97 protein-coding genes (1 of these 97 running past the window's edge) are annotated in these 87,200 nt (G+C 48.0%); 21 read left to right on the top strand and 76 right to left on the bottom strand.

Going from position 1 to position 87,200, the window contains the following annotated elements; genetic code table 11:
- The coding region (locus L4D06_RS15590; RefSeq protein WP_429740340.1) for a hypothetical protein at positions 1-220 on the top strand (220 nt) is incomplete at its 5' end.
- Positions 221-264: 44 nt separating this feature from the next.
- Here L4D06_RS15590 and rplQ read toward each other — a convergent pair.
- From rplQ to fkpA, 39 genes are all read right to left on the bottom strand, one after another.
- Complete coding sequence (gene rplQ, locus L4D06_RS15585) at positions 265-651, bottom strand: 50S ribosomal protein L17 (RefSeq protein ID WP_028024637.1); 387 nt, start codon at positions 649-651, stop codon at positions 265-267.
- A gap of 35 nt (positions 652-686) precedes the next feature.
- Entirely contained in the window at positions 687-1,676 is a 990-nt protein-coding gene (locus tag L4D06_RS15580) for a DNA-directed RNA polymerase subunit alpha (RefSeq protein WP_028024638.1), read from the bottom strand.
- Positions 1,677-1,699: 23 nt separating this feature from the next.
- Entirely contained in the window at positions 1,700-2,320 is a 621-nt protein-coding gene (gene rpsD, locus L4D06_RS15575; protein ID WP_274167041.1) for a 30S ribosomal protein S4, read from the bottom strand.
- A gap of 30 nt (positions 2,321-2,350) precedes the next feature.
- Positions 2,351-2,740 carry a 30S ribosomal protein S11 gene (gene rpsK / locus L4D06_RS15570; protein WP_002541534.1) on the bottom strand — a complete coding sequence of 130 codons (390 nt, stop codon included), beginning with the start codon at positions 2,738-2,740 and terminating at the stop codon, positions 2,351-2,353.
- A 19-nt stretch (positions 2,741-2,759) separates the two neighbouring features.
- Positions 2,760-3,116, bottom strand: a complete 357-nt coding sequence (gene rpsM / locus L4D06_RS15565) for a 30S ribosomal protein S13 (protein WP_028024640.1) — start codon at positions 3,114-3,116, stop codon at positions 2,760-2,762.
- Between the two features lie 146 nt (positions 3,117-3,262).
- The gene (gene rpmJ, locus L4D06_RS15560; protein ID WP_000868186.1) at positions 3,263-3,376 is read right to left on the bottom strand and encodes a 50S ribosomal protein L36; all 114 of its coding nucleotides are present in this window, start codon (positions 3,374-3,376) and stop codon (positions 3,263-3,265) included.
- A gap of 26 nt (positions 3,377-3,402) precedes the next feature.
- Entirely contained in the window at positions 3,403-4,728 is a 1,326-nt protein-coding gene (gene secY, locus L4D06_RS15555) for a preprotein translocase subunit SecY (protein WP_028024641.1), read from the bottom strand.
- 22 nt (positions 4,729-4,750) lie between these two features.
- Entirely contained in the window at positions 4,751-5,185 is a 435-nt protein-coding gene (rplO, locus tag L4D06_RS15550) for a 50S ribosomal protein L15 (protein ID WP_002541432.1), read from the bottom strand.
- Between the two features lie 4 nt (positions 5,186-5,189).
- On the bottom strand, positions 5,190-5,369 hold the full coding sequence (gene rpmD / locus L4D06_RS15545) for a 50S ribosomal protein L30 (RefSeq protein ID WP_274167042.1): 180 nt from the start codon (positions 5,367-5,369) through the stop codon (positions 5,190-5,192).
- Between the two features lie 5 nt (positions 5,370-5,374).
- A complete protein-coding gene (gene rpsE, locus L4D06_RS15540) occupies positions 5,375-5,872 on the bottom strand; it encodes a 30S ribosomal protein S5 (protein WP_274167043.1) in 498 nt (165 codons plus the stop codon).
- A gap of 13 nt (positions 5,873-5,885) precedes the next feature.
- Positions 5,886-6,239 (bottom strand): 50S ribosomal protein L18, encoded by a 354-nt coding sequence (gene rplR / locus L4D06_RS15535; RefSeq protein WP_028024643.1) that lies wholly within the window; start codon positions 6,237-6,239, stop codon positions 5,886-5,888.
- 9 nt (positions 6,240-6,248) lie between these two features.
- Positions 6,249-6,782, bottom strand: coding sequence for a 50S ribosomal protein L6 (rplF, locus tag L4D06_RS15530; protein ID WP_274167044.1), 534 nt, complete (start codon positions 6,780-6,782; stop codon positions 6,249-6,251).
- A 10-nt stretch (positions 6,783-6,792) separates the two neighbouring features.
- Complete coding sequence (gene rpsH, locus L4D06_RS15525) at positions 6,793-7,185, bottom strand: 30S ribosomal protein S8 (protein ID WP_028024645.1); 393 nt, start codon at positions 7,183-7,185, stop codon at positions 6,793-6,795.
- 23 nt (positions 7,186-7,208) lie between these two features.
- On the bottom strand, positions 7,209-7,514 hold the full coding sequence (rpsN, locus tag L4D06_RS15520; RefSeq protein WP_274167045.1) for a 30S ribosomal protein S14: 306 nt from the start codon (positions 7,512-7,514) through the stop codon (positions 7,209-7,211).
- 17 nt (positions 7,515-7,531) lie between these two features.
- On the bottom strand, positions 7,532-8,071 hold the full coding sequence (gene rplE, locus L4D06_RS15515) for a 50S ribosomal protein L5 (RefSeq protein ID WP_028024647.1): 540 nt from the start codon (positions 8,069-8,071) through the stop codon (positions 7,532-7,534).
- A gap of 14 nt (positions 8,072-8,085) precedes the next feature.
- Positions 8,086-8,400 carry a 50S ribosomal protein L24 gene (rplX, locus tag L4D06_RS15510; RefSeq protein WP_028024648.1) on the bottom strand — a complete coding sequence of 105 codons (315 nt, stop codon included), beginning with the start codon at positions 8,398-8,400 and terminating at the stop codon, positions 8,086-8,088.
- 13 nt (positions 8,401-8,413) lie between these two features.
- Complete coding sequence (gene rplN, locus L4D06_RS15505) at positions 8,414-8,785, bottom strand: 50S ribosomal protein L14 (RefSeq protein ID WP_016962021.1); 372 nt, start codon at positions 8,783-8,785, stop codon at positions 8,414-8,416.
- 160 nt (positions 8,786-8,945) lie between these two features.
- The gene (gene rpsQ / locus L4D06_RS15500) at positions 8,946-9,200 is read right to left on the bottom strand and encodes a 30S ribosomal protein S17 (protein WP_028024649.1); all 255 of its coding nucleotides are present in this window, start codon (positions 9,198-9,200) and stop codon (positions 8,946-8,948) included.
- Entirely contained in the window at positions 9,200-9,391 is a 192-nt protein-coding gene (gene rpmC, locus L4D06_RS15495) for a 50S ribosomal protein L29 (protein ID WP_028024650.1), read from the bottom strand. Before rpmC ends, rpsQ begins: the two co-directional genes overlap by 1 nt.
- The gene (gene rplP, locus L4D06_RS15490) at positions 9,391-9,801 is read right to left on the bottom strand and encodes a 50S ribosomal protein L16 (protein WP_016962018.1); all 411 of its coding nucleotides are present in this window, start codon (positions 9,799-9,801) and stop codon (positions 9,391-9,393) included. The genes rpmC and rplP overlap by 1 nt, the downstream gene beginning before the upstream one ends.
- Before the next feature lie 11 nt (positions 9,802-9,812).
- Positions 9,813-10,502 carry a 30S ribosomal protein S3 gene (rpsC, locus tag L4D06_RS15485; RefSeq protein WP_028024651.1) on the bottom strand — a complete coding sequence of 230 codons (690 nt, stop codon included), beginning with the start codon at positions 10,500-10,502 and terminating at the stop codon, positions 9,813-9,815.
- Between the two features lie 19 nt (positions 10,503-10,521).
- Positions 10,522-10,854 (bottom strand): 50S ribosomal protein L22, encoded by a 333-nt coding sequence (gene rplV, locus L4D06_RS15480; protein WP_028024652.1) that lies wholly within the window; start codon positions 10,852-10,854, stop codon positions 10,522-10,524.
- An 11-nt stretch (positions 10,855-10,865) separates the two neighbouring features.
- Positions 10,866-11,144, bottom strand: a complete 279-nt coding sequence (rpsS, locus tag L4D06_RS15475; RefSeq protein WP_016962015.1) for a 30S ribosomal protein S19 — start codon at positions 11,142-11,144, stop codon at positions 10,866-10,868.
- Positions 11,145-11,162: 18 nt separating this feature from the next.
- Positions 11,163-11,987 (bottom strand): 50S ribosomal protein L2, encoded by an 825-nt coding sequence (gene rplB, locus L4D06_RS15470; protein ID WP_274167046.1) that lies wholly within the window; start codon positions 11,985-11,987, stop codon positions 11,163-11,165.
- 19 nt (positions 11,988-12,006) lie between these two features.
- Positions 12,007-12,309 (bottom strand): 50S ribosomal protein L23, encoded by a 303-nt coding sequence (gene rplW / locus L4D06_RS15465; protein WP_016962013.1) that lies wholly within the window; start codon positions 12,307-12,309, stop codon positions 12,007-12,009.
- Positions 12,306-12,908, bottom strand: a complete 603-nt coding sequence (gene rplD / locus L4D06_RS15460) for a 50S ribosomal protein L4 (RefSeq protein ID WP_028024654.1) — start codon at positions 12,906-12,908, stop codon at positions 12,306-12,308. The genes rplW and rplD overlap by 4 nt, the downstream gene beginning before the upstream one ends.
- Positions 12,909-12,924: 16 nt before the next feature.
- Positions 12,925-13,554 (bottom strand): 50S ribosomal protein L3, encoded by a 630-nt coding sequence (rplC, locus tag L4D06_RS15455; protein WP_274167047.1) that lies wholly within the window; start codon positions 13,552-13,554, stop codon positions 12,925-12,927.
- Between the two features lie 15 nt (positions 13,555-13,569).
- Entirely contained in the window at positions 13,570-13,881 is a 312-nt protein-coding gene (gene rpsJ / locus L4D06_RS15450; RefSeq protein ID WP_005501283.1) for a 30S ribosomal protein S10, read from the bottom strand.
- Positions 13,882-14,242: 361 nt separating this feature from the next.
- Positions 14,243-14,722, bottom strand: a complete 480-nt coding sequence (gene bfr / locus L4D06_RS15445) for a bacterioferritin (RefSeq protein WP_274167048.1) — start codon at positions 14,720-14,722, stop codon at positions 14,243-14,245.
- Between the two features lie 83 nt (positions 14,723-14,805).
- Entirely contained in the window at positions 14,806-15,009 is a 204-nt protein-coding gene (locus L4D06_RS15440) for a (2Fe-2S)-binding protein (protein WP_274167049.1), read from the bottom strand.
- 200 nt (positions 15,010-15,209) lie between these two features.
- Positions 15,210-16,394: an elongation factor Tu gene (tuf, locus tag L4D06_RS15435; protein WP_163393212.1), complete on the bottom strand. Its 1,185-nt coding sequence runs from the start codon at positions 16,392-16,394 to the stop codon at positions 15,210-15,212.
- A 100-nt stretch (positions 16,395-16,494) separates the two neighbouring features.
- Positions 16,495-18,591: an elongation factor G gene (gene fusA / locus L4D06_RS15430; protein WP_274167089.1), complete on the bottom strand. Its 2,097-nt coding sequence runs from the start codon at positions 18,589-18,591 to the stop codon at positions 16,495-16,497.
- Between the two features lie 72 nt (positions 18,592-18,663).
- Complete coding sequence (gene rpsG, locus L4D06_RS15425) at positions 18,664-19,134, bottom strand: 30S ribosomal protein S7 (protein ID WP_028025941.1); 471 nt, start codon at positions 19,132-19,134, stop codon at positions 18,664-18,666.
- A gap of 97 nt (positions 19,135-19,231) precedes the next feature.
- Positions 19,232-19,606, bottom strand: a complete 375-nt coding sequence (gene rpsL / locus L4D06_RS15420; protein ID WP_038181303.1) for a 30S ribosomal protein S12 — start codon at positions 19,604-19,606, stop codon at positions 19,232-19,234.
- A 179-nt stretch (positions 19,607-19,785) separates the two neighbouring features.
- On the bottom strand, positions 19,786-20,079 hold the full coding sequence (gene tusB / locus L4D06_RS15415) for a sulfurtransferase complex subunit TusB (protein WP_274167088.1): 294 nt from the start codon (positions 20,077-20,079) through the stop codon (positions 19,786-19,788).
- A 7-nt stretch (positions 20,080-20,086) separates the two neighbouring features.
- Entirely contained in the window at positions 20,087-20,443 is a 357-nt protein-coding gene (tusC, locus tag L4D06_RS15410) for a sulfurtransferase complex subunit TusC (protein ID WP_429740339.1), read from the bottom strand.
- A gap of 10 nt (positions 20,444-20,453) precedes the next feature.
- Entirely contained in the window at positions 20,454-20,846 is a 393-nt protein-coding gene (tusD, locus tag L4D06_RS15405; RefSeq protein WP_429740338.1) for a sulfurtransferase complex subunit TusD, read from the bottom strand.
- A complete protein-coding gene (locus L4D06_RS15400; protein WP_274167085.1) occupies positions 20,843-21,565 on the bottom strand; it encodes a helix-turn-helix transcriptional regulator in 723 nt (240 codons plus the stop codon). Before L4D06_RS15400 ends, tusD begins: the two co-directional genes overlap by 4 nt.
- Positions 21,566-21,760: 195 nt before the next feature.
- A complete protein-coding gene (fkpA, locus tag L4D06_RS15395; protein ID WP_429740337.1) occupies positions 21,761-22,516 on the bottom strand; it encodes an FKBP-type peptidyl-prolyl cis-trans isomerase in 756 nt (251 codons plus the stop codon).
- Positions 22,517-22,635: 119 nt separating this feature from the next.
- On the opposite strand from fkpA, the gene L4D06_RS15390 reads away from it, so the two are divergent.
- Complete coding sequence (locus L4D06_RS15390; protein ID WP_274167083.1) at positions 22,636-23,622, top strand: WD40 repeat domain-containing protein; 987 nt, start codon at positions 22,636-22,638, stop codon at positions 23,620-23,622.
- Positions 23,623-23,626: 4 nt separating this feature from the next.
- Positions 23,627-23,851 (top strand): SlyX family protein, encoded by a 225-nt coding sequence (locus L4D06_RS15385; RefSeq protein ID WP_274167082.1) that lies wholly within the window; start codon positions 23,627-23,629, stop codon positions 23,849-23,851.
- 82 nt (positions 23,852-23,933) lie between these two features.
- Here the strand turns inward: L4D06_RS15385 and L4D06_RS15380 are convergent, their stop codons facing one another.
- The 5 genes from L4D06_RS15380 to kefG form a co-directional block, all read right to left on the bottom strand.
- The gene (locus L4D06_RS15380) at positions 23,934-24,899 is read right to left on the bottom strand and encodes an isoaspartyl peptidase/L-asparaginase family protein (protein ID WP_429740336.1); all 966 of its coding nucleotides are present in this window, start codon (positions 24,897-24,899) and stop codon (positions 23,934-23,936) included.
- Between the two features lie 199 nt (positions 24,900-25,098).
- A complete protein-coding gene (gene slyD / locus L4D06_RS15375; protein WP_274166662.1) occupies positions 25,099-25,674 on the bottom strand; it encodes a peptidylprolyl isomerase in 576 nt (191 codons plus the stop codon).
- Positions 25,675-25,784: 110 nt separating this feature from the next.
- Positions 25,785-25,994, bottom strand: a complete 210-nt coding sequence (locus L4D06_RS15370) for a YheV family putative zinc ribbon protein (RefSeq protein ID WP_274166663.1) — start codon at positions 25,992-25,994, stop codon at positions 25,785-25,787.
- 74 nt (positions 25,995-26,068) lie between these two features.
- On the bottom strand, positions 26,069-27,865 hold the full coding sequence (gene kefB / locus L4D06_RS15365) for a glutathione-regulated potassium-efflux system protein KefB (RefSeq protein ID WP_274166664.1): 1,797 nt from the start codon (positions 27,863-27,865) through the stop codon (positions 26,069-26,071).
- A complete protein-coding gene (gene kefG, locus L4D06_RS15360; protein WP_429740335.1) occupies positions 27,865-28,428 on the bottom strand; it encodes a glutathione-regulated potassium-efflux system ancillary protein KefG in 564 nt (187 codons plus the stop codon). The genes kefB and kefG overlap by 1 nt, the downstream gene beginning before the upstream one ends.
- 331 nt (positions 28,429-28,759) lie before the next feature.
- Between kefG and L4D06_RS15355 the strand changes: the two genes are divergently transcribed.
- A complete protein-coding gene (locus L4D06_RS15355) occupies positions 28,760-30,682 on the top strand; it encodes an ABC transporter ATP-binding protein (RefSeq protein ID WP_274166666.1) in 1,923 nt (640 codons plus the stop codon).
- Positions 30,625-31,137, top strand: coding sequence for a TIGR02444 family protein (locus L4D06_RS15350; protein WP_274166667.1), 513 nt, complete (start codon positions 30,625-30,627; stop codon positions 31,135-31,137). Before L4D06_RS15355 ends, L4D06_RS15350 begins: the two co-directional genes overlap by 58 nt.
- A 32-nt stretch (positions 31,138-31,169) precedes the next feature.
- Here the strand turns inward: L4D06_RS15350 and L4D06_RS15345 are convergent, their stop codons facing one another.
- A complete protein-coding gene (locus tag L4D06_RS15345) occupies positions 31,170-31,772 on the bottom strand; it encodes a LysE family translocator (RefSeq protein WP_274166668.1) in 603 nt (200 codons plus the stop codon).
- Positions 31,773-31,895: 123 nt separating this feature from the next.
- Between L4D06_RS15345 and L4D06_RS15340 the strand changes: the two genes are divergently transcribed.
- From L4D06_RS15340 to L4D06_RS15320, 5 genes are all read left to right on the top strand, one after another.
- Positions 31,896-33,278 (top strand): aminotransferase-like domain-containing protein, encoded by a 1,383-nt coding sequence (locus L4D06_RS15340; protein ID WP_429740334.1) that lies wholly within the window; start codon positions 31,896-31,898, stop codon positions 33,276-33,278.
- Between the two features lie 11 nt (positions 33,279-33,289).
- On the top strand, positions 33,290-34,258 hold the full coding sequence (locus L4D06_RS15335; RefSeq protein WP_429740344.1) for a hydrolase: 969 nt from the start codon (positions 33,290-33,292) through the stop codon (positions 34,256-34,258).
- A 30-nt stretch (positions 34,259-34,288) separates the two neighbouring features.
- Positions 34,289-35,296, top strand: a complete 1,008-nt coding sequence (locus L4D06_RS15330) for a DUF3187 family protein (protein ID WP_429740333.1) — start codon at positions 34,289-34,291, stop codon at positions 35,294-35,296.
- Between the two features lie 8 nt (positions 35,297-35,304).
- Positions 35,305-35,523: a YheU family protein gene (locus L4D06_RS15325; protein ID WP_274166671.1), complete on the top strand. Its 219-nt coding sequence runs from the start codon at positions 35,305-35,307 to the stop codon at positions 35,521-35,523.
- Positions 35,524-35,592: 69 nt separating this feature from the next.
- Positions 35,593-36,462: a phosphoribulokinase gene (locus L4D06_RS15320; protein ID WP_274166672.1), complete on the top strand. Its 870-nt coding sequence runs from the start codon at positions 35,593-35,595 to the stop codon at positions 36,460-36,462.
- Positions 36,463-36,642: 180 nt separating this feature from the next.
- Here the strand turns inward: L4D06_RS15320 and L4D06_RS15315 are convergent, their stop codons facing one another.
- Positions 36,643-37,050 carry an OsmC family protein gene (locus tag L4D06_RS15315; RefSeq protein WP_274166673.1) on the bottom strand — a complete coding sequence of 136 codons (408 nt, stop codon included), beginning with the start codon at positions 37,048-37,050 and terminating at the stop codon, positions 36,643-36,645.
- Between the two features lie 236 nt (positions 37,051-37,286).
- Between L4D06_RS15315 and crp the strand changes: the two genes are divergently transcribed.
- Together crp and L4D06_RS15305 are read left to right on the top strand one after the other, a co-directional pair.
- On the top strand, positions 37,287-37,919 hold the full coding sequence (gene crp, locus L4D06_RS15310) for a cAMP-activated global transcriptional regulator CRP (RefSeq protein ID WP_002535199.1): 633 nt from the start codon (positions 37,287-37,289) through the stop codon (positions 37,917-37,919).
- Positions 37,920-38,100: 181 nt separating this feature from the next.
- The gene (locus L4D06_RS15305; RefSeq protein WP_429740332.1) at positions 38,101-38,298 is read left to right on the top strand and encodes a hypothetical protein; all 198 of its coding nucleotides are present in this window, start codon (positions 38,101-38,103) and stop codon (positions 38,296-38,298) included.
- A 117-nt stretch (positions 38,299-38,415) separates the two neighbouring features.
- On the opposite strand, the gene L4D06_RS15300 is transcribed toward L4D06_RS15305, so the two are convergent.
- From L4D06_RS15300 to rpe, 11 genes are all read right to left on the bottom strand, one after another.
- Positions 38,416-39,210 carry a DUF1338 domain-containing protein gene (locus tag L4D06_RS15300; RefSeq protein WP_429740331.1) on the bottom strand — a complete coding sequence of 265 codons (795 nt, stop codon included), beginning with the start codon at positions 39,208-39,210 and terminating at the stop codon, positions 38,416-38,418.
- Positions 39,211-39,251: 41 nt separating this feature from the next.
- On the bottom strand, positions 39,252-40,709 hold the full coding sequence (gene astD / locus L4D06_RS15295; protein WP_429740330.1) for a succinylglutamate-semialdehyde dehydrogenase: 1,458 nt from the start codon (positions 40,707-40,709) through the stop codon (positions 39,252-39,254).
- 9 nt (positions 40,710-40,718) lie between these two features.
- Entirely contained in the window at positions 40,719-41,735 is a 1,017-nt protein-coding gene (astA, locus tag L4D06_RS15290; protein WP_274166677.1) for an arginine N-succinyltransferase, read from the bottom strand.
- Positions 41,736-41,779: 44 nt separating this feature from the next.
- Positions 41,780-42,997, bottom strand: a complete 1,218-nt coding sequence (locus L4D06_RS15285; RefSeq protein WP_274166678.1) for an aspartate aminotransferase family protein — start codon at positions 42,995-42,997, stop codon at positions 41,780-41,782.
- 320 nt (positions 42,998-43,317) lie between these two features.
- Positions 43,318-43,902 (bottom strand): aminodeoxychorismate/anthranilate synthase component II, encoded by a 585-nt coding sequence (locus tag L4D06_RS15280; RefSeq protein WP_429740343.1) that lies wholly within the window; start codon positions 43,900-43,902, stop codon positions 43,318-43,320.
- Between the two features lie 91 nt (positions 43,903-43,993).
- Complete coding sequence (locus L4D06_RS15275; RefSeq protein ID WP_274166680.1) at positions 43,994-44,962, bottom strand: response regulator; 969 nt, start codon at positions 44,960-44,962, stop codon at positions 43,994-43,996.
- On the bottom strand, positions 44,952-48,284 hold the full coding sequence (locus tag L4D06_RS15270) for a PAS domain S-box protein (RefSeq protein ID WP_429740329.1): 3,333 nt from the start codon (positions 48,282-48,284) through the stop codon (positions 44,952-44,954). The genes L4D06_RS15275 and L4D06_RS15270 overlap by 11 nt, the downstream gene beginning before the upstream one ends.
- Before the next feature lie 190 nt (positions 48,285-48,474).
- A complete protein-coding gene (locus L4D06_RS15265; RefSeq protein WP_429740328.1) occupies positions 48,475-51,294 on the bottom strand; it encodes an ExeM/NucH family extracellular endonuclease in 2,820 nt (939 codons plus the stop codon).
- A 247-nt stretch (positions 51,295-51,541) separates the two neighbouring features.
- Positions 51,542-52,558 (bottom strand): tryptophan--tRNA ligase, encoded by a 1,017-nt coding sequence (gene trpS, locus L4D06_RS15260; protein ID WP_429740327.1) that lies wholly within the window; start codon positions 52,556-52,558, stop codon positions 51,542-51,544.
- Between the two features lie 83 nt (positions 52,559-52,641).
- On the bottom strand, positions 52,642-53,340 hold the full coding sequence (locus tag L4D06_RS15255) for a phosphoglycolate phosphatase (RefSeq protein WP_429740326.1): 699 nt from the start codon (positions 53,338-53,340) through the stop codon (positions 52,642-52,644).
- A gap of 3 nt (positions 53,341-53,343) precedes the next feature.
- Positions 53,344-54,018 carry a ribulose-phosphate 3-epimerase gene (rpe, locus tag L4D06_RS15250; protein WP_429740325.1) on the bottom strand — a complete coding sequence of 225 codons (675 nt, stop codon included), beginning with the start codon at positions 54,016-54,018 and terminating at the stop codon, positions 53,344-53,346.
- Positions 54,019-54,194: 176 nt separating this feature from the next.
- Here rpe and L4D06_RS15245 point away from each other — a divergent pair, with 176 nt between their 5' ends.
- Positions 54,195-54,407, top strand: a complete 213-nt coding sequence (locus tag L4D06_RS15245) for a DUF2970 domain-containing protein (RefSeq protein ID WP_429740324.1) — start codon at positions 54,195-54,197, stop codon at positions 54,405-54,407.
- Between the two features lie 41 nt (positions 54,408-54,448).
- Here L4D06_RS15245 and L4D06_RS15240 read toward each other — a convergent pair whose 3' ends face one another.
- The 9 genes from L4D06_RS15240 to pilM form a co-directional block, all read right to left on the bottom strand.
- Positions 54,449-55,282, bottom strand: coding sequence for a Dam family site-specific DNA-(adenine-N6)-methyltransferase (locus L4D06_RS15240; RefSeq protein WP_274166687.1), 834 nt, complete (start codon positions 55,280-55,282; stop codon positions 54,449-54,451).
- 104 nt (positions 55,283-55,386) lie between these two features.
- Positions 55,387-56,928: an AAA family ATPase gene (locus L4D06_RS15235; protein ID WP_429740342.1), complete on the bottom strand. Its 1,542-nt coding sequence runs from the start codon at positions 56,926-56,928 to the stop codon at positions 55,387-55,389.
- Between the two features lie 30 nt (positions 56,929-56,958).
- On the bottom strand, positions 56,959-58,035 hold the full coding sequence (aroB, locus tag L4D06_RS15230) for a 3-dehydroquinate synthase (RefSeq protein ID WP_274166689.1): 1,077 nt from the start codon (positions 58,033-58,035) through the stop codon (positions 56,959-56,961).
- An 18-nt stretch (positions 58,036-58,053) separates the two neighbouring features.
- Positions 58,054-58,572 (bottom strand): shikimate kinase AroK, encoded by a 519-nt coding sequence (gene aroK / locus L4D06_RS15225; RefSeq protein ID WP_028025902.1) that lies wholly within the window; start codon positions 58,570-58,572, stop codon positions 58,054-58,056.
- A 284-nt stretch (positions 58,573-58,856) separates the two neighbouring features.
- Positions 58,857-60,578: a type IV pilus secretin PilQ gene (locus tag L4D06_RS15220; protein ID WP_274166706.1), complete on the bottom strand. Its 1,722-nt coding sequence runs from the start codon at positions 60,576-60,578 to the stop codon at positions 58,857-58,859.
- Positions 60,579-60,632: 54 nt separating this feature from the next.
- Entirely contained in the window at positions 60,633-61,151 is a 519-nt protein-coding gene (locus L4D06_RS15215; protein ID WP_274166690.1) for a pilus assembly protein PilP, read from the bottom strand.
- Complete coding sequence (locus L4D06_RS15210) at positions 61,148-61,741, bottom strand: type IV pilus inner membrane component PilO (protein WP_429740323.1); 594 nt, start codon at positions 61,739-61,741, stop codon at positions 61,148-61,150. Before L4D06_RS15210 ends, L4D06_RS15215 begins: the two co-directional genes overlap by 4 nt.
- On the bottom strand, positions 61,731-62,318 hold the full coding sequence (locus L4D06_RS15205; protein WP_274166692.1) for a PilN domain-containing protein: 588 nt from the start codon (positions 62,316-62,318) through the stop codon (positions 61,731-61,733). The genes L4D06_RS15210 and L4D06_RS15205 overlap by 11 nt, the downstream gene beginning before the upstream one ends.
- Entirely contained in the window at positions 62,315-63,247 is a 933-nt protein-coding gene (gene pilM / locus L4D06_RS15200; protein ID WP_429740322.1) for a type IV pilus biogenesis protein PilM, read from the bottom strand. Before pilM ends, L4D06_RS15205 begins: the two co-directional genes overlap by 4 nt.
- Positions 63,248-63,394: 147 nt before the next feature.
- Between pilM and L4D06_RS15195 the strand changes: the two genes are divergently transcribed.
- The gene (locus L4D06_RS15195; protein WP_429740321.1) at positions 63,395-65,911 is read left to right on the top strand and encodes a penicillin-binding protein 1A; all 2,517 of its coding nucleotides are present in this window, start codon (positions 63,395-63,397) and stop codon (positions 65,909-65,911) included.
- A gap of 150 nt (positions 65,912-66,061) precedes the next feature.
- On the opposite strand, the gene oxyR is transcribed toward L4D06_RS15195, so the two are convergent.
- On the bottom strand, positions 66,062-66,970 hold the full coding sequence (gene oxyR, locus L4D06_RS15190) for a DNA-binding transcriptional regulator OxyR (RefSeq protein WP_429740320.1): 909 nt from the start codon (positions 66,968-66,970) through the stop codon (positions 66,062-66,064).
- 147 nt (positions 66,971-67,117) lie between these two features.
- Between oxyR and L4D06_RS15185 the strand changes: the two genes are divergently transcribed.
- The 3 genes from L4D06_RS15185 to L4D06_RS15175 all read left to right on the top strand — a co-directional run bounded on the left by L4D06_RS15185 (position 67,118) and on the right by L4D06_RS15175 (position 69,798).
- On the top strand, positions 67,118-67,849 hold the full coding sequence (locus L4D06_RS15185; RefSeq protein ID WP_274166696.1) for a glutathione peroxidase: 732 nt from the start codon (positions 67,118-67,120) through the stop codon (positions 67,847-67,849).
- Between the two features lie 113 nt (positions 67,850-67,962).
- Complete coding sequence (locus L4D06_RS15180; RefSeq protein ID WP_429740318.1) at positions 67,963-69,414, top strand: dihydrolipoyl dehydrogenase; 1,452 nt, start codon at positions 67,963-67,965, stop codon at positions 69,412-69,414.
- Between the two features lie 135 nt (positions 69,415-69,549).
- Positions 69,550-69,798: a DUF3624 family protein gene (locus tag L4D06_RS15175; RefSeq protein ID WP_429740316.1), complete on the top strand. Its 249-nt coding sequence runs from the start codon at positions 69,550-69,552 to the stop codon at positions 69,796-69,798.
- Between the two features lie 113 nt (positions 69,799-69,911).
- Here the strand turns inward: L4D06_RS15175 and argH are convergent, their stop codons facing one another.
- The 4 genes from argH to argC form a co-directional block, all read right to left on the bottom strand.
- Entirely contained in the window at positions 69,912-71,789 is a 1,878-nt protein-coding gene (gene argH, locus L4D06_RS15170) for an argininosuccinate lyase (RefSeq protein WP_274166699.1), read from the bottom strand.
- Positions 71,790-71,827: 38 nt separating this feature from the next.
- A complete protein-coding gene (locus tag L4D06_RS15165) occupies positions 71,828-73,039 on the bottom strand; it encodes an argininosuccinate synthase (RefSeq protein WP_429740315.1) in 1,212 nt (403 codons plus the stop codon).
- Between the two features lie 71 nt (positions 73,040-73,110).
- Entirely contained in the window at positions 73,111-73,890 is a 780-nt protein-coding gene (argB, locus tag L4D06_RS15160; RefSeq protein WP_274166701.1) for an acetylglutamate kinase, read from the bottom strand.
- 10 nt (positions 73,891-73,900) lie between these two features.
- Positions 73,901-74,908: an N-acetyl-gamma-glutamyl-phosphate reductase gene (argC, locus tag L4D06_RS15155; protein ID WP_429740313.1), complete on the bottom strand. Its 1,008-nt coding sequence runs from the start codon at positions 74,906-74,908 to the stop codon at positions 73,901-73,903.
- A 468-nt stretch (positions 74,909-75,376) separates the two neighbouring features.
- Here argC and ppc point away from each other — a divergent pair, with 468 nt between their 5' ends.
- Together ppc and L4D06_RS15145 are read left to right on the top strand one after the other, a co-directional pair.
- Positions 75,377-78,007, top strand: coding sequence for a phosphoenolpyruvate carboxylase (ppc, locus tag L4D06_RS15150; RefSeq protein ID WP_429740311.1), 2,631 nt, complete (start codon positions 75,377-75,379; stop codon positions 78,005-78,007).
- Between the two features lie 351 nt (positions 78,008-78,358).
- Positions 78,359-78,934, top strand: a complete 576-nt coding sequence (locus L4D06_RS15145; RefSeq protein ID WP_274166704.1) for a PadR family transcriptional regulator — start codon at positions 78,359-78,361, stop codon at positions 78,932-78,934.
- An 86-nt stretch (positions 78,935-79,020) separates the two neighbouring features.
- Here the strand turns inward: L4D06_RS15145 and metF are convergent, their stop codons facing one another.
- From metF to L4D06_RS15130, 3 genes are all read right to left on the bottom strand, one after another.
- Positions 79,021-79,911 carry a methylenetetrahydrofolate reductase gene (gene metF, locus L4D06_RS15140; RefSeq protein ID WP_274164489.1) on the bottom strand — a complete coding sequence of 297 codons (891 nt, stop codon included), beginning with the start codon at positions 79,909-79,911 and terminating at the stop codon, positions 79,021-79,023.
- Positions 79,912-80,112: 201 nt separating this feature from the next.
- The gene (locus L4D06_RS15135) at positions 80,113-82,557 is read right to left on the bottom strand and encodes a bifunctional aspartate kinase/homoserine dehydrogenase II (RefSeq protein WP_429740308.1); all 2,445 of its coding nucleotides are present in this window, start codon (positions 82,555-82,557) and stop codon (positions 80,113-80,115) included.
- Positions 82,557-83,720, bottom strand: coding sequence for an O-succinylhomoserine (thiol)-lyase (locus L4D06_RS15130; RefSeq protein ID WP_274164487.1), 1,164 nt, complete (start codon positions 83,718-83,720; stop codon positions 82,557-82,559). The genes L4D06_RS15135 and L4D06_RS15130 overlap by 1 nt, the downstream gene beginning before the upstream one ends.
- A gap of 208 nt (positions 83,721-83,928) precedes the next feature.
- Between L4D06_RS15130 and metJ the strand changes: the two genes are divergently transcribed.
- A complete protein-coding gene (gene metJ, locus L4D06_RS15125; protein ID WP_028025883.1) occupies positions 83,929-84,246 on the top strand; it encodes a met regulon transcriptional regulator MetJ in 318 nt (105 codons plus the stop codon).
- A gap of 183 nt (positions 84,247-84,429) precedes the next feature.
- Here metJ and L4D06_RS15120 read toward each other — a convergent pair whose 3' ends face one another.
- Both L4D06_RS15120 and rpmE read right to left on the bottom strand, forming a co-directional pair.
- Positions 84,430-85,680 carry a malic enzyme-like NAD(P)-binding protein gene (locus tag L4D06_RS15120; protein ID WP_274164486.1) on the bottom strand — a complete coding sequence of 417 codons (1,251 nt, stop codon included), beginning with the start codon at positions 85,678-85,680 and terminating at the stop codon, positions 84,430-84,432.
- A gap of 283 nt (positions 85,681-85,963) precedes the next feature.
- Positions 85,964-86,176, bottom strand: a complete 213-nt coding sequence (gene rpmE, locus L4D06_RS15115) for a 50S ribosomal protein L31 (RefSeq protein WP_274164485.1) — start codon at positions 86,174-86,176, stop codon at positions 85,964-85,966.
- A 272-nt stretch (positions 86,177-86,448) separates the two neighbouring features.
- On the opposite strand from rpmE, the gene priA reads away from it, so the two are divergent.
- Positions 86,449-87,200: the start of a primosomal protein N' gene (priA, locus tag L4D06_RS15110; protein ID WP_429740305.1), read on the top strand. It continues 1,444 nt past the right edge of the window; only the first 752 of its 2,196 coding nucleotides appear in the window; its start codon is at positions 86,449-86,451; the stop codon falls past the right edge of the window.

Below are 87,200 nucleotides of genomic sequence, written 5' to 3'. Positions count from 1 at the left end.
TGTAGATGTAGATGTAGATGTAGATGTAGATGTAGATGTAGATGTAGATGTAGATGTAGATGTAGATGTAGATGTAGATGTAGATGTAGATGTAGATGTAGATGTAGAAAAGCGTTGCTCTTCTTTATATAGCAGTCAAACGAAAATTGATGAGTTTGGCCTGAGTAGGAAGCGAGGAGACAAAACTAACGTTACGAACTTACAACATTTAGATAAATAAAAAGCCAGGCAATGCCTGGCTTTTTACCGATAGGTTCCGCGTGCTTATTCAGCAGCTTCCTCAGCAGATTGCTCAGGACGGTCTACCAACTCGATGTAAGCCATAGGGGCTTTATCGCCTGCGCGAACACCGCATTTAAGAATGCGAGTGTAACCGCCTGCACGAGAGGCAAAACGTGGACCTAGTTCGTTGAACAGCTTCGCTACAACTTCGTCGTTACGAGTGCGAGCGAATGCAAGACGACGGTTAGCAACACTGTCGATCTTTGCTAGGGTAATCAATGGCTCAATTACGCGACGCAGCTCTTTTGCTTTAGGCAAAGTAGTTTTGATAACTTCGTGAGTTACCAGAGAGCTAGCCATGTTGCTGAACATCGCTTTACGATGACTGCTGTTGCGATTGAGTTGACGACCACTCTTACGATGGCGCATGACCTAATCCTTCTAACTAAGTAATCAGAATCTGATTAATCTTCAGCGATTGATGCTGGCGGCCAGTTTTCTAGGCGCATGCCTAGAGACAGACCACGTGAAGCCAGCACGTCTTTAATTTCAGTCAAAGACTTTTTACCAAGGTTTGGCGTCTTAAGAAGCTCAACCTCGGTACGCTGTACCAGATCACCGATGTAGTGGATCGCTTCTGCTTTCAAACAGTTAGCAGAGCGAACAGTTAGTTCCAGATCGTCTACAGGACGCAGTAGGATCGGATCGAACTCTGGCTTCTCTTCTTTCTCTTCAGGAACTCGTACATCACGAAGATCTACGAATGCATCCAGTTGTTCAGCAAGAATTGTTGCTGCACGACGGATAGCTTCCTCAGGATCAAGAGTACCATTGGTTTCCATATCGATAACCAACTTGTCTAGATCGGTACGCTGTTCAACACGTGCTGCTTCAACATTGTAAGCAATACGGTCTACTGGGCTGAACGTCGCATCAACAAGTAGACGGCCGATAGGGCGCTCGTCTTCTTCAGTGTGAATACGGGCTGACGCTGGTACATAGCCGCGACCACGTTCTACCTTGATTCGCATACTAATTTCAGCATTAGAATCAGTTAGATGGCAGATTACGTGTTCTGGGTTCGCAATCTCAACACCACCGTCGTGGGTGATGTCGCCTGCAACAACAGGGCCCGCACCAGACTTAGTAAGAGTAAGGATAACTTCATCTTTACCCTCTACCTTAACGGCCAGGCCTTTAAGGTTAAGTAGGATCTCCAGGATATCTTCCTGTACACCCTCTTTGGTGCTGTACTCGTGCAACACGCCATCAATCTCTACTTCTGTCACTGCGCAACCAGGCATAGACGACAGTAGGATGCGACGTAGAGCATTGCCTAGGGTGTGACCAAAGCCACGCTCTAGCGGCTCAAGAGTTACTTTTGCGTGCGTCGAGCTTACTTGTTCGATGTCAACTAGACGCGGCTTAAGAAATTCTGTTACAGAACCCTGCATTGTGTCCTCTCTTTAGTTTAGCTTTACTTAGAGTAAAGCTCGACGATCAGGTGTTCGTTGATGTCAGCAGACAAATCTGAACGCTCTGGTAGGCGCTTGAAAGTGCCTTCCATTTTGTTGCTGTCTACTTCGATCCAAGTTGGCAGCTCGCGCTGAGCAGCAATTTCAAGTGCTGCCTTAATGCGTGCTTGGTTCTTAGCTTTCTCGCGAATGCTAACAACGTCATTAGCCGTTACCTTGAAAGAAGGAACGTTAACCACTTTGCCGTTAACTAGGATCGCCTTGTGGCTTACCAGCTGGCGTGATTCAGCGCGAGTAGCACCAAAGCCCATACGGTAAACTACGTTGTCCAGACGACCTTCTAGAAGTTGCAGCAGGTTTTCACCTGTGTTGCCTTTAATGCGAGCAGCTTCTTGATAGTAGTTACGGAATTGCTTTTCAAGAACGCCATAAATGCGACGAACTTTTTGCTTCTCACGAAGCTGAACGCCGTATTCAGACAGACGACCGCGACGAGCGCCGTGCACGCCTGGGGCGTTGTCAATTTTACACTTGGTATCAATCGCGCGTACGCCTGACTTTAGGAACAAGTCAGTACCTTCGCGACGGCTAAGCTTCAGCTTAGGACCCAAATATCTTGCCATGATCTTTCTCCAGAATACTAAGAAACAGCGTTATACGCGACGTTTCTTAGGTGGACGACAACCGTTATGTGGGATTGGAGTCGCATCAACAATGTTTGTGATACGGAAACCAGCCGCGTTCAGAGCGCGAATCGTAGATTCACGGCCTGGACCAGGACCCTTAACCATAACTTCCAGGTTCTTAAGGCCATATTCTTTAGCCATCTCACCACAACGCTCAGCAGCAACCTGTGCAGCGAACGGAGTTGATTTACGAGAACCGCGGAAACCAGAACCACCTGCAGTTGCCCATGCAAGAGCATTACCTTGACGGTCAGTAATGGTAACGATTGTGTTGTTGAAAGACGCATGGATATGCGCTACGCCATCAGCAACTTGCTTGCGTACGCGTTTACGTGCGCGATTTGGTTGTTTAGCCATTAGTAATCACCTACCCCGATTATTTCTTGATCGGTTTGCGCGGACCCTTACGGGTACGAGCATTGGTCTTCGTACGCTGGCCACGTAGTGGCAAGCTGCGACGATGACGCAAACCGCGGTAACAACCAAGGTCCATAAGACGCTTGATGTTCATTGAAACTTCACGACGTAGATCACCTTCTACAGTGTACTTGGCAACGCCATCACGCAGTAGATCGATCTGCTCTTCAGTTAGTTCACTGATCTTAATGCTTTCAGCAATACCAGTCTCAGCCAAAATAGCTTTTGAACGGGTTTTACCGATACCGAAAATCGCAGTCAATGCGATAACGGCATGCTTATGATCAGGAATGTTAATGCCTGCAATACGGGCCACTATTCACTCCTAGTACTTTTTCAAGAAGAACCGCTGCAGAGCCCGTTGAGGATACGCAGCGGCTATACCACTTCTTTTGCACACACAAAAGGTGGGTGGCTAATGTAGCCACCCTGCCTAAATTTTGCAAGAAAAATATTCTGCTATTAGCCTTGGCGCTGCTTGTGCTTTGGCTCACTGCAAATCACGCGAACGACACCGTTACGCTTGATTACTTTACAGTTACGGCAGATTTTCTTAACGGAAGCACGAACTTTCATTGCTAAACTCCGTAGATGTCAATCTGTTATCGGCCATAGCCTTTCAGATTGGCTTTCTTCAACACGGACTCATATTGTTGAGACATCAGGTGTGTCTGAACTTGAGCCATAAAGTCCATAATCACTACAACTACGATTAGTAGGGAAGTCCCGCCGAAATAAAAGCGTACATTCCAAGCAATCATCATGAACTCGGGGATCAGACAGATAAAGGTGATATACAACGCACCCGCAAGGGTAAGTCGAGTCATTACTTTATCTATATACTTTGCAGTCTGCTCGCCCGGGCGAATACCAGGTACGAATGCACCAGACTTCTTCAGATTGTCTGCTGTCTCACGCGGGTTGAAAACCAACGCCGTGTAGAAGAAACAGAAAAAGATAATCGCTGCAGCATAAAGAATTACATACAGTGGTTGACCAGGGCTCAGTGCCAGAGACACATCCGCCAGCCAGCCCAGCTGCTCACTTTGTCCAAACCATTGAGCCAAAGTGCCTGGGAACAGGATAATACTTGATGCAAAAATCGCTGGAATTACGCCTGCCATATTAACTTTCAATGGCAAGTGAGTGCTCTGCGCAGCAAAAACACGACGGCCTTGCTGACGTTTTGCATAGTTAACGACGATACGACGTTGACCACGCTCCATGAACACTACGAACGCAATTACTGCGAATGCAATTACCGCAATCAACAGAAGAAGAAGCACGTGCAATTCACCTTGACGCGCTTGCTCCGCTGTCTGTCCGATAGCGGACGGTAATCCTGCAACGATACCCGTGAAAATAATCAAGGAAATACCGTTACCGATACCTCGCTCAGTGATCTGCTCACCTAACCACATCAAGAACATGGTGCCGGTAACCAAACTCACAACAGCAGTGAAGTAGAATCCAAACCCTGGGTTAACCACAAGACCTGGAATCATACTTGGCAACCCTGTAGCGATACCAATCGCTTGGAAGGTTGCCAGTACTAGCGTGCCGTAGCGGGTATACTGGCTAATCTTACGACGACCAGACTCCCCTTCTTTTTTCAACTCAGCCAAGGCTGGATGAACTACCGTTAGCAATTGTACGATAATCGATGCCGAAATATACGGCATGATACCCAATGCTAGGATAGAAGCACGCTCAAGAGCACCACCAGAGAACATGTTAAACAGTTCAATGATGGTACCTTGTTGCTGTTCGAACAAATCGGCAAGTACAGCAGCGTCAATACCAGGAATTGGTACAAAAGAGCCGGCACGGAAAACCAATAACGCACCTACCACAAACAGTAGACGGGTTTTGAGTTCCGCAAGTCCACCTTTTGCACTACTAAAATTTTGTCCTGGTTGTTTTGCCATCTGTACCTCGTCCTCGAGCTAGTTATTCCTCGATTTTACCGCCAGCAGCTTCAATTGCAGCCTGAGCACCTTTGGTAACGCGAAGACCTTTAACAGTCACTGAACGCGCGATTTCACCAGACAGTACGATTTTCGCCGTACGGATGTCTTTAGTGATAACGTTAGCCGCTTTCAATGTCTCAAGGCTCACTACGTCACCTTCAACTTTAGCTAGTTCGCTTAGACGAACTTCTGCTGCAGTTAGGCTCTTGCGAGAAGTAAAACCAAATTTTGGCAGACGTTGTTTCAAAGGCATTTGACCGCCTTCGAAACCTGGGCGTACAGAACCACCTGAACGTGATTTCTGACCTTTGTGACCGCGGCCACCAGTTTTGCCCAGGCCTGAACCGATACCACGGCCTACGCGCTTCTTAGAAGGCTTAGAACCCGCAGCCGGAGATAGAGTATTCAAACGCATGTGATTACTCCTCCACTTTGACCATGTAGTAAACTTGATTGATCATGCCGCGTACGCAAGCAGTATCTTCAAGCTCAACAGTGTGGTTGATGCGACGTAGGCCCAAGCCACGCAGTGTAGCTTTATGCTTCGGCAAACGACCGATAGAGCTACGTGTCTGAGTTACTTTAATAGTATTAGCCATGTCGATTACCCCAGAATTTCGTTTACAGGCATACCGCGTTTAGCAGCAACCATTTCTGGAGACTTCATACCACCCAAACCAAGAATCGTTGCACGAACGATGTTGATTGGGTTAGTAGAACCGTATGCTTTCGCCAGAACGTTGCGAACACCCGCAACTTCTAGTACCGCACGCATCGCACCACCGGCGATGATACCTGTACCTTCTGAAGCAGGCTGCATGTACACTTTAGAACCAGTGTGGCGACCTTTAACAGCGTGGTGCAGAGTACCGTCGTTCAACGCGATAGTAACCATGTTACGGCGCGCTTTTTCCATTGATTTTTGGATAGCGGCAGGTACTTCACGGGCTTTGCCGTAACCGAAACCTACGCGACCATTGCCATCACCAACTACAGTAAGAGCGGTGAAGCTAAAGATGCGACCACCTTTAACCGTTTTAGAAACACGGTTAACAGCAATCAGCTTCTCTTGCAAATCACTTTGTTGTTTTTCGTTAGCCATCTTTCCGCCTACCTTAGAATTTCAGACCAGCTTCACGGGCAGCATCTGCCAGTGCAGCCACGCGGCCGTGGTATTGGAAACCGGAGCGGTCAAAAGCAACTGATTCGATGCCTTTTTCCAACGCACGTTCAGCTACTGCTTTACCAACAGCCGCTGCAGCGTCTTTGTTACCGGTACTCTTCACTTGATCACGGATCGCTTTTTCTACGGTAGAAGCAGCTGCGATAACTTCAGAGCCATTAGCTGCGATAACCTGTGCGTACACGTGACGTGGAGTACGGTGCACCACTAGGCGAGTCGCACCCAGTTCAGCAATCTTGCGACGCGCTCGGGTCGCACGACGGATACGAGCAATTTTCTTATCCATAGTGTTACCTTACTTCTTCTTAGCTTCTTTAGTACGCACGACTTCGTCAGAGTAACGAACACCTTTGCCTTTGTAAGGCTCAGGTTGACGGTATGCGCGGATGTCAGCAGCTACTTGACCAACTAATTGCTTGTCTGTACCAGTCAAAACAATTTCAGTTTGGCTTGGGCATTCTGCCTTGATGCCTGCAGGCAGGTCATGTTCAACCGGGTGAGAGAAGCCCAAAGTTAGAGCTACTGCGTTACCCTTGATTGACGCACGATAACCAACACCTTTCAGGATCAGTTTCTTGGTAAAGCCTTCAGTAACACCAACAACCATGTTGTTTACTAGTGCACGTGCAGTACCTGCTTGGGCGTTAGCCTTCACAATACCTTCGCGCGGCGCAAACTTCACAGCGTTGTCTTCTTGGCTTACTACCACTGCGTTGTTGATAACTCGGGACAATTCGCCTTTGCTACCTTTTACAGTGATTTCCTGACCGTTAAGGTTCACCTCTACGCCGGCAGGAATTACTACGGGTGCTTTTGCAACACGAGACATTTCCTACTCCTTAAGCTACGTAGCAGATGATCTCACCGCCAAGACCCGCTTTGCGAGCGGCACGGTCGGTCATCAAACCTTTAGAAGTTGATACTACAGCAATACCCAGACCACCCATTACAGAAGGCAGTGCATCTTTTTTCTTATAGATGCGCAGACCTGGACGGCTTACACGTTGGATTTGCTCGATAACTGGGTTCGCTTCGAAGTATTTCAAAGTCACTTCCAGTTCTGGCTTAACATCGCTTGTTACAGCGTAGTCAGCCACATAACCTTCAGCCTTAAGTAGCTCAGCAATTGCCACTTTTAGCTTTGACGAAGGCATTTTAACAGCAACTTTCGCCGCTGTCTGACCGTTACGAAGGCGGGTCAGCATATCCGAGATCGGATCTTGCATGCTCATAAGTCTTTACTCCCGTGATTCAATTACCAGCTCGCCTTACGCAGACCCGGAATCTCGCCTTTCATGCAAGCTTCACGGACCTTGATTCGGCTAAGGCCGAATTTACGTAGGTAGCCATGTGGACGCCCAGTCTGGTTACAACGATTACGCTGACGAGACTTGGAAGAATCACGCGGTAAAGTTTGAAGCTTCAGGACTGCGTCCCAACGCTCTTCTTCAGTCGCGTTCACGTTTTTAATGATAGCTTTAAATGCAGCACGCTTTTCAGCGAACTTTGCTACCAGTTTCGCGCGTTTTACTTCGCGCGCTTTCATTGATTGCTTAGCCATTACAGTAACCCTTCACCTTACTTACGGAATGGGAAGTTAAAGGCAGCCAGCAGAGCTTGACCTTCCTCATCAGTCGCCGCGGTAGTCGTGATAGTAATATCAAGACCACGAATACGATCTACTTTATCGTAATCGATCTCTGGGAAGATGATTTGCTCACGAACGCCCATGCTGTAGTTACCGCGACCGTCGAAAGATTTCGAACTTACGCCACGGAAGTCACGCACACGTGGTAGAGCGATTGAAATCAAACGCTCAAAGAAATCCCACATACGCTCGCCACGCAGGGTTACTTTACAGCCGATAGGGTAGCCCTCTCGGATCTTGAAGCCAGCAACAGATTTACGTGCTTTAGTGATAAGCGGCTTCTGACCAGTAATTGTGGTCATATCTGAAGCTGCGTTCTCAAGCAGTTTTTTATCGTTGATCGCTTCGCCCACACCCATGTTCAGGGTGATCTTTTCGATCCTTGGGACTTGCATGATACTCTTGTATTCGAACTTTTGAGCAAGCTCTTTTACAACAGTCTCTTTGTAGTAATCATGCAGTTTCGCCATAGTACTACTCCAACTTACTTAATAGTTTCGCCATTCGACTTGAAGAAACGAACTTTTTTGCCGTCTTCAAATCGGAAGCCTACACGGTCTGCTTTACCAGTTGCCGCGTTGTAGATAGCCACGTTAGAAACGTCAAGTGCAGCTTCTTTTTCAACGATGCCGCCTTGAACACCCATTGCCGGAACTGGCTTCTGGTGTTTCTTAACTAGGTTGATACCTTCAACGATAACCTTACCGGTAGTCAGTACCTTAGATACTTTACCTTTCTTGCCTTTGTCTTTACCAACAAGAACGATAATTTCGTCTTCACGACGGATTTTAGCTGCCATTTTAAACCGCTCCTTACAGAACTTCAGGCGCCAGAGACACAATCTTCATGAACTTATCGCCACGAAGCTCACGTGTCACAGGGCCAAAGATACGAGTACCGATTGGTTGCTCAGTATTGTCGTTCAACAACACGCAAGCATTACGGTCGAAGCGAATGACAGAACCGTCTGGACGACGAACGCCTTTACGGGTGCGAACTACAACCGCCTTCAGAACGTCACCTTTTTTTACTTTACCGCGTGGGATTGCATCCTTCACGGTAACTTTGATGACATCGCCGATATGGGCGTAGCGACGGTGTGAACCACCCAGCACCTTAATACACATTACACTGCGAGCGCCGGAGTTGTCGGCTGCATCCAGCATACTTTGCATTTGGATCATGGTTAGTGCTCCGCTGTTATTACATCTAGACCCATCTCGGGTCGGGCTGCCTCATTACAAGGGCGGCGAATAATAACACTATTTTTTAAAGATGAATAGATAAAAAATAAACGGCCCCAGAGATGGAGCCGTTTTATTTTTAACCGTTGGAAAGTTACCCTTACAGGCGTGCTTTCTCAACTACGCGTACCAGAGTCCAAGACTTAGTCTTAGACAGTGGACGACACTCACGAACTTCAACGGTATCGCCTTGGGCGCATTCGTTGTTTTCATCGTGAACATGTAGTTTAGTTGTACGCTTGATGAACTTACCGTAGATCGGGTGTTTCACCTGGCGCTCAATTGCAACAACAATAGACTTATCGCCTTTGTCGCTAACTACAAGGCCTTGTTGAGTACGGATTTGGTCGCTCATTATGCGTTGCCCTTCTGGTTCAGAACGGTTTTAACACGTGCGATATCACGACGAACAGTCTTCAGAGTGTGAGTCTGCTGAAGTTGACCAGTAGCCGCTTGCATGCGCAGGTTGAATTGCTCACGCAGCAGACCCAGCAGTTCTTCATTCAGCTGTTCTACGCTCTTTTCGCGAAGTTCTTGTGCTTTCATCACATCACCGCCTTAGTTACGAAAGTGGTTTTGATTGGTAGTTTACGTGAAGCTAGCTCGAATGCTTCGCGAGCTAGGGTTTCAGAAACACCATCCATCTCGTACAGGACTTTACCTGGTTGAATTTGTGCAACCCAGTAACTTACAGAACCCTTACCTTTACCCTGACGAACTTCCAGAGGTTTAGTAGTGATCGGCTTGTCTGGGAAGACACGGATCCAGATTTGACCCTGACGCTTAATGTGACGAGTCATAGCACGACGTGCAGCTTCGATCTGACGAGCAGTGATACGACCACGACCAACAGCTTTAAGGCCGAAGGTACCGAAGCTTACGTCAGTACCGGCAGCAAGACCGCGGTTACGACCTTTAAAAGCCTTGCGGAACTTAGTACGTTTTGGTTGAAGCATCGATAGACTCCTTACTTACGGCCTTTACGCTGCTTCTTAGGCTTATCAGCCTGTGGCTCAGCAACTGGCATGCCGCCTAGAACTTCACCTTTGAAGATCCAAACTTTAATACCAATTACACCGTAAGTGGTGTGAGCCGAAGAAGTTGCGTAATCAATATCAGCACGAAGGGTGTGCAATGGCACACGACCTTCACGGTACCACTCGGTACGAGCGATTTCAGCACCGCCAAGACGGCCGCTTACTTCCACTTTAATACCCTTGGCACCTAGACGCATTGCGTTTTGTACCGCACGCTTCATAGCGCGACGGAACATAACACGACGCTCTAGCTGAGAAGCGATGCTGTCACCAACCAGCTGAGCATCAAGCTCTGGCTTGCGTACTTCTGCAATGTTGATTTGTGCAGGTACACCGGCTAGTTGAGCAACGCGAGCGCGTAGTTTTTCTACGTCTTCGCCTTTCTTACCGATAACAACACCTGGACGAGCAGTGTGAATTGTCACACGGATGCTCTTCGCAGGACGCTCGATAACGATGCGAGAAATAGACGCTTTTTTCAGTTCATTTGTTAGGAACTGACGTACCTTGAAGTCGCCGTCTAGATTGTCAGCGAAATCTTGGCTGTTAGCAAACCAGGTGGAATTCCAAGGCTTACAAATGCCAAGACGAATACCATTAGGATGTACTTTTTGACCCATTGCTTTCTCTCCTCGTCTCTTAGCGGTCTGCTACAACAACAGTGATGTGGCTAGAACGCTTCAAGATGCGATCGGCACGGCCTTTTGCACGAGGCATAATGCGCTTCATGACTGGACCTTCGTCAACAAAGATTTTTGCGACATTCAAATCATCAATGTCAGCACCTTCGTTATGCTCGGCGTTTGCGATAGCAGACTCCAGAACTTTCTTGATCAGTTCAGCAGCTTTTTTGTCGCTGAAAGTCAGAACTTCTAGAGCTTGTGCAACGTTTTTACCGCGCACTTGGTCTGCAACCAAACGTGCTTTTTGAGGCGAAATACGAGCAAAGCGATGTTTAGCAATAGCTTCCATATCTTAACTCCTTAACGCTTCTTAGCTTTCTTATCTGCAGCATGGCCGCGATAAGTACGTGTTGGTGCAAATTCGCCCAGCTTGTGACCGATCATCTCTTCAGTGACGAAAACAGGTACGTGCTGACGACCATTATGGACAGCGATGGTCAAACCGATCATCTGAGGGATGATCATTGAACGACGGGACCAAGTCTTAACAGGCTTTTTGTCACCGCTTTCCAACGCTTTCTCTACCTTCTTCAGCAAGTGCAGGTCAATAAATGGACCTTTCTTGAGAGAACGTGGCATGGCGTATCCTCTTTAAAATTACTTGTTACGACGACGTACGATGTACTTGTCGGTACGTTTGTTCTTACGGGTTTTGAAGCCCTTAGTTGGCATACCCCAAGGTGATACTGGGTGACGACCGCCTGATGTACGACCTTCACCACCACCGTGTGGGTGATCCACTGGGTTCATTGCTACACCACGTACGGTAGGACGAACGCCTTTCCAACGAGTTGCACCAGCTTTACCCAATTCACGCAGCATGTGTTCTGCGTTACCAACTTCACCGATGGTCGCACGACCTTCAGAAAGAACCTTACGCATTTCGCCAGAACGCAAACGAATAGTTACGTATGCGCCATCGCGAGCAACGATTTGTGCGTATGCACCAGCTGAACGAGCCAGCTGTGCACCTTTACCAGGCTTCAGTTCAACACAGTGAACAGTTGAACCTACTGGGATGTTGCGCATTGGCAGGGTGTTACCTGCTTTGATCGCAGCATCAGCGCCAGATTGAATCTGGTCACCAGCTTTCAGGCCTTTAGGTGCAATGATGTAACGACGCTCACCGTCTGCGTACAGAACCAGTGCAATGTTTGCACTGCGGTTTGGATCGTATTCCAGGCGCTCAACTTTCGCTGGGATGCCGTCTTTAGTACGTTTGAAGTCAATTACACGGTAGTGTTGCTTATGACCACCACCGATGTGACGTACTGTGATACGACCGTTGTTGTTACGACCGCCTGACTTCTGGTTTTTCTCCAGAAGCGGTGCGTAAGGCTTACCCTTGTACAGGTCAGCGTTAACAACTTTAACAACGTGACGACGACCCGGTGAAGTAGGCTTACATTTAACAATTGCCATTTTTTAATACTCCTCCGTCTTACTCAGCGCCGCCAGCGAAGTCGATGTCTTGACCTTCTTTCAAGATAACGTACGCTTTTTTGACGTCTGAACGACGACCTTGGCGAGCACCTTGACGTTTGGTCTTACCCTTAGTGATAAGAGTATTTACAGACTTAACTTCAACTTCGAACAGTTTCTCAACTGCCGCTTTGATCTCTTTCTTAGTTGCAGTCATTGCTACTTTGAAAACGATAGTGTTACCGTTTTCAGCAGCCATGGTTGCTTTTTCAGAGATGTGCGGAGCACGTAGAACTTTAAGAATACGCTCTTCAGTGATCATCCCAGCATCTCCTCAACTTGTTTAACTGCTGCTGCAGTCATCACTACTTTGTCGAAAGCGATCAGGCTAACTGGGTCGATGCCTGCTGCATCACGTACGTCAACTTTGTACAAGTTACGTGCCGCAAGGAACAGATTTTCATCAACTTCTGCAGTTACGATCAGAGCTTCAGTCAGTTCAAGCTCTTTCAGCTTGACGATTAGCTCTTTGGTCTTTGGAGCTTCTACAGAGAAGTTGTCAACAACGATCAAACGATCTTGACGAACTAGCTCAGACAGAATGCTCTTAAGAGCACCACGGTACATTTTCTTGTTAACTTTCTGGCTGTGGTCCTGTGGACGAGCTGCGAAAGTTACACCACCCGAGCGCCAAATTGGGCTACGGATTGTACCTGCACGGGCGCGGCCAGTACCCTTCTGACGCCATGGCTTAGCACCACCACCGCGTACATCTGAACGGGTTTTCTGAGCGCGAGTACCCTGACGGGCACCTGCTGCGTATGCAACGACTACCTGGTGTACCAGGGCTTCGTTGTATTCACGCCCGAAGGTAGTTTCGGAGACAGTTAGCGCATCAGCGCCTTTGACTACCAATTCCATTACTAACTCCTCGACGTTACGCTTTAACGGCTGGTTTAACGATCACGTTGCTACCAGTAGCACCAGGGACTGCACCTTTAATAAGTAACAGTTTGCGCTCAGCATCAACACGTACGATCTCTAGGTTTTGAGTAGTTACCTGCTCAGCACCCATGTGACCTGCCATTTTTTTGCCTTTGAATACACGGCCTGGAGTTTGACATTGGCCAATTGAACCCGGTGCACGGTGAGACAAAGAGTTACCATGGGTCATATCTTGAGTACGGAAGTTCCAACGCTTAACAGCGCCTTGGAAACCCTTACCTTTAGATGTACCAGTAACGTCAACTTTCTTAATTTCTGCGAACAGATCTACGTTTAGCTCAGCGCCAACTTCGAACTCTTCACCACTATTCAGACGGAATTCCCACAGACCGCGACCAGCTTCTACACCTGCTTTCGCAAAGTGACCAGCTTCTGGCTTAGTTACGCGGCTTGCTTTCTTAGCGCCTGAAGTTACTTGGATAGCAGAGTAACCATCTACTTCAGGAGTACGTACCTGAGTTACACGGTTAGTTTCTACTTCTACAACGGTTACAGGGATAGAAACGCCTTCTTCAGTGAAGATGCGAGTCATGCCTACTTTACGACCGACTAGACCAATCATTACTTAAATCCCCTCTTAACCCAGGCTGATTTGAACATCAACGCCCGCAGCAAGGTCAAGACGCATCAGAGCGTCAACAGTTTTATCTGTTGGCTCAACGATGTCGATCAGACGCTTGTGAGTACGAATTTCGTACTGATCACGTGCATCTTTGTTGACGTGCGGAGAGATAAGAACGGTGAAACGCTCTTTGCGAGTTGGCAGTGGAATAGGACCACGAACCTGCGCACCAGTGCGCTTTGCGGTTTCAACGATTTCCGCAGTAGACTGGTCGATCAAACGATGATCGAAAGCCTTCAGGCGGATACGGATACGTTGGTTCTGCATTAGACAGAGCTCCAAATTAAAAAATTACACAAACAATATCGCCACTCTACCTCATTAAAACGAGGGAATGCCGATTGATTTATGTGAAACCGTAGTATCAATATTTGATACATTGTCAGCCATTTAACATGACTGCGAACATAAGCGGAGTATACATTACTGACTAATCAAGCTAAAAGCCTACGACGACTAGTCTTCCTCCTGTGCTCATTGGTTCACAACTGCACTTACGAGAACATTTTGTCTCAGGCAGTGCGGGCATTATACAGATCACAAAACGCTTTGCAAGTGCCGTTTAAAAATTAATCACAGCACACGTTTTGTCTGGGCTGGCGTCATTTCAATTGCTCATTCAACGCCCTTATTCTTCAGCCTCAATCATCTGTGCTTGGTTGTAGTTTTGAATACCGACTTTATCGATTAAACCGAGTTGTGTTTCTAACCAATCGACATGTTCTTCTTCATCTTCGAGGATATGGTTAAACAAATCACGAGATACGTAGTCACGAACACTTTCGGCATACTCAATAGCATCTCTCAGATCAGGAATGGCATCCATCTCTAACGCTAAGTCACACTCAAGCATTTCTTGCGTATCTTCTCCGATGCGAAGTTTGCCTAGGTCTTGTAAATTGGGAATGCCTTCAAGGAACAATATTCGCTCAATCAGATCATCAGCGTGTTTCATTTCATCGATCGACTCTTCATACTCTTTATCTGCGAGAACTTTTAGTCCCCAGTCTTTGTACATTCGGGCATGAAGGAAATATTGGTTGATGGCAATGAGTTCATTACCAAGGGCTTTGTTGAGGTGTTGGATGATTTTAGGATCAGATTTCATCGCGCTCGCTCCTTTTCAGCATCTACTAAATGTAGAACTGTTCAAGGCGCTGTCAATCGCGCTATTGGGACACAGCCGTTATTTTAACTGGCCTGTTTAAACATCGCTAAGGTAGATAATTCGGTAGAGAGTTCATTAAGCAATTCTTTTGTTGGGCGAATACACTTTCCACATTGAGAGCCCAATGGGGTGATTCGACGAATACCTTGGATATCAGTAATCCCCTGCTCGAAAGCAAGTTTCTTGATTTTCTTATCGGATATTCCGTGGCACAAACAAACGTACATAACAACTCTCTCAACAACCCACCATGAGAATGTAAACGAGAATAGTTCACATTACAAATTGTATTTATCGATTGAACTGGGCATTTAGTAACAGGAAAACCGTTGTTTCCTTAGCCATCATTATTACTTATTGAAAAACAGGCATTAAAAAAGGACGCCGAAGCGTCCTTTTTTTTGCATTGTGCTACCGAAGCTTAAAATTAAGCAACGATCTTAGCAACAACACCCGCACCTACAGTACGGCCACCTTCACGGATAGCAAAACGTAGACCTTCGTCCATCGCGATTGGCGCGATTAGAGTAACAGTCATAGAAATGTTATCACCAGGCATTACCATCTCAACGCCTTCTGGCAGTTCGATAGTACCGGTCACGTCAGTTGTACGGAAGTAGAACTGTGGACGGTAGCCTTTGAAGAACGGAGTATGACGGCCGCCTTCATCTTTCGACAGAACGTAGATTTCTGAAGTGAAAGTAGTGTGTGGAGTGATTGAACCAGGCTTAGCCAGTACTTGACCACGTTGAACTTCRTCACGCTTAGTACCACGTAGAAGAACACCAACGTTCTCACCAGCACGGCCTTCGTCAAGAAGTTTACGGAACATCTCAACACCAGTACAAGTAGTGGTGATGGTGTCTACGATACCAACGATAGCAACTTCGTCACCTACACGTACGATACCTTGCTCAACACGACCTGTTACAACAGTACCACGGCCTTGGATTGAGAATACGTCTTCGATTGGCAGGATGAATGGCTTGTCGATAGCACGCTCTGGCTCTGGGATGTAAGAATCCAGTGCTTCAGCTAGCTCAACAATTTTCGCTTCCCACTGCTCTTCGCCGTTCAATGCACCTAGTGCAGAACCTTGAATTACTGGGCAATCGTCGCCTGGGAAGTCRTACTCAGAAAGAAGTTCACGAACTTCCATCTCAACCAACTCTAGAAGCTCTTCGTCGTCAACCATGTCACACTTGTTCATGAAAACAAGGATGTAAGGAATACCAACTTGGCGACCTARAAGGATGTGCTCACGAGTCTGTGGCATAGGACCATCAGTTGCAGCAACAACTAGGATACCACCGTCCATTTGCGCAGCACCGGTGATCATGTTTTTAACATAATCCGCGTGTCCTGGGCAGTCTACGTGTGCGTAGTGACGRGMAGGAGTATCGTATTCTACGTGTGACGTAGAGATAGTGATACCGCGCTCGCGCTCTTCTGGAGCGTTATCGATAGATGCGAAGTCACGTGCAGAACCGCCGTATACTTTAGAAAGTACAGTACAGATTGCTGCAGTTAGAGTAGTTTTACCGTGGTCAACGTGGCCGATAGTACCAACGTTTACGTGCGGTTTCGTACGTTCAAATTTTTCTTTAGACACGATCGTGTTCCTTCCTAGTTATGAGTCGCACCTACCGTCGTAAGTGCGATCAGAAGTTTTTATCAATGCTGGCGAACAATGCCAACATCAAAGCTACTAATCAACAACGCTGTGCGATGATTGAGTCAGCAACATTCTTTGGAACATCAGCGTATTCGCTGAATTCCATAGAGTAAGATGCGCGGCCCTGAGTCGCTGAACGCAAGTCAGTTGCGTAACCAAACATCTCAGCCAGCGGTACTTGTGCGCGAATGATTCTCAAACCAGCAGGACCTTCATCCATACCGGAAATCAAACCACGGCGGCGATTCAAGTCACCCACTACATCACCCATCCAGTCTTCTGGAGTGGTGATTTCCACTTTCATCATTGGCTCAAGAATAACAGGTTGCGCTTCGAGCGCTCCTTTCTTAAAGGCCATAGATGCAGCGATTTTAAACGCCATTTCGTTGGAGTCAACATCATGATAAGAGCCATCGAACAAGGTGGCTTTTACGTCAAGTACTGGGTAACCGGCAAGGACACCACTACTCATCTGCTCTTCAATGCCCTTAGACACTGAACTGATGTATTCTTTTGGTACTGAACCACCAACGATTTCATCAACGAAGACAAAGCCTTCGCCGAGTTCAGACGGCTCCAGTTTGATCCATACATGACCATACTGACCGCGACCACCTGATTGCTTAACGAACTTGCCTTCGACTTCAGCATTACCACGGATGGTTTCACGGTATGCCACCTGAGGCTTACCTACATTACATTCAACGCTGAATTCGCGGCGCATGCGATCGACAATGATGTCGAGGTGCAACTCGCCCATACCAGAGATCAGGGTTTGTCCTGACTCTATATCCGTTTCAACGCGGAATGATGGGTCTTCTGCCGCCAGTTTACCCAGCGCGATACCCATTTTTTCTTGATCAGCTTGTGAGCGAGGCTCTACGGCGATCTGAATAACCGGCTCAGGGAACTCCATGCGCTCAAGAATCACTTTAGATTCTAGTGCACAAAGGGTGTCACCCGTCGTCACGTCTTTCAGACCAATTGCCGCCGCGATGTCACCCGCGCGGATCTCTTTGATCTCTTCGCGTTTATTCGAGTGCATCTGAACGATACGGCCAAAGCGCTCACGCTTTTGCTTCACAGAGTTATAAACTGTGTCGCCAGTATTCACCACACCTGAGTAAACACGCAGGAAGGTTAACGTACCAACAAATGGGTCAGTGGCGATTTTGAATGCTAGTGCTGCGAATGGTTCGTTATCGTCTGCATGACGGTCGATCACATTGCCATCTTCGTCTTCACCATTGATCGCTTTCACGTCAACTGGTGAAGGAAGGTATTCAACAACAGCATCTAGCACCGCCTGAACACCTTTGTTCTTAAATGCAGAACCACAAGTTGCCAGTACGATTTCGTTGTTTAGGGTGCGTTCACGCAATGCTTGCTTGATTTCGGCTTCTGTCAATTCCCCATCTTCGAGGTATTTGTCCATCAGCTCTTCGTTTGCTTCAGCAGCCGCTTCAATTAGGTTTTGATGCCACTCTTCTGCTAACTCTTGCATGTCCGCAGGGATCTCTTCGTAACTGAAGGTCATCCCTTGATCAGCTTCATTCCAGTTTATCGCCTTCATTTTAATAAGGTCGATAACACCGCGAAACTCATCTTCTGAACCAATATTCAAATGAATTGGAACAGGATTAGCACCTAGTCGATCTTTAATTTGATTAACTACGCGCAAGAAGTCTGCGCCTGTACGGTCCATCTTATTGACGAAAACCATACGAGGAACTTGATATTTGTCGGCTTGACGCCAAACAGTCTCAGACTGAGGTTCAACACCAGAAGAGCCACAGAATACAACGACTGCACCATCCAATACGCGCAAAGAACGTTCGACTTCAATGGTGAAATCAACGTGTCCTGGGGTATCGATGATATTGATGCGATGCTCAGCGAATTGTGCATCCATACCATGCCAGAAGGTTGTAGTCGCAGCGGATGTGATAGTGATACCACGTTCCTGCTCCTGCTCCATCCAGTCCATGGTTGCGGCACCATCGTGCACTTCACCAATTTTATGAGAAAGACCGGTATAAAACAGGATACGCTCTGTTGTTGTAGTTTTACCTGCGTCTACGTGAGCACAAATACCGATGTTACGGTAGCGCTCAATAGGGGTCTTACGAGCCACAGTAGTATCCTCTTACTAAGGTCAACCTTAGAATGTGGTTTAGGCGCGGCAGATGCCGCGCCTAAAAAGGTATTACCAGCGGTAATGAGCAAACGCTTTGTTAGCGTCAGCCATACGGTGAACGTCTTCACGTTTCTTAACCGCAGTACCTTTGTTCTCAGATGCATCTAGCATTTCGTTAGCTAGACGTTGAGCCATAGATTTTTCACCACGCTTACGCGCTGCTTCAACCAACCAACGCATAGCAAGTGCGTTACGGCGAACCGGACGAACTTCTACTGGTACTTGGTAAGTTGAACCACCAACACGGCGAGATTTAACCTCTACCGCAGGGCGTACGTTTTCAAGAGCTGTTTCAAACACAGACAGGTGCTCTTTACCAGAACGCTCTGCCATGATGTCTAGTGCACCATAAACGATTTTTTCTGCAGTCGACTTTTTACCGTCAACCATTACGATGTTTACAAATTTTGCCAGCAGTTCTGATCCGAACTTAGGATCCGGAAGGATTTTACGCTGACCAATTACGCGACGACGTGGCATGGAATTCTCCGTTGTCTTCTTCAGGTTTTATCCAAAACTTTTCAGTTTTTTCAAAATTACAAATTAATTAGTGTTTGGCCTTACTTAACGGATTCCATTAAGACTTCGGACGTTTCACACCGTACTTAGAACGACCTTGTTTACGGTCGTTAACGCCTGCACAGTCAAGTGCACCACGAACGGTGTGGTAACGCACACCTGGAAGGTCTTTTACACGACCGCCGCGGATAAGAACAACGCTGTGCTCTTGCAGGTTGTGGCCTTCACCGCCGATGTATGAAGTTACTTCAAAACCGTTAGTCAGGCGAACACGGCAAACTTTACGTAGAGCCGAGTTAGGTTTTTTAGGCGTGGTAGTGTAAACACGAGTACAAACACCACGTTTTTGCGGACACGCTTCCAACGCAGGCACGTTGCTTTTCGCAACTTGCTTAACGCGTGGTTTACGTACCAGCTGGTTGATAGTTGCCATTAAATAGCTCCTGATATTACTTACGTATAAGTGTGAAAAATCTATGCCCCACAAAAGTAGGGACGCGAAATTTTAGGCGTGGTCTATTTAGGTGTCAAGATTTATACAACGATCTTTGCATCGCGCAAATTGTAAACGCTGCAATCCTGAACTTTTACGCTAGTCGAAAGTGGCGAAATTCACCATTTCATTTGCGTGACATGCCGCTCGGTTAGCGACACAAAACCTTTAATATCAACAAGTTCTGCTGATTTAATGTTTTCTTCATTTATACCTCGCGCGACTACATCTTCGCGAAGCACATAAATTCGGCGTCCGCACGACGTCAGTGTTTGTTGCCACTGTCCGCTGTCAATTGCGGCGATCACGGCGTCTTCGATCAGTAAGATCTCACTGTTTACGTCAGAATAACGCAGACAATTGCTCAATGATGAGGATGAAAAAGGGGAAGAGCTGACGGTATGAAGCATCATCTGTCCTTTAAAACTGAAGTACTTTCGAGCACTGAGTAAGTCGCTCGGAAATCGTCGTTGATGACACAATTTCTGCATCAATGACCAACGGTGATTGATGCAATCCACGCTCTTTCAATGACGAGCTACACACATAGATTTCTTCCACATCACAAAGGGAGAGCATTTTGAACGTAGAAATATAGTCGCGGCAGCCTATTTTATCAGGACGCTGATTCGCCAGTAATTGCATCACTCCATCACCGACAAAGAATAATGTGATGTCTTCGCTGTAATTTGAGGTGGCGAGCACAGCATCAAGCCCTTCACGCCCACCAGCAGAACCATGTGGTGCGGATGAAAAGACAAACCCTAATTTCTTCATGTCCACTCTCTCAAAATTGAATAACGCGATCAGCAGTAAGCAGCGCTTCAGATAGTGAACCTAGTCCCGCTTGAGAAAAACCGTCCGCCATATTCGATGAAGACAAGCCATGCAACTTCGCTTCATCCTCGCCTACTTGCCCACGACGAAGCGCAGCGGCAACACAGGTTTCGAGTTCTACTTGATGAGTTTTCGCCAATGCTTGCCACGCCGACACCAAATCAAATTCATCATTCGCAGGCACGGTTAGCGAAGAGGCGTTAGACACGCCATCTTGATAGAAAAAAACTTTGGATAGTTTATGCCCTTGCGCCACGAGCGTTTCGGCAAAACGATACGCTGTCATTGACGACTGACGCCCATAGACAGGTGTACTCACCACGATGACATAGTTGAGTGTCATCTTTCCCCGTCCTCACCTTTACGTTGACGGATGTAGAGATACACGGTGTGTTTAGAAATATTGAGGCGATCCGCGACGCGATTGATAGCATCTTTGATATCAAAAATACCTTTATCAAACAGCTCCATCACAATCTGGCGATTCTTGGTGTTGTTCGAGACCGATTTATCCGCGTTAATTTCTTCTATCGTACGCTCAACGGTTTGATCGACAAGCTCATCAACATCACTCGCGAAGTTAACCGCGGATACCGCCTGACGGGCCTCTTCTGTTGGCATAAAGGCTTGAAGTACTTGAGAGAAGGGGGCATCGAGGTTGATATTGATACACAACAATCCAATCACTCGGTTATCGCCATTACGAATGGCTACCGTGATGGACTTCATCAGGGTATTCCCTTTCGCTCGCGTGAAATAAGCGCGAGAGAAGTTTCGCTCAGATCCTTCAATATCTCTCAACATGCGTAGCGCTAAGTCAGTGATCGGTGAGCCTACCTGACGCCCTGTATTTTCACCGTTAGCAATTTTAATCGCTGACGTATTTAAATCTTCGAGGGAGTGCAACACGATTTCACAGTGTTGGCCAATCAATGCAGCCAGACCGTCTACAACGGCTTCATAGGACTTTAGGATTGTGTAGTCTTGCTCTGTGAACGGATTACTTTCGATAAAGTCACTGTCGACGATCACATCTGAACCCAAACTGTCTGTTGATACCACGGCCTGCTTTCCTTTTGTTAGTTTTCGCTCATCAACGGACAAAAGATAAACGAAATCTGCAATATTTAAAATACAGCGACAAGTCTAACAGACTTGGTTCAAAAGATATAAAAACCCCGACAACAGTCGGGGCTTCAAGTAATCCAATGCGAACATCACAGCTGGCACTATCCAGTGGCGCTCGTTCGGTAATGATTACTTTTTAATTTCTAGTAGCTCAACATCAAATACCAGCGTTGAGTTAGCAGGAATGGTTGGCGTATCTTGCTCGCCATATGCCAACTCTGAAGGAATAACGAATTTAAACTTAGAGCCAACAGGCATCAACTGAACACCTTCAGTCCAACCAGGGATCACGCGATTAAGCGGGAAGGTGGCTGGTTGATTACGATCATACGAGCTATCAAACTGCTTACCATCAGTCAGCGTACCTTTGTAGTGCACAACAACAGTGTCTTCCGCTGCAGGCTTATCGCCCTCGCCCATGGTTTCAACAAGGTACATCAGGCCCGAGTCAGTGGTTGTTACGCCTTCAGTTTTCGCAAACTGTGCACGGAACTCTTCACCCGCTTTAACTGCCACAGCAGCACTTTCTTGTGCTTGCTTTTGTGCCAACTCAGCCACGCGCTGATCCAGCGCTTGTAACGTAGCTTGCGCTTCTTCATCACTCAGTTTTGATTTATCTGAAAATGCGTCTTGCACACCTTGTAGAACCAAATCAGAGCTCAATGCCAAACCAATTTCTTTCTGTTGCTCAAGGTTCGCTTTTAGGTATTGCGCCAACGATGCACCGATCGCGTAGGCTGCTTTATCATCTTCGGTCGCAAAGGTGACAGTTTCAACGGCCACAGGTGCTTCTACTTTCGCTGTTTCTTCTTTCGCGTCTTCTTGACAACCGACTGCCAATGCAACGGTTGCCGCTAGCAATGACACTTTAAAAACTGATTTCATTCGTTACTCCGTTGGTATAAAAACCACATTTCTCTTATTCGCTTACGCGAGAACAATGCGAAAGCCCAAAACAATCAATATACTCGACGTTATAGGGGTCCAAGATAAGGAACACAAGGGTGACGCGACAATTCGCCAGCACAATTTGCTTATTTCTGACACTGTTAGCACTTTCAGGATGCTTTCACTCTACCCACGAAGCCCAGCGTTGGACGCTTCAGCCGGATGGCGTGACCAGTTTCAGCCTCAGCCGAGATGGGCGCTTCGCCCTGATGGCATCCACTGAAAAAGGCATCGTTCTTTGGGATTTAGTCCAAAACAAGCAACTTGCCGATTTTGGTTATCAGGACCCAAACAAGAACACTGTCATTGCCAGCCAGATTTCCGATAACAATCGTTATGCGATTTCTGCCACCTCACAAAACTTTGCAGTGTGGGATCTCGCATGGGGGCAAGCTGAAGGCCTGTGGTCGATATCAGACGGTATTATTCGCGATGTTGATATCAGCAATAACGGTCAGAAAATTCTGCTCGCGCTGTCTAACGGCAAAGCCTTGTTCGTAGACTTAGGCACTGGAAGACGCTTAGAGTTCCTTGCCCATAACGATAAAGTCAACAGCGTCTCTCTCGCTCCTAACGGCAAATACGCCATGTCTGGCGGTAATGATCACAACGCCTACTTCTGGAGCACGGAAACCGGTCAAATATTGAATGAGTTCGCGCACGAACATCGCATTACTCGTGTGGAATTACATCGTAGCGGAAAATTCGCGTTTTCCGCTGATGGTGATGATTCAGCCATCATATGGGATTTATCCACGGGCGAGCCAATGAGCCAACTACAGATGTTCCAGCGCCATGCCAACTTTTCGACGGCACGCTTTTCAGATGACGGTACCAAATTGGTGACGGGTACACCTGGTCGACGGATTGAGTACTGGAATACCGCGACCGGAGACAACCTAGGCCGTTGGTTAGCAGAAGAACAACAAAATACTCGGCCACCAAGCGCGGTGGTGTATGATGTCGCCATTGATCCAACTGGACGCGTTATATCTGGCACCTCCGCAGGTATCGCACAGGCTTGGATAGCGCAGGAAGATTAAGAACATGACCGAATTTGAACAACAGCTACAAAAGCAGATTGAAGATCTGGAAATCAAGCAAGCCTTTCAAGAACACACCATTGAAGAGCTCAATGATGCGTTAACAGGCCAGCAGAAAAACATTGACCGCATGAATACGCAGATTGCTTTTCTCGTCACCAAGCTAAAAGCTATGGAGCCGGCTAACATTGCGAGCATGAACGAAGAAACGCCACCTCCGCATTACTAAGAGATGCCAGTAAATGCGGTTCGCGAGGAACGAGAAAGAGCAAAGATATTAAACTGCTCTCTCACTCGAACCTCGCCTCTCATTACTCGCTAACTAACGACAGATCCTCATCCGCAAATATCGCCACTAACGCATTTCCACTTTCATCAACCGTCGCTCGGTACATTCCCGCACAGTTCAGTTCAAAGTTAACCTTACCGTTTGCGTCAATCGCAATCACACCGCCTTCGCCACCGAGATCAAGAAAGTCGCCATGAATCACTTCGCGACAGGCCTGTTCGATGCTCGCATTGCCATACTGCATACGCCCTGCAATATCACCCGCCACGGTGCAGCGCATTAAAAGTTCGCCCATCCCTGTGGCAGACACCGCCACATTGCCGTTACGTGCGTAGTTACCACCACCAACTATGGGAGTATCTCCAACTCGTCCCCAGCGCTTATTCGTCAAGCCACCAGTGCTTGTGGCTGCTGCAAGATTACCGTTCTTATCACGTGCCACCGCTCCCACTGTGCCGTGTTTTTTTTCATCTGGGTAACGAGCTTCAGAGAGCGCAATGCCACCCGTTTTCTTCATTGCACGTAGTTCTTTGTATCGACGATCCGTGAAGAAGTAATCCTGCTCGGTATACTCATAGCCGCACTCTTTGAATGCAAACGTCTCCGCGCCCTCACTCGCTAACATGGCGTGTGGGCTTTTTCGCATCACGTCGCAGGCCAGTTGAACGGGGTTTTTGATATGACGTATCAAGGTGACCGCTCCAGCATCGAGATCTTGCCCATCCATCACACAGGCATCCATTTCCACCGTTTCATCATGCGTCAGCACCGAGCCCTTTCCGGCGTTAAACAGGGGACTATCCTCCATCACAGTGACAGCAGCGACCGTTGCGTCCACAGCATGACCACCCGCAACGAGCACAGCATGAGCCGCCAGTACAGACTGCGCCAAGGCTTGACGGTAATCTTGTTCAAGCTCCGGTGTCATTAAGCTACGAACAATAGTGCCTGCACCGCCGTGAATAGCGATCGAGAAAGAGTGGGACATGGCGATTCCTTCATTATCGGGGACTGATTACTGCAGAGTTAAATGGTTCTTCGCTCAGTGTAAAGCGCTTTGCTCTTACCTAGGAACTTCTTCTTCCAGAACCTAGGTTCTACGCCCATATTAAAAAACAAAAAGCGCCGCTCGATTTCTCGAACAGCGCTTTATCAGTCAGACGCATAAAGCGTCTAACAGAGCACGATTAGTGAGAGCCGCAACCGCCGCCGCCACAACATTCGTGGTCGTCGCCTTTGTCTTCACCACCACAGCAACCGCCTTCGTGGTCATGGTCGTGATGACCGCCACAACCGCCCGCTTGGTGGATGTGACCGTGTTCGATCTCTTCTTCGGTCGCTTCGCGAAGCTCAACCACTTCAACGTTAAACGTTAGGGTTTGGCCAGCCAGCATGTGGTTACCGTCAACAACCACTTCGTCGCCGTCAACTTCAGTCACTTCAACTGGGATTGGACCTTGGTCAGTATCCGCAAGGAAGCGCATACCTACAGTAATTTCGTCAACGCCTTGGAATACGTCAGCAGGAACACGTTGAACCATTTCGTCCATGTGTTCGCCGTATGCATCTTCCGGTGCAACTGTCACTTCAAATACTTCGCCAACTTCACGGCCTTCCAGCGCGTTTTCTAGGCCAATGATCAGATTGTCGTGACCTTGAAGGTACTGCAATGGGTTCGCTTGGGTTGACTCGTCAACAACGATACCATCTTCATTTTTTACTTGGTAAGCAATGCTTACTACCACGTCTTTAGTGACTTTCATCTTTACTCCGGAAGCGGTTATTTAAGTCTGGGTGCTGCCATCGCGAGTTTGCATCATGGCCACCTGCTTATTTCGGCGCCGATAATACATAAATCTTTTCGCTACGACTATCACTGCGGTTTAAATATCCCTATCACTTGCGCATCCTGCTGTTTGGGTGCGGACTCAGAATCTTCCGATGCCACGGGTGAACGGCGGTCAGTATGACCACATTTCACACACTCCACCACTTCTACATGGTGCTCTTGCCACCAGCGCATTGTGTCACCTTCATTGCATGAAGGGCAGGTTGCACCAGCAATAAAACGTTTCTTAGCCATGTCAGTCCTTGTACCTATCCATCAACCACAACGCCCGATATCCACGTTCGTCCCGCCATATCGAGCGATTGATATTACTCCCGATTCCAGCTTTTATGTCGCTCTGTGTCCCCTTTCATTTCGAGGTCAAACAGCTCTTCCAACTCCAAGCGGGCTTCTTTTGTTCTTGATGCTGCCGACACATCCTCACTGTGGTGAGGCTGCATTTCATGCAAGCGCATCTCATCTAACTTGCGGAAAAAAGCTTCCGCCCGTTTCGCTTTGTACGGGTGCATCCCTAAAGCGATCAGTGTTTGTTTACCTAAATCTAGAGCACTTAAAAATGTTTCTCGGGAGAACCCGTCAACATTGTGGCCTAACAGTTGGTTGGCTTCAACACGGCTACGTGCTCGCGCTAATACCTTGATATTCGGGAAATGGTGCTGACAAAGCGACACAATTTCCATCACTTCTTCTGGCGAATCAGCACACACGATAATCGCCTCTGCCGTGGCTGCGCCAGCCGCTCGCAATAAGTCCAGTTGCGTCGCATCACCGTAGTAAACCTTATAACCAAACTGACGCAGCAGCGCGATTTGCGAAGGGTCTCGCTCCAAAATCGTCAGTTTTATTTTATTGGCAAACAGTAAGCGTCCCACCACCTGACCAAATCGACCGAAGCCAGTGATGATCACGCGACCACCGTCATGGTCAAATTGCTCGTTTTCAGGCAAAGAGGCATCAGCATTGATCGTGCGAGCAAACCACTTAGTTTGCAGCATCAGCAGTATGGGGGTCGTCATCATCGACAGACTCACGACCACTAATAAGAATGCATTCAAATCAGGGTCGAGAAGCCCTTCACCACGCGCTGCAGTGAATAAAACAAATGCAAACTCACCGCCTTGGCTAAGCAGTAACGCCACTTGGCTGCGCGATTTAGCGCTTCCACCGAAGGATCTAACTAACCCATATATGATGGCGGCTTTCACGCTGATCAAAGCAAAAACCGCACTTAAAATCTCGAGTGGATAGTCGAGTAACAGCCCCAAATCTACCGCCATACCCACAGCAATGAAAAACAGGCCCAGTAATAGCCCTTTGAAAGGTTCAATGGCAATTTCTAGCTCATGGCGATATTCACTTTCTGCGAGTAACACGCCCGCAAGGAATGTTCCCAATGCCATCGACAAGCCTAACGCCTGCATACCAAGTGCAATACCGATAACCAATAACAACGCTGCAACCGTGAACATCTCTTTGACGCGACTCATCACCACCCAACGAAGCAATGGACGCAAAAGATAATGACCGCCAACCAGAAGTAAAATGACCGCGCCTAACATGATGGCGACGTCTAACCAGCTTCCACCAGCTCCGCCAGCCAGTGCGGGCAATACTGCCAACATAGGGATAACGGCGATATCCTGAAACAACAACACGGCAAAGGCAGATTGTCCTGCTTCACTGCGCATTAAACGTTGCTCTTCGATAATCCGCATCGCAATGGCGGTTGAAGACAACGCCAGCCCCATTCCAACAACAAGAGCATCTACTCTGGAAGCACCAAATAGCATGACAGTGACACCAATGACCACCGCACTGATCAATACCTGACTGCCCCCCAAACCCAGAATGGGTTTGCGCATTTGCAGCAACTTCTTAGGATTTAGCTCAAGACCGATTAAGAACAACAGCAGTACAACACCCAGTTCAGCAAAGTGAAGAGTGGCTTCAACATCACTGATAAGGCCTAAGCCCCAAGGGCCAATCACCACTCCCGCAATCAGATAACCTAATACAGAACCAATTCCAAGACGCTGAGCGAGAGGCACCGCAATAACAGCCGCGGCGAGAAAAATGAGGGCGTCGAGAAGAAAGCTATGCTCCATCACACCACCTCCGAAACGGGGTGGCACAACCAATCCGCATACAATTCAGCGTGGGCGTTTCTATCATCGTCAGTAATTCGACGCGCCCAGTGTAGGATCAATGGTTCAACCCAACGCATTTGGCATAGCAGCGCCGTCAACTCAAAGGGCTGCAACAACTCTTCCATGCTGTATTTGTTATAGCCCGTTTGACTAAAGGCTTCTGACGCGCCACCCGTCGTAACTACAAAGCGACACGTTTTCCCTGCCAGTGCGTTACCACCACCGTGGGCAAAGCCCTTACCTAATACCACATCAATCCACTCTTTCAATAAAGATGGGCAGGAATACATTTGCAGCGGGTGTTGAAAAACAATCACATCATGGGCGAGCAAGAGTTCACGTTCATAATGAACATCAATAATAAAATCGGGATAGGTCGCGTAAAGGTCGTGAATGGTGACATGATCGTGCTGACTCGCTGCCTCGATCATGCGCTTATTCGCCACCGATTCATATGGATCAGGATGAGCAAAGATGATTAATACTTTTGACCGAAAAAGCGACGTCGTCTTGTTTTCCATTTTGCAGCAAATTCCTTTATCACTGTGAAGCTTCAGCATCTAACAAGCAAAAACGTCTCGATATTGCCTAGGTATAACATAATATTTTTTATTGTCTTTTTATGATGACACAAATCATACGATGATGAGTGACTCTCATTATTGTTTCCACCATACGGTAAATACCTCGACTTTTCACGGTCTGCCGCTACGACAAAACGATTAAAAGCGGCCAACGACTCTCGATTTTGCGGCTCTGAAATATATCGCTTCTTAAGTAAACCGGTGGCCTGTGGTATAACTGCGCCAGAATTTTCACCTCCAAGGCATGCGGCCGGGGCCGCCAGTAGTCATGATCACACTTTCTGATATTCAGCTTCTTCGCGGCGGAAAACCGTTACTCAATCAAGCATCTGCCACTATTCACCCTGGCGATAAAGTCGGTCTTGTGGGAAAAAATGGCTGTGGAAAATCAACCTTATTTGCCCTGCTGAAAGGCGAATTATCGCTAGATGCCGGGAGCTGCAATTTCCCAAGCGGTTGGGAATTAGCTTGGGTGGCACAAGAAACCCCTGCGCTAGAACGTGAAGCCATTGAATACGTTATCGACGGCGATCGCGAATACCGTGCCTTGGAGAAGTCCCTCCGCCACGCGGAAACCATCGACGATGGGCATAAAGTCGCCGAAATCCACGATAAAATTGATGCTGTCGGTGGCTACAGTATTCGTGCTCGTGCCGCCGAATTGCTTGATGGTCTTGGATTTAGCCAAGAGCAAATGCAATGGAGCCTAACCCAATTCTCGGGCGGTTGGCGTATGCGCCTTAACCTTGCTCAAGCGCTGCTTTGTCGCTCTGATCTCTTGCTACTCGATGAACCAACCAACCACTTAGATTTAGATGCCGTTATGTGGCTTGAGAAATGGCTACAAAATTACCGTGGCACCTTACTGTTGATTTCCCATGACCGTGATTTCCTTGACCCTGTGGTCAGTCGCATCGTACATGTCGAAAATCAGCTATTAAACGAATACACCGGTAACTATTCAGCCTTTGAATCCATGCGCGCTGAAAAGCTCATGCTGCAACAATCGATGTACCAGAAACAACAAAAGCAAATGACGCACATGCAGTCATACATCGACCGTTTTCGCTATAAGGCCAGTAAAGCTCGTCAGGCTCAAAGCCGTATCAAAGCGCTAGAACGCATGGAAAAAGTGCTGCCAGCCCAGTTCGACAACCCATTCAGCTTCGAATTCCGCGAGCCAAGTGCATTGCCTAACCCGATCCTGATGATGAAAGATGTGGCTGCGGGCTATCCCAACAAACTGATCTTAGAAAAAATTCACCTTAACTTGGTGCCCGGCAGTCGTATCGGCTTACTGGGACGCAATGGCGCGGGTAAATCAACACTGATCAAATTGCTGTCTGGGGATTTGCAAGCACAAGCCGGTGAACTCCAATATTCGCAAGGTGTGAAGATTGGTTACTTCGCCCAGCACCAACTGGAAACACTACGTACGGATGAAACGCCGTTACAGCACATGATGCGCCTTGCGCCAAAATCCACAGAGCAACAACTTCGCGACTACCTTGGCAGCTTTGGTTTTGTTGGTGAAAAAGCGCTAGATATCATCGGTCCCTTCTCCGGCGGTGAGAAAGCACGTCTCGTACTGGCACTCATTGTTTGGCAAAAGCCTAACCTGCTTTTACTCGATGAACCGACCAACCACTTAGACTTGGATATGCGGTCAGCGCTGACTTTAGCGCTACAGTCCTTTGAAGGAGCAATGGTCATTGTCAGTCACGACCGTTACTTACTACGTGCGACAACCGATGACTTATATTTGGTGCATGATCGTCAAGTGTCTCAGTTCAATGGTGACCTGAATGACTACCATCAATGGTTGACCGAACAGCAGCGTGCGGAGCGTCGACAAGATCAAGCAGACAACGCCAAAGCGACGGGGGCTAGTTCGCAGGTCTCCCGTAAAGAGCAAAAACGCCTCGAGGCAGAATTTCGTAAAGAAACGGCACCAATTCGTAAGAAAATTGACGTATTGGACACAAAACTCGAAACCTTCTCTGCCACAATCGCTGACGTAGAATCAGCCTTGTCGGAACCTTCTATCTATGAAGCATCTAACAAAGATATGCTGACTGAGTTGCTGCGCAAGCAAGCGGATGCGAAATCATCGCTGGAAGAGGTGGAAATGGAATGGATGGATCTTCAAGAACAACTGGAAGCGATGGAAGTGGCGTTCCAAAACCGATAAAAAACAATGCCACGGCCAATGGGCTGTGGCAATTTTGCCTGCATCATTACGGCAAGCAAGAGGTCAAACACGCCAGTCTTAAACTGCAAGATACGTTTAAGGGCAACGTCAACTTGGTCTTATTGCTTGCGTGGCTAGAAGACGCAGGCTTTATGCTGTCTGCGCATTCGCTTGCTGCGCTTCGCCAATCATTGACCCACTCTGAAACCTTACTAACACGCTACCGCTTAATGCGCCGAGAACTCAAACCTCAGCTATCACGTGGCGCATATCAAAAGATGCTGAACTACGAACTCACCCTCGAGAAATTCCAACAACAAGAATTACTTACGTGTATCAATCAACAGCCTTGGCTAGACACTGGCCCTTCTGCGGTAGAGCTGTATTGCGAGCAACTTGATATCGCAGCCCGCTATTTATACCCCACACTGATGAAAGGGCTCAGTACGCGTTAAATCAACCGTTATCAGGTTCTTTCGTCGTCCACTCACATCCAAATAAACAGCAAGCACGATGCGGTTAACGTGCCCATAAGGCGATTGAAGATCACCCAACTTCTTTCCGTTGAGAGTGCTTTACCCACCCAGACCCCGAATGCAGCCCATAAAGAGGTGAGTGGAAAACCAACCGCGATGAATGCCATCACAATAACCAACGCCGACCACCAATAATCGCCCCCTGACAAAGTAAATGTCCCCACGGCACTCACTGCCATTGCCCACGCTTTGGGGTTCACATACTGGAACAATGCAGCTTCCATCAACGTCATTGGACGACGTTCAGACGATGCAGATTCGGACGGTGCCCCAGCGTTTGCAATGCGCCATGCAAGATAGAGTAAGTACCCGCTGGCAACCAATTTCATCCCTTCTTGCACCATAGGGTAGGTTTTAAATACCACGCCCAGTCCTGCTGCTACCACAGCGATTAGCGAGGCAACACCTAGCGTGATACCCACCAAATGTGGCACCGTACGACGATAGCCAAAATTTGCCCCAGATGCTGTCAGCATCATGTTATTAGGGCCTGGCGTGCCCGTCATCGTAGCGGCGAACAGTGCCAGTGTTACCAGAAAAGATAGTTCCATCATGAATTGTCTCCTTGCTCACATTGTACCGATACAATTCACACAAAAAGTTGAAATGACCGCATTCATTGTTCAAAATTCACGCTAGCAGGGATCGAAATACGGATCAAAAGGTTTATTGTCACCATGACAATCATGAATATTGTATTAGAGAAAAACGGCACGCCGATTTATCGTCAAATCGCAGACGCCATTGCCGCAAAGGCACAAAGTAATGAGCTTGCTGCGGGTAGCAAACTGCCAACTCATCGTGCTCTCGCCGATGCTTTGTCAGTGACAGTCGGAACCATTACGCGGGCCTACGCGGAGGCAGAGCGACGCGGTATTGTGGAAGCCAAGGTGGGCGCGGGTACTTATGTGTGTCAAAGCGACAAGACACGGTGGACGTTTGCGGGTCCAGAGCGCCCAGGAATAACCAGCTTTGGTTACAATGTGCCACCAGCGATTAATCGCGCAGATCTGTTTTCTGGCGCCTTGCAGCAACTCGCCGCTCATCCCAATGAATTGAACAACCTGATGTTGTATCAGCCGCCGTCTGGCATTATTCGCCATCGTGAAATCCTGTCGCAGTGGCTTGCGCAGCATGATATCGCTACCGACCCTAATCGACTGTTGTTTTGCTCTGGGGCACAAAATGCGATGCAACTGTGTTTACTCACGCTCTGTCGCGCTGGCGATACCATTTTGGCAGATAAATTCACGTATCCCGGATTAATGAGCCTGGCGCGTCAACTTCAGCTCACCGTCAAACCTGTTGATATGGACGATGAGGGCATGCTGCCGGAGTCCTTGAACTCAGCCTGTCAGCAATATCAGCCTCGTTTGGTGTATTTAACGCCTACACTGCAAAACCCCACCACTGCCATCATGAGCGAGTCTCGGCGCCATGCCCTTATCGCGGTTTGCCAAGCCCAGAATCTGGTGATTGTGGAAGATGATGTCAACGGACTCTTGCCTATCGAACGCCCACAACCCATGGTGAATCTCGCACCCGATACCGTGATTTACATTGGCGGATTCGCGAAGACATTGGCGCCGGGTTTACGGCTGGGTTTTCTAAACTTACCGGAACGCTACTATCCGCAATTTGTTAACGCGCTACAAAACCACAGTTGGATGATCAGCCCCTTATTGACGGCTATGGCTGCGATTTTGCTAGAAAATGGTGGCGCAAATCAGGTGTTGCATACCATTCGCCAAGAGATGGAGCAACGATGGGAAATGGTGACACACTATCTTGGGGACGCCCATCTGCGCTTTCATCCGAACGGCTTTCATGGCTGGCTGCGTTTACCTGAAGAATGGTCACTGAGTGAATTCTTATCCGCTTGCAAAGAGCAAGGTCTTGAAATTAAATCTTCAGAGTTGTTTGTCCCTGCTGGCTATTCTGCCCCTCCATGCGTGCGACTTGCCGTTAGCGCCCCACCGACCCGCGATGCATTGGAATTTGGCTGCCAACAACTGGCGAAATTACTGGCGAATCCACCGTTGTCTGAATTTGCGATATGAGCACACGCACAATGAAAGAAACCTTTGTCCCAATGAAATGGGGGAGTAACCCTCACGTACAAACACTGCTACCCCGATTTGTTAGAAGAAAAGCCGTGTTTGAACCTGTTTGGCAACGCATTGATACGCCGGATAATGACTTCCTCGACATTTGTTGGACCGAAGATCCAGAGCAAGCCCATGGAAAACCCGTGGTGGTGCTGTTTCATGGCCTTGCCGGCTGTTTTTATAGCCCCTACGCCAACGGACTACTCAACGCCTTTAAACAACAAGGCTGGCTGGGCGTCATGATGCACTTTCGAGGTTGTAGTGGTTTGATAAACCGTCAAGCTCGCAGCTACCACTCAGGAGAAACAAGCGATGCCCGCTTGATGCTGGAATACATTCAACAGCGCTTTCCGGATGTGCCAAGACTGGCAACAGGCGTATCACTGGGTGGAAACATGTTAGTTCGGTATTTAGCCGAGTTTAATCACGACCCGTTGATAAAAGCTGGCTGTGTGATCAGCCCTCCCCTCGATTTAGGCGCCTGCTCGTCACGCATCCAACAGGGTTTTTCAAAGGTCTATCAGGCGTATTTGCTGCGCTCAATGAACCGAACGCTCACCAACAAACTTCAGAGACACCCTAAAATTGGTCACTGGACGTCGGGTCAAAAAGTGAAGATCTCCACCTTGTACCAATTTGACGAAACGGTGACAGCTCCGCTCAATGCATTTGATAGTGCGGAAGATTATTACCAACGATGCAGCGGTTTATCCGTGCTGCAAGACATTGCGACACCGCTAAAAGTGATCCATGCTAAAGATGACCCATTTATGACACAGGCAGTGATACCGACAGTCCCATTGCCCGAAAATATTGATTACCACTTAACGCAGTACGGTGGTCATGTTGGTTTTGTGTCAGGCACACTCAAAAAGCCAGAGTTTTGGCTTGAGAAAGAAGTGCCTCGTTGGTTAGCCCTGCACATAAAGTAATTTAACCAAGCAGGGCGAGAGAGGTGAACAATGACATTATCTCGCACTGCTTACTCCTTAATTGCGCTGCCTTTCACTCTGCAGCCCACTTACGCTGACGAATCAAAAGATGAGTTAACGAAAGCTCATTCTTCCCGACTAGGCCCGCTCATTGTACAAAGCCAAGCGCCTCTGCAAATCACGGGTTTGACGCCCTTGCTGCACGACCCCACAATCTTAAAAAATGGTGAAACCGATGTGTTCGCCTCAGCGGCTATTGCCAGTGTTTGGGCTAACACGCCAGAATATCAATTCGATTACTACCACAATCAATTCATGGTCGGCTTCTTACATGCCCCGAGTGATACCAATAAAATAGGAGTCTGGTATCAATATCGCTATGCGGCCAATAACCGTTTGGATGGCCTGACCGAGAAATTTCATAGCATGTTCGGCATAGACCAAAATGGGCGAACTGAGGTCGACGAAGACCGCTTTTTTATCGACTTTCCGAATGACAATTCTGCACCAAGGGAAGACTTTGTCGGTGACCCCTTGCTCAGCGCCATCAATCTCTATGGGGAGCACACCGTCTATCGTTCGGCACATCATGCCGTCAGTGTGGGAGCAACGCTGTTTTTTAATCGAGTGAGTCATGGCACGTTTGCCAACACCTCTTTTGAGCAAGCTTTGCAAATAAACTACGGCTATCAACGCAACAAACATCACGTCACCGCCTCTTTGGCAATCGTGTATCGCCCAGACAAGCCTCAGCACTTCGTAAGCGTGAAATCGACAAGCATGAGCGGCGGCATCAGTTACCAGTACCAATGGCGCAAAAATCACGAATTCATTGGCGAATACCTGCTCTCGCAGGCAAAAACAGACACGGAGAGTTTGGGGGAGTTGAACGCACCCGTTCATGAGTTTGCTCTGGGTTATCGCTACCTTTTTGATGCCAGTGCGCTAGAATTGGTGGCCTTGGAAAATATGTTTAATCACGATAACAGTACCGATATCGTGTTTACTGCCACATTCCGCCACCGTCTCATGTTGTAGGTATCGCGATGATCATCCCTTGGCAAGAAATCCCAGAAGAAACGCTTAGAAATTTAGTTGAACACTTCGTGCTACGTGAAGGCACGGACTACGGCGAGCAAGAAGCGAGCTTCGACGAAAAGGTCGAACAGGTCTATATCCTGCTCAAAAACAAAGAGGCAATGGTGGTCTATTCCGAGTTGCACGAAACCGTCGATATCAAACCTGCGCGATCACTCACCGCCTAACGTCTACTTGACCCAATCGCAACACCCTGTTAATTGTTTGACATCTTTTTAAAATTGACAGGGTTTGTCATGTCTGCAAAACATCCTATTATTGCAGTCACCGGTTCATCCGGCGCAGGAACCACCACTACATCTGATGCATTTCGGAAGATCTTCAACATGATGGACATTCGTGCCGCGTGGGTCGAAGGTGACAGTTTCCACCGTTTTACCCGTCCAGAAATGGACGTGGAAATCCGTAAAGCAAGAGATCAAGGCCGCCATATCAGTTACTTTGGCCCGCAGGCCAATGACTTCCCTAGGCTTGAATCTTTTTTCGACGAATACGGCAAACACGGCACTGGGCAATTTCGTCGGTATCTACATACTTTTGATGAAGCGGTTCCCTACAACCAAATGCCGGGCACCTTTACCGCATGGCAAGATTTGCCAGAAAACAATGACGTGATGTTTTACGAAGGACTTCATGGTGGCATTGTAGACGGTGACATCAACGTCGCACAGCACGTCGACCTGCTCATAGGCATGGTGCCCATTGTGAATTTAGAGTGGATTCAGAAATTCGTGCGCGATACGCGTGACCGCGGGCATTCGCGTGAAGCCGTCATGGACTCGATCGTGCGCTCCATGGATGATTATCTCAACTACATCACACCGCAGTTCAGCCGGACACACATTAACTTTCAGCGCGTCCCGACCGTGGATACTTCAAACCCGCTGAATGCCAAAGGCATACCGAGTCTTGATGAGAGTTTTGTCGTTATCCGCTTCCGCGGTATTAAAAAGGTGGACTTCCCCTACTTACTGGCCATGATTCAAGGCTCTTTCATGTCGAGGCACGATACGTTAGTCGTCCCCGGTGGGAAAATGAGCTTTGCGGTTGAATTGATTATTCAACCTCTTATTCAACAATTGATTGAAACAGGCAAGATTAGCTAAGCCAGAAAGAAAGAAAGAACGCTATCTGTCTGAAAGTCTTGGCAACAGCACAACCTAAGACCTTGCCAGCTCATCGCCTAAAGCACGAGATATGAAGGGCAATGCCCTCCATATCTTTGTTTTATCAACCGACAAACATGCAAATGCCCTATGTCTCTTCGCTACATTCAAACAGTGCAGCTAGGCGATATCTCGCACTTCATAGGAATGCGTCATTTCCATGCCCGCACCTAGCATCAAACACACAGAGCAATATTTTTCTAAACTGTCTTTCACCGCTCTGGCTACTAGTGAATCTTCCAATGCCGACCCTGTCACGACAAAGTGAAAGTGTATGCCCGTAAACAAACGAGGGGCTTGCTCTCTTCGTTCAGCCGTTAATACAGCTTCACAATGTGAGATGGCTTGATTGGCCGATTCTAAGGCCGCGACGACGTCAACCGAGCTGCATCCTCCCGCTCCCATCAATACCATTTCCATGGGGCTTGGTGCTTTTTCACCCCCATCACCATCCATGACAACGCTATGACCCGAATTTGATTGGCCTAGAAAAGTCTTATTTCCGCACCACTTGACGCTTGCTCGCATCTCTTTCCTCCATTTACTTTCAGTGTCGTGATCTTGTCCACGTTTTTAGCCTTTAATAGGGCACTAAGTCCATATCAAAATCAAGAAATCGTGCTGGAAAAAGGATAAACTCAATGACTCAAACAGAGAGCTTGTAGCCTGACGGTTGACACTTTATGCTATCCGACGGACTTGTGCCGCAGGACGGTGGGCTAAGGAAGACTCATCAGGCAACAACTGCAGAGGAAATGAGAGATATGGTTCCAGGAAAACCTCAAACAGACCCAACACTAGAGTGGTTCCTTTCACACTGCCACATTCATAAGTACCCTTCTAAAAGTACGCTGATCCATGCTGGTGAGAAAGCAGAAACGCTGTACTACATCGTGAAAGGTTCTGTGGCTGTACTGATCAAGGATGAAGAAGGCAAAGAGATGATCCTTTCTTACCTCAACCAGGGCGACTTCATTGGCGAACTGGGCCTATTCGAGGAAGATCAGGAGCGTACAGCTTGGGTTCGCGCTAAATCTCCATGCGAAGTCGCTGAAATCTCATTCAAGAAGTTCCGTCAGCTGATTCAAGTGAATCCAGACATTCTAATGCGCCTTTCTTCTCAAATGGCTCGTCGCCTACAAGTGACTAGCCAGAAAGTAGGTGACTTGGCATTCCTAGATGTGACAGGTCGTATCGCGCAAACATTGCTGAACTTGGCGAAACAACCAGATGCAATGACTCACCCAGACGGTATGCAAATTAAGATTACCCGTCAGGAAATCGGTCAAATCGTGGGTTGTTCACGTGAAACCGTTGGTCGTATTCTGAAAATGCTTGAAGAGCAGAACCTAATTTCTGCACACGGTAAAACTATCGTGGTATACGGCACTCGCTAAACCGTTTTGCTTTGAAGTGAAAGCCACCTCTTTAGGTGGCTTTTTTGTTTCCGCGTGTTTTTTGTTTCTGCGTGATAGCTGTCACACGAATTTCATCACAGAGTTCCCAATTTGGTGCTAAGTTTCAGTGCAAGGTGTGTATGAATATACGTGCACAACATGGACAAGCTGGAGTCCCGATATGGACATGGAACGTCATGCGTTTGGAAGCAACCCTCCCCCATCAACCATCGGACCGTGGGGGCAAGCAAGCACTGAATTGACAGGTTTTACTGGAATGTCTCACTACCAACTACAACGCATGCTTGGTGATGATGAGCAACGCTCTACGCCGCCCACTCATACGGAATGGCCATCCCATTCAACCGATCATCCATAGAAGCTGGGTATTGAAGCTCGGTCTTGTTACGTCATTTTTAAGCAGCGATAGTGACAGTCGCTAAGAATCTAGTGACCGTGACTCAGTGCACTCTCGCCACCTAGCAATGGTGATGACCTATTGGTCAGTGCTTTCAAAAATTTTATCGGCAGACGCCTCGACAAAACCTTGATACAGAGAACCATCAGGCAAAGGATAACGCTTCGCGAATTCATAAAACCCTCCTGAAACCTGCCTCTCACCATCACTAAATTTCACTGTCACCTTGTCAGCCATGGTGGCTGATTGCTCCAAGCGCACTTCAGAGTCGCCTTTTACTTCACCACCAGATTCATTAATAGCAAAGCCTGACTGACGCAGCACTTGGTTGACATCCGCCACTTCGTCGAGTGAACTCAACTGGTTCACACTTACCGTAAAATGGTTGGCACCAAAGCCATGTGCGGATAACCAACCTGCATACTCGCTTTCACCAGAAAGTAATTCATAGGTTGCCGTATCAATATCCCATAGGCGTCCACCGTACAAAAACGCAGGATCGTTAAGTGCTGCGTCATCGACTTGTTCGACCAAGGCTCGAACGGCTTGTTGCAATTCGAAAGAGCACTGCCCAACCAAGAGCTCACTAATAAACACCTTAGGGGCCTCAGGATTAGGATGTTCAAAATGGCGCGCGAACAGCTTTTTAGCCTTAAAATGGTACTCCCCTTTAGGGACATAACCGATAGCGATAAACGGCGCAGCCAAGCGATCAAGTCCTACCTTGGGAAGCGCAAACGTGCGTAGCGCGATATGATCGTTGAGAAGAGGTGTTCCTTCCTCCAACAACCCATGTACTTTCGCTGCCGACGGGCACAACCGTTGCGTGTAGTCTTTCCACAGTCCATCAAATAAAGCCTGTACGCGTTCCATCACATCCTCCTACATTGCGTGTTCTTGTTTGACCTTCGTCGCTACAGCGACAGTCCTGGGCTCAGTTGTGCGGGCATAGAAACATCATCGCCTTCCATTGATGCCATCGGATACGCACAGTAATCCGCTGCATAGTAAGCACTCGGACGTAAATTTCCTGAAGCGCCTGGCCCGCCAAATGGTGCATCGCCACTGGCACCCGTCAATTGGCGGTTTCGATTTACGATACCGGCGCGAATATGATCTAAGAAATATTCCCATTCGCTATCGTCGGTAGAGATGAGTCCCGCAGACAGTCCGTAACGCGTGTCATTGGCCAACATGACGGCTTGCTCAAGCGATTCATAACGCACCACTTGAAGCAGTGGGCCGAAGTATTCTTCATCAGGCAATTGTGCAATCGCCGTGGCTTCTATGATGCCTGGCGATACCACGGCATCATGCAGTAGTTCCGCCTTCAGCAGCGGCACACCGCCAAGTGACTCTAGGTTAGCCTGCGCCGCAAGAATGCCCTCAGCGGCGCGTACAGAGATTTGTGCGCCCATGAAAGATGCAGGCTCGTCAAACTGACCGCCAACTTTGATGTTCTTGGTCATCTCAACAAGGCGCAACAACAGCGCGTCTCCTCGTTCTCCGGTGGGCACATACAGGCGACGTGCACATGTACAGCGCTGTCCTGCACTGATAAAAGCCGATTGAATAATGGTGTATGCCGTCGCATCCAGTTCGCCATAATGCTCGGAAATCACCATTGGGTTATTGCCGCCCATTTCTAATGCCAGCATCTTACCGGGCTCACCTGCAAATTGACGGTGAAGAATATGGCCAGTATTCGCGCTTCCGGTAAAGAGTAAGCCATCAATGCCTTTTGATTGCGCCAAAGCTTCACCGGTTTCACGACCACCCTGTACCATATTGATCACACCTGCTGGTAAGCCTGCGTCAATCCACAGCTTCATGGTTTCTTCGGCGGTTTTAGGTGTCAGATCAGACGGTTTAAAGACGACGGTGTTACCCGCTAACAGCGCAGGGACAATATGTCCGTTTGGCAAATGCCCTGGGAAATTATATGGCCCGAATACCGCCATCACACCCAGCGGACGATGACGCAATACTGCCTGCGTTCCCGCCACATCTTTGCTGCGTTCACCCGTACGTTCTTGATACGCTCGCAGTGAAAGCGCAATTTTACCCACCATGGCAGCGGCTTCAGTGCGCGTTTCCCAAAGCGGTTTACCTGTCTCTTCCGCAATCACTTGCGCAATGTGCTCGCTGTTCGCTTTGATTGCATCAGCAAATCGTTCGACCAGAGCCTGACGCTCCGCCAACGACGTATGCTTCCACGTCATAAAGGCATTTCGCGCCGCGCTCACAGCAGATCCAACCTGATCAGGCGTAGCTGCTCGTCCTTGCCAAATCGATTCGCTATTAAACGGGTTTAGCGATTCAAACGTGTCACCTTTGCCTTCGACTGGCTGGTTATCAATCCATTGTGTCATTATTTACTCCTACACAGACACGAGTCGCACCATGTCACCGTTACTCACGTTGAGCGCGTCGGCAACGGCTTGACTGATCAATGCTTCATTTCGTTCTTCGTCAACGCCAATCTTGGCCGATGTGGCACGGAAGTTTTGGAAGTCGCTGTTACAAATCAGGTAATCCTGCGCACTGCTGTGCTCCGCTACTTTGACCCTTGCGGTAAACGAGCGACGAATTGAATCAATATTCTGAAGCAAGCACTCCACGGTAGGACCCGCGTCGAAAATGTCGACGTAGCCACGGCAGGTAAAACCTTCTTTTTCAAGCAAACGTAACGCTGGGCGCGTTTTCTCATGCACTTGCCCAATCACCTCACGCGCTTCATCACTGAGCAAATTCACGTAAATCGGAAGCTTAGGCATCAAATCCGCAATAAAGCCTTTTTGGCCAATACCTGTTAAGTAATCTGCGAGGGTAAAGTCAATCGAGAAAAAGTGTTCTTTGAGCCATTTCCAGAACGGCGAGTTTCCGTCCTCATCAGACACGCCACGCATCTCAGCGAAAATAATGTCCGAGAACTTTTCAGGAAACTGCGCCAGCATCAAGAATCGACATTTAGACAGCAATTTACCATTGAGCCCACCACGAAATTCAGGTCGCAAAAACAGGGTGCAGATTTCGGTCGCACCTGTGTAATTGTTTCCGAATGTCAGCACTTCAACCACGTTATGCACGTTGAGTCGGCGAGAGTGATGCACCACTTTGCTGATGTGATAACTATAAAAAGGATTATCCAGCCCGATGGCAGCTTCTATGCCCGTCGTCCCAGCAATTTCACCGGTTTCCGTATCTTCCGCTACCATGAGATAGCCTTCAGTGCCCGGTGCTTGTGCGTTACGGGAGAAACTATCAACCGAGTGATCGATACGGCCTTGGATCAATTCATCATTGACCGGCAGTGACGTAAAACCGTGTCCCGATTCTTCGGCACACAGCATCAACGCATCAAAATCTGATTCCCTGATGGGACGAATTACCAGCATCTTACTTCCTCCTGATGCAGTGGATGGTCAAAACCACGCAGCAATTAAGCCGCTGTCAGTTTTGCCAGTGCACGATCCAAGCGCGCCATACCTTCTTCGAATTCTTCTTTCGTGATAACCAGTGATGGCGTCATACGCACTACGTTGGTTCCAGCCACCAGCAGAAGTAAGCCTTCATCGCCTGCTGCTAGCAAAACGTCACGTGCGCGTCCCTGCCATTTTTCATTCAATGCAGCACCCACCAAAAGGCCTTTGCCACGAATTTCGCTAAACATATTGTATTTGTCATTCAGTGCTTTGAGGCCATCACGGAACCAGCCTTCACGCTCTTGCACACCAGCCAGTACTTCTGGCTTGCTGACTTCTTCAACCACAGCCTCAGCCACGGCACATGCCAATGGGTTGCCGCCATAGGTTGAGCCATGCGTGCCAACTTTCATGTGTGCCGCAAGTGCTTCAGTCGTCAACATGGCACCAATTGGGAAACCACCGCCAAGAGATTTAGCGGTACTCAGAATGTCTGGAACGACACCTGTTGGCTCATACGCATAGAATGTGCCGGTACGGCCGTTACCGGTTTGGACTTCATCGAAAATCAGCAATGCATTATGCTTATCACACAACTCTCGTACGCCTTGCAAAAATGCAGCGTCCGCAGACACAATGCCACCTTCACCTTGAAGTGGCTCCATCATAATGGCACAGGTTTTGTCCGACATTGCCGAAGCGAGTGCGTCAAGATCGTTGTAAGGAAGATGGGTAACATTGCCCGGTTTCGGGCCAAAGCCATCCGAGTAAGCAGCCTGCCCACCGACCGTCACCGTAAAGAACGTACGACCATGGAAACCTTGTGCGAAGGCAATGATTTCGCTCTTCTCTGGGCCGTGAACGTCAACTGCCCAACGACGTGCGAGTTTTAGTGCCGCTTCGTTGGCTTCAGCCCCTGAGTTAGCAAAAAACACACGCTCAGCAAAGCTCACTTCTGTTAGTTTCTTCGCCAAACGCAGAGCGGGGGCGTTGGTCATCACATTGCTCAGATGCCACAGCTTGTCGGCTTGCTCTTTCAGCGCATTCACCATCACTGGGTGACAATGGCCAAGACAGCTCACTGCTATCCCACCCGCGAAATCAATATACTCACGATCGTCTTGATCCCAGATACGAGAACCTTGGCCTCTATCAGGGATCATTGTCATAGGTGCATAACATGGCACCATTACTTCATCGAACAATTTACGTTCTACTTTATGTCCGGCTGTCATCGCTCATATCCTTCTGTCGATTCTGCTATAAGCATAGTATTTACATTTCATTAACCATATCAATAGCAGAAAATATCAAACCCTTAGGGTGTAAAGATGGGGAAATTCATCACAATGTCATAGTTATGCGCAATTGCGCCGAAATGATTAACACCACGACAGGTAAGAGTGTCTTTCCTCATGGGAAACAAAGAGACAGAGAGAGTATCGGAGTGAATAAGGTTTCACTGTTAACAGGCCGAAAACAGTGGGATTAAAATGTAAAATTGGTGATACAGATCGTCTTCACCCCACACGTCAGTGGCGATGAACGGGAAGAGTTAGTCGCAAGATGAGGAAAGAAAGTTCGCCAGTAACTGATGGCCTTGCTCGGTCAAAATACTTTCTGGGTGGAATTGAACGCCTTCCAATGCGAGCGTTTTATGGCGAATCCCCATGATTTCATCAAACTCATCATCACGCTGTGTCCAAGCGGTGATCTCAAAACAATCAGGGAGGGATGCCGTCTCAACCACAAGTGAATGGTAGCGAGTCACCGTGAGCGGATTGTTCAACCCTTCAAACACGCCGAGATGATTATGCATGACGGGACTGGTTTTACCGTGCATCACTTGCCTTGCGCGTATGACCTTAGCGCCAAATACTTGTGCCATGGCTTGATGCCCGAGACACACGCCGAGTATTGGCAGTTTTCCCGAGAAGTATTCGATAGCATTGAGAGAGATACCTGCGTCATCAGGGGTGCATGGCCCAGGAGAAATGACAAGATGACTCGGTGCCATTGCATCGATATCAGCAAGTGTGATCGCGTCGTTGCGATGCACTTCTACCTCGACACCCAATTGACAAAAATACTGATACAGGTTGTAAGTAAAAGAGTCGTAATTATCAATGATTAACAGCACAGTTGATCCCGCCAAAGCCTTTCCGCACTTCGTCAGCGGAACTGGGCGCAAATGCTACCACAGGCATCTGCGCACTGCATCAGCTGCAACGCTAGAACTCATTGATAGGAAGAATAGGCGTTGGCCATGGCGTAGAAAGCCAAAGTGCATAATGTTTAATGAGCATATCACTCTGCGTGTCGAGTATATGGATAAGTCTAGGGTCCACCAAGGTGCCCGCCTGCTGCGAAATAGCCTGAAGCGCTCCAAGCACTCGCTGCTCAACGCTGCCTTCCTGCCGTTCGATTTCTGCATCCAACAACTCAGCAGCACTGACAACACGGCACTCTTCGGGGATTTTCTCCCCTTCAATTTCAGGAAAACCGGCACCGTCCCAACGTGTGTTTTTATAAGTCAGTAGCGTAACCGACAAACACGCAAACCCTTTGGTGGCCTCAGAAAGAAGTAACATGCTTCGGCTTTCTGCAGATGTGTTATTGCCCCCATCATCCCAAAGCTCACCAATGGCACATAACGGATACGCCAATGAAATGTCTTCCGCTTTTGATTTCGTGAGGCCATATTGCAAGGCTAACCACTCGCACAATTGCGCTATTCGAGGCGCCGAAATCTCCACTAAGTTATTATGAAGCGCTGCCACAGCGGCAATTTGATTCATGACCAATTGGTAGTTTTCGCGCATGTTTTTCGCTCGGGATTCCCCGAGCAAATTCGCGACACGACTTCTGACCAATTCAGGGGAAACGGGTTTAATCAAAAAATCAGCAGCTCCACTTTTAAGCCCTTCCACCTCGCTCTGATATTCATCCAGTGCCGAAACTATCACCACAGGAATATGGCAAACCGTCCGTTCACTTTTTAGCTGGCGACACACTTCATAGCCGTTCATACCCGGCATCATAATATCGAGCAAGATTAAATCGGGCTTTTGTTGCATCGTGAGTTCTATCGCTCGCTCTCCACTTTTGGCAAAAATGAGCGTGTATTGGTCTTGCAATATTGTTCTCATGACGTGCAGGTTGCTGGGTTCATCATCAACAACAAGAATTTTATATGCCATAACTTTGGACTCCATTACGCTGCGAGTTTGGCATCTTATCCATCATGGTTAAGATCAAACTGTATGCCTCATCAAGTTCAAAACTTTCTATCGACGCGACAAACTTTGAAAGTAGTGAAGGCGCGACAAAGCTGGCCATCGTGGGGACGAGCTCTTTATATAACGTGTCGTCAAATTGACCTTCTGACAACTTACTAATAAACACTTCGGTTTTACGAGCAAACGCTTCTTGCGATAGTTTGACTAACGCTAGGTCGCTGTCTAATTCATCAGAACGTATTCCAAGATAGGCCAGAGCCATGTCAAATGTGTTAGTCATGCAGGCCTCCAGCCCATCGAGTTTGGATTCAGCTTTTGCAATGTCTCCACCCTCAATGTAAGAAAGCAATCGTGTCATGTCTTGTTCAAGCCGCTGAAAACCTATGTGATGAGCACCATCAATGGCTTCAGAGAGCAATCGTTCTACTGCTTCGGGTTGCTCGCTTAAAATCTCTCTCACATGAAGCGAAAGACCAAAATAGTTAGTCCGGTATTCTGCTACGACACCTAACAAAATCTCTGACGTTGGCCAGTGCTGGAATGCCCATGCATCATTGAAGTATTCCCTCTCTTTTTCCTGATGTGCCAAGTTGATAGTTGTGACATTTTCATCGGCACAACCACAGCACTGCTTCAATACTTCGAGTACGGCATCACTGAAAAATGGTTTTTCAACCACACCATCAAAACCATTCTTGGCCCATTCTTCATCAGGTGTTGGATCAACGGACAGTTTCATCGCAATGACCCTCAGCGAATCTGACCCACTTTGCTCAGACCATTGGCGCAACGTTTCAGGAGAGGGATAACGTTGCTCATCCAAATACGCATCGAATAAGACAACATCCACCTGCTGCGTTTTAATCACGTCTTCTGCCGCCTCAATGTCCGTGAAGGTCAACACTTTCACACCTTGGCGCAACAGCATGTCTCTCAATTCTTGTTGGTTTCGTTGCACATCATCAATCACTAACACTTCTAATGGTGGCAGTGCGTAGCGAACAGTTTCACCGCTAAGCTGAGCGCTGTGTTGAGCCAAAATGATCGGTAAGTCGGCATACACCACAGAACCATGTATGGATTCGCCATCAAACCATAAACTGCCATTCATCAGCTCAATAAGCTGTGTCACTAAAGTGGCAGATAAGGTTTGGCCTGATTTTTCCGCATCTGCAGTCAACGCTTTATCGTTTTCAAAGGAGTAACTCGCCACCGCAAAACGCACCATATCGCCTGTCGGGAGGACGTGAAGCGCGACGTTACCTTTGTCGGTTTTCGTTAACGCACTTCGCATCATGTTTTGGAGTAACTGCTTAATGCGGCGAGAATCACCCACGTAATGCTCTCTGAGATGGTGGCTGTAATGAAGAGACACCTGCAACTCTCGGGCTTGTACCGTTTCTCTAGCAATAAACTCTATTTGACGGCAAAGCTGAACTAACGAGAAATCATTGATGTCGAGCGGCAAAGATTGGCTTTCTAGTTTCGAGGTATCAAGAATGTCATTGATGAGCTTCAATAAGCTGTTACCCGATTCTCGGATGACTTCCAAATGATGACGATGAATGGGATTATTTTGTTCGTCGATCAACACTTCCGTTAACCCCAATATCGAGTTCATTGGAGAACGAAACTCATAACTCATGTTTGCCAGAAATGAAGCTTTCGACTGTGATGCCTTATCTGCTAAGCGTATTTTCTCTTCGATCTCTTTTTCTTCTTCTCGCTTGTCGGTAATGTCGACAATGATGCCGTCAATCCACGCACTGCCATCCTCGGCACGATAACTATGACCAATTTCCCAAAACCATTTTTCCTCGTCGTCTCGGCTCATGAACCGATACTCACAGTCATATTTTCCGTTCCGCCTTGATGCGACTTCCCTCGTTTTACGATAATTCGCAGTATCTTCAACGTGAATCCTATCAACAAAGTGAGAAACGCCATTCTCACCAGTCAGTATGGATGCGCTATACCCCGTCATCGACTTCGCGGCTTCGCTGATATACACCATATGACGCGTCGCACCAGTCATTTCTCGAAAGGCCATACACGGGAGATTGGCCACTAAGGATCGGTATTGTTTTGCATTCTCTCTCAACGCCCACGCAAGGTGTCGCTGCTCTGAGATGTCAGAGATAATGCCAACAAAACAATGTTCATCGCCTTTCTGCTGGTATCCAATGGCCAGCCTCACTGGAAACACAGAACCATCTTTGTGCTTTGCCATCACCTCACGGACACTATTCACGACCCCTGACTCTCGATTATCAAGAAAATTATGAATGTACATGTCGTGTCGATGCTGATGCTCATCAGTAACCAAGATACGGATGTTTTTACCCACAGCATCTGATGCATACCAGCCAAACACTTTTTCTGCTGCAGGGTTAAAGAAGGTAATCTTGCCTTTGCTATCGATAGAAATAACCGCTTCGGTTGCTGTCTCTAGAATTGAATCTAGCTTTTCCTCTCTCTGCCCGAGTCGAATCGCTTGCGCTTTTACACTGAAGTAAGCATTCGCTAACAGACTAAACAACAATACAAAGCTGACAATAAATGTCAGGATCATCAAAACATCCCGCACCTCATAGGGACGCAAGTCAATGCGGTTGGGCTGCGAAGACAGTGAAATCGCTTCGCACGAGAGTATTGCGCATAGGAGCAACGCCAGCGCAAAACACAAACCACTGGTTAACGCCCCAGAGATATCCCGTTCCTGCGTCACGCTCCTGTGTTTGGAAAAACGTGACCACAATGCAAACGTGATTAACGCTCCCCCTGCCGCCGAAGCCATGGTGAAAACCGCCATATCAAAATGTGCAATCGCGACACCATTAATACCGGCATACACCAAGATATTTTGCACAACCATTGACACAGATAGCATCCCAGCGGCCATGAATATTTTAATCGGTGGGTTCGATTGATAAGCAATCAGCCTCAAAGCAACCAAATTAAAGTAGAAAGTGATAACCGTTGGCATGGCAAACATGGCAGGCAAAAAGCCTTCATTTTGAAACGATGACACCGATAGCACGGTCCCAATGGGCATCAGTGCCATGCCTACAGTCAACGCAACCGCATTCACTAGAATCGGGGAAAATTGAAACAGAGAGGATCTTTTTTCCTGCAAAGGCCTATGCAAGAAAGCAAACGTCACCGTCGCGAACGTTGCCACCGATGCTGTCAGCAATACCCACGGCCCTGTGAAGCTGTGTGGCAAAGGCTGAAACGTCACGGAAGGCAGGAAAAATAATGACAATGATTCAATAATTGACATGCATGCTACCGATTTAACTCAAAGTGATACGAAGGGATCTTGCTCATTAAAGAGATTTTCACCTCTTTAATGAGACACCTATAAGCGTAGTCAAGAATCGGCAAGCGTCGTCAAGAATTGGCGTGCAACCCTTTAAAAGATGGATGAAAAAAAGGCTCCCGAAGGAGCCTATTGTTTGGCAAAGATGCTGTTACTTAATATTGCAGCTAAAGCGACGGAACACCGCCTTGGTTTTCTCGTCAAGCGTGGCTTGGCCACATGGGATATCAATGAATCCCCACAGGCGCATGCCTAGCGAGACTGAATCACCAAAGCCAATCCCTTGATCAGCGAGGAATTGACTGTCTTGGTTGTACTTACGATTACTTTTCCAACGTAACCAAGGGCGTGATGAATCCACTTGTCCATTGATCGTAGGTTGCACCCAGAAAAAGCTCTTGTTCTTAAATCTCAGAGTGAACTTCTGCGGTGCTACTGCATACTGCAGGCTAATCACAACGGGGTCGTGGTCGGACGAAGAATAGGCGTTATCTGATTTAACCAGATCGCCGGTGAAGCGTCCGGAGTACTCAAATAATGAACTCTCTACCGAGTTAATGTGCCAATCTTCAACCCCTGTGACTTTCTCCACCACACTGGCATTACCAACAGCATGATCTAAGCTGCCCAGTTCACCATCAAAGGTGTAAGAGAACGCATCATCACCAAGCGCATACGTTGCCAAATTCACGTAGCCAAAGCCATCTCCAACTTCTCGCGCAACGTCGTCGAGCGTGACGCCAGCAATGGATGTCCCCGCAGCGGTTACAATCTTGCGTTCGGCACTCGCTGAATCGTAGTCAGTAAAGACACGCATCGGATCTTCTCGCCCGTAGGCATTAAAATCACCCAATGCAATCACATCACCTTGAATGTCGCTGAGCGCATTGCCCAGCGTTTCTGCCGCAGAAACACGGAATTCATTACAGCGACCTTGAAGATCGGCAGGGTCGTCACTGAACTCACCCGCAATCCAGTCTTCATAGCAACCTGAGCCTTTCGATTTGAAATGGCTCACCGCCACTGAAAGTGTTTCACCTTCAACCACATTGAACGTTTGTAGCAAGCTATCACGTTGGAACTTGTCTAATTGACGCGTTTCACCATCAGGATTTTCACCCGAAATATGCTGTTCAGGCATACGTACAACCACTGCATCACCCGATGGAGACACAACTGCATCACGGTAAATCACGGCAACTTGAATGGCATCCCCTCCTAGGAATGCTCCTTCAGTCAGATCGGAAGCAGCAGGAGTAATATACGAATAATGCTCCGCTTCATCGGCAAAGCGACTGTTTAATTCCGCCACCAAATTAGCCAATGCGCCCGTATCCGCAAATCCGTTATTTTCGATTTCCATCAAGCCAACAATATCTGCATCCATTGCGGTCAGTGCATTCACGATTTTGGCTTGTTGTAACGCAAATTCCGCCGCGTCTTTCGTGCCACGGTTACAACCACGAGATGCATCCGCATCTGCTTGGTCATCACACGTCACATTCAGAGCACCACCAATCGCACTGGCGCTGGTGAAATAGTTCAGTACGTTAAAGCTAGCGACTTTCAGGTTGGTGTTATCAAATGTTTGTGGTGCAGCCGTTCTGTCTTGCTCTCGCACAAAGTCTCCTGCAGTGAGCTCATTCGTTACCACCAGACGGTAATCACTAAAGCTATAGCCCAACACACCTTCCAGATTAGTGACCGTATCTCCGACCCGGATATAACCTTGCTCGGCATCTAGTCCAGGGAAGTAAGGGACAACGCCATCTGGCGCTTTTTCATCTGACTCTATAAACAGTTGGTTGGCATCGTTCGCCGCCGCCAAATCTGCTGCTTCTTGTGAGCCAGCAATATGAAGCTGCGTTGGCTTGAATAATGGTGCTTCATGGGACAACACCATATTGTTTCTGAACGCATCAAAGTCAAAGCCGAAGTTACGTGTCACTACCATCTCGCTGGTTTGCGTCAAACGTACCTTCATCCCTTCATGACGCTCCAGTGCATCATCAAGAGACTCGCCCTCGCTGACCGCAAGTTCGGTCGCTGCCAATTCGCCAACTGTCTCGATGACTTCCCACTTATCGCCTGATGCATCAAGCTCGGTGAGATTGAAGAATTCTTTAACTTTGCCTCCAGCACATACCTGCATTCCGGGCTCGATGTCGGTTGGCGCTTGGCCTGTAAACACAAATAAACCATCAGACGTGGCTGAATCTCCGTCACCATTGGCATCTTGAATCCAAAAGCCCTTGTACAAGCTCGTCGTGACCGCAGTAACGACACCGGACACAAAGTAGCTATCTTCACTTTCAAAGCTGCCATCAGGCACTAGAGGACTGCGCGCACCACTGCCTTGTACCGCATAGGTTGGCGTCAAGGTCTCGTCATCACATGTGAAGGTATTTCCTCCCCCACCTCCGCCGCCATCACAAGCATCAAGGCCGCTGCACCCCAATCCATCAAAGGTATCTTGTGCGTATGATTGCCATTCAATCGACGAATCAAACGCCGTCGTGATATCGGTGCGACCAGTGCTGCCATCTTGACGGCGCAGCGTCGTATTCACCGCATAGTTCGAACCCAGTGCGAGTTCGCCTAAGCTATCAATAATGTTATCGCCATCATCGACCAAAGCCACAACATCATTGCCGTTAAATCCTAAGGAACCCGTAGTGATCTGACTGACATCTGTAATATCTGCAGAAGCGCTACTGTGTCCAACAACGAAGCTGTCACCCGCCGCCAATGAACCCGATAACGCAATGGTCGACGAGAAAGTGGTGTTACTGTTGAACGCGAGTTTAAGCGACCAGTTATCAAGGTTTACCGCAGAGGCACCGAGGTTGGAAATTTCAATTGCCTTATTATTTGATGAACCTTCGACATACTCGGTTATCAATACGTCTGCGCTGGCAGGCAAAGCCACACTTAATGCGAGAGCTAGGGAGCTCCATGTTGAGATCTTCATTTGCTGTCCTTTTTTGCGTGCGAAGTCATAAACACAACAAATGATTTAACAGCCTGAGATTTCATTTGCGTGATGAAAACCGCAGATCGCCGAAAGAAGGAAGGGCGTTTGTTCGGGAAATTGGATATTGATGCAAGCTTCAACACAAAACGAAATCGTTAAGTTCGTCGCAAGTTAAGGGATATTGGCGAGACTAGAAACAAAAAAAGCAGCGCGAACGCTGCTTTTTGGTATTCAACGGTGCACGTTAAGGGCGAGTCACAAAACCCACGGCTTCGTACACTTTCTTCAAGGTAACGGCTGCACGCTGAGAGGCTTTTTCTGCACCCGCTTTCATCACTTGATCCAAGTAAGCACGATCTTGACGGAATTCTGCATAACGCTGCTGAACAGGCTCAAGCATAGCGACAACGGCTTCTGCGGTGTCCGTCTTCAAATGACCATACATTTTGTCGGCGTAGTCTGCTTCAATCTCAGCAAACGTTTTGCCCGTTGCAACGGACATCAAACCCATTAAGTTCGCCACACCCGGCTTATTTTGAATATCAAAAAGAACGCGTGGTGGCTCTTCTGAGTCAGTCATTGCACGTTTGATTTTCTTCGCAATAGCTTTCGGATCTTCAAGCAGGCCAATCACATTGTTGCGGTTATCATCAGACTTCGACATTTTCTTCGTCGGATCTTGAAGACTCATTACTCGTGCACCCACTTGTGGGATATACGGTTCTGGCACACTGAATACGTCGCCGTACACGTTGTTGAAACGAGTTGCGATATCACGCGCCAGTTCCAAGTGTTGCTTCTGGTCATTACCCACAGGCACTTGATTGGCTTGATACAGAAGAATGTCTGCTGCCATCAATACTGGGTATCCGAACAAGCCGGCGTTAATGTTTTCTGCGTGACGTGCTGATTTGTCTTTGAACTGGGTCATGCGGTTAAGCTCACCCATTTGTGTATAGCAGTTCAGCACCCAACCCAATTGTGCGTGTTCAGGCACATGCGATTGAATGAACAGGTTACTTTTTTCAGGACTCACGCCTACCGCTAGGCATAAAGCGAGAGAGTCCAGTGTTGCTTCACGCAGCTTTTCTGCTTCCTGACGAACAGTGATCGCATGCAAGTCTACGATGCAGTACTGGCAATCGAAGTCATCTTGCATTTGTTCCCACTGACGCAAAGCTCCGATGTAGTTGCCGATACTAAGTTCACCGGAAGGTTGAACACCGCTAAGTACAATGGGTTTGGTCGAAGGATTACTCATGTTCTTTCTGTTCCTGTCAGTCAATTCAGCCAGCGTGACCACACGCTGGCTGTCTGTTCGAGAAAATTCTAATCGTTTTTAATTTACGCTGTTTTTTCGGTGCTGAGAACCGTTAAAAGCTGATTGAAGTGTTCAGCAACAAACTCTGGAGCGCTATCGCTGATAGGCTCTCCATAGTTGTACCCGTAAGTCAGGCCAACCGAGGCAAAGCCTGCATTTTTTGCGGCAAGAATATCGTTTTTAGAATCACCGACCATCAGCATTTGGTCGTTGCTTAGACCATGCTTATCACGAAGACTAAACAAACCTTCAGGATCTGGCTTGTTGGTTGGCAAAGAGTCCCCACCAATCACATCGGTAAAATAATGCGCGAGATCCAAGTCAGCCAGAATTTCTGGCACAAATTGATACGGCTTGTTAGTGACAATGCCTAGTGTGTAGCCTGCGGCTAGCAAAGCACTCAGGGTTTCTCTTACGCCTGGGTAAACGATGGTTTTACCATGCCCATTGTTGGCATAGTGAAAATCAAAACGTTCGCGCACTTGGCGATAAAGAGATTCATCGATGTCCGGACGAATTGTCACACTTTGGCTAAGTGCGCGCTTGAGCATAATCTCAGCGCCGTTACCAATCCAATTACGCACTTCGTCGTCAGTCACTGTATACAGATTAACATCTGCCAATGCCATACGAATGCCTTCAGCCAAATCTGGCACGCTATCTACCAAGGTGCCATCTAGATCAAACGCGATGTATTTGATCGATTCAAAAGTTACCGTCACGAATTATTTTCCTACTTTACTCAGTTCAGCTCGCATTTCGTCGACCACGGCTTTGTAGTCTGGCTGACTGAAGATAGCGGAGCCCGCCACAAACATATCCGCACCCGCTTCTGCAATTTCACGGATATTATCGACTTTTACGCCACCATCAATTTCAAGACGGATATCACGACCGCTTTCATCAATACGACGACGTACTTCACGCAGTTTATTTAGCGTTTCGGGAATAAATGACTGACCACCAAAGCCAGGGTTTACCGACATCAGTAAGATTAAGTCCACCTTGTCCATGATGTGGTCTAGGTGATGCAATGGCGTCGCAGGGTTAAATACCACGCCTGCTTGGCAGCCATGCTCTTTGATCAGCTGCAAGCTGCGGTCAACATGATCACTCGCTTCCACGTGGAAGGTAATCATGCTCGCGCCAGCTTTCGCAAAATCAGGAATAATGCGATCTACCGGTTTCACCATCAGATGAACGTCGATCGGCGCAGTAATGCCATAGTCACGAAGAGCTTTACAGATAGGTGCACCAAACGTGAGGTTTGGTACATAGTGATTGTCCATGACATCGAAATGCACCACATCAGCACCCGCTGCCAGAACTCTTTCGACGTCTTCACCTAAACGTGCGAAATCCGCCGAAAGAATCGACGGCGCAATCAGAAAATCCTTCATTCTATAGCCTCACTAAGCCCAAAAGTCGGCGCAATTCTACCCGATCCAAGGCCGTCTGTCTTATCAGATCCTCTGATTGATACCATAACGTGTTCGTTTTATAGATGGTGCAAGTGATGCCAGTACAAATGGGCTAAGCTGGTGTCAGAACAATCAGATACTACAAGAGAGCCATCATGCACGACACAGATCGACAACCCGAAAAAGTCGGGATTTGGGAAGTAGTGAAAAGTGTTTTTGCCGCCATGTTTGGCGTGCAATCAGACAAAAATCGACAGCGAGATTTCAAGCAAGCCAGTATGGCGCCCTATCTATTGGTCGGTATTCTATTTGTCGTGTTCTTTGTGTTGGGATTGATTGGTGTGGTGGCGTTAATCACGCCAAATTAAACGATACCCCAGCGATTTGAAGATGCTCAGGTATCCTCAGACTACGGTGATTCCGGACTTTCGCATGCAAATAGCGCCAGCAACTCATTCACTTTGTTTCTGCCACTGCCATTGCGACTGATCGTCCGCTTGACTCTTACCACGTTGAGGTGTGCACCATGGTATAGACTGCGCGTCAACGGTGTATCGTGGTTTGAAACCAGCACAGGAACACTCTTATCCATCGCAGCTTTTCGGGCTAAATCGCCAAGAATCGCTTGGTCATCGAGACTAAATCCGCCACTCGAATAGGTAGTGAAGTTCGCCGTTGACGAAAGCGGTGCATAAGGAGGATCGCAATAAATCACACTGCCACGGCGCGCACTCTTAAAGCTTTGCTCATAACCTTCACATACAAACGTCGCCTTTTTGGATTTCTCTGAGAAAAACTCCAGTTCGGCCTGAGGGAAATAAGGTTTCTTGTAAGAGCCAAATGGCACATTGAAGCCACCTTTTTTATTGTAACGGCAAAGGCCGTTAAAACCGTGGCGGTTCATGTACAAGAAGTAAAGCGAACGCAAATACGGGTCAGTGGTGGCGTTAAACTCTTCGCGAATAGAAAGGTAAGCTTCTTTTTGATTGTACTCTTGCGTAAACAAGGTTCGCACATCATCAATATAGCGATGCGGCTCTTGTTTGAGCAGATTATAAAGATTAATCAAATCTGGATTAATGTCAGCAAGACGGTATTGTTCGAAGTCAGTATTCAAAAACACCGAACCCGCGCCAACGAATGGCTCAATCAGCTTTTTGCCTTCTGGCAAATGTTTGCGGATATCGTCAACCAGAGAGTATTTACCCCCAGCCCACTTAAGAAAGGCGCGATGCTTTTTCATTAATGTGTATCCACTACCACAGATGCTCGAAAGGTGGCGGATTGTATCTCATTTTTAACCATCAATCAGCGTAATTTCGCACCTGACGTGACGCTCAAGTGCGGTTAATTAACCAGTCCTATCTCTTTATGAATCTGCGTGAAGGATTTCGCCCACGGATTTAAGCCTCGAACATCGGCAGATAAAGCCAATTCAGCACGTCGTGCTTCAGCCACCGTTGGGTAGTCGCCGAGCAACACCATGTACCAAGACTCACCATTTCGACGAGTCTCGTAAACCAAAGCTCTACCTTGCAGAGCGTATTGATCCAAAAACTCGCTAACGGCAGTCTTTGATTGCAATGCTGCAAGCTGCAACGCATAACGCGCTTTCGGGACGGTCAGTAGTAACTGGTTAGCCATAGGAACATCAGTCGCAACAGGTTTATCTTGTGTCGATGCTTGCGTCGTTGGCTGGGTTGTAGATGGCTTATTTACAGCTGTAACAACGTCCTGTGATACCACTGCATCCGTCACTGTAGGGGGCGTTTCTGCAGACTCAGACATTGGCACGCTTTCAGGTTGAGCCAATTCAGGGATCAACGGTTCAGCCACAGCATTGGTTCCATCACCACCGATTTGTTGATCATCCATGATGGCGTCAACCACATTATCCGGCACCACAATACGACGGTCTTGGTCACGACGACCAACCGTCATACCTTCAACGACTAAGGTATCAGGCAAAGCCATAGTGTCATCAAGCACCACTGAAGAGTCTTTTAGCTCGCCCGACATCGATGCATCACCGTTTGTCTGTGCCGCTATTTCTTGCTCTTTTTCTTCCAAAATATCAGCGAGAGCCTTCACACCATCTGGCATGTCTACCACTTCTTCTTGATGAGTTTGAGGCATCATTGACCACCACACAATACCACCACCGATGGCCAGTAAAAGCAGTACTAAAATGAGTAACGGTAATGGGGAGCGGCGTTTTTTCTCTTCCATTAAGGAGGTCTCCTGCTGTTCCAGCCCTCGTAAAGCGCCGGGTAACGAAGGCAATGATGCTGCTTTTTGCTTTAGCGCTCTGCGCTGAGAAGCATCCAGTTGACGGCTAACCATCATCACTTCAATGAACATTTCGCGTTCATTGTCAGCCAAAGGGCTGACTTCTAGTTCGAGTGGTTTAACACCCTGACCATAAGATACTTTATGTAGCCACTTATTTAGTTTCCCTTTGAGACTAAACAGTAACACATTGATTTGCCAACCATCGCGTTGTTGTGATTCGGTCACTAGTGCCCACAATTCAGCAATGATGTTGGCACTCAAACGCTGCGCATCATCAATGACAACCAGCGCATGAACACTTCGACCTTCGAGCATATATTCGAGGCTTTGTAGCATCGAATCTTGTTCATTGAAAACACCGTCTCGGACGATCTGACGCAAAATAATGGCGCGGTGCTGCGCATCTTGCTGGCTAGGATTGCAGATAAGAAGGGATTGAGTAGGCTCATTGGCCCAATTCTCGAGGTAGCGTTCGCTTAGCCACGTCTTGCCTGCACCGGGTTCACCGGTGACTTGGACTAGGTTAGAACTGAATCGAGTAAGAAACTGTATTCTTGACAACAACTGGATTTGGCTATCTAAATCCAGTGCGATCATGTCTTGGGAGCCTGTCATATACAAACCCGCTTAGTGTGTCTTTATGACCTCAGCAAGCGTCTCGGGAGTCACGTTTGCAACTACTTCAGCGGTGCCAATAGACGTTGGCAGCACAAAGCGAAGTTGCCCTGAAAGCACTTTTTTGTCGCGTTTCATGTGCTTAATAAAGGCATCATAGTCCATGCTGGCAGGTGCTTTCACGGGGAGATTCGATTTTTCTAGCAAGGAAGTGATACGGCTAACATCTTCCTGCGAGAGCAATTGTTGATACTGAGCCGTTTTAGCTGCCATCACAGTACCTGCGGAAACCGCTTCACCATGTAGCCAGTTGCCATAGCCCATTTCTGCTTCAATCGCATGACCAAAAGTATGGCCAAGATTGAGCAAAGCACGAACACCAGACTCTTTTTCATCTTCAGCGACGACGTCAGCTTTGATTTGACAGCAACGTTTAATGGCATACACCAAAGCTGCGGAGTCTAGCTGATTCAGCGCTGAATAGTTGTCATCCAACCATGTAAAGAATGCGCTGTCAGCAATAATGCCGTATTTGATAACTTCTGCCATACCTGCTGCGAACTCACGGGCAGGTAGCGTTTGCATAACATCAATATCAATTACGACCGCTTTAGGTTGGTAAAACGCGCCGATCATGTTTTTGCCAAGAGGGTGGTTTACCGCGGTTTTCCCCCCCACAGAGGAGTCCACTTGCGACAACAAAGTGGTAGGCACTTGAATAAAGTCCACACCACGCTGATAACAAGCAGCCGCAAAACCTACAAGATCACCAATCACACCGCCGCCAAGGGCGACAATCAATACATCACGAGCGTAGTTACCCTCGAGTAAAAACGTATTGATGGTATTAAATGTGTCGAGTGTTTTGTATTGCTCACCATCAGGGAGGGTAAGCAAAGCTGGTGTACCACCAGCTTTTTCCAAGGTATTCAGGAGACGATCCGCATACAGCGGAGCAATGGTATCGTTTGTGATAACCACCACTTGACGACCTTTGGCATCAGAAAAGAAGGTGGGATCGGAAAGCAATCCTTCACCAATCGATATGGGGTAACTTCTGTCGCCTAGGTTTACGTCGATCCTTTCCATGGAATACCTTTTTCGTGCTTAGTGATTTTCCAATAGTTCGATGATTTGATTTGCCACAACTTTGGCACTTTGATCATCAGTACGAACTACGTAATCAGCAATTTCTTCGTAAAGAGGGTTACGCTCTTGTGCCAACGCTTCCAGCACTTCACGAGGCTGATCGGTTTGCAACAATGGACGTTTCTTGTCACGTTGAGTTCGTGCCAACTGCTTTTCGATAGTGGTTTCAAGATACACAACGATGCCACGAGCGGACAGACGGTTACGGCTCTCTTTACTCAAGATTGAACCACCACCGGTCGCCAGTACGATACCTTGCTTTTCAGTCAGGTCGTTGATGACGTTCTCTTCGCGAACACGGAATCCCTCTTCACCTTCAACATCAAACACCCATGCGATATCAGCACCAGTGCGCTCTTCAATCACGGTGTCCGAGTCAAAAAATTCCATGTGTAGTTGTTGTGCTAGGTGTCGACCAATTGTGCTTTTGCCAGCCCCCATTGGACCTACAAGAAAGATATTTCGTTTTTCAGCCATTTTAAGCAATATACGCGCGGTTAATGAAAACAACACCGCCCGCAGGCTCGCTACTTGAAAGCCCGAGGCGCCAATTTCCTCACAGATAATTCGTGATCAGACCAAAAATTATCTCAGGTCAACTAGCCCTTTGGCAACTTAAAATACGCCTTTATGGCAGTTTAAATTTACGGGCACGGCATGTTTATCGAGGAAACAGGCTGAAACAAGCACTTGGTGCTCACTTCAGCCTGTGTAGGATATTTGTTACCACAAGTACCTATAACACAATGAGTTAAATCACTTTATTGCGCCATAATCCTTGGTGTAACAAAGATAAGAAGCTCTCGTTTGCCCATGGTTTCATAATTTCGGCGGAACAATTGACCAATCCCAGGAATGTCGCCAAGCAATGGGATTTTATCGACACCTTCCATCATTTCATGTTGATAAATACCCCCTAGCACGACGGTTTCACCGTCATTAACGAGAACTTGAGTGCCAATACGCTGAGTATTAATCGCCATTGCTTCACCCGTACCGGCTTTAACTGTACCAGCAGGCTTGTCTTGGGTGACCTGCAAATCCAACACCAGTTTATTATCTGGCGTGATTTGAGGGGTTACAGAAAGGCTCAATACCGCCTTCTTAAATGACACAGCAGCTGCACCACTGGAGGATGCCTCGAGATAAGGTAATTCGGTACCCTGTTCAATATAGGCCGCAGTTTTATTGGTGGTAAGTAGACGTGGCGAAGAAATAATTTCGGCGCGTGACTCTGCTTGCAAAGCCGATAGTTCAAGATCCAGCAGCAAATCTTTACCGAGGTTCGCCACCTGAAACGCAATACTGGCTGCGTTCGGGCTGACAGCCCCTAGATTCACGTTCAAGAAGTCATCGATATTATTTTGTGATGGCGTTGAACCTCCACCACCCGTAATAAAATCTCCACTGTCTCTATCTGAAATGAAATTGTTGTCCCACCCTACGTTGCTCTCAATTGAGCCGCCAGTGGTGAAACTTCCGTTAGTGTTGGCAACACCCCAACGCACACCTATCTCTTCAAGTGTCCCCTCATCCACTGTCACAATACGCGCTTCGATTTCAACCTGATCGACAGGAATATCTAATGAAGCGATCAGCGATTTCACCACATCGATATTGTCTGCGAGATCACGGATCACCAAGGCGTTAGTTCGAGGGTCAACCGCAATACTGCCACGCTCAGTAAGCAAGCTGATGCCTTCATCTTCCCCACCATCAAGCATATCTTTCAGATCGACAGCATTGGCATATTTTATGTGCAACACTTCTGAACGCAGCGATGCTAATTCTCTTTCGTTACGGCGCTTCTCCAACACCAAGCGCTCTTGCTCATCCAACTCTGCTTTGGGAGCCACCAGCAAGATATTGCCCATCTGACGCTTGTCTAAGCCTTTCACATTCAAGATGGTATCAAGCGCTTTTTGCCAAGGCACATCATCGAGCCTCAAGGTCAACGTGCCGTTGACCGAATCCGACACAACAAGGTTAAATCCGTTGTGCTCTGCCACCATCTGCAAGACAGAACGCACTGAAATGTCTTGGAAATTGATAGAGATATTGGCGTTCTTCTTGGCTTTTTTGTCTTTGTTAGATTGGCTCTTCGGCAACGATGAAAACGGGAACACTTCCACTGTCAGTACATTGTCGGTTTGATAATAGTCGTAACCAAAGTACCCAGAAGTTGTCAAAGTGACTTGGGTATCATCATCGACGGCTTGTACATCGAGAGACTTTGCCGTTGTGTCAATCTGATCGAGACTTCGTGAACCAATCAGATTGTCTTCAACCTGTGTCGCTTTGGCGTTGATAACTAGTGCTTTGTCTTCTTTGCCAAAATTCGTTACCACGGACTTTTCGGCAAAAGTAAGAACGATAAGTGTTTTACCGCTTTCCCCTTTTGAAAACTCGACGTTTTGCAGCTGGTTGCTTGCGAACACCAGTGGTGTCACAAGCAAACATATCGCAGCGAGAGCCCAATGCATCCCTCTGCGCATTTTGCCTTGGCATCCTTCCCTCAGGCTTTTCATTGTTTACCCTTATTTGTTGTTATTTAGTGCCAATCTGACGTTACGTACCTGCCAGCAGCCAAGGCCGTCTGGAAGGTGTTCGGTAATAGAAAGCGTGTGTTGACTAATGCTATCGACGCGACCTCGATTGTTACCCATCATGCGTCCTATCCCTACTCGGTGAATAGTGCTATCGGGTGCCTCAACCAATGCCCAGTAACTGCCTGGCAAGCCAATAACCCCTTTAAAATCTAACGACGCGAGTTCATATCCTTCCAACGAGTCTCTGCTCGGTAAATCACTCGGCTGCCAGCAATCACCTTTTGCCAAGGTGTCTTCTTCTTCAGCCGCTGGTAAAACAAAGGGATCGGTGTCTACCGCTGGGTTAAACGGCAATGCCGCATAGACAGGTTCGGGTGGTAGCGGAGTGGCCGTCACTTCTGCGGCAGAGTACGTCTGCACGATAAAGCGATCGAGTTCTTGCGAGGCGTCCTTTTGCTCACAGCCCGTCAGCACGACGAGTGCTATCAGTGTTAAGGGATACTTCATTGCGCTACCCCCTTATTGGCGTTTTCATATCGATAGGTATGCGCCGTAACTGTAAACCTCAGGTCACTCTGCTTGCCCTCCCGTGATATCGAGAAATTTTGAAGCGCGACAATCCTCGGCAAACGCGCTAGCGCAGCAGAGAATTGACCAACATTTCGATAGTCACCCTTTAGCTCTATCTCTAGTGGTATCTGATACAGCCAACCCATACGTTTGCCATTGCGCCAATTAAGACGCTCAAAGCTCAAACCATATTGCAGACCCGTATCATTAATCCCAGCCAGTAAAAGGGCGAGTTCATCTTCGGCCGGAAGTTGCTGTGTTAAGCGCGCATAGTAGCGTTGCAGCTCAACCATTTGCTCTTCAACATTTGGCAAAGCGGCGACTTGTTCCGCTTTGATTCGAAACTGAGTGCGAAGCAGTGTCTCCTCTTGCTTTGCCATGTTTATATCGTCTTGCACAGGCAATACAACAAAGAACATCGCAGCGCCCAACAACCCTAGGGCGATAACACCCAGCAGCAGATTTTGCGCCACTGCGGGCCATTCAGGGATTTCATCAATATCCCAATCACGCCAATCAGCGGCCATCTGTGTTCTCCTGCGGTAAGTTAGGAACCACGTAACCCACCAACTCAAAGGTTGCCTTAAATCGCTTTTCGACAAAGGTTGATCGTGACGAGTCACTGATGATGGAATGTATTTGAACTTGGCTAGCGGCAGGATCGGCCTCTAACAATGCCAGCAATGTGGCCAACTGCGCATTGGATCGACTTCGCCCTTCAATGTTCACTTTCCCAGATGTCATCGAGACTTTATCGAGTACCACACCATCAGGGGTGATTTGAGGTAAAAGGTTAAACAACAATGTGGCGTTATTTCGCTGCTTTTGTAGCGCATTCACCAACGTTAAACGCCGTTGAAGCGTATCTCGCTCTACTTCCCGCTTCGCAAACGCACGTAAGGTGGTATTCAAACTGTCTATCTCAGTTTGCAAACGCGCATTACGAGCCTCTTGCGCCTCGAGTTGTTGACTCATCATCCAGCGCCCAAATCCAGTGAGTGCCATCAACAAAACAAGTAGCAATGCCACTTTTTGAAAAAACTGCCGACGTATTGCTTGTCTATTTATCTCTCGCCATGGAAGTAGGTTAATACTGACAATCATTGGTTAACTCCTCGCAACGCGAGACCAATCGCGGTAGACCAGGCACTCACAGGCTCATTAAGTTGTTCAATAAGAGCGGGGGAATACGTCAATCCACGTAATGGATTCAACGCTTGGGTCGGCCAAGATAAGAGGGATTCAAGTTGCAAGATGTCGACATGCTTTGCACACTCGCCCGACAACCACACGTGAGAGACTTCGGCGCCAGAAAGCTGAGTTGCCGCGAGTTGATAATGTCGCTTGATGATATCGGCTAGTTGCTCAGTATACAGATGTCGATCTGTCGAAGGATCGCTGGTTTGAGTCAGCATCGGTGCCGGCAGTTCGCGGTAGAACGGGCCTGATTGCTCTCCGCCCATACAAATCTGTAATCTCTCTAGGCCAACATCCACCAGCAACCCAATCCCAGACACAAGTTGAATGTCTGATTGCTCTCGGTATAAACGCGTTAACGCCTGAGTGTGCAGTTCAATTACAGACAACGAGAACCCAGCCTGAGCCAGTCCCGTTAATGTGTCATTCAACATTGATTTTCGGCAGGCATATACCTCAGTGGCGCTTTTATCTGCAAGCGTATGATAGTCATAAAGGAGCTCATCAAATGGCAGCCCCAGACTCTCAGATAGCTGCAAGCCAACTTGCACAAACTGCTCATGCTCTGGAGCATCCTTTAGCACTGGAAATCGCTTCACAGCGATACTACTTTGCGGCACACCCATAATCTGATGCTTTGGCCAATGCCATGGTAATGAGCACGCCTTAGCAATACGCTTTTTCACACTTTTTAATACGGTATCGAGTGTGTCTGGGTCATAAGGAGAAACCAGTAACGTTTTCAGCGTGACTGATTGATTGCGTTGCTGAAGTAAAGCCGCCCGCACTGTGTTCGTGCCAATATCAATGCCTACAGTCGTTGTTACACCAAACATTTACCGTGCTACCTTCTTAAAAGTCAGCATCAAGTAACTTTTTTGAAAGTTCTCTTTGCAGATCCGTTATTTTTTGTTCAGTTGTCTTTATACTACCCACACTAATCAATATGACGGCTCGACAAAAAACGTGACGGGAAATATCAAGTGAAGTTCATTAAGCGACTGCTCATCCTTGCAATAGTTTGCATATTACTTGGAGTGGGTACAATTTTTGGGTTTTATGTTTACGTAAAACCTGAATTACCAGACGTTGCCACTCTAAAAGATGTAGAGCTGCAAACGCCGATGCAGGTATTCAGCTCTGATGGCAAACTGATCTCCCAATTTGGTGAGAAACGTCGTATTCCTGTCACCTTCGATCAGCTGCCTCAAGACTTGATTGATGCGTTAATCGCGACCGAAGATAGTCGTTTTTACGAGCATCCAGGGATCGACCCGATCGGGATCACGCGAGCGGCCATTGTGGTTGCAATGTCCGGCTCAGCGAAACAAGGCGCGAGTACCATTACTCAGCAGCTAGCGCGTAACTTCTTCTTGTCCAACGAGAAGAAAATCATGCGTAAAATCAAAGAGATTTTCATCGCCATTCACATTGAGCAACTGCTAACAAAAGAAGAAATCATGGCGTTGTACGCTAACAAGATTTTCTTGGGTTACCGCTCTTACGGGTTTGGTGCTGCAGCACGCGTTTACTTTGGTAAAGATTTAAACGATCTGACCTTGAGTGAACTCGCCACGTTAGCGGGCATGCCAAAAGCCCCATCAACCATGAACCCGATTTATTCCATCGAACGCGCAACAAATCGCAGAAATGTGGTACTTAAACGCATGCTAGATGAAGGCTATGTCACGCGTTCAGAATATGAACAGGCGCGTAATGAGCCACTTATCGCTCGCTACCACGGTGCTGAAATTGAATTGAACGCCCCTTATGTAGCGGAGTTAGCGCGTGCTTGGGCGGTCGAAAAATACGGAGAAGGCGTTTACGAATCAGGCATGAAGGTTTACACCACGGTTGATTCACGCCTTCAACAATCTGCGCAACATGCCACTGTGAGCAACTTGCTCGCTTATGACCAACGTCATGGATACCGTGGTGCGGTAGCAAATCTTTGGGGTGACAATGCGCAGCCTTGGAGTAGCGAAGAGATTGTCGCTCATCTGAAAAAACAGCCTAGCTATGGCGAACTCAAACCAGCGGTTGTGACCAAAGTTGAAGATAAAACCGCAAACGTAGAGCTTCAAAGTGGCGATATTGTTACGCTACCTTGGGATGGCATGAAGTGGGCACGCCGGTATATTACCGACAACCGCCAAGGCTCTGCACCAAAGCAGACCGCAGATATCTTGAGCGTTGGCGAGCAAATATGGGTACAACACATCGATGATGCTTGGCACTTAAGCCAAGTACCAGATGCCAACACAGCCATGGTCGCCATCTCACCGGATAATGGTGCGGTAAAAGCCTTGGTTGGCGGCTTCAACTTCGTGCATAGCAAGTTCAACCGCGCAACTCAATCCATCCGTCAGGTAGGTTCGAGCATCAAACCGTTCATCTACTCTGCCGCCATTGATCAAGGCATGACCTTGGCAACACTGGTAAATGACGCTCCAATCAATCGCTGGGACTCAAGCCAAGGCGTTGCATGGCGACCAAAAAACTCGCCACCAACATACGACGGCCCAACTCGCGCACGCATTGGTTTAGCACAGTCTAAAAATGTTATGGCTGTCCGTGTTCTTCGCCGCGTTGGACTTGATGAAACTATCGATTTCCTCACTCGCTTTGGCTTTAAACGCGACGACCTCCCTCGTGCTGAAGCATTGGCATTGGGCGCAGGCAGTTTAACGCCAATGGAAATGGCTCAGGGTTTTGGTGTCTTTGCTAATGGGGGTTACTACCTCAAGCCGTTCTATATCGTCAAAGTCGAAGATGCATTTGGTGTGTTGAAATACACCGCAACTCCACAGACTATCTGTCGTGAAAACTGTGATTCGCAACAAGCCAATAAACGTGACTCCGCCAACTTGTTAGAAGAAGAGAACCTGCTTGAGCAAACGGCTGATATGGAAAATCAACCCGAGTTCGCCCCGAAAGTTCTGAGCGAACAAAACGCCTTCTTGGTTCGAGAAATGCTGGAAGCCAATATTTGGGGCGGCGGTGATTGGCGTCAAGGTACAGGTTGGAACGGTACAGGCTGGCGAGCGCAAAAACCATTAAACCGACGTGATATCGGCGGTAAAACGGGCACAACGAACGACTCGAAAGATGCATGGTACACAGGTTTTGCCCCCGGTTTAGTCGCAACCGTCTGGGTCGGTTTTGATGACCACTCTCGTAACCTTGGCAAAACGTCACGTAATGCCAACCTAGACAACACCCAAACGTCTGGCGCGGAAGCAGGTGCAAAAACCTCTCAGCCAGCATGGATAGACTTTATGGTGGATGCCCTCGTGGATGTTCCTGCGCAGCGTAAAGTGCTGCCGTCGAACATTGTTAAAGTCCGCATTGACCGCGATACCGGCTTACTTACCCGTAAAAATGATGCCAGTGCGATGTTCGAGTACTTTGAAAAAGGCTCCGAACCAACAGAGTATGTATCAGCTGCAGCATCTAACGGCGGTAACATTTACGAGTCCGACGGCGAAGAGCTCTTTTAATCTTGTATTCGGACAAGATAATGCGGATACGTTAAATACCGCATTCGAAAACACGTAAAAGAAAGGCGCCCGAGGGCGCCTTTCTTTTTAGACTCATTTAATTAAGCGCAGTGTCATCGCAAAACGTAGCAGCGCTAGCTTCTATAAACGCTAGTTTTTTACAGGATGACAAACGTCTTTTAGAGCAGAGGCAATGGTGACAGACAGCTTTTCATATCTCGCTCGTAACGGCGAACCCGGTCGGTAATCCAATGTCACCAGCCGTTGCGGCTCTGGGTCAACAGCATTGATATACACCACGCCATCTCGGCGCATACTCTTAGGCACGGCGAGTTTCGGCAACAACGTAATGCCCGTTTCTGCCGCGACCATATTGCGCAGCGTTTCTAAGCTTGTCGCTCTAAATCGCGTGTCTTCATTGGCACCTGCCGCGAAGCAAAAACCCATTGCCTGATCACGTAAGCAATGTCCATCCGCCAGCATCAATAGATTCTCTCCATTCAGCTCTGGCATACCAATTTCACTCTCATTCGCCCATCGATGGCTTTCAGGTACAGCCAGAAGCATCGGTTCAAGATAAAGCGGGATCTCTTTGAAATGCTCGGTCTCTTTGACCGATGCCACAATGATACAGTCGAGTTTACCTTCATCGAGCTGTTGAACCAGTTGATGGGTTTGCGCTTCATGCAAGAACAACTCTAGCTCAGGAAATGTCTGTTTAATGGCAGGGACAATATGCGGTAAAAGGTACGGACCAATGGTGGGAATGAACCCAATGTGCAATGGGCCGGACATCTCTTCCCCTTGCTGACTCGCCATCTCTTCCAACACTTTGACTTCCATTAACACCTTTTGCGCCTGACGAACCAGTTGCATGCCAGCATCCGTAAAAAGGACTTTTCGGCTGGTACGCTCAAGCAATACCACACCTAGCTCATCTTCGAGTTTACGTATCTGACCGCTCAACGTCGGCTGGCTAACAAAGCATGCTTCCGCAGCCTTACGAAAATGTTGATGCTCTGACAATGCCACCAAGTATTCGAGGTCTCGAATATTCACTTCACACACCCTTTGATAGATTTCACTTATTAAAATGATAAACCTAATCAATTAGAACTATCTACCCCTGTCGGCGTAATATAAACACATCAACCGGGAACACCGGATTAAAGAACTGAAAACAATATTTATTTTAAGGGGTACACCATGGAACTAATTAACAAAGAAGGTCAAAAAATCCCAAACGTTACTTTCCCAACTCGTCAAGGCGACGCATGGGTTAATGTAACAACGGATGAACTGTTTGCAGGTAAAACAGTGGTGGTGTTCAGCCTACCTGGCGCATTCACACCAACGTGTTCATCAACTCACTTGCCACGCTACAATGAACTGCATTCAGTATTCAAAGAGCACGGCGTTGATGACATTCTGTGTGTATCCGTGAATGACACCTTCGTGATGAACGCTTGGAAAGCGGATCAAGAAGCAGAAAACATTACGTTCATCCCAGACGGCAACGCAGAGTTCACTCGTGGCATGGGCATGGCAGTGGCGAAAGATGACATCGGATTTGGTGAGCGTTCATGGCGTTACAGCATGCTAGTTAAAGATGGCGTGGTAGAAAAAATGTTCATCGAGCCAAACGAGCCAGGTGACCCGTTCAAAGTCTCTGATGCTGACACCATGCTGGGCCACATTGCACCAAATCACAAACTACAAGAATCAATTACGGTATTCAGCAAACCAGGTTGTCCGTTCTGTGCGAAAGCAAAACAACAACTGATCGATAACAAGCTACAGTTCGAAGAAATTGTACTGGGTCAAGATGCCACCACCGTCAGCCTTCGTGCTATCAGCGGCCGTGCAACAGTGCCGCAAGTCTTCATCGGCGGTAAGCACATTGGTGGTAGTGAAGAGCTTGAAGCGTACTTCGCTTAATCTCAACACGTAAACCTTGAGGGCAGCATTGGCTGCCCTCTCTCTATCCAAAGCCCCATAAACGTATTCGATTCATTGCGCCGTCAGGACGTCGTTTCATCTGGAGAATTACAATGAAAACCTTGAATGTTGATGTAGCAGTCATTGGCGGTGGTACCGCCGGGCTTGGCGCTTACCGCGCTGCAAAAGCACACACTAACAACGTAGTCATGATTGAAGGCGGCCCTTACGGCACGACATGTGCGCGTGTCGGCTGTATGCCCTCAAAACTGCTCATCGCCGCCGCGGAAGCGGTTCACAATATCGAGAAGGCCCCTGGTTTTGGTGTTTACCCTCAAGGTGAAATCAAAATTGACGGTCGCGAAGTGATGGATCGAGTCAAACGCGAACGTGACCGCTTTGTTGGCTTTGTTTTGGAAGGCGTTGATGAAATTCCTGCAGAAGACAAAATTGCAGGTTATGCAAAATTCATTGACAGCAACACGCTAATTGTCGATGACCACACCCGCATCGAAGCGAAACGCGTGGTCATCGCAACCGGCTCTCGTCCAACGTGGCCGGCTCCTTGGAACGATCTGGGTGACCGCTTAATCATCAATGATGACGTATTCGATTGGGATGACTTGCCAGAGTCTGTGGCTGTGTTTGGCCCCGGCGTGATTGGTTTGGAGCTTGGTCAAGCACTGCACCGCCTTGGTGTGAAGGTGAAAGTGTTTGGCGTAGGTGGTCAAGTTGGCCCGTTAACTGACCCAACCGTGATGGCATATGCAGACAAAGCCTTCAATGAAGAGTTTTATCTTGATGCCGATGCCAAGGTTGAAGAGATGGTACGTGAAGGTGATAAAGTCCATATCCGCTACCTCGACAAACAAGGCACACAACAACACATGGAAGTTAACTATGTGTTAGCAGCAACGGGCCGTCGTCCGAATGTCGACAAACTCGATATCGAAAATACCGGAATGGAACTTGATGCTCGTGGTGTACCTGTCGCGGATCACTACACCATGCAAACCAGCGTGCCTTCGATCTTCATTGCTGGCGATGCCAGCAATCAGCTTCCGCTGTTACACGAAGCAGCAGACCAAGGCCGAATCGCAGGTGATAACGCAGGGCGTTCTCCAGATATCCGAGCAGGACTGCGTCGCAGTAAGATTTCAGCCGTGTTCACTGATCCACAAATCGCGATGGTGGGTGAAACTTACAGAGAAATTACCACTCGCCTCGGTACCTGTGGCTGCTTTGAAACTGGCACTGTTTCGTTTGAAGGCCAAGGGCGCTCACGCGTCATGCTAAGAAACAAAGGCGTTCTCAACGTTTACGGTGAGCAAGGAACAGGTCGTTTCCTTGGCGCTGAAATGATGGGGCCAAATGCAGAGCACTTAGCTCACTTATTGGCTTGGGCGCACCAAAATCAAATGACCATTTCACAAATGCTGGATATGCCGTTCTACCATCCAGTGATTGAAGAGGGTGTGCGAACTGCGCTGCGTGACCTGAATGCTAAACTGCACCTTGGTCCTGAAATGATTAAACACTGCCTGGACTGCGGTCCCGGTTGTTAAGTTTCCCCTAAAGTGCGTTAACGCACGTTTATACCGACACGTTTTTAACGCGACTCGGTTTATGATTTGCCCTCCTTTACGGGGGGCTTTTTTGTTTGTACGCTTCGAATAACTAATCACTCACCGACTGAATTAATGAGCTGCCGATTTTGTCAGGATGCTTCACTTTCTATACGCGCCAAACTGGGTCGCTGCAAACGTTGCATGATCCAACTTGCTGTGATGAATTTACTGCTTTGGCCCATTTGGCTTCTGTGGTTTAGCGACACGCCTAAATCTATAGAGTCGATCACCCTATTGTTTGCCGCCGGAGCCTGTGCCCTTTTGCTGTCATTACACCTGATCCTGATGCCTTTTCGCAAAGGCGCCCCCGAAACGAAGTAGTGAAGTAGTGAAGTAGTGAAGCCATGACATTGCAGACACAAAAAAACCGGCCTCAGCCGGTTTTTTAAATCTTATGATCCGTTCTTACTGTGCATTCGCACTGTCAGTTTGCGCTATGCCACATTAGCTTTGGCGATAAGGCGGTCCTGGTCGAAAGTAAACTCAAGCGCCACTTCATCACATGCATGCAAGCGAGGGCAACGTTCACAATCTTTCATTACCTTCTCTGGCAACAAGGACTTTGATGTCGGGATAAAGCCCTGCCCCATGAAAAACTCAGGAACACGAGTCAGCACAAACACTTTTTTGATAGCCATACTCTTGGCTTTTTTCAGCAAGTGTTGAACGATGGCGCTACCTTGGCCTTGATTCTGCCAACCTGCTTCCACACCCAAAGAGCGCACTTCAGCGAGACCAGAGTCATACACATATAGCGAGGCACAACCCGTCACTTCACCTTGGTGCTCAGCCACAGAGAACGAGCCAATATCACGCACTAATTCGTTACGCTCACGCGGCAAGTTCTCACCGAGACCTGCCCAGTACACCACCATGCCTTCAATCGCATCAAGGTCAGTCAACCTTGCTCCGCGTACCTTCACTCGCGGTGAATAGCGTTTATCAAGGCGCTTCTCAGCTTGGCTGATCGCATATTCGACTTGCGTTGGTGCAACACCACCTAAAGCACTGCGTTTTTCTAGGCACGATTCAATGGTCAGAATCGGGTAAACATCTTCATCGATGACCGTTGAGAATTGCTTCATCTCATCAAGACTCAACTCTTCCAGTGCGCAGCCTTTTTCAATGGCAGCAACTACGGCAACACCCACAATATGGTGCGCTTCACGGAAAGGAATTCCCTTGGCAACCAAGTAATCTGCAAGTTCAGTAGCGTTGGAGTAGCCTTGCATGGCCGCTTCCAAGGTACGTTCTTTGTTGATCTTGATACCATCAAAACACAACGCCGCCATTTCGATACAATCAAACCAAGTGTCTAATGCGTCAAAAAGACCTTCTTTGTCTTCCTGCATGTCCTTGTTGTACGCCAACGGCAATGCTTTTACCGTCATCATCATGGCCGACATCGCGCCGTAAACACGACCTGTCTTACCACGAATGAGCTCAAGCGCATCGGGGTTTTTCTTTTGCGGCATCAGGGATGAACCTGAAGTGACCGTATCAGCCAACTCAATAAAGTTCGATTCACCTGAGTTATAGAAAATCAGGTCTTCCGCCATACGTGACAAGTGAAGCATAGAGACGGTTGCCACAGACATCAGTTCCATCACGTGGTCACGGTCAGACACCGAATCTAAGCTATTGCGCGTTGCACGACGAAAACCCAGGCTGTGTGCCAGCGCTTCACGGTCAATCGGGTAAGCCGTGCCCGCCAACGCACCAGAGCCCAATGGGCAGGTATCAAGGCGGTTGAGTGCATCGCTCAAACGAGAGTAATCGCGCTCAAACATTTCTACATAGGCCAAACACCAGTGTGCAAACGTGACCGGTTGGGCGCGTTGCAAGTGCGTGTAGCCAGGCAATACCGTGCTTTGATTGACTGCCGCAACTTGAACCATTTGGTTTTGTAGCTTATCAAGAGCAAGGAGAAGCTGCTGACCTTGCTGACGACACCAAAGCTTAAGATCGGTTGCAACCTGATCGTTACGTGAACGACCCGTGTGAAGCTTTTTGCCCAAGTCGCCGACTTTGGCAATCAACTGTTGCTCGACCCAGCTATGAATGTCTTCGGCATCAGAGCGCAGGATCTGTTCTGGATCTTCCATCACAGCCAGCTTGATTTCGTTAAGCGCTAGCTCTAAACGCTGTTGCTCCTGCTCTGTCAAAACACCGACAGAGCGCAACGCTTTAGACCAAGCGATAGAACCCACGATATCCTGCTCTGCGAGGCGATAGTCAAAACGCAACGAATCATTAAACTGCTTAAAACGTGTGTCGGCTGCCTGACTAAACCTTCCGCCCCATAACGCCATAGTTACTTCTCCTTAAACTCTTTATTGCTTCCAGCTATCTATTTTTGTTTTTTTTCGTTTAGCGCACGGATGCGGCTTGATAGCGAGTAGAGACGGATGAAGCCACCAGCATGGCTGTGATCGTAAACATCATCTTCACCAAACGTCGCAAATTCTTCTGAATACAAGCTGTTGATCGAGCGCTTTTGCACTACTGTAGCCTGTCCTTTGTACAGTTTCACCACAACTTCACCTGTTACAGGTTCAGCCAGTTTATCCGACGCTGCCAAAATAGACTCACAAAGAGGGGTAAACCAACGACCATCATAGATAAGGTGAGATGCTTTCAAGCCCAACTCTTCACGGAATTCAAAGCAATCTTTATCCAGAACCAGTTGCTCAACACCGCGTAGCGCTTCCATCATGATGGTGCCACCTGGTGTTTCATAACAACCGCGAGACTTCATGCCCACCAAACGGTTTTCAACGATATCGATACGTCCTACACCGTGACGAGCACCTTTTTCATTCAAGGTTGTCAGCACTTGGTATGGAGACATAGCTTGACCATCAACAGCAACCACTTCGCCTTTTTCGACTAGCAGCGTCACGGTTTCTGATTGGTCTGGTGCTTGTTCTGGATCGACAGTCCAAACCCAGCAAAGCTCATTTGGCTGGTTCCACGTATCTTCTAATACGCCACCTTCCGTTGAAATATGCCATGCGTTAGCATCACGGCTATAGATTTTCTCTAGGCTCGCCGTACAAGGGATATTACGCTCTGCAAGGTAATCTAGCAGTGCTTCGCGGCTACGCAAGTCCCACTCACGCCAAGGTGCAATCACTTTCAGGTGCGGCGCCAATGCAGCAAAAGCACTTTCAAAACGAACCTGATCATTACCTTTACCCGTACAACCATGACACAATGCATCTGCACCCACTTCCAATGCACACTCAACTTGTGCTTTGGCGATAATTGGACGAGCCATTGAGGTGCCTAGCAAATACTTACCTTCGTACACTGCACCGGTTTTCAAACTTGGGTAGATGTAGTCAGCAACCATTTCTTCTTTCAGGTCAGCGATGTAACACGCTGATGCACCTGACGCGATCGCTTTCTCTTCGATGCCAACCAGCTCTTCTTCGCCTTGGCCTACATCTGCAACGAATGCGATAACTTCACAGTCATAGTTTTCTTTCAACCATGGAATGATCGCCGACGTGTCGAGACCGCCAGAATACGCAAGTACAACCTTCTTAATAGTGCTCATAGTAACTTCTCCTTGTTACCGCTCTGACGGTCAGTACAGGCGGTGAACGACATTAATAAATACAAATTCAGTTAAACAGTGAAACGGGTACCGATATTGCCGCCGCTGAACAAATCAGCCAGCTTCTCAGGATAACGCCAGCTCGCCACTTCAATCGGACGACCTAACGCCGTTGCCGCTTCAAACGCCGCTTTCACTTTCACGATCATGCCGTCAGTGATCACACCGCTTTCAATTAATTCATCCGCCAATTTCGCATCCAGTGCAGGCATCAGCTTACCTTTACCATTGAGCACACCGCTCACATCCGAAAGCAAAACCAACTCAGCGTCTAACGCTGCCGCGACTGCAACAGCTGCTTGATCGGCATTCACATTCATCAACTCACCTTCAGCATCAATACCGATGGAGCTAATAATCGGCACACAGCCCGTAGCAAGAATGGCTTGCAATAACGCAGAGTCACCCGGCGAGGCTTTCCCTACATGACCCAGTTCAGGATCCAGCTGTGTCATTTTGCACAGACCACCATCTGCCAAGCTAAGGCCGACAGAGTTAATACCGCTTCTTACCGCTTGTCCTTGCAGCAACTTGTTCGCGGTGCCCGCGAGTGCACCTGCTACCACATTGATCTGGTCGCTTGGTGTCACACGTAAGCCTTGCTTCTTCTCGACGTCAATGTTCAATGCCTTCATCAGGTCATCGACCAAATAGCCGCCACCGTGAACAATCACAATATCGCGATGGGCCGACGCTTTATAAGCCGCGATAGCGTCGAACAGTTTCTCTAATGTTTCAGTACAAGAAAGTGCTGCACCGCCTAATTTCACGACAAGAGGACGTAAACTCATAGTGACTCTCCTACACAATCGCCGTTAATGGCGCAAAACCAAAACGAATGTTTATGCACTGCATAGCTTGGCTTGCTGCGCCTTTAAGCAAATTGTCGATGGCAGATGTTAGGATCACATGTTGACCATTCACCGACCAACCTATGTCGCAAAAGCCCGTGTTTTGAACCGATTGCAACTTAGCGCTTTGATTCGCCCCTAGTGGACGCACCAATGGCATATCTTGATAAGCAGACTCGAGTGCTGAAGACACAGCGGATTCTGTCACACCATCAGCAAGCTTTGCTGTAATGGTTGCGAGAATCCCGCGTTTGAAATTGCCAAGATGCGGGGTAAAGATCACATCACAGCCAAGATGGGTCGAAATTTCAGGTTGATGACGGTGGCTAAAGATACCGTAAGCATGAAGGCTCACTTCGCAGAAGCTATTCGCCATTGACGCTTTACGACCCGCCCCCGATGCACCACTCACAGCGTTGATAACAGGCCACTGTTCTAAATTCAGCAGTCCATTATCAATCAGAGGCTTAAGCGCAAGTTGCGCCGCGGTAGGGTAACAACCTGGCACTGCCACGAGATCAGCGGAAGCAATCGCTTCATGGTTCCATTCCGCCAAACCATAAACCGCTTTATCAAGCCAGTCAGAGTGCTGGTGCTCAAAACCATAAAATGTGGTGTAGAAGCTGTCAGATTGAACGCGAAAAGCCCCTGACAAATCGAAAACCTTACAACCCTGAGTCAAAAAAGCCGGAGCGATATCGTGGCTGACTTCGTGCGCCGTTGCCAGTAACACCACATCTGCAGTTTTTGCCACACTATCCACATCGCTAAGCGGCGAAAGTGGCATATCAATCAACCCTTTCAATGTACCGTGGAGGTCACTGATTGGCTTGCCAGCATCTGCACTGTTTTCAGACACATAAAGGCCGGTCAATTCAAGTTGAGGGTGTAGATGAACCATTTTGGTTAGCTCGGCACCGGTATAACCGCTGGCACCGACGATCACTGTCTTTAACATAAAAATCCGTTTTACTTTCTAGTCATGACTGATGAAACAATCAGCTCGCTCAGCTGTGGGAGGGGCACACGCGCCCAACGTCTTAATTAACGTCGGCGTCGTCGCTGGAGAAGGGGGGTTGAGAACTTATCCATTTCGTATCGTACCTTTCGCTACATCCAATGAGCTTTATAATTGTTTATTCATTTAAAATGAATTTATATGTGCTTTTTAGCGTGATAAGTGACTAATGTCAACAGTATACATAAAATAAAAACACCAAGTTATTCTCTCGCTCGCACATCCGGAACGACGTTAAGCTTCATTGTAATTTTGTTACATCTACCCGCACACCCCATCAGCAAAGGGGTGTGACGGAAAAAGTATCAATTTAGATACGTATAAGATTGACCTTAGGGGCTCTCATTGGCTAGATTGAGCCATTACGATTGCAATTTGGATGTAACAAAGTTACGAAATGGATGACTTATGAATGACAAGTATGACGCGTTAAAAAGCAACGTCAGCATGCTGGGTCACTTGCTGGGTAATACCATCAAGGGCGCACATGGTGATGAATTGTTGGCCAAGGTAGAAGAGATCCGTAAACTCTCGAAATCTGCATCCGCAGGCAATAAAGATGACCACGCCAAGCTCATTGACGTACTGCAAAGTCTGCCTAACGACCAATTGCTACCTGTCGCGCGAGCGTTTAGCCAATTCCTTAACCTCACCAATATCGCAGAACAATACCATTCTATCTCTCGCAATTGCGAAGAGCTGATCTGCAGGCCAGATGCATTGGATGACCTATTCCTGCGTCTGAAAGGCAATGATGTCTCCACTGCCAATGCAGAGAAAGCGGTAGAGGATTTGAAAATTGAGTTGGTATTAACTGCGCACCCGACAGAGATAGCGCGTCGCACTACCATTCATAAACTCGTTCAAATTAACAAATGCTTGTCGCAGTTAGAGCTGAACGATCTTTCGAGCACAGAGCGTGGCAAAGCAGAGTTACGTTTAGAGCAATTGATTGCGCAAGCTTGGCATTCAGACGTGATTCGTCAGCAACGTCCAACACCGCTAGATGAAGCCAAATGGGGCTATGCGGTTATCGAAAACAGTTTATGGCAAGCCGTACCTGAATTCTTGCGTCAGTTTGACCAAAAACTTCAAGGGCACCTTGGTAAAAGCCTACCTGTTGATGCAGCGCCGATTCAAATCTCAAGCTGGATGGGGGGTGACCGTGACGGCAACCCGTTCGTCACCGCTGAAGTCACTCACGAAGTGCTGTTGCTTTCACGCTGGAAAGCCGCTGACCTTTATCTAGGCGACATTCAAGAGCTGGTCAGCGAACTGTCGATGACGCGTTGTAACGATGTTGTTCGCGCCATGGCGGGTGACGAGCACGAACCGTACCGTGCGATTTTGAAATCACTGCGTAAAACGCTCACCAACACGCTGGATTACCTTGATGCCAAAATCAAAGGCCAGCACATCGATGAGAAAGATATTCTCACACATGTCGACCAGCTTTGGACGCCGTTGCACGCGTGCTACCAATCGCTGCATGAGTGCGGCATGAGCATCATTGCAGACGGCTTGCTTCTCGACACATTGCGTCGTATTCGCTGCTTCGGCGTCAATTTGATCAAGCTCGATATTCGCCAAGAAAGCACCCGCCATGCTGATGCCCTATCTGAAATCACGCGCTGCCTCGGCATGGGTGACTACAGCCAGTGGAGTGAGCAAGATAAACAAGCCTTCTTGGTTCGCGAATTAAGCTCCAAACGCCCTCTCATGCCACGTGATTGGGAGCCGTCTGACGAAGTGCAAGAAGTACTCGATACCTGTCGTATCGTCGCGCAGCAACCGCGTGAGGCATTAGGTGCTTACGTTATCTCTATGGCACGTACCGCGTCTGACGTCCTCGCTGTTCATCTTCTTCTCAAAGAAGCTGGTTGTCCGTTTAGAATGGACGTTTGTCCGTTGTTCGAAACGTTAGAAGATTTAAACAACGCCGAGCTTGTGATCAGCCAACTGCTGAATATCGATTGGTATCGCGGCTTTATTCAAAACTTCCAAATGGTCATGATTGGCTATTCCGACTCCGCCAAAGATGCGGGCGTCATGGCCGCTGGCTGGGCACAATACAAAGCGATGGAATCACTCGTCACCTTGTGTGAAAAATCTGGCGTTGATCTCGTATTGTTCCACGGTCGCGGTGGTTCAATTGGTCGTGGCGGAGCGCCTGCGCACGCAGCGCTTCTATCTCAGCCGCCACGCAGCCTAAAAGGCGGCCTACGCGTGACCGAGCAAGGCGAGATGATCCGCTTTAAACTCGGGTTGCCAGATGTCGCAACCAACAGCCTAAACCTGTATGCCAGTGCCATCCTTGAAGCCAACTTGCTGCCACCACCAGAGCCAAAACAAGAATGGCGCGATCTGATGGAAACATTGAGTGACGTTTCTTGTGATGCGTACCGTGATGTTGTACGTGGCAGTAAAGATTTCGTTCCTTACTTCCGTTCAACCACACCAGAATTGGAGCTTGGCAAGCTGCCATTGGGATCACGTCCTGCAAAACGTAACCCGAACGGTGGCGTAGAAAGCTTACGTGCCATCCCATGGATTTTTGCTTGGAGCCAAAACCGCCTTCTGTTACCTGCTTGGTTGGGGGCCGGACAAGCGATTCAATACTCTATCGACAATGGTCACTTAAAGCAGCTGGAAGAAATGTGTCGTGAATGGCCGTTCTTCTCAACCCGTTTGGGTATGCTTGAAATGGTGTTCACTAAGACAAGTCCATCAATCTCTCAATACTATGACGAGAAGTTGGTAGATGCAGAGTTGTGGCCACTGGGTGAGCAACTTCGTGCTCGCTTGGCACAAGACATTAAAGCCGTGCTAATGGTCGAAAACAGTGACCACCTCATGGAACAAAACCCTTGGGGCGCCGAAGCTATCCGACTGCGTAATATCTACGTTGAGCCGCTCAACATGCTTCAGGCAGAACTACTTAGCCGCACGCGTACTTGCGACGAAGAAAGTATCGAGCTTGATGAGGCACTGATGGTGACCATCGCGGGTATCGCTGCAGGTATGCGCAATACCGGATAAATGAGAAAGCGAATCAAAAATAAGAAAGGCTGCAAGTTGCAGCCTTTTTCTTTTTCTATAAGTCATTTTCGATTGTCGTCGGATTGATAATGTTATTAATATGTTTCGGTGATTGCGCGAATCCTTTCTAGGTCTCAAAGCATGAACCAACACCGACGTAAAATTAACCGTTTTTAATGTTGTGATCTATTCGCCTTTTTCACCTCGTAACTTTAGGGGTAAATACGTTGGCTTGGTGATAGTGAATATCATTAATAACGAACCGATCCACCCGTGTTGCGGAAATAAAAATTCGCCATAGAGCGACATCCCAGGGCTAAGGATCGCCTTTTATGATTTTGGATAGAAGAGATGTCATTACCGCATGTAATTCTCACGGTGTTAAACCATCGTGACGCAACTGGTTACGATATAACCAAAGAGTTTTCTCACGCCATCGGCCATTTCTGGAAAGCCAGCCACCAGCAGGTTTACCGTGAACTCAATAAGCTCGCCGATATGGGCGCAGTAAGTTGTCGGCTTGAACCACAAGATGGAAAACCCGATAGAAAAGTTTACACCATCACTGAGATTGGCAGACAAAGTCTTTATGAGTGGTTTTTGCTTCCTGCAAAACACCCTACTGATCGTGACGAAGTCTCCGCTAAACTCCTCACCTGTAGCATCTTCGAACCAACCCCCATGATTGAACACATGCATGCATTGATTGATGAATCACGTATGCAGCTCAGCCAATATCGTGATTTGGAACGCAGCAAGTATTCAGACTCATCCTTGCTAACGTCTGAAAGTCGTTTGGAACGTTTAACATTGCGCCGCAATATTTTACGTAAAGAAGCATGGTTAACATGGGCAGATGAAGTGCTTATTGAGCTCTCTGCAATGGAAGTGGCAACACCGCATCAAAGAGCGGTTGCTTCTCGTTAAGTCAGGGGCTCTACGCTGCTGAAAAACAAAAGCCGTCGCGGTCGCGACGGCTTTCTTATTTTAGGGTTAACGACACGCTAAACGCTCTAAACGTTTGGGCGCACACCCAAGGTATGACACATAGCGTAAGTCAATTCCGCACGATTAAGTGTGTAGAAATGGAAATCTTTCACACCTTCACGGCTCAGTACTCGCACCATATCAATGGCTTGGCTTGCACCTACCATTTGACGCGTCACAGGATCATCTTCTAACCCCGCAAATTGATTATGCATCCAGTTAGGAATTCGCACATTGGTCATGTTGGCGAATTTTGCCGCCTGTTTAAAATTCGACACAGGCAAAATCCCGGGAATAATCTCAACATCAATGCCTGCCGCAACGCAGCGGTCGCGAAAGCGCAAATAGCTTTCCACATCAAAGAAGAACTGAGTGATCGCACGGTTCGCGCCCGCATCCACTTTGCGTTTCAAGTTAATCAAATCTGCCTGAGCACTTTTTGCTTCTGGATGAACTTCAGGGTAAGCCGCAACCGAAATATCAAAGTCCGCTTCGCCTTTCAGTAGTTCAACCAAATCCGACGCATACATCTCTGGCTTTTTGCCTTTCTCTGGCAAATCGCCACGTAACGCGACGATATGGCGAATACCACTGTTCCAGTAGTCACGCGCTATGGTTTTGAGTTCTTCACGCGAGGCGTCAATGCACGTTAAATGTGGGGCGGCTTCAATACCCGTTTCTTGCTTGATGCTTTTTACGATTGAATGGGTGCGATCACGCTCACCCGAGTTCGCGCCATACGTGACGGACATAAACTTAGGTTGAAGATTTTTTAGACGTTGAACCGATGCCCAGAGCGTTTGTTCCATCGCTTCTGAACTAGGTGGAAAGAATTCAAACGATACATTGATATCGCCGCTTAAATCAGAAAGGTTCTGATTTAGTGAATCCAGATGGCTGGCATGTGAATAACCCATAACGTCTCCCTACTTCGGTGTAAGTTCACCGAGAAATCCTTGATGACGACATCCGTTTAGCCGTCTATATGTCTAGATATTGAATTGCGAGCAACTCAATGTCAACTTGCTTATCGTGAAATTTCTTCATGATCAATATGCATCTTACTCACATAAAAAAAGCAGAGGTTAACCCTCCGCTTTTTTTCCTCGCTTTTCTTGTTATTTAAGCAAGGATGCGATGCGATTCAAATCAGACAATAATGCACCAGCAGTAACGTCCCTCCCTGCACCGGGACCGCGTATCACCAATGGGTTTTCTCGATACCATTGGCTTTCGACCGCAAAGATATTGTCACACGGCAGCAAGTTCGCCAGTGGGTGTTCATCAGAAACAACCTCTAAGCCAACACGCGCTTTCCCATTACGCGTTAAACGAGCCACATAACGCAACACACCATTTTCTGCTTGGGCTTGCTCCAACCACTCTTCCAGCGCTTCATCAAGTAACACACTCTGATCAAGGAAGCCGTCGAGTGACAACGATGCCAATGCCTCTGGCACTAAGGATTGCACTTGCACCTGCTCTGGTTCTACATCAAGACCCGACTCGCGAGCCAATATCACCAACTTACGCATGACATCCGCACCGCTAAGATCTTCTCGCGGGTCGGGTTCCGTTAGCCCTTGTTGCCATGCTTGCTCTAGCAGCTCACTAAATTTAACGTCGCCGTTAAATTGCTGAAAAAGCCAAGATAATGTGCCCGAGAAGATGCCTGACAGCGCGATAATCTGATCGCCACTTTCGCGTAAGTCTCGCACAGTATGGTTCACCGGCAACCCGGCGCCCACGGTAGCATTGTAAAGCCAGTAGCGACCCGTCTTAGCAAACGCATCTTGTACTAGATGGTAATGCTCACCGCTGGCAGAGCCTGCCACTTTGTTGGCAGAGATAAGGTGATAACCGTGCTCTGCCAAATCAGGATATTGACCCGCCAGTGGCGCACTTGCCGTCACATCAAGCACGACAATGTCGTCATAAGGATGATTGAGCAGGTTCTGTATCCAGTCTGTTGCTTCGTAAGGCGTCGCGCGCTCGCTAAAGTGTTCCATCACAGCGTCAGCATCAATACCCGAAAAGTCGACCCACTGATGATGACTATCTTGCACTGAAATGAGTTCAAAGTTCATGCCGTGGCGTTTTTCTAACGCGCCTTTTTGTTCACTAAATAGTGATAACCAACGGCTACCAATGTTGCCTTTCCCCAGCAGTACTAAGCCTATGCGACGCTGCGCTTGGAACAAGGCACAATGGATATCTGCCACTAGTGACGACGTATTCGTTTTACGCAGCAGTGCCGCAATGCTCAGCCCACTGTTTGATTCGCTGATAAATTCAATCGGCTGACCACGCAGTTGTTGATAGAAACCGTGACAATGAACTGGGTTCGCCGTGACGCCCGCCCCCACTGCCGCCACAAGGCTAAAGCCTTCACGCAATCGAATATCAGCAGGAATGCCCGCATCTTGCAGTTGCTCAAGCACACTGTTGACAACTTCAGCGGTGTAAGCCAACTGAATACGATATTGATCAGCACTGGCAGACAAGGCCAATGGCTGAATTTGATTGCGTGTCAGCAATCGTTCGATATCACGTCGCGCCACATGAAAATCATGACCTCGCGGCACATCAAGTTGGAGTAGGCACACATCATTGAGCGAAGTGATAATTTTGGCGCCACGTCCTGATGCCAGCACGCGCTCGATACGGGTCGACCCCGATTCGGGATCGTAGCTACAACGTAGATTCAGATCGATACAGCTTTGCGCCACAGGCTGCAATGTACGAGTGTGAAGCACGGGCGCAGCAAGGCGAGCAAGCTCTGCCGCTTCATCGAGACGCAATAGCGGTAATAAGCAAGCATCATCAACAAGACGAGGATCTGCACTGTAAACCCCTGCTACATCACTCCAAATGGTCACACGGCTCACATCGGCTAGCGCACCAATGATGGTCGCAGAATAGTCCGAACCATTTCGCCCTAACAACACCGTTTCGCCCGATGCGTTTTGAGCCATAAATCCAGTGATCACGATGCGGCGCTGGGTGTGTTGCACCAATTGTTCTTTCAACAAAGGCCATGAACTGGCGCGATCGACTTCCGGCTGAACCGAACGTTCTGCACGCAAGAAACTGCGTGAATCGAGCTTCACAGCGGGCATGTCTTGCTGCGTCAATAACGCTGACAACAAACGTGCAGACCACACTTCACCAAAACCTTGCGCCCAAGATCGCAGAGCAACACCCAGTGCGCTCTCGTCGACCTGCGCCATACTGCTGAAATCTTCATACAGAGCGTCAACCAGGGATTGTTTGGCTTCGCCTTCAATCAGATTTTCAATCAAATCTTGCTGATACTTACGCAAGCTTTGTAGGGTTTCGTGGGCCAAGCGTCCATCTTTATCCAACAATCCTAGCCATTCGATAAGGCGATTGGTGGTTTTACCGGCGGCTGAAACGACAATAATGTCTGTCGCACCACTATATTGCGCCAGAATTCTCGCCACTCGGCGAAAACACTCTGGGTCGGCAAGGCTGCTACCACCAAATTTATGCAACTGGCGGGACGGCGACTGCTGAGGGGATACGACTTCAACCGCGCTCATTACTGATTCTCTCTCACTTTATCGAATGCTTGTTTCAGGTCGGCGACCAAATCCGTATGATCCTCCAGACCGATAGATAAACGCAAGAGGGTTGCAGCAATACCTGCTTCCGCTTGCGCCTCGTCAGACATGGCGCGATGCGTCATCGAGCCTGGATGTGTGACTAAGCTTTCTACGCCACCAAGGGATTCTGCCAATGAAAAGAGTTCGAGTGCATTCAAGAACTGCTTCAACTCGTTATCACCCCCTTCGAGCTCAAAGCTCAACATGCCGCCGAAGCCTTTTTGCTGCTTCTTGGCTATGTCATGGCCTGGGTGCTCTGGCAATGCCGGATGGTAAATAACACGGACCAACGGCTCAGTTTGCAAGAAGGCTAGGACTTCTGCGCTATTCTCTTCGTGCTGACGCATCCTCGCGCTCAACGTTCGTAACCCACGTAAGGTCATATAGCTATCAAACGCGTTACCGGTTGCGCCGATACAGTTACCCCACCACTTCAACTCATCCGCCAATGCTTGCTCTTTAGCAACCACCACACCCCCGACTGTATCAGAGTGACCGTTGATGAATTTCGTGGTCGAGTGCACCACAAAGTCAGCGCCAAGATTCAGCGGCTTTTGCAATACAGGAGATAAGAACGTGTTATCGACCCCAACCCACGCCCCCACAGCCTGTGCTTGCTGGCTAATCGCTTCGATGTCGACAACGCGCAATAACGGGTTTGATGGGGTTTCAATCCACACCAACTTAGGATTCTTTGCCAACGCTGATGCCAATGCGGCTTCATCAGACTGATCAACAAACTCAATCTTAAATGCGCCTTTGCGCGCACGGGAATCAAACAAACGGTATGTGCCGCCATAGCAATCATGCGGGGCAACAATAAGATCATCGGGACCAACTAAAGAAAGCAGCAGATTGATGGCAGACATGCCACAGTTCGTCACTACCGCACCCGCGCCGTTTTCAAGCTCAGCAAGCGCCGTCTCTAAAAGGTTACGCGTTGGGTTACCACCACGCGCATAGTCATACGTCGGCACTTCGCCGAACTCAGGGAATTCGTAGTTGGTAGAAAGGTAAATAGGAGGAACCACAGCATTGTGCTGAGAATCGGTAGTGATGCCAGTGCGTACGGCAATCGTGGCTGACTTCTTGTCGCTCATGGTGTCTTTCCCTGTCAAAATGCGATCATAATACGAGCAGATAGGCTCAACCTTAACCACTCACAATCAAGACGTCAATACTTCTGGACGTCTATATGTCTTTACATGTAGCGGTTAATATCGCTAAAATTCGAAATTCATCCAACCTGGGCATCATGCTTCCGGTGTTGACAGCGATTTATCAATGAAACTGCTTAGAAGGTGCACGATGGCAGAGTGGAATGGCGAATATATTAACCCTTACGCCGAGCACGGTAAAAAGAAAGAACAAGTAAAGAAGATCACCGTCTCTATCCCACTGAAAGTGCTTAAAATCCTGACAGATGAGCGTACGCGTCGACAGGTCAATAATTTACGTCATGCCACCAACAGTGAACTGTTGTGCGAAGCGTTTTTGCATGCCTACACAGGCCAACCGCTACCAACAGATGACGACATTCGCAAAGACAAAGCGGATAGCGTGCCTGCCGAAGTGAAGCGCATCATGAAAGAATTAGGTATCGAGTTTAACGACGAAGAATATTGATTTCATCGTCGCAATGACAAAGTTATGACAAAAAAACCAGCCGATTGGCTGGTTTTTTTTCGTCGAAAGAAAAACAGTACTATTTTCCTTCAAAGTACGACAGAAGAGTGAAACGTCTCCGAGGCCGTTACTCGTCTTTCGTGCCGATATTTTTCTTCCGTACTTTTACTTATCAGCCATCTATTACTTATCGGCCATATAGTTTTCTGGCATTTCAATACGCGCAACGCCTGACTCAACCGCAGCAACCGCAACGGCTTTCGCAACGCGTGGCAATAGGCGAGGGTCCATAGGCTTAGGAATGATGTAATCAATACCAAAGCTCAATGCATCAACGCGGGCAGCCTTCAATACATCAGCGGGTACGGGCTCTTTTGCCAGTGAACGAATTGCTTCAACCGCCGCTAACTTCATTTCATCATTGATGCGGCTTGCACGTACGTCTAGTGCACCACGGAAGATGAACGGGAAGCAAAGTACGTTATTCACTTGATTCGGGTAATCTGAACGACCCGTACCCATGATCAAATCATCACGCACTTGGTGTGCCAGCTCAGGTTTGATTTCTGGATCTGGGTTTGAACACGCAAACACGATCGGCTTTTCAGCCATCAGCTTCAAGGCCTCTGGTGGCAGCAAGTCTGGGCCAGAAACACCCAAGAAAATGTCTGCACCTTCGATCACATCTTCCAATGTGCGTTTGTCCGTGTTGTTGGCAAACAGTTGCTTGTATTCGTTGATGTCATCACGGCGCGTGTGAATCACACCTTTGCGGTCAAGCATGTAAATCTTTTCACGCTGCGCACCACATTTGATCAGCAGTTCCATACACGCAACTGCCGCAGCGCCCGCACCTAAACATACGACAACAGCGTCTTCGATGTTTTTGCCTTGCAGCTCCAACGCATTCAGCATACCTGCTGCCGTGACGATCGCCGTACCATGTTGGTCATCGTGGAAAACCGGCACGTTACAGCGCTCAATCAACTGCTTTTCAATTTCAAAGCAATCGGGAGCTTTGATGTCTTCAAGGTTGATACCACCAAAGGTGTCGGAGATATTAGCAACTGTGTCGACAAACTCTTCGATGGTGCGGTGTTTGACTTCGATATCAATCGAATCTAAACCGGCAAAACGTTTGAACAGAAGGGCTTTACCTTCCATGACAGGTTTAGAGGCTAGCGGGCCTAGGTTACCCAAACCCAGAATAGCGGTGCCGTTTGAAATAACCGCAACCATATTGCCTTTCGCAGTATATTTATAAACGTTGTCAGCATCTTGTGCGATTTCACGAACAGGCTCTGCCACACCTGGGCTGTACGCCAACGCTAAATCTTCCACGGTATCAGCAGGCTTGGTCACTTCTACCGAGATTTTACCAGGCACAGGATAGGCGTGATAATCCAGCGCCTGTTGGCGTTTGTCTTCAGACATGTTGTTATTTCCTGATTTTATTCATCGTTATTGGTTAAAAACCTTGTCACGTTAACGATCTCGCAAGCGATAAGATCAATCCGTAACAAGTTAAGGGTGAGAACATCCTTACCCTAAATATAATCATAAAATGTTAACGCAGTGAGAATGTGAGAACCACCCCAATCCGCGGTTATTCTTCATTAGTATCTTTACTGATTTATGTGACAGGTCGTATATGCCGATTCAGGCATAAAAAAAGGGAGGTGCTTTCGCACCTCCCTTTTTTTCGAAATCTGCAATATTACTTGCTAGACAACGCACCGAAACGCTTGTTGAAGCGATCAACACGGCCGCCAGTGTCAACAACACGTTGCTTACCAGTGTAGAATGGGTGGCATTTGTCACACACATCTAGGTTAATGTCTTTAGCCATAGTTGTGTTGAATTCAAAAGTGTTGCCGCAAGAACATTTTGCTGTTACTGCTTTGTACTCTGGATGGATACCAGCTTTCATAGGGATAACCTCTAATATAAGGCCGTGTCGCTCTCCCGAGCCTATCGGGCACCACACGTCGTTGACAAAAATTTGTAGGCGCGAAATTCTAATCAAGGAGACCTGTGATAGCAACTTTTTTGTTCAATTCATTTGCTGGTAGCAGGCTAGCCCTTTGGTGGCGCGACTCAAAAGAAAACGTATTTTAGGCTTTGCACACTTGTTTACCCGCATGTTTACCATAGGTACACTGTCGCGATAACTTGGCTTAACCACCTAGACGCTAGGACCTCATGATCCCAACCATCGCTCAAGTGGCATTACCCGTCCCGCTTCATAAGACCTTTGATTATCTGATTGGCAGTGACATGCCTGTGGTCGGTGGACGAGTGCGCGTGCCGTTTGGCAAGCAATTCAAAATCGGTATCGTGACGGCACTGACTGACCAATCTGATTTCCCGCTCACACAACTCAAACCCATTAATGCTGTGCTCGATGATGCGCCACTTTGGCCTTCTTCTTTATATAAGGTATTAAACTGGGCGAGTCGCTACTATCAATACCCATTAGGTGACGCATTAGCCACGGTGATGCCGGGAAGCCTAAGAAAAGGGAAACCTGCGCATCGCGAGCGCGAGCGCGTTTGGCAACTAACAGAAGCGGGAAAAGATCAGCCCATCACCGCATTGACCCGCGCACCTAAGCAGGCTCGGATCCTGACGATGCTGCGCAGCGGCGCAATGGCGCATAGCGATTTACTAGAAAGTGACCTAAGCGCCACCGTCATTAAAGGTGCGGAAGAAAAAGGCTGGATTGAAATCGTACAGAATGTGCGCCCCAAGCCTTGGACGACTGACTACCGCATCGTCGAAGACAAGCCAACCTTGAATCACGAACAAGCGATGACAGTGGCAACGATCAACGCTAGCCAAGAGTTTGGGTGTTACTTGATTGAGGGCGTCACGGGATCTGGCAAAACCGAAGTGTACCTCAACGCCTTAGAGCCGGTATTGGCTCGCGGTCAACAAGCCCTGATTTTAGTTCC

The organism is Enterovibrio makurazakiensis, assembly GCF_050336585.1.
Taxonomy (GTDB): Bacteria; Pseudomonadota; Gammaproteobacteria; order Enterobacterales; family Vibrionaceae; genus Enterovibrio; species Enterovibrio gelatinilyticus.
Note: the sequence above shows the minus strand (reverse complement) of the source record. Positions and strands in the feature narration are given on the sequence as shown.

Bases quoted from the DNA above. Each gene is read 5' to 3' on its own strand.
- rplQ (WP_028024637.1), bottom strand. From the start codon at position 651: ATGCGCCATCGTAAGAGTGGTCGTCAACTCAATCGCAACAGCAGTCAT.
- L4D06_RS15580 (WP_028024638.1), bottom strand. From the start codon at position 1,676: ATGCAGGGTTCTGTAACAGAATTTCTTAAGCCGCGTCTAGTTGACATC.
- rpsD (WP_274167041.1), bottom strand. From the start codon at position 2,320: ATGGCAAGATATTTGGGTCCTAAGCTGAAGCTTAGCCGTCGCGAAGGT.
- rpsK (WP_002541534.1), bottom strand. From the start codon at position 2,740: ATGGCTAAACAACCAAATCGCGCACGTAAACGCGTACGCAAGCAAGTT.
- rpmJ (WP_000868186.1), bottom strand. From the start codon at position 3,376: ATGAAAGTTCGTGCTTCCGTTAAGAAAATCTGCCGTAACTGTAAAGTA.
- secY (WP_028024641.1), bottom strand. From the start codon at position 4,728: ATGGCAAAACAACCAGGACAAAATTTTAGTAGTGCAAAAGGTGGACTT.
- rplO (WP_002541432.1), bottom strand. From the start codon at position 5,185: ATGCGTTTGAATACTCTATCTCCGGCTGCGGGTTCTAAGCCTTCTAAG.
- rpmD (WP_274167042.1), bottom strand. From the start codon at position 5,369: ATGGCTAATACTATTAAAGTAACTCAGACACGTAGCTCTATCGGTCGT.
- rpsE (WP_274167043.1), bottom strand. From the start codon at position 5,872: ATGGCTAACGAAAAACAACAAAGTGATTTGCAAGAGAAGCTGATTGCT.
- rplR (WP_028024643.1), bottom strand. From the start codon at position 6,239: ATGGATAAGAAAATTGCTCGTATCCGTCGTGCGACCCGAGCGCGTCGC.
- rplF (WP_274167044.1), bottom strand. From the start codon at position 6,782: ATGTCTCGTGTTGCAAAAGCACCCGTAGTAATTCCTGCCGGCGTAGAG.
- rpsH (WP_028024645.1), bottom strand. From the start codon at position 7,185: ATGAGCATGCAAGATCCGATCTCGGATATGCTGACCCGCCTTCGTAAC.
- rpsN (WP_274167045.1), bottom strand. From the start codon at position 7,514: ATGGCTAAGCAATCAATGAAAGCGCGCGAAGTAAAACGCGCGAAACTG.
- rplE (WP_028024647.1), bottom strand. From the start codon at position 8,071: ATGGCGAAACTGCATGATTACTACAAAGAGACTGTTGTAAAAGAGCTT.
- rplX (WP_028024648.1), bottom strand. From the start codon at position 8,400: ATGGCAGCTAAAATCCGTCGTGAAGACGAAATTATCGTTCTTGTTGGT.
- rplN (WP_016962021.1), bottom strand. From the start codon at position 8,785: ATGATCCAAATGCAAAGTATGCTGGATGCAGCCGACAACTCCGGCGCT.
- rpsQ (WP_028024649.1), bottom strand. From the start codon at position 9,200: ATGAGCGACCAAATCCGTACTCAACAAGGCCTTGTAGTTAGCGACAAA.
- rpmC (WP_028024650.1), bottom strand. From the start codon at position 9,391: ATGAAAGCACAAGAACTTCGCGAAAAGAGCGTAGAACAGCTGAATGAA.
- rplP (WP_016962018.1), bottom strand. From the start codon at position 9,801: ATGCTTCAACCAAAACGTACTAAGTTCCGCAAGGCTTTTAAAGGTCGT.
- rpsC (WP_028024651.1), bottom strand. From the start codon at position 10,502: ATGGGTCAAAAAGTACATCCTAATGGTATTCGTCTTGGCATTTGTAAG.
- rplV (WP_028024652.1), bottom strand. From the start codon at position 10,854: ATGGAAGCTATTGCTAAACATCGCTTTGCTCGTATTTCGCCTCAAAAA.
- rpsS (WP_016962015.1), bottom strand. From the start codon at position 11,144: ATGCCACGTTCTCTCAAGAAAGGTCCATTTATTGACCTGCACTTGCTG.
- rplB (WP_274167046.1), bottom strand. From the start codon at position 11,987: ATGGCAATTGTTAAATGTAAGCCTACTTCACCGGGTCGTCGTCACGTT.
- rplW (WP_016962013.1), bottom strand. From the start codon at position 12,309: ATGATCACTGAAGAGCGTATTCTTAAAGTTCTACGTGCTCCGCACATC.
- rplD (WP_028024654.1), bottom strand. From the start codon at position 12,908: ATGGAATTGGTAGTCAAAGGCGCTGATGCGCTAACTGTCTCCGAAACT.
- rplC (WP_274167047.1), bottom strand. From the start codon at position 13,554: ATGATTGGTCTAGTCGGTCGTAAAGTAGGCATGACTCGCATCTTCACT.
- rpsJ (WP_005501283.1), bottom strand. From the start codon at position 13,881: ATGCAGAACCAACGTATCCGTATCCGCCTGAAGGCTTTCGATCATCGT.
- bfr (WP_274167048.1), bottom strand. From the start codon at position 14,722: ATGAAATCTGATCCTAAAATCATCCAACACCTCAACAAAGCCCTTGGT.
- L4D06_RS15440 (WP_274167049.1), bottom strand. From the start codon at position 15,009: ATGTACGTTTGTTTGTGCCACGGAATATCCGATAAGAAAATCAAGAAA.
- rpsG (WP_028025941.1), bottom strand. From the start codon at position 19,134: ATGCCACGTCGTCGCGTAATTGGTCAGCGTAAAATCCTTCCGGATCCT.
- rpsL (WP_038181303.1), bottom strand. From the start codon at position 19,606: ATGGCAACTATCAACCAGCTGGTACGTAAACCACGCGTTAAGCAAGTT.
- tusB (WP_274167088.1), bottom strand. From the start codon at position 20,079: ATGATGCTTCATACCGTCAGCTCTTCCCCTTTTTCATCCTCATCATTG.
- tusC (WP_429740339.1), bottom strand. From the start codon at position 20,443: ATGAAGAAATTAGGGTTTGTCTTTTCATCCGCACCACATGGTTCTGCT.
- tusD (WP_429740338.1), bottom strand. From the start codon at position 20,846: ATGACACTCAACTATGTCATCGTGGTGAGTACACCTGTCTATGGGCGT.
- fkpA (WP_429740337.1), bottom strand. From the start codon at position 22,516: ATGAAATCAGTTTTTAAAGTGTCATTGCTAGCGGCAACCGTTGCATTG.
- L4D06_RS15385 (WP_274167082.1), top strand. From the start codon at position 23,627: ATGACCGAATTTGAACAACAGCTACAAAAGCAGATTGAAGATCTGGAA.
- L4D06_RS15380 (WP_429740336.1), bottom strand. From the start codon at position 24,899: ATGTCCCACTCTTTCTCGATCGCTATTCACGGCGGTGCAGGCACTATT.
- slyD (WP_274166662.1), bottom strand. From the start codon at position 25,674: ATGAAAGTCACTAAAGACGTGGTAGTAAGCATTGCTTACCAAGTAAAA.
- L4D06_RS15370 (WP_274166663.1), bottom strand. From the start codon at position 25,994: ATGGCTAAGAAACGTTTTATTGCTGGTGCAACCTGCCCTTCATGCAAT.
- kefB (WP_274166664.1), bottom strand. From the start codon at position 27,865: ATGGAGCATAGCTTTCTTCTCGACGCCCTCATTTTTCTCGCCGCGGCT.
- kefG (WP_429740335.1), bottom strand. From the start codon at position 28,428: ATGGAAAACAAGACGACGTCGCTTTTTCGGTCAAAAGTATTAATCATC.
- L4D06_RS15355 (WP_274166666.1), top strand. From the start codon at position 28,760: ATGATCACACTTTCTGATATTCAGCTTCTTCGCGGCGGAAAACCGTTA.
- L4D06_RS15350 (WP_274166667.1), top strand. From the start codon at position 30,625: ATGGATGGATCTTCAAGAACAACTGGAAGCGATGGAAGTGGCGTTCCA.
- L4D06_RS15345 (WP_274166668.1), bottom strand. From the start codon at position 31,772: ATGATGGAACTATCTTTTCTGGTAACACTGGCACTGTTCGCCGCTACG.
- L4D06_RS15340 (WP_429740334.1), top strand. From the start codon at position 31,896: ATGACAATCATGAATATTGTATTAGAGAAAAACGGCACGCCGATTTAT.
- L4D06_RS15335 (WP_429740344.1), top strand. From the start codon at position 33,290: ATGAAAGAAACCTTTGTCCCAATGAAATGGGGGAGTAACCCTCACGTA.
- L4D06_RS15330 (WP_429740333.1), top strand. From the start codon at position 34,289: ATGACATTATCTCGCACTGCTTACTCCTTAATTGCGCTGCCTTTCACT.
- L4D06_RS15325 (WP_274166671.1), top strand. From the start codon at position 35,305: ATGATCATCCCTTGGCAAGAAATCCCAGAAGAAACGCTTAGAAATTTA.
- L4D06_RS15320 (WP_274166672.1), top strand. From the start codon at position 35,593: ATGTCTGCAAAACATCCTATTATTGCAGTCACCGGTTCATCCGGCGCA.
- L4D06_RS15315 (WP_274166673.1), bottom strand. From the start codon at position 37,050: ATGCGAGCAAGCGTCAAGTGGTGCGGAAATAAGACTTTTCTAGGCCAA.
- crp (WP_002535199.1), top strand. From the start codon at position 37,287: ATGGTTCCAGGAAAACCTCAAACAGACCCAACACTAGAGTGGTTCCTT.
- L4D06_RS15305 (WP_429740332.1), top strand. From the start codon at position 38,101: ATGGACATGGAACGTCATGCGTTTGGAAGCAACCCTCCCCCATCAACC.
- L4D06_RS15300 (WP_429740331.1), bottom strand. From the start codon at position 39,210: ATGGAACGCGTACAGGCTTTATTTGATGGACTGTGGAAAGACTACACG.
- astD (WP_429740330.1), bottom strand. From the start codon at position 40,709: ATGACACAATGGATTGATAACCAGCCAGTCGAAGGCAAAGGTGACACG.
- astA (WP_274166677.1), bottom strand. From the start codon at position 41,735: ATGCTGGTAATTCGTCCCATCAGGGAATCAGATTTTGATGCGTTGATG.
- L4D06_RS15285 (WP_274166678.1), bottom strand. From the start codon at position 42,997: ATGACAGCCGGACATAAAGTAGAACGTAAATTGTTCGATGAAGTAATG.
- L4D06_RS15275 (WP_274166680.1), bottom strand. From the start codon at position 44,962: ATGGCATATAAAATTCTTGTTGTTGATGATGAACCCAGCAACCTGCAC.
- L4D06_RS15270 (WP_429740329.1), bottom strand. From the start codon at position 48,284: ATGTCAATTATTGAATCATTGTCATTATTTTTCCTGCCTTCCGTGACG.
- L4D06_RS15265 (WP_429740328.1), bottom strand. From the start codon at position 51,294: ATGAAGATCTCAACATGGAGCTCCCTAGCTCTCGCATTAAGTGTGGCT.
- trpS (WP_429740327.1), bottom strand. From the start codon at position 52,558: ATGAGTAATCCTTCGACCAAACCCATTGTACTTAGCGGTGTTCAACCT.
- rpe (WP_429740325.1), bottom strand. From the start codon at position 54,018: ATGAAGGATTTTCTGATTGCGCCGTCGATTCTTTCGGCGGATTTCGCA.
- L4D06_RS15245 (WP_429740324.1), top strand. From the start codon at position 54,195: ATGCACGACACAGATCGACAACCCGAAAAAGTCGGGATTTGGGAAGTA.
- L4D06_RS15240 (WP_274166687.1), bottom strand. From the start codon at position 55,282: ATGAAAAAGCATCGCGCCTTTCTTAAGTGGGCTGGGGGTAAATACTCT.
- L4D06_RS15235 (WP_429740342.1), bottom strand. From the start codon at position 56,928: ATGATCGCACTGGATTTAGATAGCCAAATCCAGTTGTTGTCAAGAATA.
- aroB (WP_274166689.1), bottom strand. From the start codon at position 58,035: ATGGAAAGGATCGACGTAAACCTAGGCGACAGAAGTTACCCCATATCG.
- aroK (WP_028025902.1), bottom strand. From the start codon at position 58,572: ATGGCTGAAAAACGAAATATCTTTCTTGTAGGTCCAATGGGGGCTGGC.
- L4D06_RS15220 (WP_274166706.1), bottom strand. From the start codon at position 60,578: ATGCATTGGGCTCTCGCTGCGATATGTTTGCTTGTGACACCACTGGTG.
- L4D06_RS15215 (WP_274166690.1), bottom strand. From the start codon at position 61,151: ATGAAGTATCCCTTAACACTGATAGCACTCGTCGTGCTGACGGGCTGT.
- L4D06_RS15210 (WP_429740323.1), bottom strand. From the start codon at position 61,741: ATGGCCGCTGATTGGCGTGATTGGGATATTGATGAAATCCCTGAATGG.
- L4D06_RS15205 (WP_274166692.1), bottom strand. From the start codon at position 62,318: ATGATTGTCAGTATTAACCTACTTCCATGGCGAGAGATAAATAGACAA.
- pilM (WP_429740322.1), bottom strand. From the start codon at position 63,247: ATGTTTGGTGTAACAACGACTGTAGGCATTGATATTGGCACGAACACA.
- L4D06_RS15185 (WP_274166696.1), top strand. From the start codon at position 67,118: ATGGAACTAATTAACAAAGAAGGTCAAAAAATCCCAAACGTTACTTTC.
- L4D06_RS15180 (WP_429740318.1), top strand. From the start codon at position 67,963: ATGAAAACCTTGAATGTTGATGTAGCAGTCATTGGCGGTGGTACCGCC.
- L4D06_RS15175 (WP_429740316.1), top strand. From the start codon at position 69,550: ATGAGCTGCCGATTTTGTCAGGATGCTTCACTTTCTATACGCGCCAAA.
- argH (WP_274166699.1), bottom strand. From the start codon at position 71,789: ATGGCGTTATGGGGCGGAAGGTTTAGTCAGGCAGCCGACACACGTTTT.
- L4D06_RS15165 (WP_429740315.1), bottom strand. From the start codon at position 73,039: ATGAGCACTATTAAGAAGGTTGTACTTGCGTATTCTGGCGGTCTCGAC.
- argB (WP_274166701.1), bottom strand. From the start codon at position 73,890: ATGAGTTTACGTCCTCTTGTCGTGAAATTAGGCGGTGCAGCACTTTCT.
- argC (WP_429740313.1), bottom strand. From the start codon at position 74,908: ATGTTAAAGACAGTGATCGTCGGTGCCAGCGGTTATACCGGTGCCGAG.
- ppc (WP_429740311.1), top strand. From the start codon at position 75,377: ATGAATGACAAGTATGACGCGTTAAAAAGCAACGTCAGCATGCTGGGT.
- L4D06_RS15145 (WP_274166704.1), top strand. From the start codon at position 78,359: ATGTCATTACCGCATGTAATTCTCACGGTGTTAAACCATCGTGACGCA.
- metF (WP_274164489.1), bottom strand. From the start codon at position 79,911: ATGGGTTATTCACATGCCAGCCATCTGGATTCACTAAATCAGAACCTT.
- L4D06_RS15135 (WP_429740308.1), bottom strand. From the start codon at position 82,557: ATGAGCGCGGTTGAAGTCGTATCCCCTCAGCAGTCGCCGTCCCGCCAG.
- L4D06_RS15130 (WP_274164487.1), bottom strand. From the start codon at position 83,720: ATGAGCGACAAGAAGTCAGCCACGATTGCCGTACGCACTGGCATCACT.
- metJ (WP_028025883.1), top strand. From the start codon at position 83,929: ATGGCAGAGTGGAATGGCGAATATATTAACCCTTACGCCGAGCACGGT.
- L4D06_RS15120 (WP_274164486.1), bottom strand. From the start codon at position 85,680: ATGTCTGAAGACAAACGCCAACAGGCGCTGGATTATCACGCCTATCCT.
- rpmE (WP_274164485.1), bottom strand. From the start codon at position 86,176: ATGAAAGCTGGTATCCATCCAGAGTACAAAGCAGTAACAGCAAAATGT.